Annotated in this window: 108 protein-coding genes, 1 pseudogene and 1 riboswitch (1 of these 110 cut by a window edge); of the genes and pseudogenes, 57 read left to right on the plus strand and 52 right to left on the minus strand. The window is 70.5% G+C overall.

The genetic code is table 11. From position 1 onward, the window contains the following. Positions 1–924 precede the first annotated feature (924 nt). The 3 genes and pseudogenes from ON759_RS12495 to ON759_RS14035 all read left to right on the plus strand — a co-directional run. Positions 925–1,371 carry a GNAT family N-acetyltransferase gene (locus tag ON759_RS12495; protein ID WP_271680724.1) on the plus strand — a complete coding sequence of 149 codons (447 nt, stop codon included), beginning with the start codon at positions 925–927 and terminating at the stop codon, positions 1,369–1,371. 520 nt (positions 1,372–1,891) lie between these two features. Continuing rightward, positions 1,892–2,302 (plus strand): ACT domain-containing protein, encoded by a 411-nt coding sequence (locus ON759_RS12500; protein WP_271680725.1) that lies wholly within the window; start codon positions 1,892–1,894, stop codon positions 2,300–2,302. 92 nt (positions 2,303–2,394) lie between these two features. Beyond that, a pseudogene (locus tag ON759_RS14035) lies at positions 2,395–2,709 on the plus strand (TlpA family protein disulfide reductase); the annotation flags it as partial. A 163-nt stretch (positions 2,710–2,872) separates the two neighbouring features. Here the strand turns inward: ON759_RS14035 and ON759_RS12505 are convergent. The 4 genes from ON759_RS12505 to ON759_RS12520 form a co-directional block, all read right to left on the minus strand. After that, the gene (locus tag ON759_RS12505; protein WP_271680726.1) at positions 2,873–3,520 is read right to left on the minus strand and encodes a DNA-3-methyladenine glycosylase family protein; all 648 of its coding nucleotides are present in this window, start codon (positions 3,518–3,520) and stop codon (positions 2,873–2,875) included. A gap of 87 nt (positions 3,521–3,607) precedes the next feature. Further along, positions 3,608–4,672, minus strand: a complete 1,065-nt coding sequence (locus tag ON759_RS12510) for a polyketide cyclase (RefSeq protein ID WP_271680727.1) — start codon at positions 4,670–4,672, stop codon at positions 3,608–3,610. A gap of 163 nt (positions 4,673–4,835) precedes the next feature. Beyond that, positions 4,836–5,477 (minus strand): response regulator, encoded by a 642-nt coding sequence (locus tag ON759_RS12515; RefSeq protein WP_271680728.1) that lies wholly within the window; start codon positions 5,475–5,477, stop codon positions 4,836–4,838. After that, positions 5,474–6,676, minus strand: a complete 1,203-nt coding sequence (locus ON759_RS12520; RefSeq protein ID WP_271680729.1) for a sensor histidine kinase — start codon at positions 6,674–6,676, stop codon at positions 5,474–5,476. The genes ON759_RS12515 and ON759_RS12520 overlap by 4 nt, the downstream gene beginning before the upstream one ends. Before the next feature lie 133 nt (positions 6,677–6,809). Here ON759_RS12520 and ON759_RS12525 point away from each other — a divergent pair, with 133 nt between their 5' ends. The 11 genes from ON759_RS12525 (at position 6,810) to ON759_RS12575 (ending at position 21,098) form a co-directional block, all read left to right on the plus strand. Next, positions 6,810–7,409: a GNAT family N-acetyltransferase gene (locus ON759_RS12525; protein WP_271680730.1), complete on the plus strand. Its 600-nt coding sequence runs from the start codon at positions 6,810–6,812 to the stop codon at positions 7,407–7,409. Positions 7,410–7,417: 8 nt separating this feature from the next. Then, positions 7,418–8,170: a septum site-determining protein MinC gene (gene minC / locus ON759_RS12530; RefSeq protein WP_271680882.1), complete on the plus strand. Its 753-nt coding sequence runs from the start codon at positions 7,418–7,420 to the stop codon at positions 8,168–8,170. A 31-nt stretch (positions 8,171–8,201) separates the two neighbouring features. Further along, positions 8,202–9,014: a septum site-determining protein MinD gene (gene minD / locus ON759_RS12535; protein ID WP_271680731.1), complete on the plus strand. Its 813-nt coding sequence runs from the start codon at positions 8,202–8,204 to the stop codon at positions 9,012–9,014. Between the two features lie 3 nt (positions 9,015–9,017). Next, positions 9,018–9,278: a cell division topological specificity factor MinE gene (gene minE, locus ON759_RS12540; RefSeq protein WP_271680732.1), complete on the plus strand. Its 261-nt coding sequence runs from the start codon at positions 9,018–9,020 to the stop codon at positions 9,276–9,278. Between the two features lie 18 nt (positions 9,279–9,296). Further along, positions 9,297–9,776, plus strand: coding sequence for a hypothetical protein (locus ON759_RS12545; RefSeq protein ID WP_271680883.1), 480 nt, complete (start codon positions 9,297–9,299; stop codon positions 9,774–9,776). A 79-nt stretch (positions 9,777–9,855) separates the two neighbouring features. Next, a complete protein-coding gene (locus ON759_RS12550; protein ID WP_271680733.1) occupies positions 9,856–11,808 on the plus strand; it encodes a M2 family metallopeptidase in 1,953 nt (650 codons plus the stop codon). A gap of 142 nt (positions 11,809–11,950) precedes the next feature. Next, positions 11,951–12,295 (plus strand): carboxypeptidase-like regulatory domain-containing protein, encoded by a 345-nt coding sequence (locus tag ON759_RS12555; RefSeq protein WP_271680734.1) that lies wholly within the window; start codon positions 11,951–11,953, stop codon positions 12,293–12,295. A gap of 37 nt (positions 12,296–12,332) precedes the next feature. After that, positions 12,333–13,412, plus strand: a complete 1,080-nt coding sequence (locus ON759_RS12560; RefSeq protein WP_271680735.1) for an aromatic ring-hydroxylating oxygenase subunit alpha — start codon at positions 12,333–12,335, stop codon at positions 13,410–13,412. 32 nt (positions 13,413–13,444) lie between these two features. After that, positions 13,445–14,770 (plus strand): amino acid permease, encoded by a 1,326-nt coding sequence (locus tag ON759_RS12565; protein WP_271680736.1) that lies wholly within the window; start codon positions 13,445–13,447, stop codon positions 14,768–14,770. 97 nt (positions 14,771–14,867) lie between these two features. Further along, positions 14,868–14,995: riboswitch (glycine riboswitch) on the plus strand. 49 nt (positions 14,996–15,044) lie between these two features. Further along, positions 15,045–17,981 (plus strand): aminomethyl-transferring glycine dehydrogenase, encoded by a 2,937-nt coding sequence (gcvP, locus tag ON759_RS12570; RefSeq protein WP_271680737.1) that lies wholly within the window; start codon positions 15,045–15,047, stop codon positions 17,979–17,981. A 222-nt stretch (positions 17,982–18,203) separates the two neighbouring features. Continuing rightward, complete coding sequence (locus tag ON759_RS12575; RefSeq protein ID WP_271680738.1) at positions 18,204–21,098, plus strand: TonB-dependent receptor domain-containing protein; 2,895 nt, start codon at positions 18,204–18,206, stop codon at positions 21,096–21,098. An 83-nt stretch (positions 21,099–21,181) separates the two neighbouring features. Here the strand turns inward: ON759_RS12575 and ON759_RS12580 are convergent, their stop codons facing one another. The 10 genes from ON759_RS12580 to putP form a co-directional block, all read right to left on the minus strand. Then, positions 21,182–23,836, minus strand: coding sequence for a M1 family metallopeptidase (locus ON759_RS12580; protein WP_271680739.1), 2,655 nt, complete (start codon positions 23,834–23,836; stop codon positions 21,182–21,184). 110 nt (positions 23,837–23,946) lie between these two features. Continuing rightward, complete coding sequence (gene trhA / locus ON759_RS12585; RefSeq protein ID WP_271680740.1) at positions 23,947–24,597, minus strand: PAQR family membrane homeostasis protein TrhA; 651 nt, start codon at positions 24,595–24,597, stop codon at positions 23,947–23,949. 37 nt (positions 24,598–24,634) lie between these two features. Further along, the gene (locus tag ON759_RS12590) at positions 24,635–25,927 is read right to left on the minus strand and encodes an adenylosuccinate synthase (protein ID WP_271680741.1); all 1,293 of its coding nucleotides are present in this window, start codon (positions 25,925–25,927) and stop codon (positions 24,635–24,637) included. Between the two features lie 115 nt (positions 25,928–26,042). Beyond that, positions 26,043–26,231: a DUF2065 domain-containing protein gene (locus ON759_RS12595; RefSeq protein WP_271680742.1), complete on the minus strand. Its 189-nt coding sequence runs from the start codon at positions 26,229–26,231 to the stop codon at positions 26,043–26,045. Between the two features lie 139 nt (positions 26,232–26,370). After that, positions 26,371–27,234, minus strand: coding sequence for a protease modulator HflC (gene hflC / locus ON759_RS12600; RefSeq protein ID WP_271680743.1), 864 nt, complete (start codon positions 27,232–27,234; stop codon positions 26,371–26,373). Then, the gene (hflK, locus tag ON759_RS12605; RefSeq protein WP_271680884.1) at positions 27,231–28,310 is read right to left on the minus strand and encodes an FtsH protease activity modulator HflK; all 1,080 of its coding nucleotides are present in this window, start codon (positions 28,308–28,310) and stop codon (positions 27,231–27,233) included. Before hflK ends, hflC begins: the two co-directional genes overlap by 4 nt. Before the next feature lie 41 nt (positions 28,311–28,351). Then, a complete protein-coding gene (gene hflX / locus ON759_RS12610) occupies positions 28,352–29,668 on the minus strand; it encodes a ribosome rescue GTPase HflX (RefSeq protein ID WP_271680885.1) in 1,317 nt (438 codons plus the stop codon). 50 nt (positions 29,669–29,718) lie between these two features. Continuing rightward, positions 29,719–29,973, minus strand: coding sequence for an RNA chaperone Hfq (gene hfq / locus ON759_RS12615; protein ID WP_271680744.1), 255 nt, complete (start codon positions 29,971–29,973; stop codon positions 29,719–29,721). Between the two features lie 123 nt (positions 29,974–30,096). Continuing rightward, positions 30,097–31,071: a tRNA (adenosine(37)-N6)-dimethylallyltransferase MiaA gene (gene miaA / locus ON759_RS12620; protein WP_271680745.1), complete on the minus strand. Its 975-nt coding sequence runs from the start codon at positions 31,069–31,071 to the stop codon at positions 30,097–30,099. Positions 31,072–31,093: 22 nt separating this feature from the next. Beyond that, positions 31,094–32,587: a sodium/proline symporter PutP gene (gene putP / locus ON759_RS12625; RefSeq protein WP_271680746.1), complete on the minus strand. Its 1,494-nt coding sequence runs from the start codon at positions 32,585–32,587 to the stop codon at positions 31,094–31,096. Positions 32,588–32,671: 84 nt separating this feature from the next. On the opposite strand from putP, the gene ON759_RS12630 reads away from it, so the two are divergent. Next, positions 32,672–33,754 carry an alkane 1-monooxygenase gene (locus tag ON759_RS12630; protein ID WP_271680747.1) on the plus strand — a complete coding sequence of 361 codons (1,083 nt, stop codon included), beginning with the start codon at positions 32,672–32,674 and terminating at the stop codon, positions 33,752–33,754. A 76-nt stretch (positions 33,755–33,830) separates the two neighbouring features. Then, positions 33,831–35,369 carry a phospholipase D family protein gene (locus ON759_RS12635; RefSeq protein WP_271680748.1) on the plus strand — a complete coding sequence of 513 codons (1,539 nt, stop codon included), beginning with the start codon at positions 33,831–33,833 and terminating at the stop codon, positions 35,367–35,369. Positions 35,370–35,393: 24 nt separating this feature from the next. Here ON759_RS12635 and folP read toward each other — a convergent pair whose 3' ends face one another. Beyond that, positions 35,394–36,290 (minus strand): dihydropteroate synthase, encoded by an 897-nt coding sequence (gene folP, locus ON759_RS12640; protein WP_271680749.1) that lies wholly within the window; start codon positions 36,288–36,290, stop codon positions 35,394–35,396. 224 nt (positions 36,291–36,514) lie between these two features. Here folP and ON759_RS12645 point away from each other — a divergent pair, with 224 nt between their 5' ends. Continuing rightward, entirely contained in the window at positions 36,515–37,276 is a 762-nt protein-coding gene (locus ON759_RS12645) for a peptidoglycan-binding domain-containing protein (RefSeq protein WP_271680750.1), read from the plus strand. Positions 37,277–37,333: 57 nt separating this feature from the next. On the opposite strand, the gene ftsH is transcribed toward ON759_RS12645, so the two are convergent. Then, positions 37,334–39,232, minus strand: coding sequence for an ATP-dependent zinc metalloprotease FtsH (gene ftsH / locus ON759_RS12650; RefSeq protein WP_271680751.1), 1,899 nt, complete (start codon positions 39,230–39,232; stop codon positions 37,334–37,336). 37 nt (positions 39,233–39,269) lie between these two features. After that, positions 39,270–39,932: a 23S rRNA (uridine(2552)-2'-O)-methyltransferase RlmE gene (rlmE, locus tag ON759_RS12655; protein WP_271680752.1), complete on the minus strand. Its 663-nt coding sequence runs from the start codon at positions 39,930–39,932 to the stop codon at positions 39,270–39,272. A gap of 115 nt (positions 39,933–40,047) precedes the next feature. On the opposite strand from rlmE, the gene yhbY reads away from it, so the two are divergent. Then, a complete protein-coding gene (yhbY, locus tag ON759_RS12660; RefSeq protein ID WP_271680753.1) occupies positions 40,048–40,353 on the plus strand; it encodes a ribosome assembly RNA-binding protein YhbY in 306 nt (101 codons plus the stop codon). Between the two features lie 14 nt (positions 40,354–40,367). Next, positions 40,368–40,742, plus strand: coding sequence for an Mth938-like domain-containing protein (locus ON759_RS12665; RefSeq protein WP_271680754.1), 375 nt, complete (start codon positions 40,368–40,370; stop codon positions 40,740–40,742). An 11-nt stretch (positions 40,743–40,753) separates the two neighbouring features. On the opposite strand, the gene ON759_RS12670 is transcribed toward ON759_RS12665, so the two are convergent. The 6 genes from ON759_RS12670 to surE form a co-directional block, all read right to left on the minus strand. Continuing rightward, positions 40,754–43,066, minus strand: a complete 2,313-nt coding sequence (locus ON759_RS12670; protein WP_271680755.1) for a TonB-dependent receptor — start codon at positions 43,064–43,066, stop codon at positions 40,754–40,756. Between the two features lie 109 nt (positions 43,067–43,175). Continuing rightward, positions 43,176–43,580, minus strand: a complete 405-nt coding sequence (locus ON759_RS12675) for a DUF2946 family protein (protein WP_271680756.1) — start codon at positions 43,578–43,580, stop codon at positions 43,176–43,178. Positions 43,581–43,813: 233 nt separating this feature from the next. Further along, on the minus strand, positions 43,814–44,566 hold the full coding sequence (locus ON759_RS12680) for a peptidoglycan DD-metalloendopeptidase family protein (protein ID WP_271680757.1): 753 nt from the start codon (positions 44,564–44,566) through the stop codon (positions 43,814–43,816). Positions 44,567–44,574: 8 nt separating this feature from the next. Then, positions 44,575–45,189 (minus strand): YqaA family protein, encoded by a 615-nt coding sequence (locus tag ON759_RS12685; RefSeq protein WP_271680758.1) that lies wholly within the window; start codon positions 45,187–45,189, stop codon positions 44,575–44,577. Further along, positions 45,186–45,890, minus strand: a complete 705-nt coding sequence (locus tag ON759_RS12690) for a protein-L-isoaspartate(D-aspartate) O-methyltransferase (RefSeq protein WP_271680759.1) — start codon at positions 45,888–45,890, stop codon at positions 45,186–45,188. Before ON759_RS12690 ends, ON759_RS12685 begins: the two co-directional genes overlap by 4 nt. Beyond that, on the minus strand, positions 45,887–46,675 hold the full coding sequence (surE, locus tag ON759_RS12695) for a 5'/3'-nucleotidase SurE (RefSeq protein WP_271680760.1): 789 nt from the start codon (positions 46,673–46,675) through the stop codon (positions 45,887–45,889). Before surE ends, ON759_RS12690 begins: the two co-directional genes overlap by 4 nt. A gap of 69 nt (positions 46,676–46,744) precedes the next feature. On the opposite strand from surE, the gene ON759_RS12700 reads away from it, so the two are divergent. Next, on the plus strand, positions 46,745–47,299 hold the full coding sequence (locus tag ON759_RS12700; RefSeq protein WP_271680761.1) for a Smr/MutS family protein: 555 nt from the start codon (positions 46,745–46,747) through the stop codon (positions 47,297–47,299). Here ON759_RS12700 and truD read toward each other — a convergent pair. From truD to pyrG, 7 genes are read right to left on the minus strand one after another with little or no spacing between them, the layout of a single operon-like run. Then, positions 47,296–48,327 (minus strand): tRNA pseudouridine(13) synthase TruD, encoded by a 1,032-nt coding sequence (gene truD, locus ON759_RS12705; protein WP_271680762.1) that lies wholly within the window; start codon positions 48,325–48,327, stop codon positions 47,296–47,298. The genes ON759_RS12700 and truD overlap by 4 nt on opposite strands. Beyond that, a complete protein-coding gene (gene ispF / locus ON759_RS12710) occupies positions 48,320–48,805 on the minus strand; it encodes a 2-C-methyl-D-erythritol 2,4-cyclodiphosphate synthase (RefSeq protein WP_271680763.1) in 486 nt (161 codons plus the stop codon). The genes truD and ispF overlap by 8 nt, the downstream gene beginning before the upstream one ends. After that, a complete protein-coding gene (gene ispD / locus ON759_RS12715; protein ID WP_271680764.1) occupies positions 48,802–49,494 on the minus strand; it encodes a 2-C-methyl-D-erythritol 4-phosphate cytidylyltransferase in 693 nt (230 codons plus the stop codon). The genes ispF and ispD overlap by 4 nt, the downstream gene beginning before the upstream one ends. Then, complete coding sequence (gene ftsB, locus ON759_RS12720) at positions 49,491–49,820, minus strand: cell division protein FtsB (protein WP_425608482.1); 330 nt, start codon at positions 49,818–49,820, stop codon at positions 49,491–49,493. The genes ispD and ftsB overlap by 4 nt, the downstream gene beginning before the upstream one ends. A gap of 15 nt (positions 49,821–49,835) precedes the next feature. Next, positions 49,836–51,137: a phosphopyruvate hydratase gene (gene eno, locus ON759_RS12725; protein WP_271680765.1), complete on the minus strand. Its 1,302-nt coding sequence runs from the start codon at positions 51,135–51,137 to the stop codon at positions 49,836–49,838. A gap of 18 nt (positions 51,138–51,155) precedes the next feature. Next, positions 51,156–51,989, minus strand: coding sequence for a 3-deoxy-8-phosphooctulonate synthase (gene kdsA / locus ON759_RS12730; RefSeq protein ID WP_271680766.1), 834 nt, complete (start codon positions 51,987–51,989; stop codon positions 51,156–51,158). Continuing rightward, positions 51,986–53,671: a CTP synthase gene (pyrG, locus tag ON759_RS12735; protein WP_271680767.1), complete on the minus strand. Its 1,686-nt coding sequence runs from the start codon at positions 53,669–53,671 to the stop codon at positions 51,986–51,988. The genes kdsA and pyrG overlap by 4 nt, the downstream gene beginning before the upstream one ends. A 218-nt stretch (positions 53,672–53,889) precedes the next feature. Here pyrG and ON759_RS12740 point away from each other — a divergent pair, with 218 nt between their 5' ends. The 3 genes from ON759_RS12740 to ON759_RS12750 all read left to right on the plus strand — a co-directional run bounded on the left by ON759_RS12740 (position 53,890) and on the right by ON759_RS12750 (position 58,570). Next, complete coding sequence (locus ON759_RS12740; RefSeq protein ID WP_271680768.1) at positions 53,890–54,624, plus strand: hypothetical protein; 735 nt, start codon at positions 53,890–53,892, stop codon at positions 54,622–54,624. A 10-nt stretch (positions 54,625–54,634) separates the two neighbouring features. Beyond that, complete coding sequence (gene parE / locus ON759_RS12745; protein WP_271680769.1) at positions 54,635–56,524, plus strand: DNA topoisomerase IV subunit B; 1,890 nt, start codon at positions 54,635–54,637, stop codon at positions 56,522–56,524. An 84-nt stretch (positions 56,525–56,608) separates the two neighbouring features. After that, on the plus strand, positions 56,609–58,570 hold the full coding sequence (locus ON759_RS12750) for an alpha/beta hydrolase family protein (RefSeq protein WP_271680770.1): 1,962 nt from the start codon (positions 56,609–56,611) through the stop codon (positions 58,568–58,570). A 48-nt stretch (positions 58,571–58,618) separates the two neighbouring features. Here the strand turns inward: ON759_RS12750 and hutG are convergent, their stop codons facing one another. The 4 genes from hutG to ON759_RS12770 all read right to left on the minus strand — a co-directional run bounded on the left by hutG (position 58,619) and on the right by ON759_RS12770 (position 63,033). Beyond that, positions 58,619–59,434, minus strand: coding sequence for an N-formylglutamate deformylase (hutG, locus tag ON759_RS12755; RefSeq protein WP_271680771.1), 816 nt, complete (start codon positions 59,432–59,434; stop codon positions 58,619–58,621). After that, on the minus strand, positions 59,431–60,732 hold the full coding sequence (locus ON759_RS12760) for an NAD(P)/FAD-dependent oxidoreductase (RefSeq protein ID WP_271680772.1): 1,302 nt from the start codon (positions 60,730–60,732) through the stop codon (positions 59,431–59,433). The genes hutG and ON759_RS12760 overlap by 4 nt, the downstream gene beginning before the upstream one ends. Before the next feature lie 90 nt (positions 60,733–60,822). Further along, positions 60,823–62,271 carry a DUF418 domain-containing protein gene (locus tag ON759_RS12765; RefSeq protein WP_271680773.1) on the minus strand — a complete coding sequence of 483 codons (1,449 nt, stop codon included), beginning with the start codon at positions 62,269–62,271 and terminating at the stop codon, positions 60,823–60,825. A gap of 279 nt (positions 62,272–62,550) precedes the next feature. After that, positions 62,551–63,033, minus strand: coding sequence for an FKBP-type peptidyl-prolyl cis-trans isomerase (locus ON759_RS12770; RefSeq protein ID WP_271680774.1), 483 nt, complete (start codon positions 63,031–63,033; stop codon positions 62,551–62,553). A gap of 57 nt (positions 63,034–63,090) precedes the next feature. Between ON759_RS12770 and ON759_RS12775 the strand changes: the two genes are divergently transcribed. Then, a complete protein-coding gene (locus ON759_RS12775) occupies positions 63,091–63,642 on the plus strand; it encodes a C40 family peptidase (RefSeq protein WP_345780552.1) in 552 nt (183 codons plus the stop codon). 181 nt (positions 63,643–63,823) lie between these two features. Continuing rightward, positions 63,824–64,462 carry a C40 family peptidase gene (locus ON759_RS12780; protein WP_271680775.1) on the plus strand — a complete coding sequence of 213 codons (639 nt, stop codon included), beginning with the start codon at positions 63,824–63,826 and terminating at the stop codon, positions 64,460–64,462. Positions 64,463–64,520: 58 nt separating this feature from the next. On the opposite strand, the gene ON759_RS12785 is transcribed toward ON759_RS12780, so the two are convergent. Further along, on the minus strand, positions 64,521–65,018 hold the full coding sequence (locus ON759_RS12785) for an acyl-CoA thioesterase (RefSeq protein WP_271680776.1): 498 nt from the start codon (positions 65,016–65,018) through the stop codon (positions 64,521–64,523). A 76-nt stretch (positions 65,019–65,094) separates the two neighbouring features. Between ON759_RS12785 and ON759_RS12790 the strand changes: the two genes are divergently transcribed. Continuing rightward, positions 65,095–65,517, plus strand: a complete 423-nt coding sequence (locus ON759_RS12790) for a hypothetical protein (protein ID WP_271680777.1) — start codon at positions 65,095–65,097, stop codon at positions 65,515–65,517. Beyond that, a complete protein-coding gene (locus ON759_RS12795) occupies positions 65,514–66,197 on the plus strand; it encodes a class I SAM-dependent methyltransferase (protein ID WP_271680778.1) in 684 nt (227 codons plus the stop codon). Before ON759_RS12790 ends, ON759_RS12795 begins: the two co-directional genes overlap by 4 nt. A 7-nt stretch (positions 66,198–66,204) precedes the next feature. Here ON759_RS12795 and ON759_RS12800 read toward each other — a convergent pair whose 3' ends face one another. Beyond that, the gene (locus ON759_RS12800; RefSeq protein ID WP_271680779.1) at positions 66,205–67,536 is read right to left on the minus strand and encodes a dicarboxylate/amino acid:cation symporter; all 1,332 of its coding nucleotides are present in this window, start codon (positions 67,534–67,536) and stop codon (positions 66,205–66,207) included. Between the two features lie 104 nt (positions 67,537–67,640). Between ON759_RS12800 and ON759_RS12805 the strand changes: the two genes are divergently transcribed. Further along, positions 67,641–69,356 (plus strand): alkaline phosphatase, encoded by a 1,716-nt coding sequence (locus ON759_RS12805; protein ID WP_271680780.1) that lies wholly within the window; start codon positions 67,641–67,643, stop codon positions 69,354–69,356. 18 nt (positions 69,357–69,374) lie between these two features. Here ON759_RS12805 and ON759_RS12810 read toward each other — a convergent pair whose 3' ends face one another. Continuing rightward, positions 69,375–69,794: a HemJ family protein gene (locus ON759_RS12810; protein WP_271680781.1), complete on the minus strand. Its 420-nt coding sequence runs from the start codon at positions 69,792–69,794 to the stop codon at positions 69,375–69,377. A 39-nt stretch (positions 69,795–69,833) separates the two neighbouring features. Between ON759_RS12810 and ON759_RS12815 the strand changes: the two genes are divergently transcribed. Together ON759_RS12815 and ON759_RS12820 are read left to right on the plus strand one after the other, a co-directional pair. After that, positions 69,834–70,427 (plus strand): class I SAM-dependent DNA methyltransferase, encoded by a 594-nt coding sequence (locus ON759_RS12815; RefSeq protein ID WP_271680782.1) that lies wholly within the window; start codon positions 69,834–69,836, stop codon positions 70,425–70,427. Between the two features lie 83 nt (positions 70,428–70,510). Next, positions 70,511–71,821: a polyhydroxyalkanoate depolymerase gene (locus tag ON759_RS12820; RefSeq protein WP_271680783.1), complete on the plus strand. Its 1,311-nt coding sequence runs from the start codon at positions 70,511–70,513 to the stop codon at positions 71,819–71,821. Between the two features lie 23 nt (positions 71,822–71,844). Here ON759_RS12820 and ON759_RS12825 read toward each other — a convergent pair whose 3' ends face one another. Next, positions 71,845–72,747: a sensor domain-containing protein gene (locus ON759_RS12825; protein WP_271680784.1), complete on the minus strand. Its 903-nt coding sequence runs from the start codon at positions 72,745–72,747 to the stop codon at positions 71,845–71,847. After that, a complete protein-coding gene (locus ON759_RS12830) occupies positions 72,744–73,103 on the minus strand; it encodes a PadR family transcriptional regulator (RefSeq protein ID WP_271680785.1) in 360 nt (119 codons plus the stop codon). The genes ON759_RS12825 and ON759_RS12830 overlap by 4 nt, the downstream gene beginning before the upstream one ends. A 130-nt stretch (positions 73,104–73,233) precedes the next feature. Between ON759_RS12830 and ON759_RS12835 the strand changes: the two genes are divergently transcribed. From ON759_RS12835 to ON759_RS12850, 4 genes are read left to right on the plus strand one after another with little or no spacing between them, the layout of a single operon-like run. Then, a complete protein-coding gene (locus ON759_RS12835) occupies positions 73,234–73,419 on the plus strand; it encodes a hypothetical protein (RefSeq protein ID WP_271680786.1) in 186 nt (61 codons plus the stop codon). Between the two features lie 60 nt (positions 73,420–73,479). Continuing rightward, positions 73,480–74,403, plus strand: a complete 924-nt coding sequence (locus ON759_RS12840; protein ID WP_271680787.1) for a peptidylprolyl isomerase — start codon at positions 73,480–73,482, stop codon at positions 74,401–74,403. Between the two features lie 53 nt (positions 74,404–74,456). Next, the gene (locus tag ON759_RS12845) at positions 74,457–75,197 is read left to right on the plus strand and encodes a metallophosphoesterase family protein (protein WP_271680788.1); all 741 of its coding nucleotides are present in this window, start codon (positions 74,457–74,459) and stop codon (positions 75,195–75,197) included. 7 nt (positions 75,198–75,204) lie between these two features. Then, positions 75,205–76,620: a serine/threonine protein kinase gene (locus ON759_RS12850; RefSeq protein WP_271680789.1), complete on the plus strand. Its 1,416-nt coding sequence runs from the start codon at positions 75,205–75,207 to the stop codon at positions 76,618–76,620. A 51-nt stretch (positions 76,621–76,671) separates the two neighbouring features. Here the strand turns inward: ON759_RS12850 and ON759_RS12855 are convergent, their stop codons facing one another. Both ON759_RS12855 and ON759_RS12860 read right to left on the minus strand, forming a co-directional pair. Continuing rightward, positions 76,672–79,143, minus strand: a complete 2,472-nt coding sequence (locus ON759_RS12855; protein WP_271680790.1) for a TonB-dependent receptor — start codon at positions 79,141–79,143, stop codon at positions 76,672–76,674. Between the two features lie 66 nt (positions 79,144–79,209). Continuing rightward, entirely contained in the window at positions 79,210–81,267 is a 2,058-nt protein-coding gene (locus ON759_RS12860; RefSeq protein WP_271680791.1) for a tetratricopeptide repeat-containing sulfotransferase family protein, read from the minus strand. Positions 81,268–81,417: 150 nt separating this feature from the next. Between ON759_RS12860 and ON759_RS12865 the strand changes: the two genes are divergently transcribed. Beyond that, complete coding sequence (locus ON759_RS12865; RefSeq protein WP_271680792.1) at positions 81,418–81,711, plus strand: hypothetical protein; 294 nt, start codon at positions 81,418–81,420, stop codon at positions 81,709–81,711. Between the two features lie 7 nt (positions 81,712–81,718). On the opposite strand, the gene ON759_RS12870 is transcribed toward ON759_RS12865, so the two are convergent. Beyond that, the gene (locus ON759_RS12870) at positions 81,719–82,633 is read right to left on the minus strand and encodes a DUF2785 domain-containing protein (protein ID WP_271680793.1); all 915 of its coding nucleotides are present in this window, start codon (positions 82,631–82,633) and stop codon (positions 81,719–81,721) included. Between the two features lie 131 nt (positions 82,634–82,764). Between ON759_RS12870 and ON759_RS12875 the strand changes: the two genes are divergently transcribed. The 3 genes from ON759_RS12875 to ON759_RS12885 are packed head-to-tail and all read left to right on the plus strand — an operon-like array spanning position 82,765 to position 86,505. After that, positions 82,765–84,936, plus strand: coding sequence for a M1 family metallopeptidase (locus ON759_RS12875; RefSeq protein ID WP_271680794.1), 2,172 nt, complete (start codon positions 82,765–82,767; stop codon positions 84,934–84,936). 11 nt (positions 84,937–84,947) lie between these two features. Continuing rightward, entirely contained in the window at positions 84,948–85,832 is an 885-nt protein-coding gene (locus ON759_RS12880; protein WP_271680795.1) for a hypothetical protein, read from the plus strand. A gap of 52 nt (positions 85,833–85,884) precedes the next feature. Continuing rightward, positions 85,885–86,505, plus strand: coding sequence for a response regulator (locus ON759_RS12885; protein WP_271680796.1), 621 nt, complete (start codon positions 85,885–85,887; stop codon positions 86,503–86,505). 3 nt (positions 86,506–86,508) lie between these two features. On the opposite strand, the gene ON759_RS12890 is transcribed toward ON759_RS12885, so the two are convergent. Then, entirely contained in the window at positions 86,509–88,146 is a 1,638-nt protein-coding gene (locus tag ON759_RS12890) for a serine hydrolase (RefSeq protein WP_271680797.1), read from the minus strand. 98 nt (positions 88,147–88,244) lie between these two features. Between ON759_RS12890 and ON759_RS12895 the strand changes: the two genes are divergently transcribed. Both ON759_RS12895 and ON759_RS12900 read left to right on the plus strand, forming a co-directional pair. Then, entirely contained in the window at positions 88,245–89,069 is an 825-nt protein-coding gene (locus ON759_RS12895) for a DUF72 domain-containing protein (protein WP_271680798.1), read from the plus strand. Between the two features lie 85 nt (positions 89,070–89,154). Then, entirely contained in the window at positions 89,155–90,438 is a 1,284-nt protein-coding gene (locus ON759_RS12900) for an NTP/NDP exchange transporter (RefSeq protein WP_271680799.1), read from the plus strand. 8 nt (positions 90,439–90,446) lie between these two features. Here ON759_RS12900 and ON759_RS12905 read toward each other — a convergent pair whose 3' ends face one another. Next, positions 90,447–90,827, minus strand: a complete 381-nt coding sequence (locus ON759_RS12905; protein WP_271680800.1) for a TfoX/Sxy family protein — start codon at positions 90,825–90,827, stop codon at positions 90,447–90,449. Positions 90,828–90,858: 31 nt separating this feature from the next. On the opposite strand from ON759_RS12905, the gene ON759_RS12910 reads away from it, so the two are divergent. Genes ON759_RS12910 through ON759_RS12920 form a run of 3 tightly spaced genes read left to right on the plus strand, consistent with a single transcriptional unit; the run spans position 90,859 to position 94,174 of the window. Continuing rightward, on the plus strand, positions 90,859–91,821 hold the full coding sequence (locus ON759_RS12910) for a DMT family transporter (RefSeq protein WP_271680801.1): 963 nt from the start codon (positions 90,859–90,861) through the stop codon (positions 91,819–91,821). Positions 91,822–91,862: 41 nt separating this feature from the next. Continuing rightward, positions 91,863–93,491 carry an ExeA family protein gene (locus ON759_RS12915; protein ID WP_271680802.1) on the plus strand — a complete coding sequence of 543 codons (1,629 nt, stop codon included), beginning with the start codon at positions 91,863–91,865 and terminating at the stop codon, positions 93,489–93,491. Between the two features lie 8 nt (positions 93,492–93,499). Beyond that, entirely contained in the window at positions 93,500–94,174 is a 675-nt protein-coding gene (locus ON759_RS12920) for a general secretion pathway protein GspB (protein WP_271680803.1), read from the plus strand. Positions 94,175–94,183: 9 nt separating this feature from the next. On the opposite strand, the gene ON759_RS12925 is transcribed toward ON759_RS12920, so the two are convergent. Further along, on the minus strand, positions 94,184–94,558 hold the full coding sequence (locus tag ON759_RS12925; protein ID WP_271680804.1) for a VOC family protein: 375 nt from the start codon (positions 94,556–94,558) through the stop codon (positions 94,184–94,186). Positions 94,559–94,624: 66 nt separating this feature from the next. Between ON759_RS12925 and ON759_RS12930 the strand changes: the two genes are divergently transcribed. The 4 genes from ON759_RS12930 (at position 94,625) to ON759_RS12945 (ending at position 96,357) form a co-directional block, all read left to right on the plus strand. After that, a complete protein-coding gene (locus tag ON759_RS12930; protein ID WP_271680805.1) occupies positions 94,625–94,846 on the plus strand; it encodes an RNA-binding S4 domain-containing protein in 222 nt (73 codons plus the stop codon). Between the two features lie 105 nt (positions 94,847–94,951). After that, complete coding sequence (locus tag ON759_RS12935) at positions 94,952–95,461, plus strand: sigma-70 family RNA polymerase sigma factor (RefSeq protein ID WP_271680806.1); 510 nt, start codon at positions 94,952–94,954, stop codon at positions 95,459–95,461. A gap of 14 nt (positions 95,462–95,475) precedes the next feature. Beyond that, the gene (locus ON759_RS12940) at positions 95,476–96,135 is read left to right on the plus strand and encodes a hypothetical protein (RefSeq protein ID WP_271680807.1); all 660 of its coding nucleotides are present in this window, start codon (positions 95,476–95,478) and stop codon (positions 96,133–96,135) included. Positions 96,136–96,228: 93 nt separating this feature from the next. Next, positions 96,229–96,357: a hypothetical protein gene (locus ON759_RS12945; RefSeq protein WP_271680808.1), complete on the plus strand. Its 129-nt coding sequence runs from the start codon at positions 96,229–96,231 to the stop codon at positions 96,355–96,357. A 1-nt stretch (position 96,358) separates the two neighbouring features. Here ON759_RS12945 and ON759_RS12950 read toward each other — a convergent pair whose 3' ends face one another. After that, positions 96,359–97,456: a hypothetical protein gene (locus ON759_RS12950; protein WP_271680809.1), complete on the minus strand. Its 1,098-nt coding sequence runs from the start codon at positions 97,454–97,456 to the stop codon at positions 96,359–96,361. Positions 97,457–97,589: 133 nt separating this feature from the next. Here ON759_RS12950 and ON759_RS12955 point away from each other — a divergent pair, with 133 nt between their 5' ends. From ON759_RS12955 to ON759_RS12965, 3 genes are all read left to right on the plus strand, one after another. Beyond that, entirely contained in the window at positions 97,590–98,729 is a 1,140-nt protein-coding gene (locus ON759_RS12955; RefSeq protein ID WP_271680810.1) for a sterol desaturase family protein, read from the plus strand. Between the two features lie 73 nt (positions 98,730–98,802). Then, positions 98,803–99,174, plus strand: coding sequence for a DUF1428 domain-containing protein (locus ON759_RS12960; protein WP_271680811.1), 372 nt, complete (start codon positions 98,803–98,805; stop codon positions 99,172–99,174). A 41-nt stretch (positions 99,175–99,215) separates the two neighbouring features. Further along, on the plus strand, positions 99,216–99,896 hold the full coding sequence (locus tag ON759_RS12965) for an MliC family protein (protein WP_271680812.1): 681 nt from the start codon (positions 99,216–99,218) through the stop codon (positions 99,894–99,896). Here ON759_RS12965 and ON759_RS12970 read toward each other — a convergent pair. After that, the gene (locus ON759_RS12970; RefSeq protein ID WP_271680813.1) at positions 99,893–100,999 is read right to left on the minus strand and encodes a DUF1615 domain-containing protein; all 1,107 of its coding nucleotides are present in this window, start codon (positions 100,997–100,999) and stop codon (positions 99,893–99,895) included. The genes ON759_RS12965 and ON759_RS12970 overlap by 4 nt on opposite strands. Before the next feature lie 100 nt (positions 101,000–101,099). Between ON759_RS12970 and dbpA the strand changes: the two genes are divergently transcribed. Beyond that, positions 101,100–102,476, plus strand: coding sequence for an ATP-dependent RNA helicase DbpA (gene dbpA, locus ON759_RS12975; RefSeq protein ID WP_271680888.1), 1,377 nt, complete (start codon positions 101,100–101,102; stop codon positions 102,474–102,476). Between the two features lie 12 nt (positions 102,477–102,488). Here the strand turns inward: dbpA and ON759_RS12980 are convergent, their stop codons facing one another. Together ON759_RS12980 and hutU are read right to left on the minus strand one after the other, a co-directional pair. After that, positions 102,489–103,145 carry a DsbA family oxidoreductase gene (locus ON759_RS12980; protein ID WP_345780553.1) on the minus strand — a complete coding sequence of 219 codons (657 nt, stop codon included), beginning with the start codon at positions 103,143–103,145 and terminating at the stop codon, positions 102,489–102,491. 11 nt (positions 103,146–103,156) lie between these two features. After that, entirely contained in the window at positions 103,157–104,821 is a 1,665-nt protein-coding gene (gene hutU, locus ON759_RS12985) for a urocanate hydratase (protein ID WP_271680815.1), read from the minus strand. 264 nt (positions 104,822–105,085) lie between these two features. Here hutU and ON759_RS12990 point away from each other — a divergent pair, with 264 nt between their 5' ends. Then, positions 105,086–106,309 (plus strand): alkaline phosphatase family protein, encoded by a 1,224-nt coding sequence (locus tag ON759_RS12990; RefSeq protein WP_271680816.1) that lies wholly within the window; start codon positions 105,086–105,088, stop codon positions 106,307–106,309. Continuing rightward, positions 106,306–106,803: a methylated-DNA--[protein]-cysteine S-methyltransferase gene (locus tag ON759_RS12995; protein WP_271680817.1), complete on the plus strand. Its 498-nt coding sequence runs from the start codon at positions 106,306–106,308 to the stop codon at positions 106,801–106,803. The genes ON759_RS12990 and ON759_RS12995 overlap by 4 nt, the downstream gene beginning before the upstream one ends. 19 nt (positions 106,804–106,822) lie before the next feature. On the opposite strand, the gene ON759_RS13000 is transcribed toward ON759_RS12995, so the two are convergent. After that, the gene (locus ON759_RS13000; protein WP_425608483.1) at positions 106,823–108,121 is read right to left on the minus strand and encodes a formimidoylglutamate deiminase; all 1,299 of its coding nucleotides are present in this window, start codon (positions 108,119–108,121) and stop codon (positions 106,823–106,825) included. Between ON759_RS13000 and ON759_RS13005 the strand changes: the two genes are divergently transcribed. Genes ON759_RS13005 through ON759_RS13015 form a run of 3 tightly spaced genes read left to right on the plus strand, consistent with a single transcriptional unit; the run spans position 108,120 to position 110,740 of the window. Continuing rightward, on the plus strand, positions 108,120–108,299 hold the full coding sequence (locus tag ON759_RS13005; RefSeq protein WP_271680819.1) for a hypothetical protein: 180 nt from the start codon (positions 108,120–108,122) through the stop codon (positions 108,297–108,299). The genes ON759_RS13000 and ON759_RS13005 overlap by 2 nt on opposite strands. After that, the gene (gene hutI / locus ON759_RS13010) at positions 108,292–109,512 is read left to right on the plus strand and encodes an imidazolonepropionase (RefSeq protein WP_271680820.1); all 1,221 of its coding nucleotides are present in this window, start codon (positions 108,292–108,294) and stop codon (positions 109,510–109,512) included. Before ON759_RS13005 ends, hutI begins: the two co-directional genes overlap by 8 nt. 25 nt (positions 109,513–109,537) lie before the next feature. After that, positions 109,538–110,740 carry a dipeptidase gene (locus tag ON759_RS13015; protein ID WP_271680821.1) on the plus strand — a complete coding sequence of 401 codons (1,203 nt, stop codon included), beginning with the start codon at positions 109,538–109,540 and terminating at the stop codon, positions 110,738–110,740. A gap of 57 nt (positions 110,741–110,797) precedes the next feature. On the opposite strand, the gene ON759_RS13020 is transcribed toward ON759_RS13015, so the two are convergent. Beyond that, on the minus strand, positions 110,798–110,983 hold the full coding sequence (locus tag ON759_RS13020) for a 30S ribosomal protein THX (RefSeq protein WP_271680822.1): 186 nt from the start codon (positions 110,981–110,983) through the stop codon (positions 110,798–110,800). A 167-nt stretch (positions 110,984–111,150) separates the two neighbouring features. Next, positions 111,151–111,558: a MerC domain-containing protein gene (locus ON759_RS13025; RefSeq protein WP_271680823.1), complete on the minus strand. Its 408-nt coding sequence runs from the start codon at positions 111,556–111,558 to the stop codon at positions 111,151–111,153. A gap of 93 nt (positions 111,559–111,651) precedes the next feature. Here ON759_RS13025 and ON759_RS13030 point away from each other — a divergent pair, with 93 nt between their 5' ends. After that, positions 111,652–111,904 carry the 5' end (the start) of a TonB-dependent receptor gene (locus ON759_RS13030; RefSeq protein ID WP_271680824.1) on the plus strand. 1,973 nt of this gene lie beyond the right edge of the window, so 253 of the gene's 2,226 nt are visible here — the first part of the coding sequence; the start codon lies at positions 111,652–111,654; its stop codon lies beyond the right edge, outside the window.

Consider the following 111,904-nt stretch of genomic DNA (forward strand, 5'->3'; position numbering starts at 1 on the left):
TTCGGTGAGCTGGTGGTACATGAGGGATCTTCTCTTGCCGGAGTGATCGCCTTCAGTCTGCCAGCTCACCGCCTCCTTCTCAGGCGTCGCAGGTGTTGCACTTACTTTGTTAACTTGCGCGGCCTAACAATTCGTTCAAGCCGAGCCCGCTTCGCGGCCTCGGCGCTGGCGCTAAGATTGTTCCAACGCCGCGCCCGGTCAGCGGGCCGGCTTAACTCAGGCGTTAGCTGGGACCAGAGTCGGGTTCAACACTTTGAGTTCAGTGACAAAGCCCAGGATCAAGGGCACTTCCTGCGTTGTGAATTCTTGCCAAGAGCAGTTGCCTCCTTCTCTCGCTAGAGCGGCTTGCCGGCCCGGACCAAGCGCCACCAGAATTGGCTCTGGTTGCAACCGGACAAAGAGCGATCAACGGCTGGTCTCCCAGCTAACAATTCGTTCAAGCCGAGCCCGCTTCGCGGTCTCGGCAAAGCGGTAACATGATGCTTTGCCGCCGCCCGCTCAGCGGGCCGGCTTAACTCAGGCGTTAGGTCTGCTCAATCGGTCGCACGCGCGCACGGCCAGCACCAACTCAACCCACGTTAGGAATCAAGCATGGCGCGTATCCAAGTAAAGCTCGAGTGCACCTGTGGCAGTACCCAGTTCATCATGCCCACCAATCCCAAGCCCACGGATCTCATTCAGTGTAGGCGCTGTGGTGAACAGGGCGTGCTTGGTGACGTCATGGCACAAGCCATCGCGAGTGTTTCATCCCACGTAGTGGCGGCGTCCAGCGCTAACCAGGTTCCGTCTGAAGAACCGCAGGGCTAACAATTCGTTCAAGCCGAGTCCGCTTTGCGGCCTCGGCGCTGGCGCTAAGATTGTCCCAACGCCGCGGCCACTGGTCGGCTAGCCTAGAATCTTGCGTTCGAAACGCGGAACATTTCCATGCAAATCCGCCTCGCATGTGAGGACGACCTTGAGGGGATCACGCATCTCTACGCCTGCTTGCGTCCGGAAGATCCGAAACTTGACATAATCCAGGCGACAGCCCTGTTCTTGAACGTGATTCGGAGTGAGGTAACCAGCCTATTCGTTGCGGAAGTCGACGGACAGCTTGCTTCGACTTGCATGCTGGCGCTCATCCCGAACGTCGCAAGCGGCGGATGCCACATCGGCGTGATCGAACATGTGATCACCCTTCCGGACCACCGTGGGAAAGGCATCGCAACGAAGACCATCGATGCTGCCTTGACCTTCGCCTGGGACAAGCGGTGCTGCAAGGTATTCTTGCTGTCTGGCGCGACTCGTACCGAAGCTCATCGGATTTACGAATCACTCGGATTCAATGGCGACGTGGAACGCGGATTCGTGATCAAGGCGCCAGCCCCCTGACAGTTCGCCAACGACCGGTCAACGTTGCGCAGCTCGGCGCGATGGCCAAGAACAGAGGATCGCGCCCGACGCCGGTCTGTACGGGTTGTCTAGCGCGTGGCCCGTAAGTGCAGCCAGCACGATTGCCTGCACCACTTCCAGTTGCGCGCATCGAGCTGACCGTTGCAGCACTTCCACCATGTCGATGACTCGGATCCGACAAGGCGTCGCCTTGGCAACCCATGCTTCCAGGATCGCTGAAGGGATCGGACGCCGCTGCAAAACTTTCGTTGCAGAGGATTGCTCCGCCGAAATTCGAACCGAGTCCCTCACGGTCGGTCGCGGCCGCCTGGCCTGCAAGGCGATCTGCCGGAGTGGCGAGCGAGCGGCTCAGGCTTCTCCTTGAAAGGCTGGCTTTGTCGGAGACCGGTTTGCGCCGTGGCATCGACATCGTGGATCGTCGGCGGCGAAACTGGCGCTCTACAATGCTTGCACTAAGCGACTTGGCTGGCCCTCGATCTTGTCCTTGGATCCACACGCGATGCCCCATCAACGCAGTGAAGTGCACCCCAGGCCACTCGAGTTCCTCGTCCTCGCCGAGGAACTGGCGATCACGCGACTCGACGCCGGCGCTCCAATCCCGGATCGGATCCTTGCAGCGGGCGGCTTTTGCTCGATCTCCAGAACGAATGATGAACTGTCGATCGTGTGCGAAGCCGGATTGGCAGCTGGCATGGGAACAACTGAGCGGGGCTGGCGCGCGATCAAACTCGTCGGGCCATTTGCGTTCAACCAGACCGGAATCCTCTCCTCATGCCTCGACCCCTTGGCCCGGTCAGGTATAGGCATCTTCGCGGTCAGCACGTACGACACGGACTACATCCTCGTGAAGTCGTGCTGCCTGGATGCTGCGGTGTCGTCGCTGCAGGCGGCTGGCCACCGGCGCGTCTGACCAAGACGCCATTCCAGGCCTAGAATCGCCGTCCGGGCAGCTCCTCGCGGGCCAATGCACACCTCTTGCTCCGCCAGCCCAAGAGAATCGCAATGCGCGATGCCGACAAGCACTATTTTCCGATTACCACGCTGCTCGTCGACCCCGGCGAGCCCCTGCCGGACTTCCGGGTAGGCGGGGGCTTGGCGCGCTTTCGCGGTGGACCATTGCTGGTGAACCTCTACAGCGCGCACTGCCCGCCCTGCGTACGCGAGATTCCGGTACTCAATGCCTTCCTGCGCGATGCCCAGGCCGTGCATGTCGTCGCGATCTCGGTCGATGACGTCGAGGAATCTGCCCACCTCGCGCCCCGGCTCGGCCTCGCATGGCCCATCGTGGCCCCCGGGGAGGATTACGCCTACCGCGAACTCGGGATCGAGGGGATCCCGGCATTCTTGTGCTCGATGCGCATGGCCGGCTGCTCGCGAGCACGTATGCGAACCAGGTGGCCGACGCAACGGGCGAGGTCACCCTTGCCGGCCTGCGGGCCTGGATCCGGCACTTCCTGCCGCCCTCGACCTTGCGGAAGGCTCAGCCCGGCGAAGGCATGTCGGCGATGCGCCAGAGGTAGAAACTCGCGTAGGTGCGATAGGGCCCCCATCGCTCGCCTCGCTCTGCGAGCGATTTCGGCGTCGGCATGGCATCGAGCCCGTCGACGCGCTGCGCGCCCTTGCGGATCCCGAGGTCGTCGATCGGCAGTACATCCGGTCGCCCCAATCGGAACATCAGCATCATTTCGACGGTCCACCGCCCGATCCCGCGGGTGGGAACCAGCGCGTCGATGATCGCGACGTCCTGCATGGTCGCCATCCGCCGCCGGTCCGGGATCTCACCGGCGGCTTCTCGCCGTACCAGGTCGCGCAAGGCAAGCGCCTTGTTCCCGGAGACGCCGCAGGCACGCAAGGCGACGTCATCGATCGTGCCCAGCGTGCCTGCATGCAACCGGTCCGAGCCGATCGCCGCCTCGACGCGGCCCACGATGGTCGCGGCAGCCTTGCCGCTCAGCTGTTGGTACAGGATCGCCCGCGCCAGCGCATCGACCGGATCGAAGGATTTGCGCCAGCGCGCGTCAGCTTCGATCGGCCCGATCCTGCGCATCCAGGCGCCGAGCGCACGGTCGCGCTTGCGCAGGTACGCGAAGGCTGCGTCGACATCGAATCCCCTGCGGTAGCGCGGCATGCCCCCACCCTCGAACGATGAACCTGCCCCGAAATGCGGACGCCGCGACAAGCGCGGCGTCCGGTCATGCATTACTGGCGCGATGGGTTACTTCTTCAGGGGCCAGTACACGTCGAACTCGCCGTTCTCGGTGAACGCGCTGGCGACGCCCGACTTGTAGCTCTCGTAGGCGCGGCCGGTGACGTCGTAGCCGTTGGTCGCCGACCAGGCCCGCAGCGCGTTGCGCGCCTTCTCCAGTTCAGCCATGTAGCCCGTGTACGACGCCATCGCCACCTTCGCCGGCTCGCTGCGCTCGTACTTCACGGGCCCCTGCAGGGCGACATTGCCGATGGCGCTGCCGTCCTTCTTGCGCACGACCTGGGCGACGTCGAAGTTGTAGGTCTCGCGGCCGAGATCGGTGGTCACGATGCGCACCGGACCCACCGCCTCGAGGCCGTTGGCGTCCATCACGCGCTTGATCCACTCGCTGTTGGCGCCGATCGAGGACTGGATCGCGGTGTTCGCGCGATCGATGTTGCCGGCGGTGACGAACAGCACGTCCTCGGCGGGACGGTCGATGACCTTGAAGCCGACCAGCTTGCTGCCGGACACGCCGTAGTCCTCGTTCGGGATCGACGCCAGCATGCCGACGATGCGCGACAGGCCGAGCTTCATGTCGTCGCCGACGTGGCGCGCCACGTACAGGCCCGAGTAGCGGCCGAGGAGGTCCCAGCCATACGAGACATCGTACGTCTGGGTGATTTCGACGTTGCGGTTGTTGCGGCCGGTGGGCTTGAACTCGAAGGCGGTGCGCTTGTCGCTGCCGCGCTCGATGTTCTCGATCTTGTAGGCCACCTTTTCGCGCGGGACGCTCTCGGTGATTTCCCACGACCCCTTCCCGAGCTGCTCCTTGGTCGAGGCATAGTCGAGCCGCGCGCCGACGCCGGACTGCGGGCCGGACAAGGTCAGTTGAACGGCCGGGTCGCGCAGGACCAACGGATTCCAGTCCTTGAAGCGGCGCAGGCTGTTCAACGAATCGAACACGATGGTCAGCTTGCGGTTGGTCTCGACCTTTTCGACCAGATGGCGCTCGGACGGCAGCACCAAGGCGACCACCAGGTACAGGCCCACGACGATCGCGAGGGAAATCAGGATCTCGAGCAAACGAGTCATTCAGGAATCTCCGGGAAATGCCGCTCGCGGTCGATGGCCGCGCAGACCTGCCATCGTATCAAACCGTCCGGGGCGAGGGGGAGTGGCCCCGTGCCTGCCCGCAATCCGTCACTCCCGAGCGCCTGCCGCGCTGCAGCGCGGCGGGCCGGGCATCCTGTCCCGGTCAGACCAGTTGCAGCTCGAAGGCCTTCAGCACCGCCCGGGTCCGGTCGCGGACACCCAACTTCGACAGGATGTTGGAGACGTGGTTCTTGATGGTGCCCTCCGCCACGCCCAGCGAATTGGCGATCTCCTTGTTGGAGAAGCCGGAGGCCATCAGCCGCAGGATCTCGGTCTCGCGGTCGGTGAGCGGGTCCGGGCGATCCAAGCTGACGAACTCGTTGCGCATGTGCTCCAGGCCCGACAGCAGCCGCTGGGTCACTGCGGGCTGCACCAGCGACCCGCCCTGCGCCACCGCCTGGATCGCGTCCACCAGTTGTTCCAGCGACACGTCCTTCAGCAGGTAGCCCTTGGCCCCGGCCTTGATCCCGGCCAGCACGAGCTGGTCGTCGTCGAAGGTGGTCAGGATGATGGTCGGCGGCAGCACGCCGGCGCGGCCGAGCGCCTGCAGGGCCTCCAGCCCGGACATCACCGGCATCCGCATGTCCATCAACACCACGTCGGGCCGGACCTGGGGGATCGCCTCGAGCGCCTGCCGGCCGTCGGCGGCTTCCGCCACCACCTCGATGCCGTCGGCCAGCGCGAGTAGCGAGCGGATGCCCTGGCGCACCAGGGTTTGGTCGTCGACCAGGAAGACACGGATCATGCAGCCACTCCTTCGGGGAGCCCCGCCTCGGCGACCACGCCGATCGGCAGGGACATGTTGAGTTGGAATCCTTCGTCGCGCCGCGACACCACTTCAAGCCAGCCGCCGTGCTGGCGCAGGCGCTCGCGCATGCCCTGCAGCCCGTTGCCCGGCACCAGCAGGTCGGTGCCGCGGCCATCGTCGCGGATGCGCAGGTCGGCGCGACCGCCCTCGATCCGCGCCTGCAGCCACAGGTTGCGGGCACCCGAATGACGCACCGCATTGGTGATCGCCTCCTGCGCGCAGCGCAGCAGCACATGCGCGCGCTCCGGGTCGTCGACCGTGAGCGGCGCCTGCAGGTCCATGTGGATGGCGAGGTTCGGCACGTTCTCGGCCAGCGGCCGCAGGGCGGCGGCGAGGTCGATCGACCCGCCCTCCCGGAGCTGGCTGACCGCCTCGCGCACGTCGGTCAGCAGCAGCCTCGCCAAGGTGTGGGCCTGCTGGACGTGCTCCTTGACCCGCCCCTCGGAGAGGTGCCCCGCGACTTCCAGGTTGAGGCTGAGCGCCGTCAGGTGGTGGCCCAGCAGGTCGTGCAGCTCCCGCGAGATGCGGGTGCGCTCGTTGACCCGCGCGCTTTCCGCGAGCAGGGCGCGGGTCGCCCGCAACTCCGCATTGAGCCGGCGCTGCTCCTCCCGGGCTTGCGACTGCTGCAGCGCAACAAGGCTGGTGATGAACACGAAGCCGGAAAAGCCGGCGTAGAGCATCGACTGCATCAGCGCGTCGAACAGCGGGAAATCCAGCCAGCGCATGAACACCGGTGCCACCGCCAGCTGGCTGGCCAGCAACCACACCACCCCCAGCGACAGGGGGAGCAACCACGGCAGCACGCAGGCGGCCACCATCAGCAGCACGCTGCCCAGGCCGGAGCCGTTGAAATAGCTGACCGCCAACGCGGCCAAGGTCAGCAGCACGAGCAGCACGTAGTCGGCCGGGCTGCGCCGGCGCACCCCCAGGCTGCGGGTTAGCCAGGCGTAGGCGATCCCGAAACCGAAATACGCCACCCAGCCCTGCCAGGGCATCGGCGGCAGGATCACTTCCTCCTCTGCGCCGCTGCCCAATTGCGGTCCGAGCCACGAGTAGAGCAACGGCAGCCCCACGATCGCCCACGTGAACAGGCCCGCGTAACGCAGCAGTCGGGTGTGGGACAGGCGGTTCAGCATGGCGTCTTATACCCTGCCCCGCACCCCGCCTGCGTGCACCGAAGGTCATGGCCGCGCCCCGGCACTGCGTGCGATAATCGCGCCGGTCCCGCCACCGGCGGGCGCCCTGCTCGCCCTGCCGGAGCCATAGGTAATGTCGATCGCCATCCGCGACGTGCGCGAGCACGAGCTGGATTCCGTCCTCGCCCTGAACAACGCCGCGGGACCCGCGATCCTCCCCCTCGACGCCGCACGCGTGCGCCGCCTGTTCGAGGCGGCCGAGTACTTCCGCGTGGCCGAGCGCGATGGCTCGCTGGCCGGTTTCCTGATCGGCTTCGGCTCCGATGCCGCGCACGACAGCAGCAACTTCGCCTGGTTCCGCCAGCGCTACCCGCATTTCTTCTACATCGACCGCGTGGTCGTGGCCAGCCGCCGCCGCGGCGGCGGCGTGGGCCGCGCGCTCTACGCCGACGTGCAGAGCTACGCGGAGTTGCGCTATCCGCAACTCGCCTGCGAGGTCTTCCTGCAGCAGGGCACCGACCACGCCCTGCTGTTCCATGGCAGCTTCGGCTTCCGCGAAGTGGGCCAGCACGTCATGCCCGAGCACGGGGTGCGCGCGGCGATGCTGATGAAGGCCCTGTGCAGCTACGCCTGGGTCCGCGAGACCTATGGCGACGGCCTGCCGGATGCGGCGTGGCTGCAACAGCCGCGCCACGTCGCCGGGCCGGTGCTGCAGACCGGGACCGGCGCGTGAGCCTCGCGATGGACTACGCGCAGGCGGGTGAGCTGAAGTTCGGCCAGGTCGGCATCGCCAACCTGCGGGTGCGCACCCTCGATGTCGCCCAGCTGGCGGCGGAGATGCGCGATCGCGTCCAGCGCGCGCCCAACCTGTTCGATCGCACCGCGGTGGTCCTCGACTTCGGCGGCCTCAGCGCGGCGCCCTCGCTCGCCGACGCACGCGCCCTGGTCGACGGGCTGCGCGCGGCCGGCGTGCTGCCGGTGGCGCTGGCCTACGGCACCCGCGAGATCGACGCGCTCTCCCGCGAACTCGGGCTGCCGCTGCTGGCCAAGTTCCGCGCGCAGTACGAGCGCGCCGATGCCGCGCCGGCCACGACTCCGCCGCAACCCGCGCCATCGCGCGCGCCCGAGCCCGCGCCACCGGCGAAGCCCGCGCAGGCAGCGGCCGGCCCGGGGCTGATGCAGTCGGCGCCGGTGCGTTCCGGCCAGCAGGTCTACGCGGAGAACCGCGACCTGACCGTGCTCTCCGCGGTCGGCGCGGGCGCCGAGGTCATCGCCGACGGCAGCATCCACATCTACGGCGCGTTGCGCGGCCGCGCCCTCGCCGGCGCGCAGGGCAACGAGGACGCCCGCATCTTCTGCCGCGAGTTCCACGCGGAGCTGGTCGCGGTGGCCGGCCACTACAAGGTCCTGGAAGACATCCCGAAGGAGCTGCGCGGCAAGCCCGTGCAGGTCTGGCTGGAAAAGGGACAACTCAAGCTCGCGGCGCTCGACTGAGCCGCCCCATCATCCAACGGAGGAAGCCAACTTGGCCGAAATCATCGTAGTCACCTCGGGCAAGGGCGGCGTGGGCAAGACCACGACCAGCGCCAGCATCGCCACCGGGCTCGCGCGCCGCGGCAAGAAGGTCGCGGTCATCGACTTCGACGTCGGCCTGCGCAACCTCGACCTGATCATGGGCTGCGAACGCCGCGTGGTGTACGACTTCGTCAACGTGATCCACGGCGAAGCGTCGCTGAAGCAGGCGCTGATCAAGGACAAGCGCTTCGACAACCTGTACGTGCTGGCCGCCTCGCAGACCCGCGACAAGGACGCGCTGACCAAGGAAGGCGTGGAGAAGGTCCTGAAGGACCTCGCCGACGACGGCTTCGACTTCATCGTCTGCGACAGCCCGGCCGGCATCGAGAAGGGCGCGTTCCTCGCGATGTACTTCGCCGACAAGGCGATCGTGGTGGTCAACCCCGAGGTGTCCTCGGTGCGCGACTCCGACCGCATCCTCGGCCTGCTGGCCAGCAAGACCCACCGCGCCGAGCAGGGCACCGGCGACGTCGCCGCCTACCTGCTGCTGACCCGCTACAGTCCGCAGCGCGTCGAGAACGGCGAGATGCTTTCGATCGCCGACGTCGAGGAAGTGCTGGGATTGAAGACGCTCGGCGTGGTGCCCGAGTCCGGCGACGTGCTGAACGCGTCCAACAAGGGCGAGCCGGTGATCATGGACGGCGAGTCCAATGCCGGCCAGGCCTACGACGACGCGGTGGCGCGCCTGCTCGGCGAGGACCGGCCGATGCGCTTCACCACGATCGAGAAGAAGGGCTTCTTCAGCAAGCTGTTCGGGGGCTGACGCATGTCCATCTTCGACTTCCTCAAGCCCAAGAAGAACACCGCGCAGACCGCGAAGAACCGCCTGCAGATCATCATCGCGCAGGAACGCAGCTCGCAGGGCGCGCCCGACTACCTGCCGCTCCTGCGCCGCGAGATCCTCGAGGTCATCCGCAAGTACGTCGCGGTCGACGTCGACGCGGTCAAGGTGGACGTGGTCAAGGATGGCGAGCACGACGTGCTGGACATCTCGGTCGCGCTGCCGGAAGGCCGCGCCGGCGGCTGAGCCGCAACGGTGGGTGACGTGCTGACCCTGGGCGGCATCGCCTTCGACGATGCCGCGGCGCTGCTGCGCAGCTACGGCCTGGCCCTGCAACGGGTGGCCGATGACGCCCCGATCCCCGGCAGCTACTGGGGCGACTGCGAGGCCGGGATCATCGGCACCACCGTGTACGCGCGCGACGACACGCCGGTGCACTCGTTGCTGCACGAGGCCTGCCACCTGATCGTGCTGCCGCCCGAACGGCGCGAATGGGTGCACACCGATGCCACCGATTCGGTCGCCGAAGAAGATGCCGTCTGCGTGCTGCAGGCACTGCTGGGCGACGCACTGCCCGGGGTCGGCCGCGACCGCGTGCTCGCCGACATGGACGCCTGGGGCTACACCTTCCGCCTCGGCAGCGCGCGCGACTACGTGGAACGCGACGCCGACGCGGCCTGGGCCTGGCTGCGCGCGCATGGCCTGGTCGACGGCCAGGGCCGCCTGGTGCCGCCACCGGCGTGACCGGCGCGACTTGCGACCCCCCGGGCCGCGGTCTAGCCTTGCGCTTCCCGCGCCGCCCGGCGCCGACGAGGATCGCACCATGACGTTCCGTCCCGCCCTGCTGGCTGCCGCCGTGGCCATGACGCTCGGGCTCGCCGCCTGCAAGCAGGCGCCCACGCCCGCCAACACGGGCGCGGCGCCGCCGCCCGCCGGCGAAACCGCGGACCAGTTCGTCGCCCGGGTGAACAAGGAATTCCGCAGCCTCAGCGCCGAGCTCAATTCCGCGCAGTGGCTGTCGAGCACCTACATCAACAGCGACAGCGAGACCATCGCCGCCAAGACCAACGAGCGCTGGCTGACCCAGCTCAACGGGTGGATCGAGCAGTCGCGGCGCTTCGACGGCCAGCAGCTGTCGCCGGACACCGCGCGGGCGATCAAGCTGCTGAAGCTGATGACCGCGATGCCGGCCCCGCGCGATCCCGTCAAGCTCGCCGAACTCACCCGGATCGCCACCCGCATGGAAGGCATGTACGGGGCCGGCAGCTACTGCACGGGCGAGGGCGAGGCGAAGGTCTGCCGCGACATCGGCCAGTTGAGCGACGTGCTGGCCAAGAGCCGCGACTACGACGCACAGCTGGACGCCTGGCAGGGCTGGCACAGCATCAGCGTGCCGATGCGCAAGGACTACACGCGCTTCGTCGAACTGGTGAATGAGGGCGCCAAGGGCATGGGCTTCGCCGATGCCGGCGAAATGTGGCGTTCCGGTTACGACATGAGCCCGGCCGAACTGGCCGCCGAGACCGACCGCCTCTGGGACCAGGTCAAGCCGCTCTACGAACAGCTGCACTGCTACGCGCGCGGCCGCCTCGACGCCGAGTACGGAAAGGACAAGGGCGAGGTCGCCGGCGGCATGCTGCCCGCGCACCTCATGGGTAATCTCTGGCAACAGGACTGGGGCAACCTCTGGGACATGCTGCAGCCCTACCCGGGCGCCGGCAGCCTGGACGTGAACGGCGCGCTGAACGCGATCGCCCAGGCCGACCTCGCCAGCGCGCGGGCGCGCGCGACCGGTGGCGACGGCAGCGCGGCGCAACGCGCGTTCATGGTCGAGCGCGCCGCGGCGCTCGACACCGCCAAGAAGATGACCGAGCGCGCGCAGGACTTCTACGTGTCGCTGGGCATGCCCAAGCTGCCGGCGAGTTACTGGGAGAAGTCGCAGTTCGTGAAGCCGCTGGACCGCGACGTGGTCTGCCACGCCAGCGCCTGGGACATGAACATGGAAGGCGACGTGCGCACCAAGATGTGCATCACGCCGACCGAGGAAGAGCTCACCACGATCTACCACGAGCTCGGCCACATCTATTACGACCTGGCCTACAACAAGCAGCCGCCGCTGTTCCAGAACGGCGCCCACGACGGCTTCCACGAGGCGATCGGCGACACCATCGTGCTGGCAATGACCCCGTCCTACCTGCATTCGGTGGGCCTGGTCGGCGCGCAGCAGCAGAGCGACGAGGCGCTGATCAACGCCCAGATGCGCATGGCGCTGGCGAAGGTCGCGTTCCTGCCGTTCGGCCTGATGATCGACCGCTGGCGCTGGGGCGTGTTCGACGGATCGATCAAGCCCGACCAGTACAACAAGGCCTGGTGGGACCTGAAGGCGAAGTACCAGGGCGTGGCGCCGGCTACCGCGCGCGGCGAGGACTTCTTCGACCCGGGCGCGAAGTACCACGTCCCGGGCAACACGCCGTACACGCGCTACTTCCTCTCCCACGTGCTGCAGTTCCAGTTCTACAAGGCGCTGTGCGACGCCGCGGGCCACAAGGGGCCGTTGTACGAATGCAGCTTCTACGGCAACAAGGAAGCCGGCGAGAAGTACTGGGCGATGCTGTCGAAGGGCGCCAGCCAGCCGTGGCAGCAGACGATGAAGGAACTGACCGGCGGCGAGAAGATGGATGCGTCGGCGGTGCTGGAGTACTTCGCGCCCTTGCAGGGCTGGCTGAAGCAGCAGAACGCCAACCAGTCCTGCGGCTGGACCGCGCCGTCGGCCTGACCGACGCCCTGCGTTTCACCCGCAAGCAAGGCGAGGCCGGCGCAAGCCGGCCTCGTCGCATCCGCCGACCATGGCGAAAGTCACTTGTCCCCGCGGATGCGCGACGGCAGCCTGTGCAGCCTTCCCTCGCCCCCCAAACGCCATGTCTTCACGCCTGTTCCGCCGCATCGCCGGCATCGCCCTGTTGGCCGCCCTGTCCTCGCCCGCCGCTGCGCAATCCAGCTCCGGCAACATCACCGGCGAAGCCAAGGTCGGCGACACCGTGACCATCACCGGCGTCGACACCGGCTTCCGCCGCGAACTCAAGATCGACAAGGACGGCAAGTACCAGGTCCGCCGCGTGCCCACCGGCGATTACCAGGTCGTGCGCGTCCACAAGGACGGCACCATCGATCCGGTGCAATCCATCGTGGTCCGCCCCGGCGGCACCGCCCGCGTGATGGAGAGCGGCAAGGACGAGGCCAAGGACCTGTTCAACGGTTCCTGACGCGCCCGGCTGGGTCCATTCGCGCCATACTGGGTGGATGGATTCCGCGCACGACCTCGCCCCGCAACCCGCCGCCACCGCCACCGCGCTGCCCGCGCGCTATTACGTCGATGCCGGGATGGCCGCGCTCGACCGCCGCGCGATCTTCGACCGCGGCTGGCAACTGGTCGCGCACGTCTCGCAACTGCAGGCCGCCGGCGACCACGTGGTCGCAGACTTCGCCGGCCTGCCGATCCTCGCGGTGCGCGGTGCCGACGATGCGATCCGCGTCTTCCACAACGTGTGCCGGCATCGCGCTGGCCCGCTCGCGCAGTGCGACGGCCTCGCCGCGAAGTCGCTGCGTTGCCGCTACCACGGCTGGACCTACACGCTGGAAGGCCAGCTGCGTTCCGCACCGGAAATGAAGGATGCCGAGGCCTTCGACGTCGCCGCCATCCGCCTGCCGCAACTGGCGGTGCGCGTCTGGCAGGGACTGGTCTTCGCCGCGGTCGACGAACCCAACGCGGCCGACTTCGACGACGTCGTCGCCGGCATCGACGCACGCCTCGGCCCCGACCGCGGGCTGGCAGGCTACGGCGGCCACCATCGCGTCGCCTACGACATCGGCTGCAACTGGAAGGTGTACGTCGACAACTACCTCGAGGGCTACCACGTCCCCTTCGTGCACCCCGGCCTGAACCGGCTGCTCGACTACCGCAGCTACCGCACCGAGCTGGCGCGCTGGCATTCGCTGCAGTGGAGCCCGCTGGAGAGCGATCCCGCGCTGTACGGCAGCGGCGACGCGCTGTACTACTGGCTGTGGCCGAACACCATGCTCAACATCCTGCCCGGCCGCCTGCAGACCAACACGGTGATCCCGCTGGGCGTGGACCGTTGCCGCGTGCTGTTCGACAGCTATTACGCCGATGCCGCCGACGACGGGCGGCGCGACGCCGACATCGCCTTCAGCGACGAGGTCCAGCACGAGGACCTCGGCATCTGCGAGGACGTGCAGCGCGGCTTCGCCTCCGGCAGCTACGTGCCGGGCAGGCTGAACCCCCTGCGCGAAACCGGCGTGCACCATTTCCACGAACTGTTGCGCGCCGCCTACCGCGACGCCACCGGTCCCGCCGCCTGACCCGCCCACCACGCGCCACCCGAGGAACGCCCATGACCAATCCCCTCGGCGTCAGCGACCGCGCAGCGCCTGGCGCAGCCGGCAAGCCACTGGGCCTGTGGATGGCGACTGCGCTGGTGGTGGGCAGCATGATCGGCAGCGGCGTCTTCATGCTGCCGGCCGCCCTCGCGCCTTACGGGGCCGCCAGCCTGACCGGCTGGGCCATCGCGCTGTGTGGCGCCCTGCTGCTGGCCGCGACCTTCGCCAAGCTCGCCGTGCATTGGCCGTGCACGGGCGGGCCCTACGCCTACGTGCGCCGCTCGTTCGGGGATGCGGCCGGTTTCGGCATCGCCTGGAGCTACTGGATCTCGATCTGGTCCGGCATGGCCGCGATCGCGGTGGCGTTCGCCGGCAGCATCGGCGCGATCTTCCCGGTCCTGACCGCGACACCGGTGCGTGCCGCGGCCTGCGCCCTGCTGGCGCTGTGGACCTGCTCCGTGGTCAACCTCATCGGGCTGCGCCAGGCCGGGCGGCTGCAGGTGCTGGTGACTGCGTTGAAGTTGCTGCCCTTGCTGCTGTTCGGCATCGTCGCGTTGTGGTTCGTCGATGCAGGGAACTACGTGCCGTTCAACCCCAGCGGCAAGACCCTGCCGCAGGTCGCGCAGGTCACGGTGATCCTGACCATGTGGGCGCTGTGCGGGCTGGAGGTCGCCACCGTGCCGGCGGGCGCGATCCGCGACCCGGAGCGCACCATCCCGCGCGCCACCCTGCTCGGCACCCTGCTGGCGGGCATCGCCACCATCCTCGCCTGCACGGTGGTGATCGGACTGGTGCCCACCGAGGTCCTGCAGGACTCGGGCGCGCCGATGGCGGACGCCGCCAGCCGGATCTGGGGCCCGGGCGCAGCGCTCGGGATCGCGGCACTGGCCGCGGTCTCCACCTTCGGCGCGATCAATGGCTGGATGATGGTCTGCGGCCAGGTCTCGCTGGCAGCGGCCGGCGACGGCCTGTTCCCGCGCCGGTTCGCGCGGCTCGACCGCAATGGCACGCCGGCCTTCGGCATCCTGGTCGGCAGCGTGCTCGCCACCCTGCTGGTGATCGCCAGCTACAGCCGCTCGCTGGTGGAGTTGTTCACCTTCATCCTGCTGATCTCCACCTCCGCCATCCTGCTGCCCTATGCCGCCAGCAGCGCGGCCTGGCTGCGCAGCGGCGGTCGCAACGGCGGCCGTGCCGTCGCGCTGCTGGCCCTGCTCTACAGCCTGTTTGCATTGTCCGGCGCGGGCGCCGAAGCGCTGGGCTGGGGCGCGGTCCTGCTGCTGGCAGGCGCGCCGGTCTACCTCTGGATGAAGCGGCGACCGGCACCGGCCTCCGGGGTATAATTCCGCCGCACGGAGGGAGAAGCGCGCGGGCCGCCAGGCCTTGGCGCGCTGCCGAAGGCGCAACCGCCCGGAATCGCTCAGGCCGAAGACCGCCGTGTGACCACACTCTGGAGAGACCGGCCCGCGATGGATGCGGCACCGGCGCCGAAGGGGCAAGAAGCCGCGCGGACCCCCTCCCCGCCCACGCGCTTCCAAACTCTCAGGCAAAAGGACAGAGCGGGCATCCCCTTTCACGCGCGACGTGCCCTGCACCGATGCGCTTCCGGATGCCGCCATGACCTCTCGCACGCCGCTCGCCTCGCTCGAGCACCACGACGCCTTCATCGCACGCCACATCGGCCCGAACGATGCCGAGGTCGCGCACATGCTGCAGGCCGTCGGCCACGATTCGCTGGAGGCGCTGACCGACGCCATCGTCCCCGCCAGCATCAAGTCGGCCGCGCCGCTGGCCCTGCCTGAGGCGGTGAGCGAGGTCGAGGCGCTGGCGAAGATCCGCGCGATCGCCGGCAAGAACCGGGTGTTCCGCAGCTTCATCGGCCAGGGCTACTACGGCACCCACACGCCCAACGTCATCCTCCGCAACATCCTCGAGAACCCGGCCTGGTACACCGCGTACACGCCGTACCAGGCGGAGATCTCGCAGGGCCGGATGGAGGCGCTGATCAACTTCCAGACCATGTGCGCCGAGCTGACGGGCATGGAGATCGCCAACGCCTCGCTGCTGGACGAGGCCACGGCGGCGGCCGAGGCGATGACCCTGGCCAAGCGCTCGGCCAAGTCCCGTTCCAATCGCTTCGTGGTCGCCGGCGACACCCACCCGCAGACCATCGAACTGCTGCAGACCCGCGCCGAGCCGCTGGGCATCCAGGTCGACGTGGTGCGCGGCACCGATGCCTTCCACGCCGCGATCGCCGCCGGCGATTACTTCGGCGTGCTGGTACAGTACCCGGCCTCGAGCGGCTGGATCGACGACTGGTCGAAGGATGCCGATGCCATCCATGCGCACCAGGCGCTGCTGGTGGTCGCCACCGACCTGCTCGCGCTGGCCCTGCTCAAGCCGCCGGGCGAGATGGGCGCCGACATCGTGGTCGGCAACACCCAGCGCTTCGGCGTGCCGTTCGGCTTCGGCGGCCCGCATGCCGCGTTCATGGCCTGCAAGGACGCGTTCAAGCGCTCGATGCCGGGCCGCCTGATCGGCGTCTCGGTCGATGCCGAGGGCCAGCCGGCCTATCGCCTCACCCTGCAGACCCGCGAGCAGCACATCCGCCGCGAGAAGGCCACCTCCAACATCTGCACGGCGCAGGTGCTGCTGGCGGTGATGGCCTCGATGTACGCGGTCTACCACGGCCCCGAGGGCCTCGCGCGGATCGCCGCGCGGGTCGCGCGCTACACCGCCGTGCTCGCCGCCGGCCTGCGCACGCTGGGCCACGCCAGCGTGCATGCCACCGCCTTCGACACCCTGTGCATCGACGCCGGCGAGCGCAACGCCGCGATCGCCGCGCGCGCGCGCGACCTCGGCGCCAACCTGCGCGTGCGCGGCAACGGCTCGCTGTGCGTGTCGCTGGACGAGACCACCACGCGCGCCGACCTCGCCCTGCTGTGGCGGATCTTCGGCGGCGACGACGCCGCCCTGCCCGACATCGACGCGCTCGACGCCAGTGCGCCGGACCTGGTGCCGGCCCACCTGCGCCGCACCAGCGCGTTCCTGACCCACCCGGTGTTCAACACCCACCACAGCGAGCACGAACTGCTGCGCTACATGCGCTCGCTGGCGGACAAGGACCTGGCGATGGATCGCACCATGATCCCGCTGGGCAGCTGCACGATGAAGCTCAACGCCACCGCGGAGATGATCCCGGTGACCTGGCCGGAATTCGCCAACATCCACCCGCTGGCGCCGGCCGACCAGGTGCAGGGTTACCAGGAACTGATCGCGGGGCTGGAGGCGATGCTGGTCGAATGCACCGGCTACGACGCGGTCAGCCTGCAGCCCAATTCCGGCGCGCAGGGCGAGTACGCCGGCCTGCTGGCGATCCGCGCCTACCACCGCGCCCGCGGCGAGGGCCACCGCGACATCTGCCTGATCCCGGAATCCGCGCACGGCACCAACCCGGCCAGCGCGCAGATGTGTGGCATGCAGGTGGTGGTGACCAAGTGCGACGGCAACGGCAACGTGGACGTCGAGGACATCCGCCGCAACGCGGAGAAGTACAGCGACCGCCTCGCCGCGATCATGATCACCTACCCCTCGACGCACGGCGTGTTCGAGGAGGACGTGGTCGCGATCTGCGACATCGTGCATGCGCACGGCGGGCAGGTGTACACCGACGGCGCCAACATGAACGCGCTGGTCGGCGTGGCCAAGCCCGGCAAGTGGGGCTCGGACGTCAGCCACCTCAACCTGCACAAGACCTTCTGCATCCCGCACGGCGGCGGCGGCCCGGGCGTCGGCCCCTGCGCGGTGAAGGCGCACCTGGCGCCCTACCTGCCCAAGGCCTTCGGCGGGGACGGCATCCGCACCGAAGGCACCGGCGGCGGCGCGATGGTCTCCGCGGCGAGCTTCGGCAGCGCCAGCATCCTGCCGATCAGCTGGATGTACATCGCGATGATGGGCGCCTCCGGCCTGCGCAAGGCCACCCAGGTCGCGCTGCTCAACGCCAACTACATCGCCACCCGCCTCGCGCCGCACTACGAGACCCTGTACACCGGCCGCAACGGCCTGGTCGCGCACGAGTGCATCCTCGACCTGCGCCCGCTGAAGGACGCCACCGGGATCAGCGCCGAGGACGTGGCCAAGCGCCTGATCGACTTCGGCTTCCATGCGCCGACGCTGAGCTTCCCGGTCGCCGGCACCCTGATGGTGGAGCCGACCGAGTCTGAATCGCTGCACGAGCTCGACCGCTTCATCGACGCGATGATCCAGATCCGCGAGGAGATCCGGATGGTCGAGCGCGGCGAGCTCGACCGCGAGGACAACCCGCTCAAGCACGCCCCGCACACCGCGACGCAGGCTGCGGCGACCGAGTGGACGCATGGCTACGGCCGCGAACTGGCGGTGTTCCCGCTGGCCACGCTCAGGCAGCAGAAGTACTGGCCGCCGGTGGCGCGCGTCGACAACGTCTACGGCGACAAGAACGTGTTCTGCGCCTGCGTGCCGATCGGCGACTTCAAGGGCGAGCCCGAGGCCTTCAGCGAGCCGAACGTCGGCTGACCGCCGGCGCCGCCTCGCCGACTCCGCGGCGCACCGCCCACCTGCCGCGCCCCGCGCGGCCGGCGCGGCGGCCGCTGCCTGGACCGGATCGCCAAACCCACCCCCGAGCGGCTACAGTGCGGGGGTGATGCCCGTCCGCGGCCGCTCCTGGGGAGGTGGTGGCCGCACCCGCGAAGGATTGCAGCCCGGCATCCCATCCTGACCACCCTTGGGGAGATGTCCATGCCTGTCCGCACCACGCCCGCCACCCATCGCCTGTGCGCCGCCCTGCTGGCCGCGCTCGCCGCCCCCGCGTTGCCCGCCATGGCCCAGGAGGCCGGGTCGAAGGACGCCAAGCCCACGGTCAAGACCCTCGACCAGGTCACCGTCACCGGTTCGCGCATCAAGCGCGTCGAGATCGAGCAGGCGCTGCCGATCACCTCGATCACCAAGCAGGAGATCGATGCCCAGGGCATCACCTCCGCCGAGCAGTTGCTGATGTACCTCAACATCGCCAGCAACGGATCCGACAACCTCGCCAGCAACGCCGGCATCGTGCAGGACACCCTGCGCGGCGACAACGGCGTGTCGGGTGCCAACCTCCGCGGCCAGGGCTCCGACGCCACGCTGGTGCTGCTCAACGGGCGCCGCGTCGCCACCCATGGCCTGAAGGGCCGCGCGGTCGACCTCAACTCCATCCCGTTCGCCGCGATCGAGCGCGTCGAGGTGCTGCGCGACGGCGCGTCGGCGATCTACGGCACCGACGCGATCGGCGGCGTGATCAACTTCATCACCAAGCGCGACTACCAGGGCGCACAGGTCACCGGCTTCGTCGACGTCACCGAGGCAGGCGGCGGCAACGTCTACCGCAGCAGCCTGCTGTTCGGCCACGGCGACCTCGACAAGGATGGCTGGAATGCGTTCGGCACGGTGAGCGTCAAGCGCAACACCATCCTGCGCGGCGACGACCGCGATTTCTCGAATTCTTTCCAGCCGGAACGCGGGCTGTCGCCGGATACCCGCGGTACGCCGTTCGCGACGGTGTTCAGCCTCGGCACCAGCGGCGTGGGTTCGACCAGCCTGCTGAAGGGCGGCGTGTTCGAGCCCGGCAATGCCACCCGCCTCACCGCGGTCAACATCTACAACCTGCCGGGCGCCGAGGGCTGCGAGGCCGCCGGACCGAACATGGGTCCCTACGCCTACCGCTCCTGGAACTCGCTGAGCTCCAAGTACGCCTGCGCCTGGGACTACCCGGCGGCCGCGGTGATCCAGCAGCCGGTGGACAGCGTGGACTTCATCGGCCGCGCCACCTTCCGCATCGGCGAGCAGCACGAGGCCTACGTCGAGCTGACCGGTTCCAAGGTCAAGGTCGCCAAGACCTTCGAGCCCAACCAGATTTCCTCCAGCACCAGCACCGCCGCGACGTCGCTCGGCCCGACCACCTGGTATCCGCTCAACGCGACCACCAAGGCCACCTACGACAAGGTCTACAACGCGTTAGCCGCCTACTTCGGCGCCGGCCAGCTCAACTACGGCGCGCCGATCGCCTACCGCTGGCGCTGCATGGCCTGCGGCCCGCGCCAGATCGAGACCACCACGGACTCCTACCGCTTCGTCGCCGGCATCGGCGGCATGCTCGGCGACTGGACCTACGACGTCGGCCTGTCGCGCGCGTCGAGCAAGTCGGAGTCGATCCTCGGCACCGGCTTCCATTACACCGATGCGCTCAAGGCGGCGCTCGGCAGCGGCCTGATCAACCCGTTCCTGGCCCCGGGACAGGCCCAGTCGGCCGAGGCGATGGCCGCGCTGGATGCCGCGTCCGCGGCGGGCGTGAAGCTCTACGGCGGCGAATCCATCGTTACCGAGCTGGATGCCTCGGTCTCGGGCGAACTCGGCTTCTTCACCCTGCCGGGCGGCAGCATCGCAATGGCGGCCGGCATCGACCTGCGCCGCGAGGAATACAAGTTCGACGGCGACCAGCGCACCGACAAGCGCGCGGTGTTCAATGCCCCGTTCGACGACGCCAACGCGCTCGGCGACGTCAGCCGCGACATCAAGGCCGCCTACGTCGAGTTCAACCTGCCGGTGTTCAAGAACTTCGACCTGAACCTGGCCGGCCGCTACGACGATTACAGCGGCTTCGGCTCGACCACCAACCCGAAGGTGTCGTTCCGCTACAAGCCGTTCGACTCGCTGCTGTTCCGCGGCGCCTACAGCACCGGCTTCAAGGTCCCGAACTTCAACCAGCTGTACAACGGGATCAGCGAAGTGCAGTACACCGGCCAGGACCTCGCCGACCCGGCCACCTGCCCCAGCGGCAAGGCCAACCCGAGCGTCGCCGGTTGCGAGATCATCCGCCCGGTCGAGCTGTTCGGCGGCAACCCGCAGCTGGCGCCGGAGGAGTCGACCCAGAAGAGCTTCGGCCTGGTCTACTCGCCGATGGACCGCTTCAACATCGCCCTGGACTGGTGGGAAATCGAGCGCACCAACACCATCCGCGCCGCCGCGCGCGACGTGCTGATCACCTACTACGACGAGTTCGAGGCGAACTGGATCCGCGATGCCAGCGGCGAGGTGGTGGCGATCGACCGCCGCTACATCAACTCGGGCGGCAGCCTCACCCGCGGCATCGAGCTCGACGCCAACTTCAATGGCGAGCTGGCGGGTGGCCGTTGGAACATCAACCTCAACGGCAGCTACTTGAACATGTTCAAGACCAAGGCGCTGGAGACCCTGCCCTACAGCAGCAACCTGATCGGCAAGTACGTGCGCTACTACAACCTGCCGATCCGCTGGAAGCACACGCTCAGCTTCAACTGGACCCGCGAGGCCTGGTCGCACACCTTCACCCAGATCCACCGCGACGGCTACTACGACGAGCCGGCCGCCAGCTTCCCGAGCTACATCCCGGACGGCTGGAACCCGCGCGTCGAGGGCTACACGACCTACAACTACAACGTGACCTGGACCGGGATCGAGCGGCTGAAGCTGGGCTTCGGCATCAAGAACCTGTTCAACCAGGATCCGCCGTTCACCGCGCACCAGAACGACTTCGCGGCCGGCGCCGGCTGGGAGCCGCGCATCGCCGACCCGCGCGGCCGTGCCTACACCTTCCTGGTCGAGTACGACCTCTGGTGACAGCGGGCTCCCGCGCAAGACCAACAGGCCCCGCATCGCGGGGCCTGTTCGTTATGGTGGGTCTCGTATCCAGGCGGCGCCGGTCAGCGGCCCTGCCGCTGCAACCAGGCGTCGACCTGCGGGAACCGCTTTGCACGCAGCTTGATCCGGGTTTCGATGCCGGCGGCCACGGTCTCGGTGTCGCGGCGCGAGGTCGGCGCGATGTGCGCCTCGGCGAAGCTGCGGATCTTGCCGACCATCGCCGGATCCACGCTGCCGGCGGCGAGCCCCGGGTAGTAACGGGCGCGCGAGGTGGAGTCGACCAGCTGGTCGACCTGGGCACGGTGCGCGACGGCGAACGCGAAGGCCATCTCCGGGTGTTCGTCGGCCACGCGCGCGATCATATCCGCGGCATTGGTCGCGCCGGGTTCGTCGGTCAGTGCCATCTCCAGCGCGCGCTGCGCCAGTGCCGGGTCCTTCGCCGATGCGAGCAGGCCGTAGTACTGGTCGCGCAGGAGCGAGGTGGTTTCCTTGCGCGCGAGCGCATGCAGGCGGTCCCAGGTGGCGGCGTCCGCGTTGCGCGCGACGATGCCGAGCACGGTGCGCCGCAGGTCGGCCGGCAGCGAGGCGGGATCGGCCTCGAACGCGGCGAAGCGCCGGCGCGCCTCGGCCACCACCTTGTCGTCGCCCAGCGTGCTGAGGATGCCGATCAGGCTGGTGCGCAGCTGCTTGGTGGTGGCGGAGTCGCCGGCACGGGACTCCCAGCCGAGTTGCTCGAACTTCGGCGACAGGCGAGTGCGCGCATAGGCGCGGAACGCGGGCTGGCGAGCATTGCCCTGGTAGAGGTCGTCGATGCCGCCCAACGTGCCGGCCACCAGCTGCCAGAGGTTGGGCGAGCCATCCAGCGGCACCTTGGTGGTCAGGTCGAGCATGTCGGATTCCGGCTGCAGGCCGACCGCCGCCAGCGCGCTCGCGTCCAGCATCAGGCCCAACTGGTCGACCACCGGCAGGCCGGCGAAGCCGTCGCCGAGTGCCTTGAACTGCGCCGGGGCGTACAGGGTGCGGAAGTAGCCCTTCTGCCCGTCGTTGACCAGCACCGGGGCGCAGCCCGGCAGTTCGACGCTGGCCTTGCCGTCGACCAGGACCTTGGCCACGGTGCCGTCGCCGCCGCGCACCGCGACCGGCACCCGCCAACGCAACGGCGTCTTGTCCGGACGATCCACGGTGAACTCGCCCTGTTCCAGCGCCACCGTCGTGCGGCCGTTGCTGCAGGTCGCGCTGGCCTTGATCAACGGCACGCCGGGCTGCAGGGTGAAATCGTGCGCCACCTGGGTGAACTGGCGGCCTGGCGCCGCGCGGTCGACCTCGGCCCACAGGTCGTCGGTCAGCGCATTGCCGTAGGCGCGCTTGGCGATGTAGCTGCGCACGCCGGCGCGCCATGCGTCGGCGCCGACGTAATCCTCCAGCATGTTGATCACCGCCGAGCCCTTGCCGTAGGTGATCCCGTCGAAGGCCTGGCTGGCCTGCTCCACGGTCTCCACATGCTGGACCACCGGGTGGGTGGTCGCATAGGCGTCGCGCACCATTGGCCCGCGGCTGGTGTAGGCGGCATCCACGTGGTCCTGGTCCCACTCCGGGTGCAGCTTGCGGGTCGTGCGCCCCTCCATCCAGGTCGCGAAGCCCTCGTTGAGCCACAGGTCGTCCCACCACGCCATGGTCACCAGGTTGCCGAACCACTGGTGGGCGATCTCGTGCGCCGCGGTGGTGAACACGCGCTGCTCGTCGGAGACGTTCGAGGTCGCGGGGTCGAGCAGCAGCGAATACTCGAAGGTGAAGATCGCGCCCCAGTTCTCCATCGCGCTGAAGAACTGGCTGCGGCCCGGGGCGGCGATGTTGTCCAGCTTGGGCAGCGGGTACGGCACGCCGAAGTAGTCGTTGTACTCGCGCAGCACGTCGCGGCTGGCGTCCAGCGCATACCGCGCCTGCCCGACCTTGCCGCGCTGGGCGATGACGCCGATCTCGGTGCCGTTGTCGCCGGCCAGGGTGGCGCGCTCGAAATCGCCGACCCCGAGGAACAGCAGGTAGGTCGACATCCGCGGAGAGGTCTTGAACACCGTGCGGCGCAGGCCGCCCGGGCCAGCGCCCGTGCTCGCCACCGGCATGTTGCTGACCACCATGTCGCCGGCCGGCGCGTTCACCGCCAGGTCGAAGGTCGCCTTGTAGTTGGGCTCGTCCCAGGACGGCACGAAGCGGCGCGCATCGGAGTTCTCGAACTGCGTGTACAGCGCGCGCTTCTTGCCCGCGGCCGTGGGGTAGTCGAGCGCGAACAGGCCGTTCGCCTGCGTGTTGATGGTGCCGGCGTAGTCGGTGGACAGCACGTAGCGCCCCGGCGCCAGCGGCGCGGCGAAGGCGAAGGTCGCGGTCTGCGCGGCTTCGTCCAGGCTGACCCTGGCCGGCATCGGCGTGCCGCCCGCCGCCGCCAGCGTGCTGTTGGCGAAGGTCATGCCCAGCGCCTGCAGGACGATGCGGTCGGTCGGTACCAGCACTTCGAGGTCGATCTTCACCTTGCCGTCGAAGGCCAGGCGGTCGGCGTGCGGGGTGACCTCGATCGCGTAATGACTCGGCACCACGGTGCGCGGCAGCTGGGTAGTGGCGCGCACCAGCGGCGGATGCGGCGTGGTGCCGGCGTCGGCGGGCGCGGCCTGGGCGATGCCGCCCAGGGCCAGGGAAATGGCGACAGCCACCAGGGAACGGTGCATGCGGAATCCTCGGGAGAATGGGGGAGACGCCACGGGGCACCGGGCGAAGCCGGCATCATCCGCGCCTGCGCGGACCTCCCCCAGACCCGGAAGTCATGGCTGGCCCCGGCTCAGAGCAGGTGGCGCATCACCGCGACGTAGTGGCAGAGGCTGCCGACGATCACGAACAGGTGCCAGATCGCATGCGACCAGCGCGCGTGCGGGCGCAAGTAGAACGCCGTGCCCGCGGTGTAGGCGATGCCGCCGGCCAGCAACCAGGCCAGGGTGGCCGCATCCAGCGCGTGGAACATCGGCTTGGCCGCGACCACCACCAGCCAGCCCATCGCAATGTAGATGAAGGTGGACAGCCGCCGGAACCGCCCGGTGTAGAAAAGCTTGAACACCACGCCGGCCAGCGCCAGCGTCCAGATCGCGCCGAACAGCCACCAGCCGGTCGGGCCGCGCAGGCCGACCAGGGTGAACGGGGTGTAGGTGCCCGCGATCAGCAGGTAGATCGCGCAGTGGTCGAACACTTTCAGCCGACCCTTGACCACCGGATGGGTGACCGCGTGGTACAGGGTCGACGCGGTGTACAGCAGCAGCATCGCCACCCCGAACACGATCGAGCCGGCCAGGATCCAGCCGTCGCCGCGCAGCGCGGCCAGGGTGACCAGCACCGCACCGGCGGCCAGCGCCGCCGCCGCGCCGACCCCGTGGGTCAGCGCATTGGCCAGTTCTTCGCGGGGATGCGGGACGAGTCCCGGGTGCGGGGCATGCTGCATCGCAGCAGCATACCAGCGCGTACGGAGCGCGTGGGGCTCAGGCGAACGGATCGCGCAGGACGATGTTGGCGTCGCGGTCGGGCCCGGTGCTGACGATCGCCAGCGGGCAACCCGCCAGTTCCTCCAGCGCGCGCAGGTAGGCGCGGGCGGCCGGCGGCAGCTTGTCCCATTCGGTGATGCCGGCGGTCGACTCCTGCCACCCCGGGAACTCCAGGTAGACCGGCGTGCACTCGTCCCAGCCCTTGGCGTCCAGCGGCGCGTACTCGGTGCGCTTGCCGTGGTACTCGTAGGCGATGCACATCTTCAGCGTGTCCATGCCGTCGAGGATGTCGAGCTTGGTGATGCACAGGCCGCTGATGCCGTTGATCGCCACCGCGCGCTTCAGCGCCACGATGTCCATCCAGCCGCAGCGACGCGGGCGACCGGTGGTCGCGCCGTATTCCTGGCCGCGGTCGCGGATGCCCTGCCCGACGGCGTCGTCGAGCTCGGTCGGGAACGGGCCGCCGCCGACGCGCGTGGCGTAGGCCTTGGCGATGCCGAGCACGTAGTCGATCGCGTCCGCGCCGACGCCGGTGCCCGCGAGCGCGCCGCCAACCGTGGTGTTCGACGAGGTGACGTAGGGATAGGTGCCGTGGTCGATGTCGAGCAGCGAGCCCTGCGCGCCCTCGAACAGCACCTTCTTCCCGGCCTTGCGCAGGTCGTGCAGGATGCCGGCCACGTCGGCCTTCATCGGCTCGATGTATTCGCCGAACGCCAGCGCCTCGTCCAGCGTCTGCTGGAAATCGACCGCGTCGACCTTGAGGTACTGGGTCAGCACGAAGTTGTGGTAATCCAGCGCCGCGCGCAGCTTGTCGGCCAGTTCGTTCGGGTAATGCAGGTCGGCCACGCGGATGCCGCGACGCGCCACCTTGTCCTCGTAGGCCGGGCCGATGCCGCGGCCGGTGGTGCCGATCGCCGACTTGCCGGCGGCCTTCTCGCGCGCCTGGTCCAGGGCGATGTGGTACGGCATGATCAGCGGCGTCGCCGGGCTGATCTTGAGGCGCGAACGCACTTCCACGCCGTTGCCTTCCAGCTCGGCGATCTCCTTGCGCAGCGCGCCCGGGTGCAGGACCACGCCGTTGCCGATCAGGCACAGCGCGTCGTCGCGCAGGATGCCGGACGGGATCAGGTGCAGCACGGTCTTCTTGCCGCCGATCACCAGCGTGTGGCCGGCGTTGTGGCCGCCCTGGAAGCGCACCACCGCGCCGATGTCCTGCGTCAGCAGGTCGACGATCTTGCCCTTGCCTTCATCGCCCCATTGCGCGCCGAGTACGACGACTGACTGACCCATTTCCGTGCTCCAGACGTGAGAAAAGCCGAGGCGTGCCCCGGCTTTCGGGCATTCTACCGGCTTCGGCGCCGGAAGGGGCATGCCCGCATGAAGCGGCGATGACCGCGGCGCGCGCTCAGCCTCCGCGGACCAACCAGAGCGACACCAGGCCGAGGATCAGGACGATCCCGCCGACCCGGCGCACGTGCTCGTCGGGCATGTTCTGCAACTGCTCGGCGGCGCGCTTCCAGCCGCCGGGGGCGGCGAACAGGAACAGGCCCTCGATCACCGCGACCAAGCACAGCGCCGCCCACAGGTCCGTCATCGCAACGACTCCTGCTGCGCCCGGCATGCGAACCGCAGGCGGTGCTCGGAATGCTCACGTACCACCCAGTACGCTCCGCTTCCTGCGCTCCCCTGCGATCCGCCTGCCTTCGCTCGCAACGGACTCGTTGCGATGCCGATCATCGATCGCTGCGCAGGTACTGCAGGAACGGGTCGTTGCGCTCCAGCACGATCACCGAATCGCCACCGGCGAAGGCCTGCCGGTACGCCTCGAGGCTGCGCTGGAAGGCGTAGAAGCCGGGGTCGCGCTGCGCGGCCTGCGCATAGATCCGCGCGGCCTCCGCATCGCCTTCGCCGCGCAGCTTCTGCGCGTCGCGCTCGGCCTCGGCCAGCAGCACCTGGCTCTGGCGGTCGGCCTCGGACTCGATCTTCTGCTTGGTTTCCTGGCCTTCGGCGCGTAGCTGGCTCGCCACCTGCTGGCGCTGCGCGCGCATCCGGCGGTAGACCTGCTCGATCACCTCGCCACCGGTCGGCAGGTCGATGCGCTTGATGCGGATGTCGGAGATCTGCACGCCCAGGGTGGCCGCACCCTTGTTGATCGCGGCCAGCTGGGTCGCCAGCACCTTGGAGCGGTCGCCGGAGACCACCTGCTGCAGGGTGTGCGCATTGATCTCGTTGCGCAGCGCGTCCTTGATGATCGGCGCGAGGCGATCGGCGGCGACCTTCTCGTCGCCGTTGGTGGCGCGGTAGAAATCGCGCACGTTGGAGATCCGGCCGATGGCGAAGAAGTCGACGCTGACGTCCTTCTTCTCCGAGGTCAGGTAGCGCTCGGGTTCCGCCGCCAGGATCTGCAGGCGACGGTCGAAGATGCGCGCGGATTCGACCAGCGGCAGCTTGAAGTGCAGGCCGGGCTTGAGGTCGGTGCGCACCACCTTGCCGAGGTTGAGCACGATCGCGGTCTGGCCTTCGCTGACCACGAACACCGAGCCGAGCAACAGCAGCAGCGCGGCGAGCGCGGCCGGCATCCAGGCGGAATACTTCATCGCTGCACCTCCTCGCGGCCCTGCGGGCGCGGCTGCCGGCCATTGCGCACGGAATCGGCGGGCGTCGCGCCGACCACCGGCGAGACCAGCTCCGGGACGATCGCCTGCTGCGCCGCCGCGGGAGCGGTCCCGGTCGCACCGGCCATCGGCACGTAGATCAACTGGCGCCCATCGCCACCGACCACCTTGCGGTTCTCCGCCAGCACTTCCTGCACCGTCTCCAGCCACAGGCGCTTGCGGGTGACCTCCGGGGCCGCCTTGTACTGCTCGACCAGCAGGCTGAAGCGTTCCGCGTCGCCGGTCGCGCGGGCGATCGAGGCCGCGCGGTAGCCTTCGGCCACGGTGCGCACGCGCGCCGCCTGGCCGCGGGCCTCGGGCACGATCTTGCTGGCGTAGGCCTCGGCCTCGTTCTTCAGCCGGTCCTTGTCCTGTTGCGCGCCGTTGACGTCGTCGAAGGCCGGCTTGACCTCCTCCGGCGGGCGCGCGTTCGGCAGGTTGAGCTCGGTCACCACCAGGCCGGTGCGGTAGTCCTGCAATGCACGCTGGAGGGTCTGCTTGGACGACACCGCCAGCGCGTTGCGCGCGCCAAGCACGGTATCCAGCTCGGAACGGCCGACCTGCTCGCGGACCGCGCTCAGGGTGGCTTCCTTCAACACATCGTCGGCGCTGCGCGTGCCGAACAGGTAGAGCTCGGGATCGCCGATGCGGTACTGCACGTTGATCTCCACGCTGACGATGTTCTCGTCGCGGGTCAGCACCGGCACCGTGTCGCTGAAGGTCTTGATCTCGGTCGCGTTGACCTTGATGACCCGCTCCAGCGGCCACGGCAGCTTGAGGTTGGGGCCGGGCTGCATGGTTCGCACGAACTGGCCGAAGCGCAGGACCACGCCACGCTGCTGCTCGGCGACCAGCACGAAGCAGTTGAAGGCCAGCCACAGCGCCAGCACCACCCACAGCCAGCGCAGGTTGCCGCCACCGCCGCCGAAGCTCGGCAAGCGGTCGAACAGGTTGCCCAGGCCGCTGCCATTGCCGCGCGAACGGCCTGGCTGGCCGCCGCCGGGGGTATTCCAGGCCATGGTGGCCGGATCGGGCCGCTGCGGGCCGCTCGGTTCGATGCTCATGCGCAGGATTCTACGGGAAGGTCGGGCTCGGTCGCCGGCAACAAGGGGCGCAACGGGCCGCCATCAGGCTGCGCGGCCAGCCGCGCCGCATCCGCCAGCGGCAGGTCCACGCGCAGGCGCCAGCCGTCCGCGTCATGGTCCTCGTCGCGGATCGCGCCCAGCGCGTGCAGGCGCGCCCGCAACCGGCCGGCATCGGTCGGCAGCAGCACCTCGCCCATCACCCGCCGCAGGCCCAGGCGGTCGCCGAGCGCCTCGCGCAGCAGGTCCAGGCCCAGCCCGTCGCGCGCCGACAGCCACACCGCGTGGCGATCCTCGCCGCGCTGGTCGATGCGCGGCTCGGCGCCCTCGATGCGGTCGATCTTGTTGAACACCAGCAGTTGCGGGATGTCGCCGGCCCCGATCTCGCGCAGCACGGCATCGACCTGCGCCATGCGCTCCTCGCGCAGCGGGTCGTCGGCGTCGATGACGTGCAACAGCAGGTCGGCCTCGCGCGCCTCGCTCAGGGTGGAGCGGAACGCGGCGACCAGTTCGTGCGGCAGGTCGCGCACGAAGCCGACGGTATCGGCCAGCACTACCCCGCCACCCGCAAGCTCGATCCGGCGCACCGTCGGGTCCAGGGTCGCGAACAACTGGTCGGCGGCGTAGGCATCGGCGCCGGTCAGCGCGTTGAACAGGGTCGATTTGCCCGCATTCGTGTAGCCGACCAGGGCCACCCGCGGCAACTCGCTGCGCACCCGCGCGCGACGCATCTGGGTGTGCTGGACCTCCACCTTCTCCAACCGCTTCTGCAACATGTCCACCCGCTTCTGCAGCAGGCGGCGGTCGGTTTCCAGCTGGGTTTCGCCGGGGCCGCGAAGGCCGATGGCGCCGCCGCGCTGGCGCTCGAGGTGGGTCCAGCCACGGACCAGGCGGGTGGCCATGTGGCGCAGTTGCGCCAGCTCCACCTGCAGCTTGCCCTCGTGGCTGCGCGCGCGCTGGGCGAAGATGTCGAGGATCAGCCCGGTGCGGTCGACCACGCGGCGGCCCAGGACCTTCTCGAGGTTGCGTTCCTGCACCGGCGTCAGCGCGTGGTTCACCAGCACCAGGTCTGCGCCGGTGGCCTCGCAGGCGGCCTTGACCTCGTCCAGCTTGCCGGACCCGACCAGGGTGGCCGGGCTGGGCTTGTCGATCTTCGCGGTCAGCACCGCGGCCACCGTCGCGCCGGCCGAGCGCGCGAGCTCGCCGAACTCCTCGAGCACGCCTTCGCCCGGCGGCCCGCCGGCATGGGGCTGGATCAGCAGCGCGGTCTCGCCCCCGCGGGAGCGTTCGAACAAATGGGTCGGCATCGGGCCGTAGATGCGGGCGGCCGCGGCGAATGCAAGGCCTATTCGGCGGCCGCCGGTTCGTCCTCGTCGGCCCCGGTCATCCCGATCCGCACGTTGCGCGCCGGGACCACGGTCGAGATGGCGTGCTTGTACACCATCTGGCTGACCGTGCTGCGCAGCAGGACCACGAACTGGTCGAACGATTCGATGGTGCCCTGCAACTTGATCCCGTTGACCAGGTAGATCGACACCGGCACGCGCTCGCGGCGCAAGGCGTTCAGGAAAGGATCCTGCAAGGATTGTCCCTTGGACATGTGTTCCCCACTGCTGCCGCTTCTTCGAAGCGTGTTGTTGTTTGTCGTCGTGGGCCCGACGTCGCCGACGTGTCCCCAGGCCCCGCGGCCGCCCGCGTTCGGGGGCCACGGGCCGATGTTAGCTCAGGACGGGGCGTTTGCGCCGCCGCGCGGCAGGAACGCCGCCACCGCCGCCTCGAGTTCCGTGCGCTGGGTCAAGGGGTCGAACCACCGCGCGTCGAGTTCGCCGCGCAACCAGGTCCACTGGCGCTTGGCCAGCTGGCGGGTGGCGGCGATCGCGCGCTCGCGGAATTCCGTCGGCGTCGATGCCCCGTCGAGGAACGCCCACGCCTGCCGGTAGCCCACCGCGCGCAAGGCCGGCAGGTCCAGCGGGTGCGGATGCGCGGCGAGTTCCGGCAATGCGCGCAAGGCCCGCACCTCGTCGAGGAAGCCAGCCTCCAGCATCGCGTCGAAGCGAACAGCGATGCGTGCGTGCAGGACCGCGCGATCCGCCGGTGCCAGCACGAGCTTGAGCACGTTGACCGGCAGCCGCGCACCGCCGGCCTCGCGCTGCCATGCGCTGATGGGCCGGCCGCTGAGGCGATGCACCTCCAGCGCGCGCTGGATGCGTTGCGCATCGGTGGCGTGGATGCGCGCGGCCGCTTCGGGATCCACCGCCGCCAGCTCGGCATGCAACGACGCCCAGCCGCGTTCGCCGGCGTCCGCGGCGATCGCGGCGCGCATCGCTTCGTCGGCCTCGGGCATCTCGGCCAGGCCCTCGATCAAGGCGCGGAAGTACAGGCCGGTGCCGCCGGCGAGGATCGGCAGCCGGCCGCGCGCCAGCACGTCGGCGATCGCGCGCCGCGCATCGGACGCGAACTCGGCGGCCGAATAGGGTTGCCAGGGATTGCGCACGTCGAGCAGGTGGTGCCGGACCTGCGCCTGCTCCGCGCGCGTGGGCTTGGCTGCACCGATGTCGAGGCCGCGGTACACCAGCGCCGAATCCACGCTCACCACCTCGCCGCCCAGCCGCTCGGCCAGCGCCAGCGCCAGCGCGCTCTTGCCCGAGGCGGTCGGGCCCATCAGCGCGAGGGCGCGAGGGCGCGGGTCCAGCGTCATCGCGATGGCGCCGCGCGCCGGCTCAATAGCCCTGCTCGCGCAGGCTGGCCTGCACCTGCCGGTGGCGCGCGCGCACCGCATCGCCAGGCGCCCGCGACAACAGGCTGGCGACCACGATCGCGATGCTCGCCGCGATCACGCCGGGCACCATTTCGTACAGGGCGCTTCCGGTCTGCTTCCACAGCACCACCGTGGCCGCGCCCACCAGCATCCCGGCGAGTGCGCCGCCGCGGGTCATGCGCTCCCAGAACAGCGAGAACACCACCACCGGGCCGAACGCCGCGCCGAAGCCGGCCCAGGCGTAGCTCACCAGCCCCAGCACGCGGCTGTCGGGGTCGCGGGCCAGGAAGATCGCCAGCAGCGCGACCGCCAGCACCATCCCGCGCCCGACCCACACCAGCTCGCGCTCGCCGGCGGCGGGGCGCAGGAAGCCGCGGTAGAAGTCCTCGGTCAACGCACTCGAGCAGACCAGCAGCTGGCAGCTCAGCGTGCTCATGATCGCGGCGAGGATCGCCGACAGCAGCACGCCCGCGATCCACGGGTTGAACAGCACGTTGGCCAGCGCGATGAATACCCGCTCGTGGTTCTCCGCGACGGGACCCGCCTGCCCGGGGTGCTGCGCGAAATAGGCAATGCCGAAGAAGCCGGTGGCCATCGCGCCGGCCAGGCACAGGATCATCCAGGTCATGCCGATCCGCCGCGCCTGCGGGATCACCGCCAGCGAATCGGCGGCCATGAAGCGCGCCAGGATGTGCGGCTGCCCGCAATAGCCCAGGCCCCAGGCCAGCAGCGACACGATGCCGACCAGGCCAAGCTCACCGCCCTTGAACCAGTCGAGCCGGGCGGGGTCGAGCGCGGCGATCGCCTGCAGGCTATCGCCCGGTCCGCCGGTGCTGAGGATCACGATCAGCGGGGTGAGGATCAGCGCGAAGATCATCAGCGTCGCCTGCACGGTGTCGGTCCAGCTCACCGCCAGGAAACCGCCGATCAGGGTGTAGGCGATGGTCGCCGCCGCGCCCCACCACAGCGCCTGCGCGTAGGGCAGGCCGAACACGCTCTCGAACAGGCGCGCGCCTGCCACGATCCCGCTGGCCGCGTAGATCGCGAAGAACACCAGGATGACCAGCGCGGACACGATGCGCAGCCACTTGCCGTCCGCGGCGAAGCGCGTGGTGAAGTAGTCCGGCAGGGTCAGCGCGTTGTCGGTGAGCTCGGTGTAGACCCGCAGCGGCCCGGCGACGAAGCGCCAGTTGGCCCATGCGCCGGCGACCAGGCCCAGCGCGATCCACGCCTCCGACACGCCGCCGAGGTAGAGCGCGCCGGGCAGGCCCATCAGCAGCCAGCCGCTCATGTCCGACGCGCCGGCCGACAGCGCGGTGACGTAGCCGCCCAGCGAGCGCCCGCCGAGGATGTAGTCGTCGAAATCGCGGGTGCGCCGCCATGCCACGAAGCCGATGCCGACCATGGCCAGCAGGTAGATGCCGAAGGTGATCAGCAAGGGCGTGCTGGCGGTCATGCGCGGTTCCCCATCGAGACCGCGGGAGCTTACCGCAGGCGTGCCTGCGCGCTAGCATGCGAGCGGGCGCCACGGGGAGACGCCATGCCGTTCTGGAAGCGCATCGGGTTCGCCATCGTGTTCGTCGTGCCGGCGCTGATGCCGCTGGCCGCATGGCTGGGCGCGCGCAGCGGGCATCCCGGCCTGTTCGCCTGGTTCCCGCTGTTCTTCCTGTTCGTGCTGCTGCCGCTGGCCGACCAGGCGGTAGGCCACGACCCCGGCAATCCCGCGCCCGCCGACGAGGCCACGCTGGCGGCCGACCGCTGGTTCCGCCTGCTCACCCTGCTCGCCGTGCCGGTGCAGTACGCCGTGCTGGCCTGGTCGTTGCGGCACTGGGCGCAGGCCGGATTCGGGCTGGCGGGCGGCATCGGCTGGCTGCTCTCGCTGGGCGTGGTCGGCGGCGTGCTGGCGATCAACGTGGCGCACGAACTGATCCACAAGGACACCCGGCTGGAGCGCGTCGCCGGCGGCCTGCTGCTGGCCAGCGTGGGCTACCACGGCTTCAAGGTCGAACACCTGCGCGGCCACCACGTACAGGTCGCCACCCCCGAGGATGCATCCAGCGCCCGGTTCGGCCAGTCGCTGTGGCGGTTCCTGCCGCGTGCGCTGCTGCACAACACGCGCAACGCCTGGCGGCTGGAAGCCGAACGCCTGCGCCGGCGCGGGCTGCGCGGCTGGCATTGGCGCAACGAGTTGCTGGGCTGGTCCGCGCTGTGGGTCGCCTTGGCGGGCATCGCCTTCGCCGTGCTGGGCATGCCCGGGCTGCTGGCCTTCGTCGTGCAGGGGCTGGTGGCCGCATGCGCGCTGGAGATCATCAACTACGTCGAGCACTACGGCCTGTCGCGCCGCCGCCTCGCCGATGGTCGCTACGAACGGACCACCCACCTGCACAGCTGGAACGCCGACTTCGCGCTGACCAACCTGCTGCTGTTCCACCTGCAACGGCACTCCGACCACCATGCGCATGCGTCCCGGCGCTACCAGGTGCTGCGCCATCATCCCGACAGCCCGCAGCTGCCGGGCGGCTACGCGGCGATGTTCGTGCTGGCCCTGTTCCCGCCGCTGTGGTTCCGGGTGATCCACCCGCGCCTGCAGCGATGGCAGGCCGGCGAAGGGGCCGCATCGTGAGCCGCGCACCCGCTTGCATGGCGCCTCCGGCATCCGCAGGATGGCGACCCCACCCGCGCCGGCCGACGCCCTTCCGATGACCCTGTTGCGCCGCTGCTGGTGGATCGCCGCGCTGCTGCTGGCCGGCTGTGCGCAGTTGCCGAGCAGGCCGGACGTGCCGGAACAGCGCGCGATCGCCGTCGCCGACGGCACCCGTCTCGATGCCGAAGTCGCGCCGGCTGCCGCACGCCACCCCGGCGAATCCGGGTTCCGGCTGGTGGCCGACGGGCTGGAAGCCTTCGCGCTGCGTGGCTACACCAGCCGCGCCGCCGGCCGCAGCCTCGACATCCAGAGTTACATCTGGCACGACGACCTCACCGGCCGCCTGCTCGCCGCCGAGGTGCTGGACGCCGCCGACCGCGGCGTACGCGTGCGCGTGCTGCTCGACGACCTCGACGCCCGCGCCAAGAGCCAGGTGCTGCTGGCGCTGGACCACCACCCCAACATCAGCATCCGCGTGTACAACCCGTTCGCGACCCGCGACGGCATGCTCGGCACCGCGCTGGAATTCGCGGGCTCGTTCAAGCGGGTCAACCGACGCGCGCACAACAAGTCGTGGATCGTCGATGGCCGGGTGGCGATCACCGGCGGTCGCAACGTCGGCAACGAATACTTCATGGCCAGCCCCGAGGCGAACTTCCAGGACCTCGACCTGCTGGTCGCCGGCCCTGCGGTGGATGCGCTGGAGGCCGCGTTCGACGGCTACTGGAACTCGACCATGGCCTGGCCGATCCGCGCGGTCGATCCGGACATGCCCGCCACCCTGACGCTGGATACCGTCCGCGCCAACCTGCGCAAGCCGGCCCGCGACGCCGGCGAGTCCGAGTGGATCGCCGCGCTCGGCGACGCCGACGCGCTCGCCCGCATCCGCACGGGCTACCTCGGCATGCGCTGGACGCGGGACTGGCGGCTGCTGCACGACGCCCCCGACAAGCTGGCGACGCCGATCCCCGAGGCGCGTCCATCGCCGGTGCTCGCCGGCCTGCGCGACGCGATGGAAGCCGGCGCCGGCGACATCGCCATCATCTCGCCCTACTTCGTGCCCGGCGACGGCGGCACCGAGGCGCTGCTTGCCGGCGCGCGCAATGGCCGCCCGATCCGCATCCTCACCAACTCGCTGGCCTCCAACGACGTGGCCGCGGTGCACGGCGGCTACGTGCGCGCCCGCGAGGCGCTGGTCCGCGGCGGCGTCCGGCTCTGGGAACTCAAGCCGCGCCAGGACCAGGCCGCCGGCAGCCTGTTCGGCTCCTCCGGCGCGCGCCTGCACGGCAAGGCCGCGGTGATCGACCGTCGTACCGTGTTCGTCGGCTCGCTCAACCTCGACCCGCGCTCGATCCAGCTCAACTCCGAACAGGGGCTGCTGGTCACCGATGCGGCACTCGCCGGCCAGCTGCTCGGCCTGTTCGAGACCATGACCAGCCCGGCGCATGCTTGGGCGATCGAATGGGACGCCGCGCGCAAGCGCTTGCTGTGGCGCGACGCCGGCGGCACCCGCGACCGCGAGCCCGACGCCAGCTTCGGCCGCCGCGCGGTAGCCCGCCTCGCCTACTGGCTACCGGTCGACCCGCTGCTCTGAGCCTGGCCGAGCGGATCGCCGGCCTCAGTCCTCCGGCCAGCGGATCTCCGGCTTCGGCGCAGGCGCCCGTGGCGCGGGCACCGCAGCGACCGCCTGCCACACCTTCAGCGCATCGACGGTCGCGGCGACGTCGTGCACGCGCAACAGCATCGCCCCGCGTTGCGCGGCGACCAGGTGCGCGGCCACCGACCCATGGACGCGCGCGCGCGGATCGTCGCGGCCGGTCAGTTCGCCGATCGTCCGCTTGCGCGACAGCCCGGCCAGCACCGGCACGCCGAGTTCGGTGAAGCGTTGCAGCTGCGCCAGCAACTGCAGGTTGTGCTCGCGCGTCTTGCCGAACCCGAAGCCCGGGTCGACCACGATGCGCGTGCGCGGGATGCCGGCCATCTCGGCGGCGAAAACGCGCTCGGCGAGGAAGCGATGCACCTCGCCGACCACGTCGTCGTACTCCGGGTTCGCCTGCATGCCGCGCGGCTCCCCCTGCATGTGCATCAGCACCACCGGCACGCCCAGCGCCGCCGCCGCGTCCAGCGCGCCCTCCCGGCGCAGCGCGAACACGTCGTTGATCATCCCGGCGCCGGCCGCCACCGCCGCGCGCATCACCTCGGGCTTGGAGGTGTCGATGCCGACCGGGATCGCGAGCTGGCGCGACAGCGCCTCGACCACCGGGATCGTGCGCCGCAGCTCCTCCTCGACGGACACCGCCTGCGCGCCCGGTCGGGTCGATTCGCCGCCGACGTCGAGGATGTCCGCGCCCTCGGCGGCCAGGGCCAAGCCATGCGCGATCGCCGCGCCGGCGTCGAAGTGCGCGCCGCCGTCGGAGAACGAATCCGGCGTCACGTTGACGATGCCCATCACCCGCGGGCGGTCGAGCCGCAGGCTGCGCCCGACGCAGTCGAGGGTTGCCACCGTGTCGAACATGCCGCCTCCCGATGCGCGGCCGCCGACCGGCGGATCAAGCGCGATTGCGCATATGTTCGGCGAAACGGGCGATCTGCGCATCGGCTGCCGGACGCGTCGGCCGGGGTCACGCCCTGCCTCCGGCTATGGCCTACGTCCTATCCCGTTCGACCGTGCCACCGACCTTCCTGCGGATGGCATCGCGGCGCCGCCGAGACGCACCATGCCGGCCCATTGGAGGCGCCATGGCCATCTTGAGCATCGGCAGCCGCGGCCCCGAGGTCGTGACGCTGCAGCAGGAACTCAACAGACAACTCTACCCATCGCCCCGGCTGTCGCCGGACGGGATCTTCGGGTCGCTGACGCGGCAGGCGGTGCGCACGTTCCAGCGGGACGCCGGGCTCAAGGTCGACGGCCTGGTCGGGCCGATGACGCGCGCCGCGCTCGGCATGCCGGACACCGGCAGGCCCTTCACCCATCGGGTGCGGCTGCATTTCCGCAGCATCAGCCTGACCGACGTGCCGTTCAACAGCATCCTCGCGCACACCCAGGCCGTGTACGCGCCGTACGGCATCAAGATCGAGTTCGGCAGCGGCAGCAGCCTGATGCTCAGCCGCGAGGAACAGGACCGCCTTACCCAGGTCGATGGCTCGTGCGAGTGGGAGGTGACCGGCGGCGAATACGCCGAACTGCAGCAACTGGGTGGGCCGACGCCGGGCTCGGGGATCCTGGTGTATTACATCGACCGGTTCGGCGAGGCGCTCAACGGCTGTGGCGGGCACATGAAAGGCCGCCCTGCCTGCGTCGTGGCGCGCGCCGGGACCCACTACTGCACCGCGCACGAGGTCTGCCACATCCTGCTCGGGTCGACCTTTTCCCCGGTCCACATCGGCGACGCCAGCAACAACCTCATGCACCCGGTCGACTTCGTGCGTGCTGCACGCCCGGTGCTCACCGACCTGCAGGTCCAGCGGATCAAGGCCTCGCCGCTCTGCGAGGCGATCTGAAACGCAAGAGGCCGGGACGAACCCGGCCTCGTTGCGGTGGCGCCGCGCATCGCGGCATCAGGTCTGCGGCGTGGGATCCGCCATCGCCGGCGCGGTCGGGGTGGACGAATCGTCCTTGTCCTTGCCCGGCTTCTGCACCCAGCCCGCGGGCGGGTTGGGCGCGCGCCCTTCCATGATCGCCTTGACCTGCTCGGAATCGATCGTCTCCCACTCGAGCAGCGCCGCGGTCATCGCCTCGACCACCTCGCGCTTCTCCTCGAGGATCTTCCGCGCGACGGCATATTGTTCGTCGAGGATGCGGCGGATCTCGGCATCGACCTTCTGCTGGGTGGCCTCGGAAATGGTCTTGTTCTGCATGCCGAAGCCGGACGCATCTTCATCGGCGTAGACCATGGTGCCGAGCAGGTCGGACATGCCGTACTTGGTCACCATGCCGCGCGCCAGCTTGGTCGCGCGCTCGAAGTCGTTGGAGGCGCCGGTCGATACCTCGCCGACGAACAGTTCCTCGGCGATGCGGCCGCCGAACAGGATCGAGATCTCCTCCAGCATCTTGTCCTTGTACTTGCTGAGGGCGTCGTGCTCCGGCAGCTGCCAGGTCACGCCCAACGCCCAGCCGCGCGGCATGATCGTGACCTTGTGCACCGGGTCGGCCTTTGGCAGCGACATCGCCACCACCGCATGGCCGGACTCGTGGTACGCCGTCGCCTGCCGCTCTTCCTCGCGCATCACCATGCTGCGGCGCTCGGGGCCCATGTAGATCTTGTCCTTGGCGTCCTCGAAGTCGCGCATGTCGACCGCCTTCTTGTTGCGGCGGGCGGCGAACAGCGCGGCTTCGTTGACCAGGTTGGCGAGGTCGGCGCCGGAGAACCCCGGGGTGCCGCGCGCCAGCACGTCCGGGCGGACGTCGTCGGCCAGCGGCACCTTGCGCATGTGCACCTTCAGGATCTGCTCGCGGCCCTTGATGTCGGGCAGGCCGACCATGACCTGGCGGTCGAAGCGGCCCGGGCGCAGCAGCGCCTTGTCGAGCACGTCGGGACGGTTGGTCGCGGCGATCACGATCACGCCCTCGCCGCCCTCGAAGCCGTCCATCTCGACCAGCATCTGGTTGAGGGTCTGCTCGCGCTCGTCGTGGCCGCCGCCCATGCCGGAGCCGCGATGGCGGCCGACCGCGTCGATCTCGTCGATGAAGATGATGCACGGCGCGTGCTTCTTGGCCTGCTCGAACATGTCGCGCACGCGGCTGGCGCCGACGCCGACGAACATCTCCACGAAGTCCGAGCCGGAGATGCTGAAGAACGGCACCTTGGCCTCGCCGGCGATGGCCTTGGCCAGCAGGGTCTTGCCGGTGCCCGGCGGGCCGACCATCAGCACGCCGCGCGGGATCTTGCCGCCCAGCTTCTGGAAGCGCGAGGGGTCGCGCAGGAACTCGACCAGCTCGGCGACTTCCTCCTTGGCCTCGTCGCAACCGGCGACGTCGCCGAAGGTGACCTTGGTCTGGTCCTCGGTCAGCATCTTGGCGCGCGAGCGCCCGAACGACATCGCGCCCTTGCCGCCGGCGCCGCCGCCCTGCATCTGCCGCATCATGAACAGCCAGAAGCCGATGATCAGCAGGACCGGCAGGAAGTTCAGCACGATGGACCAGAACGAGATGCCGGTGTCGGGCGGGGCCTGCTTGATCTCGACCTTGTGCTCGATCAGGTCGTTGATCAGGTCCTTGTCGCGCACCGGCGCGGTGGTGCTGCCGGTGCTGCCGTCGCTGCGCTCGAACTTGACCGTGCGCTCGTCGCTGGCGATGTCGACCTTGCGGATGCGGTCGGCTTCCACGTCGGCGATGAATTGCGAGTAGATGATCTCCTGCGGCGCGCCGGCCAGCTTCGGCGAGAAGCTCTGGAACACGACCATGAGCACCACGGCCACGACCACCCAGAGCAGCAGATTCTTCGCGAGATCGTTCATTCGGTCCTGCCTGTTGTCCTCGGGCGGCTTCGCCACCCTACCTGATCGCCGCCAGCTTGCCTTGCGCCAGCGCGTACACCTCGGGCGACCGCTTGCGCGATGCCGCCGGCTTGCGGATCGCCACCTTGGCATAGCGCCGCCGCAGCTCCCGCACGTAATCGTCGAACCCCACGCCCTGGAACAACTTGATCAGGAACGTGCCGCCCGCCCGCAACTGGCCGTCGGCGAATTCCATCGCCAGTTCGGACAGGTGCATCGCGCGCGGTTGGTCCACCGCGTCCATGCCACTCTTATTGGGGGCCATGTCGGACAAGACAAGGTCCACCTTGTCGCCGCCCAGCATCGCCAGCAGGCTGGATAGGACGGCATCGTCCCTGAAGTCGCCATGAAGGAATTCGACCCCGGCCAGGGTCGGCATCTCCAGGATGTCGCTGGCGATCACCCGCCCGCGGCGGGCCTCGCCGGGCAACCCCTGCTCCAGGCGGTCCAGCTCCTGGCGGACCCACTGCGACCAGCCGCCGGGCGCGGCGCCCAGGTCCACCACCACCATCCCGGGCTTGAGCAGGCGGTCGCGCTCGACCAGTTCCTCGAGCTTGTACGCCGCGCGCGAACGCATCCCCTCCGCCTGCGCCTTCTTCACGTAGGGGTCGGAGAAGTGTTCCTTGAGCCAGCGCTGGCTGGACTTGCTGCGGGTCGCCATCGGTCGTCCCCCGCCCGGCGAGGGACGGGCTTGGGTGGGGAAGGCGGCCTGCCCCGGGGCAGGTCGCCGAGGGCTGCATGATACCCTGCGCTCCCGTCCCCCTTCGCCGTGCTGCATGTCCGTCGCCCTCACCAACGCCCAGGTCCGCTTCCTCCGTGGCCAGGCCCACGACCTCAAGGCGATGCTGCAGGTGGGCGGCAAGGGCGTGACCGATGCGCTGGTGGCCGAGGTGGACCTGGCGCTGGAGCACCACGAGCTGATCAAGGTGAAGGTCGCGGCCGACGACCGCGAGGTGCGCGACGGGATGATCGCGGAGTTGGCCGGGCGCTGCGGCGCCGCGCTGGTCCAGCGCATCGGCCACACCGCGGTGCTCTACCGGCCTTCGAAGGACAAGCGCCAGATCGTCCTGCCGCGCGCCTGAGCCGCGCTCCCGGGATGCAGCTCAACCTCGAACCGCCGGACTACCGTTACTTCCTGCGCGGAGCCGACGGCGCCTCCGCGCTGGTCAACGAGCAACGCCTGCTGCGCAGCTTCATCGTCGCCCCGGACGCGCTGGTCGAAGACTGGCCGGTAACCGCCGCCCGCAGCATGGTCCCGGCCGACCTCGACGCCCTGCTCGCGCTGGCGCCCGAACTGGTGCTGCTGGGCACCGGCGCCACCCAGGTGTTCCCGCCCGCCGCGGTCCTCGCCACCTGCCTCCAGCGCGGGATCGGGCTGGAGGTGATGACCAATGCCGCGGCCGCCCGGACCTATTCGGTGCTGGCGGGCGAAGGCCGGCGGGTCGCCGCCGGCTTCGTACTCCCCGGCTGACGGCGCCGGGCTCAGAACGCCAGGGTCACGGCCGCGTACAGCGAACGCCCAGGCCCCGGCACCTGCGTCCCCCACCGCGGATAGTTCGGCACCGGCGGATTGATCGACATCGTGGTGCCTTGGCCGAGGTAGGCGCCACCCGTCGGCAGGGCGTAGTGGCGGTCGCACAGGTTCTCCACCCCGAAGTCGACCTGCAGCGCCGACCACGCCCGCGAGAACCGCAGGTGCAGCAAGCCGTAGCCCGCGGTCTCCAGCTCGTTGCGGACCTGCGACACGTCGTCCTTGCGGGCCACGGCCACCAGCTCCAGCGCATTGTCCCAGCCGCCGAGCCGCTGGGTCAGCGACAGTCGCGCATTCGCCGGCATCCGGTTGTAGAGGCCATCGCCGGTGGTCCGGTTCTCGCCCTGCATCCACGACAGCGTGCCCTGCAGCGCGAAGACCCCGAGCCCGGTTTCCCTCAGGCGCGCCTTGCCGGAGAGGTCCAGGCCGTGCAGCCGCGCGTCCTGGTTCACGTACTTCAGCACCGTGAAGGCGTTGCGCACCGGCACGCTGCGCGCGGCATTGGTGTCGGGATTCCACTGGATCGCATCGATGTAGTCGGCGATCGAGGTCACGTAGGGCGTGGCCTGCAATTCCCAGCGACGGTCGGCGGCGTGCAGGTCGAAGGTCACCGACGCAGTGAGCGCGCGCTCCGGCGCCAGCGCGAGGTTGCCGACGTAGCCATTGCCGTCGCCCACGAAGTTGTTCATGACCGCGGCCATGGTCCATGTCGACCACGGGAAGACTTCGTACAGGCCGGGTGAACGCACCTTGCGGGCCAGGCCGTAGGCGATGTCCATGCGGTCCGAGACCGACTGCCGCAGGAGCGCGGTGGCATCCCAGTTGCCATCGGAGCGTGCCCGGTCCGCCGCGTTGAACAGCGCCGCATCGCGCATCTGCCAGGAGCCCATCATGTTGCTCGCGGGGTTGTAGCCCTGCACCGGGCCGGCATCCATCCGCACGCGCTCGTAGCGCACGCCGAGCTCCGCGGTCCAGCGCGGGCCGAGGTGGTGTTCCCACTCGGCGTAGGCCGCGGTGCGGTCGCGCTCGCCGTCGCGGATGTTCCAGAACTCGCCCGGCGACATCATGCCGCCCGACGGGGGCCACCAGTCGTCGAGCCGATAGGCGCGCTGCTCCAGTCCCAGTCGCAGGCGATCCTCGCCCTGCAACGTGATGTCCGCATCCAGCATGAAGGCGGTGGTGTCGCTCGAAGTCAGCATCGGCATGCCGGCCGCGCAGGTCGGCCCGATCGGCGCGCACGGGGTCGCCTGTCCGCCGGGCGGGTTGTTGCCGCCCGATGCCGCGCCGTACCAGAACCGCTTGTCCGGGCCGAAATCCATCGCGTGGTCCAGGGTCTCGCGATACGCCCGTGCCTCCAGCCGTCCCCAGCCGAACTGCCCGAGGTAGCGCAGGTTGGTGCTGCGCTGGCGGTTGTCGGTCAGGTCCATGCGCTGGTTCGGGTAGTCCTGGCGCGGGATCTGCTGCCAGCCGAGGCGCGCCTCCAGCAGGTGGTCGCCGTTGGTATAGGCCAGCTGCAGGGACTGGTTGTGTGAGACGTAGCCGGTCGAGCCCACCTCGTCCCTGTCCAGCGTGTGGCCCTCGCGGCCGGTGAAGTCGTAGTCCTTGAACTCGCCCCCCGCGCGATAGTTGCCCGCACGCGCGGTGGCGCCGGTGTAGCGCACGCTGAGGTGCTCGCTGGCGATGGTTAGCGAGGCATTCGCGCCGTGGGCGTCGCCATTGCTGCGGTAATACGTGCCCAGTTCGCCGGACAGCACGATGCCCTCCCCCGCAGCCGCGAAGCTGGGCTGGCTGCGCTCGACGACGATGCTGCCGCCGATCGAGTCGCCGCCCTGCGAGACCGGGGTGATGCCCGGGTACACCACGATGCGGGCGACATCCGACGGCGCCACGTAGGACAGCACCGGGTTCATGTGGTTCGGGCACGAGGCGGTGATGTCGGCGCCGTCGAGGCGGATGCGCAGGCGGTCGTCGGCGAGGCCGCGGATCGAGGGCAGGCCGGAGACGCCGCCGGCGGCATTGATCCAGACGCCGGGCTGGCCTTCCAGCAGCGAGGCGGCATCGCTGGTCGCCGCGGCGCGGGCTTCGAGGGAGGCGCCGTCGACCGCACGGGCCGGTGCGATGTTGGCGCGGGTGCCTTCCACGACGACCTTCGGCAGGACGGTGTCGCCGTCGGCGGTGGGCGGGTCGGACGCGCGGGCGATGGTGGGCAATGCAGCGAGAATCGCGGCCGCGAGCGGCGCGACCAGCAGGAAATGAGGACGCATGGGAACTCCGTGATCGGATGCGGCCGGCGCACGGCGGCGCGGCCAAGGGCACCCGGCGCATCGCGGCTGGCGAGCGCCCGGGCAGGTGTCGATGGATCGGCAGGCGGACTCAGCCCGCGTTCGACACCGGCGGCCCGCGCGGGGCCCATCCGATCAGGTGGCGTTGCGGCAGCCGCGGTTGAACGCGCAACGCGGTGCGGGCCTGCGGCAGCGGTTGCGCCGGCGGCACCGGCAGGCCCGCCACCGGAAGCGCGGGCGCCACCAGCAACGGGCAATAGTCGCAATCGTCGGCGGGCGCCCGTGGCGCGGGGTCGCCGGCATCACCCGCCAGCCAGCGCGACAGCTCGGCACGCGCCACCAGGCCATCGCTGGTACAGAACTGGCCGAGCTGGCTCGCCAGTGGATCCTGCGCGAAGGCCTGGTGCAGGCGGCCGAGGCTCGGCACCAGGGCCAGCAGCAGGCTGCCCGCGAAGGCAAGCGAGAGCAGCAGGCGGTGGCGATGGCGCAGCGACATGGCGGCGAGATTATCGCCGACCACCCGCGCACTTCCTGCGTCGGATCAAATCCGGAGGCATCCGTGCCTGCTGGAGCACCCGCCCAGCGCTTCGGCAAATAGGCCTGCGGGTCGACCGGCTTGCCGTTGCAGCGTGTGGACCGGCGTCGCCTGCAGTCCGCAGGACTGCGCGCCGGTGAACGCCCGGCGCGTGGCGCCGGGCCGGGATCCGCGGTTCCGTGAGGCGATTCCGACTACCGCTTCGGCAGGTACGCCTGCGGATCGACCGGCTTGCCGTTGTAGCGGATCTCGAAATGCAGCATGTCGCGCGCCGCGCCGCTGCGGCCCATCTCGGCGATCTGCTGGCCGGCCTTCACCAGCTGGCCTTCGTTGACCAGCCGCGCGCGGTTGTGGCCGTAGGCCGAGAGCCATTGGTCGTTATGCTTGACGATCACCAGCTCGCCGTAGCCGACCAGCCCCGAGCCGGAATAGACCACCACGCCCTCCGCGGCCGCGCGCACGGGCTGCCCGGCCTTGCCGGCGATGTCGATGCCCTGCCGGGTCGGGTCGCCGGCGGCGAAGCTGCCGAAGACATTGCCGTCGGTGGGCCAACGCCAGCCCAGCGAGCTCGCGGCCGGCGGCGGTGCGACGGGCGCGGCGGGTTTCGGCGCGGGCTTGGTGGACGCCGACGACGTCGCCGGCCGCGATGGCTTCACCGCACCACCGGGGTACAGGCGCAGGCGTTGCCCGGGATAGATCGTGTACGGCGGCGGGATGTCGTTCCACAGCGCCAGGTCGAGCGCGGTGATGCCGTTCTCGGTGGCGATCCGGTACACGGTCTGGCCACGCTGGACCACCGCGGTCGCGCCGTACTTGGGCTGCGACACCTGCACCGGGCGCTCGCCGCGTACTCCGCTGCCACCCGGTTCGCGCACCACGTGGCTGCGCCCGCAGGCGGCAAGGAGGACGAGCAGGCTGCAAGCGGCGGCGAGGCGAGGCGTGCGCATGCCCCGCATCATGCCCCATGGCCCCGCAACAGCAACCAACCGATGCCGGCGGCCAGCAGCACCAGCACGCCCCAGCCGATGTGTTCGATCCAGCGATGCAGCGCGCGCTCGGCGCGTTCGCCGCCCAGGCGGATCGCCGCGGCGACCAGGTAGACGCGCTTGCCGCGCCCGACCAGCATGCTGGCGAGGAAGGGCAGCATCGGGATCCCGACGATGCCGCTGGCCCAGGTGAAGATCTTCAGCGGGATCGGGGTGAAGCCGGCCAGCACCAGCAGCCAGAACGCCTTCCAGGGCGATTCCGCGGTGATCTCGCGCAGGTGGGTGACCTGCGCATCGATCTTGTCCAGCCAGCCCAGGCTCTCCAGCAGCGGCTTCACCAGCTCATAGGCGTAGTGGCCGAGCAGGTAGCCCACCACCGCGCCGAGCAGCGAGAACGCCAGGCTGATGGTGGCGAACCAGAAGCCGCGGCGCGGCTGGGCCAGGCACATCGGCGCCAGCATCACTTCCGGCATCACCGGGAACACGATCGCCTCGGCGAAGCTGAGGCCGCCAAGCAGCGATGGCGCCTTCGGATGCCGCGACCAGCGCAACGCGCGTTCGTACAACGGGCGGAACAGGTTCATCGATCGGTCATCCCGGACAGCAGCGGCACGAAGATCACCGGACCCAGGTCGGCCTGCTCGATGCTGCCGTCCTCGCGCTTGCGCAACCGCAGCAGCGACTGGCCACCCGACCCGCCGACCGGCGCGACCAGGGTGCCGCCCGGCGCGAGTTGCGCGACCAGCGCATCCACCAGCGCCGGCCCGGCCGCGGTCACGATGATCGCGTCGAACGGCGCTTCCTCCGGCCAGCCGATGCGGCCGTCGTCGTGCTTGCTGCGCACGTGCAGGCCGAGCGCGCGGAATCGCTTGCGCGCGGTGCGCAACAGGTCGCCGATGCGTTCGACAGTGAACACCTCCAGCCCCAGCGCGGCCAGCACCGCCGCCTGGTAGCCGGAGCCGGTGCCGACTTCCAGCACCTTCTTCGGCGCGGTCTCCAGCAGGGCCTCGGTCATCCGGGCCACCACCCATGGCTGCGAAATCGTCTGCCCATGCCCGATCGGCAGCGCGTCGTCCTCGTAGGCCCGCGCGGCCAGCGCCTCGTCGACGAACTGGTGGCGCGGCACGGTGCGGATCGCATTGAGCACGCGTTCGTCGCCGATCGGCGGCAGCGGCCGCTGCAGGGTGCCGCCGTTGCGCAGGCGCTCGACCAGGCGGTCGCGGGCGCGCTGCCCGGTCATGCCGATGCCGACGTCGGCCGGCTGCAGGCGCAGGCGCGAGATCATGCGTCGCGCCCCAGTGCCTGGCCCAGGCCGCCGACCCAGCTCGCCACCTGCTCCAGCGCCTGGTAGCGCGTCAGGTCGACGTGGATCGGGGAGATCGCGATGTAGCCGCTGCGTACCGCGTGGAAATCGGTGCCGGGGCCGGCGTCCTGTTCCTCGCCGGCCGCGCCGATCCACCACCATTCGCGCCCGCGCGGGTCCTGCTGCGGGGTGCAGGGTTCGGCACGGTGGCGGTTGCCCAGGCGGCTGGTCTCGAAGCCGCGGACTTGCGTCCACGGCAGGTCCGGCACGTTGACGTTGAGGATGGTGTTGGCCGGCAGCGGGTCGGTGCGCAGGCGGGCGATGATTTCCACCGCCGCGCGCGCCGCGGTCTCGTAGTGCAGGCCCTTGTGGTCGGCGGTGACCAGCGACACCGCCACCGCGGGGAGGCCGAGGAAGCGGCCTTCCATCGCCGCGGCCACCGTGCCGGAATAGATCACGTCGTCGCCGAGGTTGGCGGTGTTGTTGATGCCCGACACCACGATGTCCGGCGCCAGCCCCATCGCGTCGAGCATCCCGGTGATCGCCACGTGCACGCAATCGGTGGGGGTACCGTAGACCTTCCACGTCCACGCATCGAGGCGCAGCACGCGGATCGGCGCGTCCAGGGTCAGCGAGTTGCTGGCCCCGCTGCGGTCGCGGTCCGGCGCGACCACCAGGACCTCGTGGCCGGCCTCGCGCAGGCCCTTGGCCAGGGCCTGGATGCCGGGGGCGTCGACGCCGTCGTCGTTGCTGACCAGGACGCGCATCCGCTTACGACATCGCTTCGTTCTGCATGCCGGCATGATACCGGATGGGCGCTGCGATACCCTGCGCCGATGCGAAAACGCCCGCCCGCCGACGACGCGCTGGACGACGCCGCGCTGTTCCGCGACGCGATCGGCGCCGATCGCGGCAAGGTGCGCGCCCTGCCCGACGCCACGCCCCCGCCCGCCGCGCCCAAGCCGCGCCCCGCGGCGAAGATGGCACGCCGCGACGAGGCCGCCGCCCGCGAAGAATTCCGCCACGCGGTGGTGGCCGCGCTGGAGGCCGGCGACGTGCTGTCGCATCGGCGCGAATCGGTGCCGCCGCAGGTGCTGAAGAAGCTCGCGCGCGGCGAGTACGCGGCGCAGGAGGAACTCGACCTGCACGGCCTGCCCGCGCGCACCGCCGAGGCGCTGCTGCGCGAATTCCTGCGCGACTGCCGCACGCATGGCGTCGGCTGCGTGCGGATCGTGCACGGCAAGGGCCGCAATTCGGAGGAGCGCCTGCCGGTGCTCAAGAACCTGGTCGACCGTGTGCTGCGCCAGCGCGCCGACGTGCTCGCCTTCCACTCGCCGCCGGCCGCGCAGGGCGGGACCGGCGCGGTGCTGGTGCTGCTGGAGAAGCGCTAGGCTGTGGCGGCGTCGACCACGTCGCCCAGTTCGCGCAGGACCGTGGTCGCGTAACAGCCGGGCGGCAGGCTGAAGCGCAGTTCCAGCGCGTCCTCGCCGCGCCAGTCCCAGGCCAGCCCCTCCGGCCGCAGCCGCAACGCGCGCCGTTCCTGCGCCAGCCCGGCGCGCTCCAGCCCGTTGCGCAGGCGGGTGGCGGTGTCGCCCTGCAGCGCCTCGAGTTCGACCTCGCGCGCGACCCCGACGCTGCGCAACTCGCCGGCGCCCCACAACGGCCCGGTCGGATGGATGTCGAAGGCCTCGAGCCGAGCCTGCAAGGCATCGGTATGCGGTTCCGGGCCGAACACGCTGCGGCTGCCGTCGAGCATCCACACCTCGCCTTCGAGCGCGGCGTCCCAGCTGCCCGCCGCCACCCGCGCGTCGAGCACCCGGTTGAACAGCTCCGACCGCGCCGCGGACAGCAGCATCGCGCGCTCCTCGCGCTTCACCCGGCGGCCGGCGAACATCGCCACCGCCTGCTGCACGTTGCCGCCACCGCGACCGAAGCGCTGCTCGCCGAAATGGTTAGGCACGCCACGCGCGGCGATCGCGGCCAGGCGGGCGGCGATCGCGTCGCGCGCGCCGTCGACCTGGCGCAGCACCAGCACGAAGCGGTTGCCGGCCAGCGCGCCGCGCGGCAGCTTGCGCGCGTGCCAGGCATGGTCGAGCACGCGCAGGTCGTCGGATTGCAAGCCCTCGATGTCCGGCGCGACCTTCTTCGGCAGCCACACGGTGAAGCGCTGGCGGGTGACCGCGTGCCGGTCCTTGAGCCCGGCAACGCCGATCGCCGATTCCGCCACCCCCGCCCACTCGGCCAGGCGACGCGCTGCGAAGGCGGTGTTCATGCCGCGCTTCTCGATGGTCAGCAGCAGGTGCTCGCCGGCCCCGCTCGCCGCGAACGCGGGCAACTCCTCGACGAAGAAGTCTTCCGGCGTCGCGCGGATGCGCGCGGCGAGGACCGGCGCGCCGTGCGCGCGGATCGCGTCACGCATCGCGCACGAGCAGGCAGGCGGCCTGCGCCGCGATGCCTTCGCCGCGGCCGGTGAAGCCGAGCGCCTCGGTCGTGGTGGCCTTCACGCTCACCGCGTCGACCACGATCCCGAGGTCGGCGGCGATGGCCTCGCGCATCGCCTGCGCATGCGGCCCGACCTTCGGCCGTTCGCAGACCACGGTGACGTCGCAATTGCCGACCCGCCAGCCGCGCGCACGCGCCAGCGCGTCGCAATGGCGCAGGAAGTCGCGGCTGTCCGCACCCTTCCAGCGCGGGTCGGAGGGCGGGAAATGCCGGCCGATGTCGCCCAGCGCCAGCGCGCCGAGGATCGCATCGCACAGCGCATGCAGGACGACGTCGCCATCGCTGTGGGCGAGCACGCCGTGGTCGTGGGCGATGCGCACGCCGCCGAGCACGACATGGTCGCCAGCGCCGAAGGCATGCACGTCGAAGCCGGTGCCGATGCGGATATCGCTCATGGACTGCGCCTCGAAAGCAGGAAGTCGGCCAGCGCGAGATCGGCCGGGGTGGTCACCTTGAGGTTGTCCTCGCGGCCTTCGACCAGGCGCGGGCGGCACCCGAGGCGCTCCACCGCCATCGCCTCGTCGGTGGCGACGAGGCCGGCGTCGCGCGCCGCCTGCAGCGCGCGCAGCAACAGGTCGCGGCGGAATGCCTGCGGGGTCAGGGCGCGCCACAGCGCCTGGCGCGGCTCGGTCGCCAGGATGCGGCCACCGGCATCCGCGCGCTTGAGCGTGTCGCGCACCGGCGCCGCCAGGATCGCGCCATCGGGATGCGCGGCGGCGGCCTCCAGCAAGGCCCCGATGTCGGCGGCCTGCAGGTTCGGGCGTGCGGCATCGTGGACCAGCACCAGCGCGTCGTCGGCGACCCCGGCGGGGAGCGCGGCGAGCGCGGCGAGGACCGAATCGGCGCGTTCGGCGCCGCCGCGGCAGGCCAGCACCGGCTTGCCATGCAAGGTGGTCCAGCCGGGCCAGCGCGCGTCGCCGTCGGCCAGGGCGACCACTGCGCCGTCGATGCCGGGATGCGCCAGCAAGGCCTCCAGCGCATGCCGCAGCAATGGCTTGCCGGCCGCCTGCAGGTATTGCTTGGGGACCTCGCCACCGAAGCGGCGGCCGCTGCCGGCCGCGGGCACCAGGGCCCATGCGCTCATCGCGGCGGATCCGCCGGCGGCGCGGCGGGCGGGGCCGCGTTGCCGGCGTCCTCGATCACCCGGTAGAAAGTCTCGCCCGGCTTGACCATGCCCAGTTCGCTGCGCGCGCGCTCTTCCACCGCGGCCTCGCCCGACTTGAGGTCCTCGACCTCCGCGGCGAGCGCGGCATTGCGCTCCTGAAGGCGCTGGTTCTCCGCCTGCTGGCGCTGGACCTGCCCGCGCAGGGCCTCGACCTCGTGCTGGCCGCCGCTGCCGAGCCAGAACCGGTACTGCAGCAACGCCAGCAGCCCGGCCAGCAACAGCAGCAGCACGCGCATCGGCTTCACCGGCGGGCGGTCGCGTCAGCGCAGGGAGACGAAGGCATCGCGGCCGGCATAGCGGGCGTCCGCGCCCAGTTGCTGCTCGATGCGCAACAGCTGGTTGTACTTGGCCACGCGGTCGCTGCGGCACAGCGAGCCGGTCTTGATCTGGGTCGCGGTGGTCGCGACCGCGATGTCGGCGATGGTGGTGTCCTCGGTCTCGCCCGAGCGGTGCGAGACGATCGCCGCGTAGCCGGCGGCATCGGCCATCGCGATCGCCTCGAGGGTCTCGCTGAGGGTGCCGATCTGGTTGACCTTGATCAGGATCGCATTGGCCACGCCCTGCGCGATGCCGTCGCGGAAGATCCGCGGGTTGGTCACGAACAGGTCGTCGCCGACCAGCTGCACGCGCTTGCCGAGGCGGTCGGTGAGCTGCTTCCAGCCCGCCCAGTCGTGCTCGGCCATGCCGTCCTCGATGGTCACGATCGGGTACTGGTCGCACCAGCCGGCGAGGAACTCGACGAACTGCTCCGGCGCCAGCCGCTTGCCCTCGCCGGTGAGGTTGTACTTGCCGTTCTCGAAGAACTCGCTGGAGGCGACGTCGAGGCCCAGCACGATGTCCTCACCGGCCTTGTAGCCGGCCTTGCCGATCGCCTCGAGGATGGTCTCCAGCGCTTCCTCGTTGCTGCGCAGGTCGGGGGCGAAGCCGCCTTCGTCGCCGACCGCGGTGGACAGGCCACGGCCCTTGAGCACCGACTTCAGCGCGTGGAAGACCTCGGCGCCGGCGCGCAGCGCCTCGGCGAAGCTGCCCACGCCGACCGGCAGCACCATGAACTCCTGCAGGTCGACGTTGTTGTCGGCATGCGCACCGCCGTTGATGATGTTCATCATCGGCACCGGCAGGCTGGGCCGCCAGCCGGCCGGGTGCTGGCTGATCGAGGCGAGGTACTGCCACAGCGGCTGCCGGCGCGAGGCCGCCATCGCGTGCGCGTTCGCCATCGACACCGCCAGCAGCGCGTTCGCGCCCAGGCGCCCCTTGTTCTCGGTGCCGTCGAGGTCGACCAAACGCTGGTCGAGGCCGCGCTGGTCGGCGGCATCCTGGCCGCGCAGCATGTCGGCGATCGGGCCGTTCACGTTCGCCACCGCCTGCTGTACGCCCTTGCCGAGGTAGCGGGTCTTGTCGCCGTCGCGCAGCTCCACCGCTTCCTTGGTGCCGGTCGATGCGCCCGAGGGCACCATCGCGCGGCCGAACGCGCCGTCCGCCAGCACGACATCGGCTTCGAGGGTGGGATTGCCGCGGCTGTCGAGGATCTCGCGGGCGTGGATGGAGGCGATCGTGGTCATCGTGTGGGACGTCTGCAGTCAGAAGGAGGTTTCGAGGAAGCCGTTGCGCTTGGTCACCGCGTCGAGCTCGAGCAGGGTCTCGAGCAGGGCGCGCATGCGCCCCAGCGGGACCGCGTTGGGGCCGTCGGAGAGCGCGTTGGCGGGATCGGGGTGGGTTTCCATGAACAGGCCGGACACGCCGACCGCGACCGCGGCACGCGCCAGCACCGGCACGAACTCGCGCTGGCCGCCGCTGCTGCTGCCCTGCCCGCCCGGCAGCTGCACCGAATGGGTGGCGTCGAACACCACCGGGCAGCCGGTCTCGCGCATCACCGCGAGGCTGCGCATGTCGCTGACCAGGTTGTTGTAGCCGAACGAGGCGCCGCGCTCGCAGACCATGATCTGGCTGTTGCCGGTGGACTTCGCCTTGTCGACCACGGGCTTCATGTCCCACGGCGACAGGAACTGGCCCTTCTTGATGTTCACCGGCTTGCCGGCGCTGCACACGTTGCGGATGAAGTCCGTCTGCCGCACCAGGAACGCGGGCGTCTGCAGCACGTCCACCACCGAGGCCACTTCCTGCATCGGCGTGTATTCGTGGACATCGGTCAGCACCGGCACCCCGAGCTGCCGCTTGACCTCGGCCAGCACGCGCAGGCCCTCTTCCATGCCGGGGCCGCGGAAGCTGGTGCCGGAGGTGCGGTTGGCCTTGTCGAAGCTCGACTTGAAGATGAAGTTGATGCCCAGCGCCGCGGTGATCTCCTTGAGCTGGCCGGCGACATCCAGCTGCAGCTGTTCGGACTCGATCACGCAGGGCCCGGCGATCAGGAACAGGGGCTGGTCGAGGCCGACCTCGAAGCCGCACAGCTTCATGCGCTGGCCTCCTTCAGCAGCTTGCCGCCGGCCTTGCGCTCGCGCGCGGCGCGGATGAAGCCGACGAACAGCGGATGCCCGTGGCGCGGGGTGGACAGGAACTCGGGATGCGCCTGGCAGGCCAGGAACCACGGATGCGCGGGCTGCGGCAGCTCGACCATCTCCACCAGCAGGTCGTCCATCGACTTCGCCGAGATCACCAGGCCGGCGTCCTCGAGCTGGGTGCGGTAGCGGTTGTTGAATTCGTAGCGGTGGCGGTGGCGTTCGCCGACGACGTCGCGGCCGTACAGCCGGTGCGACAGCGTGCCGGGCTTGAGCCGCTGCTCCTGCAGGCCCAGGCGCATGGTGCCGCCGAGGTCGGAGTCCTCGCTGCGGCGTTCGACTTCGCCGCTCTGCGTGCGCCATTCGGTGATCAGCCCGATCACCGGGTGCGCGCTGGCGCGGTCGTTCTCGGTGCTGTTGGCGCCGGCCAGCCCGGCGACGTTGCGTGCGACGTCGACCACCGCCGCCTGCATGCCGTAGCAGATGCCGAAGTACGGCATCCCGGTCTCGCGGGCGTAGCGCGCGGTCATCACCTTGCCTTCGAAGCCGCGGTCGCCGAAGCCGCCGGGCACCAGGATCCCGTCCACCGCGCTCAGCAGCGCCTCGGCACCCTCGCGCTCCACGTCTTCCGCTTCGAGCCAGGCCAGGTTGACCCGGGTGCGCTGGCGGATGCCGCCGTGCTTGAGCGCCTCGCCGACCGACTTGTAGGCGTCCTTGTGGTCGACGTACTTGCCGACCACCGCGATGGTGACCTCGTCGATCGGGTGTTCGGCGGCATCGACCACCGCATCCCATTCGGACAGGTCGGCGTCGCCGGCCTTGCCATGCAGGCGCAACTGGTCGACCACCAGCTGGTCCAGGCCCTGGCCGTGCAGCCAGCGCGGGATCTTGTGGATGTTGTCGAGGTCGATCGCCGAGATCACCGCCTTCTCGGGGACATTGGTGAACAGCGCGATCTTGCGGCGCTCGCCGTCCGGCAGCGGCTTCTCGCTGCGGCACATCAGCACGTCGGGCTGGATGCCGATGCCGCGCAGTTCCTTCACCGAGTGCTGGGTCGGCTTGGTCTTCAGCTCGCCGGCCGCGGCGATGTAGGGCACCAGGGTCAGGTGCATGAACATCGCCTTGTCCGGCCCGCGCTCGATGCGGACCTGGCGGATCGCCTCCAGGAACGGCAGCGACTCGATGTCGCCGACGGTGCCGCCGATCTCGACCAGGGCGACGTCGTAGCCGGCGGTGGCCGCGTCGATGCAACGCTTGATCTCGTCGGTGACGTGCGGGATGACCTGCACGGTGCCCCCGAGATAGTCGCCGCGGCGTTCCTTGCGGATCACCGCCTCGTAGATCTTGCCGGTGGTGATCGAGTTCAGGCCCGACAGGCGGGTGTTGACGAAGCGCTCGTAGTGGCCGAGGTCGAGGTCGGTCTCCGCGCCGTCGTCGGTGACGTAGACCTCGCCGTGCTGGAACGGGCTCATCGTGCCCGGGTCCACGTTCAGGTACGGATCCAGCTTCATCATCGTGACCTTCAGGCCACGCGCTTCGAGGATCGCGGCGAGGGACGCGGCGGCGATGCCCTTGCCAAGCGAGGACACCACGCCTCCGGTGACGAAGACGAGCGGGGTCTGGGGTGCAGGGGAGGTCATGGCGGCAGCACGCTGCTGGAAATGCGCATTCTAAGGGCAAGCGCGGGCGGCTGCACGCGAGTGCGCCGGAAGCCGTTGATATCCAAGGACAAACCCGTACCGGCGAAGCAGTCTGCAGGGATCCGGGGAGACCGGCAGACCGGCACCGTCCGCCTTGACCCGCCATCCTGCAAAGGCCACTCTCCCGGCTTTGCCAAGACGAGCCGATCGAATCCCGCATGCGTGCCCAAACCCTGTTCCGGATCCTGTTCGCGGCCAGCCTGCTGGCGGTGCGGCCGAGCCACGCGACGCCCCCGGCCGATCCGCCGTCCTACCAGATGCGGACACCCGCCGAGACGAACCTCGGCGACATCCTCCAGGACCTGCAGAAGTTCCGCGCGTCGGACACCCATTTCTACCTGCTCATCTGGATGCCGTCGGCATTCTGGGCCAAGGCGATGCAGTCGAATGGCGACGACCCGGGTTCGACGCAGAACCGCAAGGTGCTGGCGCTCTTCGACAACTACACCGTCGTGGTGTCCACGAAGACGCGGCAGTCATTCGGCGAGGAGGACGAGTACGCAGGCCAGGATGAGTTGCGGAAATCCCTGCGATTGCTGGGCGATGACGGGAAAGCGTATTCCCCGCTGGACGACAAGCGGCTCGGCAGCGAAATGAAGATGATCGCGGCCATGCTCAAGACCGTCCTCAACCAGATCGACGAGAAGAACGCGGACCAGATGCACATCCTCGTGTTCCCCGGCAAGGATGGCGCCGGCAAGCGCTTCGCCGATGCGACGACGGACGGATCGTTGCGCTTCGAGATCGACGGACAGCGGTTCGCGTACCGCCTCCCGCTGGGCAGCCTGCTGCGGCCGCGGATCGACCCGGTCAGCGGCGAATCCTTCCCCGGCAACTACGGGTTCAATCCGTACACCGGCAACAAGCTCGACGCGGGCCCGGCCTCCAAGTGACCACGACGCCATGAGCAGTCGCTACAACGCCGCCGACATCGAAGTCCTCTCGGGCCTGGATCCTGTCAAGCGCCGGCCCGGCATGTACACCGACACCGCCCGCCCGAACCACCTGGCCCAGGAGGTCATCGACAATGCCGTCGACGAGGCCCTCGCCGGCCATGCGCGCAGCATAGCGGTCACGCTGCATGCCGACGGCAGCTGCGAGGTGGCCGACGACGGCCGCGGCATGCCGGTGGACATCCATCCGGAGGAGAAGATCCCCGGCGTCGAATTGATCCTCACCCGGCTGCACGCGGGCGGCAAGTTCAGCAACAAGAACTACACCTTCAGCGGCGGCCTGCACGGCGTCGGCGTGAGCGTGGTGAACGCGCTGAGCCGGCGCGTCGACGTCTACATCAAGCGCGACGGCAACGAATACCACATGGCCTTCGCCGACGGCGACCGTGCGTCGAAGCTGGAGGTGGTCGGCAGCGTGGGCAGGAAGAACACCGGCACCCGGCTGCGCTTCTGGCCGGACCCGAAGTACTTCGACACCCCGAAGTTCGCCTTGCGCGCGCTCAAGCACCTGCTGCGGGCCAAGGCGGTGCTCTGCCCCGGGCTCACCGTCAGCCTGTTCGACGAGGCCAGCGGCGAACGCGCCGAATGGCATTACGAGGATGGCCTCCGCGACTACCTCAAGGGCGAACTCGCCGACCGCGAACTGCTGCCGCCCGAGCTGTTCGTCGGCAACTTCCGCAAGGACACCGAGGTGGTCGACTGGGCCGTGGCCTGGGTGCCGGACGGCGAGCTGGTGCAGGAAAGCTACGTCAACCTGATCCCGACCGCGCAGCACGGCACCCACGTCAACGGCCTGCGCACCGGCTTCACCGACGCGCTGCGCGAGTTCTGCGACTTCCGCAACCTGCTGCCGCGCGGCGTGAAGCTGGCGCCGGAGGACGTGTGGGACCGCGTCGCCTTCGTGTTGTCGCTGAAGATGACCGACCCGCAGTTCAGCGGGCAGACCAAGGAGCGCCTGAGCTCGCGGCAGGCCGCCGGCTTCGTCGAAGGCGCCGCGCACGACGCGTTCTCGCTGTGGCTCAACCAGCACACCGAGTTCGGCGAGAAGATCGCCCAGCTGGCGATCGAGCGCGCATCGGCGCGCCTGAAGACCGAGAAGCAGGTCGTCCGCAAGAAGGTGACCCAGGGCCCGGCCTTGCCGGGCAAGCTGGCCGACTGCATCAGCCAGGACCTGTCGCGCACCGAGCTGTTCCTGGTCGAGGGCGATTCCGCCGGCGGCAGCGCGCGACAGGCCCGCGACAAGGACTTCCAGGCCATCCTGCCCTTGCGCGGAAAGATCCTGAACACCTGGGAGGTGGCCTCGGGCCAAGTGCTCGGATCGCAGGAAGTGCATGACCTCGCCGTCGCCATCGGCTGCGACCCGGGCAAGGACGACATCGAGGGCCTGCGCTACGGCAAGGTCGTCATCCTCGCCGATGCCGACAGCGACGGGTTGCACATCGCCACCCTGCTCAGCGCGCTGTTCCTGCGCCATTTCCCCGCCCTGGTGCGCGCCGGCCACGTATTCGTGGCGATGCCGCCGCTGTTCCGCGTGGACGTGGGCAAGCAGGTGTTCTACGCGCTGGACGAAGAGGAAAAGCGCCTGCTGCTGGAGAAGATCCAGCGCGAGAAGCTCAAGGGCCAGGTCAACGTCACCCGCTTCAAGGGGCTCGGCGAAATGAACCCGCAGCAGCTGCGGGAATCGACGATGCACGTCGACACCCGCCGGCTCGTGCAGCTGACCGTCGACGACGACGATGCCACCCGCGCGCTGATGGACATGCTGCTGGCGAAGAAGCGTGCCGGCGATCGCAAATCCTGGCTGGAGCAGAAGGGCGACCTCGCCACGCTCGAGGTGTGAATTATTGACGGGGGCGCGATCCGCTCCCGGGACCGTTATCCTTCCGCCCGAACGCCACAGGACGTGGCGATGAGGGAAACCCAGATGAAGTTCGCTCCGCTCGCGGTCCTCGCCACCGCGCTCTTGCCGCTTGCCGCGCAGGCGCAGGTCATCCCGGCCGAGGATTTCGCGCGCTACGCCGAAATCGACGACGTCGCGCTCTCTCCGACCGGCGATTACCTGGCCATGGCGATTCCCTCGGTGGATGGCAAGGAAACCAATCTGCAGATCGTGAAGCTGGCCGATGGCAGCACGATCAAGACGCTGCGCTTCGGCCAGGAATCCCACGTGACGGGCGTGACCTGGACTGATGACGAAACGGTGACCGTCGCGCGCGCCAAGCGATTCCCGATGGAGGAGTTCACTCGCTCCATGGGGCAGCTGATGTCGACCGACCTCACGGGGGCCCGGCAACGCACGCTGTTCGCCTATGTGCCGGACGAGGGCACCAAGCGTGGCCGCAACAAGGACCTGGGCTGGGCATTCCTGGAGAAGGTGCTCGACAAGGAGCCTGGGATGGCTCTGGTGAAGTTCTATTGCTATCCGAGCGAGTGCGGCGAGGACGGCGACACGGTCGTCTTCAAGGTCGATACCCGCACTGGCAACCGCCAGGAAGTGGAGCGCATCAAGGACGGCGACGTCGAGAGCTCGCTGCTGTTCGACCACCAGGGCATCGCCCGGTTGGCGTACTCGGAACAGGCGGACGGCACGCCCAAGATGAGCTACCGCCCGACGCCTTCGTCGCCATGGACGCCCCTTCCGGCGTCGATCGCCGGGTACGAGGTGAACGGCGGTGTGTTCGCGCAGGACAACAACACGCTCTACGGCCTTGTTTCCGACAAGGGCGAGCCCGTGCAGCTCTACAAGATCGACCTCGCCGCCGGAACCCGCACCCGACTGGCCGGCCGCGACGACGTCGAAGTCGGCGCCCTCATGACCGCCGGCCGCGAGCGGGTTCCGTTCGCGGTGGCGTACACGGCCGCCGCACCCAGCGTGCAGTACCTGGATCCGGCCTCCGAGTGGGCGCAGCTGCATGCCGCGCTGATGAAGCGCTTCGCCGGGCAGATGGTGTATTTCCTGCAGTTCACCCGCGACGACGGCAAGGTCCTGTTCACCACGCGCAGCGACCGCGTGCCGGCCAACTACTACGTCATCGATCGCAAGAACGGGAACAAGATCGCGCAGGTCGGATCCCGCCGGCCGTGGTTCGAGGGCAAGGCGCTGGCATCGATGCGCCCGATCGAGTTCAAGACCCGCGATGGCCAGGTCCTGTACGGCTTCTTCACCGCGCCGGTTGGCGCGAAGGGCCCGGTGCCGACCGTGGTGATGCCGCATGGCGGCCCGTTCGGACCGGCCGACACCTGGGGCTTCGAGGACGACGTGCAGTTCCTCGCCAACCGCGGCTACGGCGTCCTGCAGGTCAACTACCGCGGTTCCGGCGGCCGCGGCGACCGCTTCATCAACGCGTCCTACAAGCAATGGGGCGGGATGATCCAGAACGACATCACCGATGCGCTGAAGTATGCGATCGACGCCAAGCTGGCAGACCCGGACCGGGTGTGCATGTACGGCGCCAGCTTCGGCGGCTATTCGGCGCTGATGCAGCCGATCCTCAATCCCGGCATGTACAAGTGCGCGATCGGATACGTCGGCGTCTACGACCTTCCGCTGCTGAGCAAGAGCAAGGAAGCCGAGGCCGAGGACACCGAGCGTTTCTTCTCCCGCTCGCTAGGCGAGGACATGGAGGTGCTCGCGAAGGCATCCCCGGCCAAGCGCGCCGGCGAGGTCAAGATCCCGGTGATGCTGGTGCACGGCAAGTCGGATTCGAACGTCGGCATGAACCAGTTCCGCGCGATGGACGCGGCGCTCCGCGACGCCGGCAACCCCGCGGACACCTTCCTGGGCGCGGGCGAGGGCCACGGATTCTCCAATCCGAAGAACATCACCGAGCTCTACAACCGCATCGAGGCCTTCCTCGGCAAGTACATCGGACCCGGCGCCAAGTAACGGCAGGTTGCGCGACACCCCGGAAAAGGCGGCCATCGGCCGCCTTTTTCATGCCGCCAGCGCGGCCTCCAGCATGGTCCCGAGCAACGGCTGCAAACGGGTTGCCGCGACTTCGTCGTACGCGAGCGAGGCCTCGTCCATGTAGGTGCGCTGGCTGAGTTCCAGCTGCACCGCGTCGATGCCGTTGGCGGGATCGCCGTAGTGGCGGGTGATGTGGCCGCCCTTGAAGCGTCCGTTCGCCACCCAGTCGTACCCGGCTTGCCGGCCCATCACGGCCTCGACCCCCGCCTGCACGTGCGGCGCGCAGCTGGCGCCACTGGCCGTCCCGAGATTGAGGTCGGGCAAGCGGCCGTCGAACAGGAACGGCAGGCCGGTGCCGCGGATGGAATGCCCTTCCCACAGCAGCACGCGCCCATGCGCCGCGCGCAGCCGGTCCAGCTCACCGCGCAGGGCCTGGTGGTAGGGCCGCCAGTAGCGCGCGATGCGGGCGGCCACCTCGCCAGCGTCGGGTTCCATGCCGGGCAGGTACACGGGCTCGCCATCGAAGCGCACCAGCGGCACCAGGCCGGTGGTGTTCTGGCCCGGGTACAGGCTGGTGTCGTCCTCGCCGCGGTTGAGGTCGATGACGTAGCGCGACCAGCGCGGCACCAGCATCGACGCGCCCATGTCGCGCGCGAACGCGTACAGCCGCGATACGTGCCAGTCGGTGTCCGGCGCGTTACGCGCGGTCGGTGTCATCCGCACACGCAAGTCCGCGGGGATGTCGCTGCCATCGTGCGGCAGGCTGACCAGCAGCGGGATGCGCCCGCGATGCAGGATGCAGACGTCATCGAAGGCGACCTCGCCCGCGCCGGCGTCGTTCATGCGAAACGCGCTGGATCGAATGCCGCGGGATCCACCGCGGGCGCGCGACCGGCGACCAGGTCGGCGAGCAACTGCCCGGTGCCCGCGCTCATGCCCACGCCCATCATGCCGTGCCCGGTGGCCAGCCACAGGTGCCGGTGCCCGGGCGCGCGGCCGATCAGCGGGATGTCGTCGCGGCTCATCGGGCGCCAGCCGAACCATCGCTCGCGCAGCTCTGGGCCGACCGGCGCGTGCAGGTACTTGCGCGCGCCGCGCTCGAGCGCGCCGAGGCGGCGTTCGTTGAGGCTGTCGTCGTAGCCGGAGAACTCCATCGTGCTGCCGAGGCGGAAGCCGCTGGGCCACGCGGTCACGCACACCGAGACCTCGCGCAGGGTCAACGGACGCCTGGGCACCAGGCCCGGCGCGCTGTAGGTGATCGAGTAGCCCTTACCGGGCTGGATCGCCTTGCGCAACCAGCGCAGCCCGATGGTCGAGGCCAGCAGCGGCGACCATGCGCCGGCGGCGACCACGGCGTCGCGCGCGCGCAATTCGCCCGCGGCGGTGGTGGCGCGCACGCCTTCGGCATCGGCCTCCAGCGCGTGCAAGGCGCAATGCTCGAGGATCGTGCCGCCACGTTCGCGCACCGCGCGTGCAAGCTCCGCGACGTACTTGTCGGGACGCAACGCGGCATCCCCGGAGAAACGGATCGCGCCGGCCACGCCAGGCTTCAGCGCGGGTTCCTGCGCCTCGAAGGCGGGCCCGTCGATCACCTCGGAGGCGATCCCGAACTCGCGCAGCATCGGCAGCTCTCGCAGCTCCTTGTCCATCGCCGACTGCGTGTGGAAGACGTAGTCCTCGCCGCTTTCGGTGAATTCGCAGTCGAGGCCGTGGGTGGCGATCCAGTCGGCAAGCCGGGCACGGGAATCGTTGAGCAGGGCCGATTTGGCGCGCGCGCTCTGCAGCCAGTCGTGGTGGTTGCAGCGCCGCGCGAAACCCCCGAGCCAGCGCCACAGCGCCGGGTCGAAGCGCGCCGGGATATAGAGCGGCGCGTCCGGCGTGAACATCCATTTCAGCGCGCGCGTGATCGTGCCCGGCGCCGCCAGCGGCGGCGCATGGCTGGGGGTGATGGTCCCGCAGTTGCCGTGCGAGGCGCCGCCACCGATCCGGCCCGCGTCGATCACAGTCACCCCCCGGCCGTCCTGCAGGAGGGCAAGCGCGCAAGCAAGGCCGGAGACGCCGGCACCGATGACGAGGACGTCGGTGTCGCGCGGCAGCGCGTGTCCACCCGCATCGCCTGCGTGGAGGGCTTCGGATTGCATGGATCTGGACTCCGCAGTGGCCGGGGATCCGGCGCCACGGCCGGATCGACGGGCACAGGATATCGTCGCCGGAACCTCCGGTCTCGCGGATCAGGCGCTGATTCGCATCGCTGGCGGTCGCCCGTAGGTCGCCCACCGCCAGAGCCACTCGAGCGGGCCGTAGCGGAACCGCGACAGCCACCAGCGGCTGGCCAACACTTGCAGCGCGAACACCAGCACCACGTAGAGCAACTGCTGCGCGCGCGGCATGCCCCAGTGCCCCAGCCCGTAGCCATAGAACACCCAGGTGCCGATCACCGACTGCGCGATGTAGTTGGTCAGCGCCATCCGCCCCGCCGGTGCCAGCAGCGCCAGCCACCGTCGCAAGCGACCGTGCAGGCCCAGCACGATCGCGCCGATGTAGCCGAGGCTGGCCGCCAGGCTGCCGAGCAGCCCCAGGCCCATTGCTACCTGGAACGCGGCATCGTTCTGCCCGCGCAGGTGGCTGGGCGCGAGCAGCACCCCGGCCACGCTGAGCCCGATCCCCAACGGGATGCCCAACCAGGCCAGCCAGCGGAACAGGCCCAGGTGCGCGGCGGGATCGGTCATCACCCCGGCACGGATGAACCAGGCGCCCAACAGGAACAGGCCCAGCACGATGATCGCGAACCCGACCGACTGGCCCTGCATCTTCAGGAAATGGCCCGCGCGCCAGGCGGTGGCGTCGGCGTAGCTCTCGCCGCGCATCAGCCGGGTCTCGTCGGCGATGTCCTGCAGGTGGGTCGCGCGTTGCGCGGCGCGCTGCGCGATGCCGGCCTCGATCGCCTTGCGTTCGACCGGCGTCCTCGCCTCGGCCAGGCGGACCCGATCCTGCTCCGCTTCGGGCGGACGTCCGAGCATCGCGGCGCTGCCGAGCGTCATCGCAAGCGCCGGCAACAGGTACAGCGCCAGGCCCGCGGCCCGCCAGCCCGAGACCGGCCAGCGTCGCAATGCGTACGCGACCGCCCCGAGCAGGAGCACGGGGATTCCGAAGCCGAGCATGGGCTGCCACGGCAGCGGATGCCCGACGGCGCCCGCCGCGCCGAAGGCCGCCGCCAGCAGGAGCAGCACCACGCCCAGCCACAGCAGCACCTGCGGCTTGGCGGCGAACACGATCACCAGCAGCAGGGCGCCGGTGGCGTAGCTGAAGAGGATGTCGCCGGTCCACACCGCGATGAAGTGCAGCGCGCCGAACGCCGCCAGCGCCAGCGTGCGCCGCAGGTAGGGCAAGAGGAAGCCGCGGCCGGCCACCGTCGCGCGCGCCAGCATCACCGCGAAGCCCATCCCGAACAGCAGCGAGAACATCGTCCAGAACTTGCCGCGGACGAAGACCTGCACCAGCCAGCCGGCCCAATAGTCGAGCCCGGTGGCACCCAGCGGCAACCCGGCATCCAGGTCGCCGATCGGTCGGTTGAAGAACTCGACGTTCATCAGCGCGATGCCCAACAGGGCGACCCCGCGGACGACGTCCAGCGCCTGGATGCGGTCACTGGAGGCGACCGGCCGGAATTCTGCATGCATGTGGCATCCCCCGATGCGTGGCGTCCGGACATTAGCGCATTCCGCGGCGGCCGCCACAACGCGCCGGAGGTCACTGCGCCTTCCGGCATGGCCAATGGAAACGGCCCGCTTGCGCGGGCCGTGCCGGATGCATGAAGCGGATCGGAGCCGTCGCGAGCGAAGGCGCTTCGCGTGCGCGCGGAGCGCAGCAACCTCAGTCGACTCAGGCGTCAATGAGGATTGCGAGCACCGTACGCGCGCGCAGCGGCGAGCGCAGCAGGCGCCGGACGGTCCATCGGATCAATGGTGGTGGCCACCCTCGCCGTGCACATGGCCATGCGCCAGTTCTTCGGCGCTGGCCTCGCGCACTTCGACGATCTCGATGTCGAAGTCGAGGTCCTTGCCGGCCATCGGGTGGTTCAGGTCGACGTCGACCACGCTCATCCCCACCTTCTCGATGGTGACCGCGCGCGGCCCGAAGTTGGTCTGCAGCACGACCTGCATGCCGGGCTCCAGCTTCTGCGCGCCGAAGTGCTTCTTCGGGATGCGCTGGCTCAGGCCCTCGCGGCGCTCGCCGTAGGCTTCCGCGGCCGGCACCGTGGCCTGGAAGCTGTCGCCGGCCTCGCGCCCGTCCATCGCCTTCTCCAGGCCAGGGATGATGTTGCCGTGGCCGAACAGGATGGCGATCGGCTCGCCGCCGTCCTTGGAGTTCTCGACCGCCGCCTGGCCGGTCTCGGCGACGGCATAGTGGAAGCGGACGACGCGGTCTTTCTCGATCTTCATGCGGATCCTCGGGTGGTGGCGCTTGCCGCGTCGGGGCGATGCGGGAACACTGCGCGGATGATGGAACCAGCCGACTGCCAGCAGCGACCGGGCGCGCATTATCGGCGCATCGCCGCGCTGGCGCTATCGATGGCCTGGCTGGCCGGCTGCGGCGGCGGCGAAGCCAGCCACCGCGCCCGCGTCGCATCCCCACCCCCGCGCGCCTGGCCGGTGGTCGCCCCGGCCGACCCGGCACGCGCGAATGCCGTGCTGATGCGCGCCATCAGCCTGGTCGGCACGCCGTACCGCTGGGGCGGGAATACCCCCGAGGGCGGCTTCGACTGCAGCGGACTGGTGAACTACGTGTTCCGCGACATGCTGGACGTGCGCCTGCCGCGCACCTCGCGCGAGCTGTTCGGCCTGCAGGGACCGCGGATCGCGCCCGGCCAGCTGGCCGGCGGCGACCTCGTGTTCTTCAGCAGCGGCGGGGCTGTCAGCCATGTCGGGATCTACGTGGGCGAGGGCCGTTTCGTCCATGCCCCCAACAGTGGCGGCACCGTGCGCCTGGACCGCCTCGACGGCAGCTGGTGGCGTGAGCACTACACCGGCGCACGTCGCCTCCTCCACTGATTCCAGTCGAATCAGGCACTTGCGCGGCGCGCATTCAGCCGGTCCGGACAAACATGAACAGGCGTCGCGGCCGAAATTGTGACGGGATCCCGCATTCAGTCGCGTCCGGCTAACGTTCTTTTTACCCTTCACCCGGCCATCACGGGCATAGTCGCCCTCGGTTCGAACTCGTGATGACCGCGTGACGACAGCTTCCCTGCCCCACGGCCATACCGCCCGCCGCGTCCTGCGGCTCTCCCTGGCCCTCCTGCTCGCGGCGCTGTCGGCGCCCCTGCTGGCCGCCAACCCGCCGCCGGCGGTTTCGAACATCCCCGCGACGCCTGCACCGTCCGATCCGCTGGCCGCCATGGCCCCGGTCGAGTTGGCCACCCCGGATTCCGCCCCGATCGCCGAGCAGCTGCAGGCCCTGCAGGCCGCGAGCGCCGCGCCGAGCACCTCGACCCGGGTCAAGACCGTCCTGCAGCGCGCGTTCGCCCTGCTCGGTACCCCGTACCGCTGGGGCGGCAGCAGCCCGGATGGCGGCTTCGACTGCAGCGGCCTGGTGGGCTACGTGTTCCGCAGCATCGGCATCGACTTGCCGCGCGTGTCCCGCGCGATGGCCAACGAAGGCGTCGCGATCACCGACCGCACCGCGCTGGCCGAAGGCGACCTCGTGTTCTTCGGTCGTCGCGGCCGGGTCGACCACGTCGGCATCTACGTTGGCGACGGCAAGTTCCTGCACGCCCCGCGCACCGGCCGGGACGTCACCGTGTCCAGCCTCACCAGCGGCTACTGGGCGCAGAAGTACATGGAAGCGCGCCGGGTCGCGGTCGGCGGCTGAGCCCGCCCTTCGCACGCCCGCACGACGCCGCCTCCGGGCGGCGTTTTCGTTTGCAGCCTCAGTCGGGGCGCCCGGCCTCGCGGTAGCGCGCGACGGTCTCCTCGATGCCCTTGCTCAGGGCCATCACCTGCAGGGCGTACTCGGCCAGCCGGCGGTCCTCGTCGGTGGTCGGCGTCCAGCCGGGGACCGGAACCGGGCTGCCCTCCACCCCGTCCAGGGCGACGAACACGATCACGCAATGCGTGCACAGGCGGTCGCCGTGCTCGTCCATCGGATCGCGCGCATGCACGTCGACCGCGAAGTGCATCGAGGTGGTCCCGGTATGCACCAGGGTGGTCTTGACCGTGACCAGGTCGCTGATCCGGATCGGCGCGACGAAGCGGATCCCGCCCACCGCCACGGTCACGCTGTAGCGACCGCTCCAGCCCACCGCCGCGGCATAGCCGGCCTGGTCGATCCACTTCATCACCTGGCCGCCGTGCACCTTGCCACCGTAGTTCACGTCGGTGGGCTCGGCCAGGAACCGCATCGTCAACGTGCGCTGGTGTCCGCTCATGCCGCCATCCTACGCCGTGCTTGCGGGCGAGAGGGCCGCGCGCGAGAGTGCACCGGCAACCACGGGAGGGGACTCCATGGGCCGTACCTTGCTTGCCGCGCTCGCCGGACTGGCGACTGCCTTCGCGACCATCATGCTGGTCGAATTCGCCGGCCACGCGCTGTATCCGCCGCCTCCGGGCATCGACCCCGCCAACAACGCCGACATGGCACGCCTGGTCGGCACCCTGCCGATGGGTGCGCTGCTGATGGTCGTGGTGGCCTGGGTCATCGTGGCCTTCGATGGCGGCTTCGTCGCTGCCCTGCTCGCCGGCAGCGCGCGACCGCGCATGGCGGCGTTGGTGCCGGGCCTGATGGTCACCGCCGGGGTGGTCGGGATGATCGTGGCGATACCGGCGCATCCCGCCTGGATGGCGGTGGCCGGCCTGGTGCTGCCGGTCCCGGCCGCACTCGCAGGCGGCGCGCTGGCGACCGCGGTGCGCGCCCGGATGCGGCGATGACCGCACCCGCGGATTACCACGACCGCCTCAACACCGACCTGCTGGCACGCCTGCCGGCAGGCGCGCGCTACGTCCTCGAGATCGGTTGCGGCAGCGGCGTCCTGGCCCGCGCCTACCGCGCCGGCCACCCTGCGGCCGATTACACAGGCGTCGAATGCGATGCCGCCGCGGCCCGGCGCGCCCAGGCCGCCTGCACGCGTGTGGTGCTGGGCGACATCGAGGCCGCAGCCTGCTGGCAGGCGCTCGACCAGCTGCGCCCCGGACCGGGCTGGGACCTGGTGGTGCTGGGCGACGTGCTCGAACACCTGCGCGATCCGCTGGCCACGCTGGCGGGGCTCGCCGCACGCGCCTCGGTGGAGGCCCGCTGCGTGGCCTGCATCCCCAACGTGGGCCACGTGTCGCTGGTCTACCAATTGCTGCAGGCACGCTGGGATTACGCCGACGACGGCCTGCTGGACCGCACCCACCTGCGCTTCTTCACCCAGCCGACGATGGTGGCCCTGTTCGCGCAGGCGGGCTGGGAGGTGCAGGCCTGCACGGCGCGCGTGTTCGAGCCCGAGGCCACCGAGCGCGCGCTGCTGCCCTTGCTGGAGCTCGCCCCGCGCCTGGGCATGGACACCGAGGCAATGCGCCTGCATCTGTCGGCCTACCAGTGGCTGGTGGAGGCGCGCCGCCGGTAACGCCGCGTCAGGCGCGGCCGTCGCCCTCCAGGCCGAGGTTGGTCGGCGCGGCTTCGTAGGTCTCGCGTTCGAGCAGGCCGGTCTCGCGCGCGACCAGCACCGGCACCAGCATCTGCCCGGTGACGTTGGTCATCGTGCGCATCATGTCCAGCACGCGGTCGATCGCGTACAGGTAGCCGATCGCCTCCAGCGGCAGCCCGGCCGCGCTGAGCACGACCGTGGCCATGATCACCGCGGTGCCCGGCACGCCCGCGGTGCCGAAACTGCCGAGCACCGAGGCCAGCGCGATGATGAAGTACTGCGAGGCGCTGAGTTCGATGCCGGTGTACTGGGCGATGAACACCGCCGCCAGCGCCGGGTAGATCGCGCCGCAGCCGTCCATCTTGATGCTGGCGCCGAGCGGCACCGCGAACGCCGCGTAGTCCTTGTCGACGCCGTGGTTGTGGATCGCGCTGCGCAACGACAGCGGCAGCGCGGCGAAGCTGGACGAGGCCACGAACGCCACCTGCATCGCCGGGGAGGCCCCGCGGAAGAACTTCAGCGGGTTGAGCCCGTGCGCCAGCAGCAGGCCGCTGTAGACGATCGCGATGTGCAGGGCGCAGGCGACGTACAAGGCCACCACGAACTGGCCCAGCGGCAGCAGTTTCTCGAAGCCGTAGCCGCCCACCAGCGCGGCGATCAGGCCGAAGGTGCCCAGCGGGGTGAACTCCAGCACGAAGCGGGTGACCTGGATCATCAGCGCGTTCGCCTCGGCGACCAGCGCGCGCAGCTGCGTGCCCTTGTCGCCGATCCGCACCAGCGCGAAGCCGACCAGGCCGGCGAAGAAGATCACCTGCAGGATCGTGTAGTTGCTGGGGACCATCACCGACAGGCCGTCCGCGGTGGTGCCGGTCCCCATCGCCGCGAACGCGCGGAACGGGTTCTGCGGGACGATGTTGAACAGCACGTCCAGCGGGCCGGGCACGTCCTTGGGCTTGTAGTCCGAGGCCACCTGCAGCGCGCTGACGTCGACGCCGGCGCCGGGCTTCATCGCCAGCCCCACCGCCAGGCCCACCGCGACCGCCAGCACCGCCGTGATCGCGAACCACAGGAAGGTGCGCACGCCCAGCGCCGCCACCGACTGCTTGCCATGCAGCGACGAGACCGCGCTGATCACCGCGAACAGCACCAGCGGGATCGCGATCATCTTGATCAGGTTGACGTAGACGTCGCCCAGCGGCCCGAACCAGCGTTCGGCATCGGGGCCGAACAGCCAGCCGGCGAGCGCGCCGAGCACGAAGCCCAGCACCACCCGCTTCCAGAACCGGATCCGGAACCACCAGTCGAACATGCGCAGCATCCCGCGGGGCAAACCGCGACCTTACCCGACGCCCCGCCCACCCGTCAGTGCCATCGATGGAACGATGCAGCATGACGGTCATCCGTTCCCGTCATAATCGGCGGATGCCTCGACTCACCCGCCTGCCGCTTCCCCTCTTCCTCGCCAGCTTCGTCCTCACCGCCTGCACCGGGATCGCGCCGCGCGATGCGTCGACGCCCACCACCGGGACGGGCGCCATCCACGTCGCCGTGCCCGCGATCCAGCGCCCGCAGGGCGAGACCGCGGCGTGGTGGTTCCGCGACGGCGCCGCCCAGGCCGCCGCACGCGGCGCGATGTCCGGCCGGGCGAAGAACTTGATCCTGTTCGTCGGCGATGGCATGAGCCTGACCACGGTCGCCGCCGCCCGCATCCTGGAAGGCCAGCGCCGCGGCGCCAGTGGCGAGGAGCAGCGCCTGTCGTGGGAGGACTTCCCAGCCACCGCGCTCAGCCGCACCTACAACACCAATTCGCAGACCCCGGATTCGGCCGGCACCATGAGCGCCATGGCCACCGGCGTGAAGACCCGGCTGGGCGTGCTCAGCATCGGCCAGAGCGCCGCCCGCGGCGATTGCGCCGGTGCCCGCGCCGCGCCCTTGCTCACCCTGTGGGAACTGGCCGCGGCCAGCGGGATGGCGACCGGCGTGGTCACCACCACCCGGGTCACCCACGCCACCCCGGGTGCGACCTTCAGCCACAGCGCGGACCGCAACTGGGAGAGCGATGGCGAGATGCCGGAGGCCGCCCGCGCCGCCGGCTGCATCGACATCGCCCGACAACTGGTCGAGACCCCGTTCGGCACCGGCCCCGACGTGCTGATGGGCGGCGGCCGCATGCACCTGATGCCGGCCAGCCAGCGCGATCCGGAATACGCGGACAAGGCCGGCGCACGACGCGACGGTCGCGACCTGGTGGCCGAATGGCTGCGTCGCCACCCGGGCGGCCACTACGCCTGGAACGATGCACAGTTCCGCGCGGCCCCGGACGACAAGCCCCTGCTGGGGCTGTTCGAGCCGGACCACATGCGCTACGGCCACGACCGCCCGGGCGACGGCGCCGGCGAGCCGACCCTGGCCGAGATGACCCGCGCCGCGATCGCCCGGTTGGCCCGCGATGCCGACGGCTACGTGCTGCTGGTGGAAGGCGGGCGGATCGACCATGCCAACCACTCCGGCAACGCCTATCGGGCGCTCGACGAAACCATCGGCCTGTCCGATGCCGTGCGTGCCGCGATCGAGATGACCTCGGCCGAGGACACCCTGGTGCTCGTCACCGCCGACCACTCGCACACCTTGAATTTCGTCGGCTACCCGGTGCGCGGCAACCCGATCCTCGGCAAGGTCCAGGGCGCGGGCGGCGAGGACGGCACGCCCGGCAAGTTCGCGCTGGACGCGCTCGGCCTGCCCTTCACCACCCTGAGCTATGCCAATGGCCCGGGCTACGCCGGCGCCAGCGACCGCCAGCCGGAGGGCCCGAAGCGCTACGAGCACTGGGTGGAAGGCGTCAAGCCGGCGCGCAATGGCCGGCCCGACCTCACCCATGTCGACACCCAGGATCCGGACTACCTGCAGGAGTCGCTGTATCCGCTGAAGTCGGAGACGCATGGCGGCGACGACGTCGGCATCTGGGCGCGTGGCCCCGGCAGCGAGGCGGTGCGCGGCAACGTCGAAGAGAACACGGTGTTCCACTTCCTGCTGCAGGCCAACCCGCGGCTGCGCGCGGCGCTGTGCGCGAAGGGCCTGTGCGACGCCAATGGCGTGCCGGTGGCGCTGCCTGCGCCCGGCGATTTCAAGCCGCGCTGACGCCAACGCGATCCGGCGTCAGAACGGCTTGGCCAGCACCAGCCAGACCACCACCAGCAGCAACAGCACCGGGATCTCGTTGAACCAGCGCAGCATCCGCGCCGACGGAAGTGGCTTGCCGGCATCGGCGCCCTTCAGCCAGCGCCCGGCGACGATGAAATGGGCGAGGATCAGCGCGACCAGCAGCAGCTTCGCGTGCAGCCAGCCGCCGGCGATCCCGAAATGCAGCCACAGCGCGAGCCCGAACACGAAGGCGACGCCGAACACCACGTGTCCGAAGCGGTACAGCCGCCGCCCCATCAGCACCAGCCGGGCGCGGACGTCGGCGGCATCGCCGGCCTCGGCGATGTTGACCAGGATGCGCGGCAGGTAGAACACCGTGGACATCCAGGCGATGACGAACACCAGGTGCAGGGTCTTGGTCAGCAGGTAGGCCATCGGTTCGCTCGCGCCGGTCGATCTTCGTAGGATGCCACGATGACCAAGCACTACGACCGCGCCTACTTCGACCGCTGGTACCGCGATGGGGGCATCGGGGGGGCCGCGCGCCTCGCGCGCAAGGTCGCGCTGGCGGTGGCCACCGCGGAATACCACCTGGAACGCCCGATCCGCAGCGTGCTGGACATCGGCTGCGGCGAAGGGGCCTGGCGTGCGCCGCTGCGCAAGCTGCGCCCGCGCGTGCAGTACCTCGGCTTCGATGCCAGCGAGTACGCCATCGCCCGCCACGGCCGCATCCGCAACCTGCGGCTGGCGCGCTTCGGTGACTTCGCCACGCTGCGCCCCTGCGCACCGGCCGACCTGCTGGTCTGCAGCGACGTGCTGCACTACCTGCCCACCCGCGAACTCGACCGCGGCCTGCCCGCGCTGGCCGACCTGTGCGGGGGCGTCGCCTTCATCGAGGTGTTCGCCCGTGAGGACGAGACCGAGGGCGACGACCACGACTTCCAGCCGCGGCCGGCCGCGTTCTATCGGCGCCGGCTGCGCGCCGTGGGACTGCAGCCGCTGGGCTCGCACTGCTGGCTGTCGCCGGCGCGGGTACCGCTGGCGACCGCACTGGAGCTGCCCGGTTGACGCCAGCCGGGTGACCGCCCCCACGGCGCGTCCACGGCGATGCGGTATGCTGCAATGCCGCAAAACGGGTCCGGATCCACGCCATGCTGCTGTACCAACTGCACGAACTCTGGCGCGCCAGCCTGGCGCCCTATGCCTACTGGGCCGACGCCGGCGCCAAGATGTACGCCTCGTCCGACAGCTGGCTGTCGACCCTGCCCGGCGCACAGCGGACCTCGGCCGCGTTCGAGCTGATGTACCGGCTGGGCAAGGAATACGAGAAGCCGGAATTCGGCATCCACCAGATCGACGTCGAAGGCGTGGCGATCCCGGTGGTCGAACGCGTGGCGCTGGAAAAGCCGTTCTGCCGCCTGCTGCGCTTCAAGCGCTTCCACGACCAAGCCGACGGCCTGGCGCGGATGAAGGACGACCCCACCGTGCTGGTGGTGGCGCCGCTGTCCGGCCACCACGCCACCCTGCTGCGCGACACCGTGCGCACCCTGCTGGCCGACCACAAGGTCTACATCACCGACTGGACCGACGCGCGCATGGTCCCCGCGGCCGCCGGCCCGTTCCACCTGGACGACTACGTCGGCTACGTGCAGGACTTCGTCCGCCACATCGGCACCGACAACCTGCACGTGATCAGCGTGTGCCAGCCGACCGTGCCGGTGCTGGCGGCGATCTCGCTGATGGCCGCGCGCGGCGAGCCGCTGCCGCGCTCGATGACGATGATGGGCGGCCCGATCGACACCCGCGAATCGCCCACCGCGGTCAACAACCTGGCCACCCGCCAACCGCTGTGGTGGTTCGAGAACAACGTCATCCACAACGTGCCGGCCAACTACCCGGGCGCCGGGCGCCGGGTGTATCCCGGCTTCCTGCAGCACCTCGGGTTCGTGGCGATGAACCCCGAGCGCCATTCGACCTCGCACTGGGACTTCTACCAGGACCTGGTCAAGGGCGACCTCAGTTCCGCCGAGTCGCACCGCAAGTTCTACGACGAGTACAACGCGGTGCTGGACATGCCGGCCGAGTACTACCTCGACACCATCCGCGTGGTGTTCCAGGACCACCTGCTGCCGCGCGGCCTGTGGGACGTGGCCGGCGAGCGCGTGGACCCGTCGAAGATCACCGACTGCGCGCTGCTCACCATCGAGGGCGAGCTCGACGACATTTCCGGGCAGGGCCAGACCCGCGCGGCGCACAAGCTGTGCACGGGGATCCCCGCGGCCGAGCGCCAGCACCTCACCGCGGCCGGCGCCGGCCATTACGGCATCTTCAGCGGGCGGCGCTGGCGCACCCAGGTCTATCCGAAGGTGAAGGCCTTCATCGCCGCGCATGCGGGCCCGCGCGCGTCCGCCGCCGCCACCCGCCCGCCGAAGGCAGCGGCGCGCAAGCCTGCCCGTCGCTGACGGGCAGGCCCGGTCCGCGACGTTCAGTACGCCCGGCCGCTCACCAGCAACACCTTCGCCAGCTTGCCGTGCAGGCGGCCGACCAGCCGCGCGGCGTGCAGGGTGGCGAACAGCAAGAGCGCGCCCAGCACCGGCAGCAGGACCACCGCCCAGCGCTCGTCGACCAGCGAGGCGTCGTGCCAGACCACCACGTGGTCGGCGTAGCCCAACGCCACCAGCACCGGGGTGGCGATGAACGCCAGCGACATCGCCAGCCCGACCACGGCCAGGGTGAAGTAGGCGATGCCCAGCGGCAGCATCAGCAGGAAGTACAGCATCGTGCCCCAGGTGCGCGGATCGGTGAACATCGCCCCGATCCGCTGCAGCACCGGCAGGCTGGTGTCCACGTACAGCGGCCGCCGCGGCATGCGTTCGCCCAGCATGACTTCGACGATGCGGCCCTCGACCAGCGCCAGCACGCGGGTCGCGCCGATGAACAGGATCACGAACGGGATGCCGATGATCAGGATCGCCAGGCCCAGCGAGAGGCTGGCGCCGGTGGTCACCCAGGTGAAGTAGAAGGTGCCGGTCGCCACCGCGAGCAGCATGTAGAACAACGCGCCGTAGGCATGCGGATCGACCAGCACGCCGAAGAAGCGCCCGGCCAGCGACTTGCGCACCGGCGGCGCGGGCGGGCGCAGCGCGGTCTGCACCCTGGCCTCGGTGTCGCGGTAGATGTCGGCGACCTCGTCCGGTGCGCCGTAGCTGCCGGCGACCGCGGCGATCACCTCGGCCTCGGACTTGCCGGGGTGGGCGGCCAGTTCCGAGCGCAGGTAGTCCTCGGCGTCGTACAGCGCGTCCTGGGCCAGCGCCGGGTCGCATCCGGCCAACGCGTGCCGCAGGCGTTCCAGGTAGGCGGGGATGGTGGTGGGCAGGTCGGCGTTCATGCGGCGGCATCCTTGAGGACGGCATCGAGGGAATCACGGGTGGCGCGCCAGGCGGCGCTCCAGTCGACGAGGGCATCGCGCCCGGCGGGGGTGGCCCGGTAGTAGCGACGCGGCGGGCCGCTGACCGACGGCTCGACGAAACTGTCCAGCAGGCCGGCGCCCTCCAGGTTGCGCAGCACTGGGTACAGCGCGCTCTGCTTGCCGGCCAGCACGCCGTCGCCGGTCTGCTCCAGCCGCTTGGCGATCTGGTAGCCGTAGAGCGGCTCGGCCGAAGCCGCGACCACCGCCAGCAGGGCCAGCGACACGGTGCCGGCGCTCAGCTCCTTGTGGAATTTGCGGAGCAGGGGCTCGTCCATGCGAGGACTCCGATCTAGGTTGGAGCGAACACTACTGTCAATTTCGATATAGTGAATATGCCAGTAGTCACCCTCACCCGATGCCAACCGCTTTCGGGCCAGACCCGAACCTCCCGTCCGGAGCATGGCCATGCCACGCGGCGATAAATCCGCCTACACCGACAAGCGGAAGCGCCAGGCCGAGCACATCGAGGAGAGCGAGCTGGATCGCGGGCATACCCGCGAACAGGCCGAGCGCATCGCCTGGGCCACGGTCAACAAGCAGGACGGCGGCGGCAAGACATCCGGCAGCGGGCGCAAGCGCGCCCGCCACTGACCGAGGCTGGGCGGGCCCGCGTCCCCGGCTATGCTTCGGCTTTCGCCCCGGAGCCCCGCCATGCGCCATCGCCTGCTCGCCGCCGCCCTCGCCCTCGCCGTCGCCACGCCTGCCCTGGCGCAGGACGCCGCCACGCCGCCGAAGCGCAAGTCGGCCAAGGAGATCATCGATGCCGCGCCGGCCAGCGCCTGGCGCGACCTCGATCCCGCCAACACGCTGTACATGGAGCTGCCGGCCGGGCGGGTGGTGATCGAACTGGCACCGGGTTTCGCGCCCGAGCACGTGGCGAACATCAAGGCCCTCGCCAAGGGTGGGTTCTGGGACGGGCTGGCGATCTACCGCTCGCAGGACAACTTCGTCGTGCAATGGGGCGATGCCGACGGCGACGACAAGGCCAAGGCCAAGCCCTTCCCCGCCGGCGCCCGCGACCACCTGCCGGCGGAATTCACCCGCAGCGACAAGGGCGTGCGCTTCGACCGCCTGCCCGACGCCGACGGCTGGGCGCCCGAGGTCGGCTTCATCGACGGCTTCCCCGCCGCGCGCGATCCGAAGGCGGGCAAGGCGTGGATCGCGCATTGCTACGGCGTGGTCGGCGCCGGCCGCAACAACGCGCCCGACAGCAGCCTCGGCGCCGAGCTCTACGCGATCATCGGCCAGGCCCCGCGCGCGCTGGACCACCAGCTGAGCGTGGTCGGGCGGGTGGTCAAGGGCATGGAGCTGCTCAGCGTGGTGCCGCGCGGCCCGGACCCGATGGGCTTCTACGAGAAGCCCGAACAGCGCGCGCCGATCGTCTCGGTCAAGCTGGCCAGCGACGTCCCGGTGGCCGAACGCACGCCGCTGCAGTTGCTGCGCACCGACAGCCAGGCCTTCCGCGACGCCACCGAGGCGCGGCGCAACCGGGTCGACGATTTCTACACCGTCCCCGCCGGCCACATCGACCTGTGCAACGTCGCCCTGCCGGTGCGCACGCCGCCGAAGGGCTGACCTACGACCAAGGCAGCATGGCCCCGCGCGCGCGCCGGGCCTAGGCTGGGGCGATGCGCATCGCCCTGCTCGCCGACCTGCACGCCAACCGCGACGCGGTGGAAGCCTGCCTGCGCAAGCTCGAGAAGGCCGGCCACGACCAGCTGGTGCTGCTCGGCGACCTCGTCGGCTACGGTCCCGACCCGGCCTGGGTGGTCGACTTCGCGCACGAGGCGCAGGCCCGCGGCGCGGTCGTGGTCCGCGGCAACCACGACGAAGCCGTGGCCACCGCGGCAGGCGAGCGCATGCATGCCTCGGCGCGCTTCGGGGTCGACTGGACCCGGTCGCAACTCACCGAGGCGCAACGCGCGTGGCTGCGAGACCTGCCGCTGTCGGTGCGCGAGGAAGATCGCCTGTACGTGCATGCGAACGCGCATGCGCCGGCGGCCTGGGGTTACGTGAACTCGCGGCTGGCGGCGACCCACAGCCTGGCCGCGACCGATGCCTGGCTCACCTTCTGCGGCCACGAGCACGCGCCCGCGCTGTACCACGGCCAGGCCGGGCAGGCCGCCTGCTTCACCCCACAACCCGGGTTCGCGATGCCGCTGGCGCCGGCGCGCCGCTGGCTGGCGATCCCCGGTGCCTGCGGGCAGCCGCGCGACGGCAATCCCGCCGCGGCCTGCGCCCTGCTCGACACCCGCGCGCGCAGCCTGACCTTCCTGCGCGTGCCATACGACCACGACGCGGTGGCCGCGCGCATCCTCGCCGCGGGACTGCCGGCGGAACTCGCACGACGCCTGGCGGGAGGCCAATGAGATGCCGGTGAAACTCGCGCAAGGCATGCAGCTGGACGGCTTCGAACTGCTCGCGCCACTGCACCAGGGCGGCATGGCCACGCTGTGGCGGGTCGCGCATCCCGACCATCCCGGGCCGCTGCTGATGAAGCTGCCGCGGATCGGCTACGGAGAAGCCGCGACCCAGATCGTCGGCTTCGAGGTCGAACGCATGCTGATGCCGGTGCTCGCGGGCCCGCACGTGCCGCGCTTCGTCGCCAGCGGCGATTTCGAGGACCAGCCCTGGCTGGTGATGGAACAGGTCCCCGGCGACACCCTGCGCCCGCTGCTCGAGCAGGCTCCGCTGCCGGCCGAACGCGTGGCCGCGCTCGGCGCCCTCGCCGCGACCGCGCTGCAGGACCTGCACCGGCAGGGCGCGGTGCACCTCGACGTCAAGCCGAGCAACCTGCTGCTGCGCCCCGCCGAGGCGGGTGGCGAGGCGCGCATCGTGCTGATCGACTTCGGCCTGTCGCACCACCAGCACCTGCCCGACCTGCTGGCCGAGCAGTTCCACGTGCCGATCGGCACCGGGCCCTACATCGCCCCGGAACAGGTGCTGGGCGTGCGCAACGACCCGCGCAGCGACCTGTTCGCGCTCGGGGTCACGCTCTACCACCTCGCCACCGGCGAACGCCCGTTCGGCAACCCCACCGGCGAAGGCGGCCTCAAGCGCCGGCTGTACCGCGACCCGCCACCACCGCGCGCGCTCAAGCCGGACCTGTCGCGCTGGCTGCAGGAAATCGTGCTGCGCTGCCTCGAGGTCGATCCGGACGCGCGCTATCCGACCGCCGCGCAACTGGCCTTCGACCTGCGCCATCCGGAGCAGGTGCCGCTGACCGAACGCGCCGGGCGCACCCGCCGCGACGGCCGCCTCGCGGTGGCGCGACGCTGGTTCGGGCGCTACACCCGCGAACGCGCGCTGGCGGCACCGGCCACCCAGCACCTCGCGCAGGCGCCGCTGCTGATGGTGGCGATCGACCTCAAGCACGAGGACCCGGCGCTCTGCCGCGCCCTGCACGAGAGCGTGCAGCGGGCCCTGCAGACCACGCCCGGTGCGCGCCTCGCCTGCGTGACGGTGATGCGCACCGCGCGCATCGGCATGGACAGCAACCTCGATGCCGCCGGGCGCAACCGCCACGTCAAGCGGCTGGTCGCGCTGCGCGACTGGGTGCGCCCGCTGCAACTCGACGAACACCGGGTGACCTTCCACGTGCTGGAAGCACACGACCCGGCCGAGGCGCTGGTTGAGTACGCCCGCACCGCCGACGTCGACCACATCCTGCTCGGCGCGCGCGGGCTCACCGGCGTGCGCCGGATGCTGGGCAGCGTGTCGGCGCGGGTGGTGGCGGAGGCGCCCTGCACCGCGACGGTGGTGCGCGTGCGCGGCGAACCGCAGGCCCCATGACGGGACGGCCGCCTTGCGGCGGCCGTCCATGCCTTGCAGTGGCGAGCCGGGTCAGAAGTTCCAGCCGAAGCGGATCCCCATCAGGCGCGGCAGGCCGATGGTTTCGTACACCTGCCCGTTCGGGTACTCGGCGACCACGCCGCTGGCCCCGCAGATCGATTCCGGGCACTGGGTGAAGCGACCCTGGACCACGCGCTCGTCGGTCACGTTCTTGATGTAGAAGTCGACCGTGTAGTTCTCCCAGCGGAAGCCAGCGGAGACATCCATCGTCGTCCATGCCGGCAGGTCGCCCTTCACCGCGTAGGCGGTGACCTCGCCCGGGAACTGCGGGGCCACGCGCAGGTCGGTGCTGCGCTTGCCCTCGTGCGCGACCACGCCCTGCACGTACCACTCGGCGGCTCCGACGTCCCAGGTGTAGCGGCCGGTCAGGAAGCCCTTGCCCTTGGAGGTGACCGGCAGGCGGGTCCCGGCTGGTGCCTGCGGGCCGAGGACCGCGTCGCCATCGGGGTTGAGGGTGCCGTTCGGGCAGCTGGTGACCGGCTTGCCGTTGGCATCGGTCCAACCGCAGTAGTCCTTGGTCAGCTCGGCGTCGTACAGCGACAGCCCGGCGCCGAGGCGGAAGTTGTAGTTGACCGCCCAGTTGACGTCGAGCTCGAGGCCGCGGATGCGCGCCTGGTTGGCGTTGCGGATCTCGGTCAGGCCGTTCGGGCCGATAATCGAGAACTGGAAGTCCTTCCAGCGCTCCTCGAACACCGCGCCGTTGAACGACAGGCGGTTGTCGAGCCAGGTGGTCTTCCAGCCGAACTCGAAGTTGTCGAGGTAGTCGGACAGGTACGGCGGCAGGGTGCCGCGGCGGTTGATGCCGCCCGGGCGGTAGCCCTGCGACCAGATCGCGTAGACCATCTTGTTGTCGTCGATCTGGTAGTTCAGGTTGATCTTGCCCAGGAAGTCGTTTTCCTTGACCCGCTTGTCGAACGACAGGCAGGGCGCGCCCTCGTAGTCGTCCTGCGAGATGCAGCCGGCCTCGCCGGTGGACGAGCTCCAGCCCCAGTCGCCGTAGCCGAAGAAGCCCTTCAGGCTGTTGTCGACCCAGAAGTAGCGGCCGCCCGCGGTCAGGGTGAGCTTGTCGGTGATGTCGTACGACACCTCGCCGAACACCGCCGAATCGCGGTCGCGGCGATCCTGCTGGGTCAGCCAGATGGTGTCGGGCCAGCCGGTCACCCACTGCTGCGGGTCTAGGTCGTTGATCATGTAGCGCTGTTCGATGTCGTGCTTCTGGTCCTGCCAGAACACGCCGGCGACGAAGCGGAACTGCTGGTCCTGCGGCGAGGCGAGGCGCAGCTCGTGGCTGGTCTTGCTGTAACCGTCGACGCCATGGATGAACTGCGACGGGTTGGTGGAACCGCCCGGCGCGCACATGAACGCATCCGGGTCGAACTGGCTGCAGAAGTACGCGCCGTAGCCGGCGACGGCGTCGTACCAGAACCCGTAGTCGTTGTAGTCCTGGTCGATGAAGTCGTCGCGCTTGAGGTGCGAGAACGCGTAAGTCAGGTCGAAGTTGCCGACCTTGCCGGTCACGGTCAGCGCGCCCTGCCACCACTTGTCCTCGGAGTACTCCTTGTAGAAGTGGGTGAGCGCGTAGTCGCCGACCTGCGGGTCGGTGGCGAAGGCGCCGTTGACGATCTGCTTCTGCGCCATGAACTGCGGCGTGATCGTCCAGCTGTCGTCCAGGTCGAAGCGCAGCGCGGCGCGCGCGCCGGTGGTCTCGACCCAGTTGTAGTCGTCCTCGGCGACCTCGCGGTTGTCGTCGGTGCCGTGGCCGGTGTCGGCATCCCAGTACGGGTAGGTGCGCGAACCGAACACGTTGTCGATGTAGCCCGCGTCCTTCTTGTTCCAGCCGACCACGCGCAATGCCGAGCGCTCGCTCAACGGCACGTTGACGAAGGCCTCGGTCACGTAGCCCAGCCCGCCGTGCGAAACGGAGTTGAGCTCGATGCCGCCGCCGGTGGCGAAGCCGGACGGATCGGGCTTGTTGGTGATCAGGCGGATGGTGCCCGACTGCGAGCTGGCGCCATACAGCGTGCCCTGCGGGCCGGACAGGGTCTCGACCCGGGCGAGGTCGAACACGTGAAGGTCCAGCGCGCCCTGGATGGTGGTGATCGGCTGTTCGTCGAGGTAGATGCCGACGCTGGGCAGCGAGCCGGAGTGGTTGCCGTCGCCGCCGCTGGCCACGCCGCGCATGTACACCTGGCCGAAGCCAGGGCCGGCGGTCTCCAGCGAGACGCTGGGCATCAGCCGCAGGTAGTCCTCGGCGTCGCGCACCTGCAGTTCCTGCAGCTGCTGGGTGCCCAGCACCTGCATGCTGATCGGCACCTTCTGCAGGTTCTCCTCGCGCTTCTGCGCGGTCACGGTCACCGCGTCGAGGGTGACGGCGCGGTCCTTCTGCTCCTGCTGGGCGGGCGCCTCCTGGGCCATCGCCAGCGGGCTGCACAACGCGGCGATGATCGCGGCGGCCAACGGCATCCTGCCGATCCGGTGTTGCGGGGTCTTGCATGTGGTGCGGTGGCGCATGGCATGGTCCCCAAAAGGTTACGAACGGTGGTTGTCGACAGCTGGGTGGCGCGAAGCGACGGCGGGCGGGGCCGCCGGGTAGTGGTCGAGCACGGGATCCAGCGCATCGGCCAGCGGGCCGAGCCAGGGCTCGAACTGCCGCCAGTGGTCAACGCCCTCGCGGTAGATCGGCTGGCGGACCTGTTCGGAGCTGGCGGTGCGCACCGCGCGCCCGTTCTCGAAGAAGCGCAGGCAGCGTGCGTCGAACGGCAGCCCGCAGTAATCCAGCAAGGCGCGCACCTGGGCCTCGGTATCGGCCACCAGGTCCTCGTAGACCACGCGGTGCACGCGCCCCGGCAGGACCTCGTCGAAGTGCGCCATCAACGCGACGTAGTCGGCGTAGTAGGCGCCGATGTCGGCGAGGTCGTAGCTGAAGGCCTGGCCGCGCGCGAAGTGCTGCTTGAAATTGGAGAAGCCGCAGGCCATCGGGTGGCGGCGGGCATCGATGATGCGCGCGTTCGGCAGCATCAGGTGGATCAGGCCGACGTGCGCGTGGTTGTTCGGCATCTTGTCGATGAACAGCGGGGCGGCGGTGCGGCGCTGCACTCGGGTGCGCGCGAGGTAGCGCTCGCCGAGCGCGGCGAAGGCCTCCGCCGGCATCGCCTCGACCACGTCGTGGTAGGAGGTGGTGGACGGCGACGTCGCACCCAGGCGCAGGTCGCGCGTGATCGCGATGACCTCCGGCAACTCCATCGTGGCTTCCACCTCGGGGTGGCTGCCGAGGATCTGCTCGAGCAGGGTCGAGCCGGCGCGCGGCATGCCGAGGATGAAGATCGGGTCGCGCGCGGGGTGACCGGCGCCAGCACGGCGGGCGAAGAACTCGCGGGTGTACAGGCGCTCGGCGCGCTGCCGGCGCTCGCGGTTAAGGCCGGCGTCGTAGGGCAGTTGCCGGCGCCGCCGCGCGTTGCCGTCGCGGTAGTGCGCGAAGGCACCGGCGGGATCGCCGGCATCCTCCAGCGCCTTGCCCAGCGCGAACTGCATGTTGAGCTGCTGCTCGTCGTCGAGCCCGCCCGCCGCCAGCGCCGCGCGCATGCGCGCCACGTCGCCGGCATCCAGGCGCACGGTCTTCATGTTGGCCAGGCTCCACCACGCGGTGCCGAAGCCGGGTTGCAGCTCGGTCGCGCGCCGGTAGGCCGCGATCGCGCGGTCGCGATGGCCTTCGGTCTTCAGCGCATGGCCCAGGCTCAGCCAGATCCGCGGATCCAGCGGACGCTCGCGGAGCAGGCCCTCGTACAGCCCGATCGCGTCGCCGTACTGCCCCAGCTTGCCCAGCACGACGGCCTTCTGGTTGCGCAGGCCGGCGTCGTCGGGCTCGTCGTGCAGCAGGGTGTCGAGTTCCAGCAGGGCTTCGGCGTGGCGGTTGCCGCGATCCAGCGCCAACGCCAGGTTGCGCCGCGCCGCGCCGAAGCCGGGGGCCAGCGCCAGGCAACGTTCCAGCAGCACCTGCGCCTGTTCGTTGCGGCCCACGCGCAGGCCGAGTTCGGCGAGCATGCGCATCGCCGCGATGTCGTTGCCCTGCCGCTTCAATCGCTTCCGCAGGCGTTGTTCGGCCTCCGGCAGGCGATCGTGGGCCAGCGCCTGCGCCGCCGCCATCAGCTCGGGATCCGCCGGCGCCTGCGCCACGTGGCGCAGGTAATCGGCCTCCGCCGCAGCGGCATCGCCGGCCTCGCGCCGGCGTTCGGCCAGTGCCAGCCACACGCCGGGCATCGCCGGGGCCAGCCGCGCGGCCTCGGCCAGGGCCTCGATCGCATCGTCGCGTCGACCGGTCCGTGCCAATGCGCGCGCCAGCATCCAGTGCACCTGCGCCGAGCCGGCCTGCTCGCCGGCCAGCGCCTGCAAAGCGGTCGTGGCGGCTTCGGCCTGTCCCTGCGCCAGCCATGCGCAGGCCTGCAGGAAGCGCGCGCCGGGATGCCCGGGATGGGCGGCCAGCACGTTGCGGGCCAGCGCCTCCGCTGCGGCGGGGTCGACGTCGAGGCGGCCGTGCGCCTCGGCGAGCGACGCCTCCACCGACACCACGCGACCAGCCGCTGCGCCCAAACAGCACCCCGTGGCCCGCAGGGCGGGCCCGTTCAGTTTTGCGAATCCCCGCGTCGAATCTACGTGGCGGGCGCGGGCGCGTCCAGCCCTCACCCCGCCTTTGCACCACGGGGCCTAGCGTGGCCCGTCCCCCCACGATGGAGCCACCCCATGCCCCTGCTGCGCCTGCGCCTCACCGGCCGCGACGACGATGTCCGCGCGATCGCCAACCTGCTGCAGAGCCTGGACGGCATTGAGCACGTCGAGGAGGTCGACGACCTGATGCCGCACATGGACGATGCCGATTCCAGCTCCGCCGGGCTCAGCGACGTGCAGGGCCCGGACACGCACGAGCTCGAGGTCGACGCGCCCAACGAGGCCACCGCGCGCAAGGTCCGCGAGGCGGTGGAGGCGCTGGCCTTCGACCTCGACATCGTGGTCGAGTTCGAGCAGGACGAAGGCTGAGGTCGGCTCAGTCGCCGGCCAAGGTCGCCGCGATCGCCGGCTTCAGCGCGCGCAGGGCTTCGTTCTGGCCCTGGTCGGCCTCGAGGTAGAGGGCGGCGAGCAGCGCATCGAGGTCGTGCTTGCGGGCCAGCCAGGCGACGTCCCCGCCGGCCGGCATCGGCCCGAGCCGGGTGCGCAAGCCGGAGAACCAGCGCGTCCACGCTTCCGGCGCGAGCACGCCGCGCCGGGCCACCCAGGCGACCGGGCGCGCGAGCCGGCCCGCCTCGCCGAACACGTAGGCATGGCCGGCGGCGGGGACGGCCTGCGTCGCCACCGCATCGAGGATGCGTTGCAACTGCGCGGCATCCAGCGCCGGATTGAGCGCCAGTTGCATCAGCCAGTCCGCGCCATGCGCCACCCCGTGGCGCCAGCCGATCCCGGCCTCGAAGCCACGGTAGTCGCGCACCCCGGACAAGTAGCCCGCCGCATCGGCGAGCATCGCGTCGCGTTCACCGGCCGACATCCATGGCGCGACCCGATCGGTGCGCGCGACTTCGGACAGCACCAGCGCCGCGAACGGATGCCGCACGCCATCCGGGTCGGGAGCCGCCAACTGCCGGCGCAGTGCCGCCTGCAGCGCGCGCAGGGTCTCGGCGTCGAAGTCGCCGGCACGCATCCAGTGGGCCAGGGCCTCGTAGGCGATGCCGTCGCGGAGCGCGGGATCGCGGTCGCCGAGGCAGTCCACCAGTCCCATCGCCAGGGTCCGCCTCGCGGCGGGATCGGGCTGGCTGAACCCTTGCGCCTTCAGCGTCGCCAGCGACGCGGCATCCTGCCCGGGTGGCGGGCATCCGGCGGCGGCGGGCAGCACGGCACCCGCCAGGGCTACGAAGATCCACAGCTGGCGCAGGCGCATCGCATCGCTCTTCGGGTTTGATGGGTCCATGGCGCCATCGGTGGACGCCGGCCGCAAGCGCCGGAAGTCCTGCCTGCGCCGACCATGACCCATGGCGGGTTGCGGCGGGGGGCGTCATCGCCGACCCTAGCGTCTTCACCTGCCCTTCACCTGGTCCCGCCATGCGCCGAACCCGTGCCGCCCTGCTGCTCGTCCTGGCCTCGCTGTGGGGCGCGCCCGCGCTCGCCGCCGCGCCCACCGGGGCCTGCCCCGCGATCCCGCTGGCGGGCGCCGATGCCGCCGCCGTGCGCACGCCGAGCGCGCCGGATGCCTGGGGCGGCCCGCGCACCGGCAAGGAGCCGACGCTCTCCAACCGCACCGTCGCCTACTCCATCGACGCCGAGCTCGACCCGGTCAAGCACACCCTGAAGGGCAAGCAGGCGCTGACCTGGCGCAACCGCAGCGCGCAGCCGGTGTGCAGCGTCTACCTGCACCTCTACCTCAACGGCTTCGAAGGCCCGGGCAGCACCTTCATGACCGAGCAGCGGGCCAGCGAAAGCGGCTTCCGCAGCAACGTCAAGACCCAGGACGGCGAATACGGCTACATCCGCCTGGACAAGGTCGCGCAGGGCGGCGCCCCGGCGACGTGGACCTTCGTGCAGCCGGATGGCGGCCCGAAGACCGACCGCAGCGTGGTCCGCATCGACCTGCCGCAGCCGGTCGCCCCCGGCGCCAGCACCACCCTCGACATCGACTTCTTCGACCAGTTGCCGCGGGTGGTCGCGCGCACCGGCTACTACGGCAGCTTCCACCTGGTGGCGCAGTGGTTCCCGAAGATCGCGGTGCTGGAACTGCCCGGCGAGCGCGGCGCCACCGCCCCGCGCTGGAACGCCCACGAATTCCACCTGCACAGCGAGTTCTTCGCCGACTTCGGCAGCTACGACGTGCGCATCACGGTGCCGAAGGACTACATCGTCGGGGCCACCGGCATGCTCGCCGGCAAGCCGGTCGAGAAGGGCGGCAAGGCCACCCACCGCTACCTGCAGGACGACGTCCACGACTTCGCCTGGACCGCCGACAAGCGCTACGCCAAGCCGATGGTCAAGACTTGGAACGGCCCGCTGGGCCCGGTCGAGGTCAAGGTGCTGTACACGCCGGAGTACACCTCGAACGCCGAGCCGGTGATGCAGGCGACGATCGATTCGCTCGCCTACTTCTCGCGCACGCTGGGCGCCTATCCCTACAAGACCGTGACTGCGGTGGTGCCGCCCTACGGCGCCGGCGAGGCGGGCGGGATGGAGTACCCGACCTTCTTCACCGCCGACAGCACCACCGAAGTGGCGCCCGGCAGCATCGGCCGCTGGATGCTCGACTTCGTCACCATCCACGAGTTCGGGCATGGCTACTTCTACGGCATCCTCGCCAGCAACGAATTCGAGGAGCCCATGCTCGACGAGGGCATGAACGAGTACTGGGACCAGCGGATGATGACCGAGCGCAAGCAGGACATCGCGCTGGAACGCCCGGGCAGCCGCTGGTTCGGCGCCGGCGCGCGGATCACCCCGTTCATGATGGAGCGGCTGGGCGCGAACCTGGGCGACCCCGCCGACCCGCTCGGCGGCAATTCCTGGGACCGACTGTCCAGCGGCAGCTACGGCACGGTGTACTCGCGCACCGCGACCGCGATGCACCACCTGGAGGCCCAGGTCGGCACGCCGGCGCTGGAGCGCGCGATGAAGCTGTACTACGCGCGCTGGAAGTTCCGCCATCCGTCGATCGCCGACCTGCGCGATGCGCTGGCCGAAGGCACCGGCCAGCCGGCCATCGTGGACGGCGTGTTCGATGCCTTCATCTACGGCACCGGCCGCATCGACGACACCATCTCGCGCCTCGACAGCCGCGAAGTGCTGCCGCTGCCCGGCTACCGCATGTTCAACGGCAAGCAGGTGCTGGTCGGCAGCGCCCAGCTGGACAAGGCGATCAAGGCGCGCCGCGATGCCTGGAAGGCCAAGCATCCGGACGCCAAGCCCGGCCAGGGGCCGTTCCCGTACGAGACCGTGGTGGTCGTGCGCCGCAACGGGGTGATCGCGCCGCAGACCCTGCGCGTGACCTTCGCCGACGGCAGCAAGCGCGACGTGGCGGTGACCAGCAGCCGCAGCTGGCAGCGCTTCACCTTCGACACGTCGTCCAAGGCGGTGTCGGCCGAGCTCGACCCCGAGGGTCGCGTGCACATGGATCGCTCCGAACTGGACGACAGCCGCACGATCGAGGCGAACCCCGGCGCCAAGCGCCGCTGGTTCGGCGATTTCGCGGCGATCCTGCAGTCCCTGTTCGCATTCTTCTCCTTCGTCTGAGGCGCCCGACCATGTCCACGACTTCGCTCTCGACCGTCGCCGCCATCGGCCGTGGCCTGCGCGGCGCCATGCAATGGCGCCTGTGGGTGCTGTGGGCGCTCATCACCCTCGCCTGCGCGTTGCTCGCCGCGCTGCCGGCGTGGGGCTGGCTGGGCGCCGCCTTCGACCATTCGGTGCATGCCGATGCCATCGCCAACGGCGAGGCGCCCGCGCTGTTCGCCGACGCGGTGATGTCCCGCGAGGCGCCGGTGGCGTTGCTGGGCGGCAGCGTGCTGGCCGCGGGGCTGCTGATGCTGCTGGCTTCCCCGTTGCTGGCCGGCGCCACCATCGCGGCCATCCGCGCACCGGCACGCCTGGGCTTCGGCGACCTGCTGCGCGGGGCGATCGGCGAATACGGCCCGATGCTGCGCATGCTGCTGTGGTCGGCGCTGCCGCTGGGCGCCGCGATCGCGGTCGGCGCGGCCATCGCCGGCGCCAATGCCGATGCGCACGAACACGCGGTGCTCGCGTCCGAACTCGACACCGGCCGGCGCATCGCGCTGGTCGTCGGCGGCCTGCTGTTCGTGCTGGCGCACGCCAGCCTCGAGGCCGGCCGCGGCTGGATCGCCGCCGACGGGCGCCTTCGCTCTGTGCTCAAGGCCTGGTGGCGCGGGGTCAAGTTGCTGCTGCGCCGCCCGGTCGCGGTGCTCGCGGCGTGGCTGGTGACCAGCCTGGTCGGGTTCGCGCTGTTCGCCCTGGCGATGTCGCTGCGCCACCACGTCGACGGTCCCGGCATGGGCGCCCTGCTGCTGGGCCTGGGCGTATCCAGCCTCGCCGCCATGGCGCTGGCGTGGGGCCGCATCGCCCGCCTGTACGCGATGGCGGCGCTGGCGACCGACATGCACGCGCGTCGCTGAGCCCGAAAACCCGTTCAGGTAAGATCGCGGGGACGCCAAGCCGGAGGGCACGATGGCCTTCTTCGATTTCCTGAGACGCAAGCCGGCGCCGGCCTCGCCGCAGGTGCCGGCGCCCGTGGCCGTACCGGCACCGGTCGACGACGCCGGGATCGACGATTCCGCCGACGCCGGGGCGGCCGACCACGGTGGCCCGGAGCGCAGGCAGAAGACGCGGCGCAATGCCCGCATCGGCACCCGCGTGCTGGTGGTCGACGACTCCGCCACCATCGTCGCCCTGCTCAAGCGCATGCTGCAGCAGAACCAGTTCGAGGTGCTCGAGGCCTACGACGCCGAGACCGGGATCGAGATCGCGCGGCGAGAAGTCCCCGACCTGATCTTCCTCGACATCGTCCTGCCCGGCATGGACGGCTTCAACGCCCTGCGCGCACTGCGCCGCGACCCGGCGACGAAGGACGTCCCGATCATCATGATCAGCGGCAACGCGCAGGCGACCGAGCAATTCTACGTGCAGCGCATCGGCGCCGACGACTTCATGAAGAAGCCGTTTTCGCGCGCCGAGGTGTTCAACCGGATCGAAGCCCTGCTCGACGCGGACGACATCCCGCGCCACCACGCCAGGCCGCGTACCCGCGCCGAGGCCGCCGAGGCGGCGCTGGACGCGGGGCCAGGCTGAGACTCAGCGCGCCGGCACCGGCGCCAGCCGCAGGTCCTGGAAGTCGAAGCTGAAGTCGGTCAGCGGCGACACCGGCTCCATCCGCAGCTCGCGGATCGCGCCGTCGGCATCCAGCGAGAAATTCAGGAAAGCGTCGGCGTTCAGGCCGCGGTCGCGCCAGCGCACGATGAAGCTGTCGTGCTGCCAGTGCTCGATGTCGCCCAGCAGCTCCGCGGTCTTGGCGAACTGCATCTCCAGCCCCTTCGCGCCCTGGCGGATCACGACGTCGCCGTACCACGGGTCGCGGTAGGTGCCGGCGTACTTCGCCAGCGGCAATGAAGGCTTCGACGCGCCGTCGCGCGCGGCCACGTGCTTCTGCCAGTCCTCGTCGGCATTGCCCTGCGCCTTGGCGAACGCGGCGGCATAACCCTTGAGCCAGTCGTGCCCGCCGGTGCCGAGCATCATGTCCAGCGCCTCGTAGGTGATCGCGTTGAAGGCCACCCCGGCTTCCGCGCTGGTCAGCACCACCACGCCGATGCGCGCGTCCGGCAACAGGGTCAGGCGCGAGACCTGGCCCGGCCAGCCGCCGGTGTGCCACACCAGCCGGTGCCCGGCGTAATCGGACAGCTGCCAGCCCTGCGCGTAGCCGAGGAAATTGGGCGCCGCCGCGGCGAGCTCCGGCACCGAAGGCTTGCCCACCGGGATCGGCGTGAGCATGGTCCACATCTCGCGCTGGCGCTGTGCCGAGAACAGCCGCTTGCCGCCGCTGCCGGGGATCTCGCCGCCGGCCAGCTGCGCGTTCATCCACTTGGACAGGTCGTGCACGCTGGCATAGATGCCGCCGGCGCCGGACACGTTGCGCCAGCTGGTCACCCCGACCGGGCGCAGGTCCTTGAAGTCGAACTTGGCGTGGCCGGTGGCGACGTTGTCGCCGGGCTTGAGGTCGTCGCTGTTGTAGCGGGTCTCGCGCATGCCCAGCGGATCCCAGATGCGGGTCTGCAGGAACTGCTGGAACGACATCCCCGAGGCCGACTCGACCACCAGCCCCGCCACCCCGAACAGGATGTTGTCGTAGGCGTACTGCTCGCGGAAGCCGCCGGTCAGCGGCACGTCCTTCAGGCGCTCGGCGACTTCGCGGGTAGTGTAGGTGGTGGTCGGCCAGTACAGCAGGTCGCCGGCGCCCAGGCTCAGGCCGCTGCGGTGCGCCAGCAGGTCGCGGATGCGCATCTCGCGGGTGACGTAGGCATCGCTCATGCGGAACCACGGCAGGTGGTCGATGACGCGGTCGGTGGTCTTCAGCTTGCCGTCGTCCTGCAGCATGTTCAGCGCCGCCGCGGTGAACGCCTTGGTGTTGGAGGCGATGGCGAACATCGTGTGCGCGTCGACCTTGGCCGGCTCGCCGAGCTTGCGCACGCCGTAGCCGCGCTCCAGCACCACCTGGCCGTCCTTGACGATGGCCACCGCGACGCCGGGCACGTCGAACTGCGCCTGCACCGAGGCGACGAAGGCGTCGAAGCGCGCCAGCCGCGCGGCGTCGGGGCCGGGCGCGACGAGCGACGCGGCGGTGTCGTCGACGCGGATCGGCGGCGCCTGTTGCGCCTGCAACGGGGCCGCGGCGGCCAGGGTCATCGCCAGCGACAGCGCCAAGGTCCGGATCCGCATCGCGCACACTCCACCCAATCCCGAAGAAGCCGCGAGTATGCCGCCCGCCCGCGCGCGGCGCGATGCGCCATCGGTCATGCGCGGCTATCCTCGTCGCGATGGACCTGTTCGACGACACCCGCCGCACCACCGACGGCATCCGCGTGGGGATCGGCGGCTGGACCTATGCGCCGTGGCGCGACAACTTCTACCCGAAGGGCCTGGTCCAGCGCCGCGAGCTCGAATACGCCAGCCGCCATGTCGGCGCGATCGAGATCAACGGCACCTACTACGGCGCGCAGAAGCCGGCGACCTACGCGAAATGGCGCGACGAGGCGCCGGGCGGCTTCGTGTTCTCGGCAAAGGCGCCGATGCGGATCATGCAGTCGCGCCAGCTGGCGAGGACCGGGCCGCAGGTGGAGGATTTCGTCGGCGGCATCGCCACACTCGGCGCCAAGCTGGGGCCGATCGTGTGGCAGTTCGATGCCGGCCTCCGCCTCGACCGCGACGCCTTCGCCGCGTTCTGCGCGCTGCTGCCGGCGCAGGCTGGCGGCCACCGGCTGCGCCACGTGCTGGACGTGCGCGACCCCGCCTTCGTCGATGCCGACTACCTCGCACTGGCGCGGCGGCACGGCTTCGCCACGGTGTACACCGATTCGCCGGACCATCCCTCGTTCGCCGATGTCACCGCCGACTTCGTGTACGCGCGGCTGATGCGCACGCGGGCCGACATCGCCACCGGCTATCCCGATGACGAACTGGCGGCGTGGGCGGCACGCGCACGCCTGTGGGCGGCCGGCGGCGAACCGGCCGACCTGCCGAAACTCGAGGCGGTGCCCGCGCCGGCCATGCCACGCGAGGTGTTCGTCTACTTCATCAGCGCGGCCAAGGCCCGCAATCCCGCCGCCGCGATGGCGCTGATGGCACGGCTCGCGCAGGGCTGACCCTGACCCGCGGCACGTGCCATCCGGCACTGCACCGCGGCCACGGCGTCGGCGACGCTGGCGCCTCCCCGCCCGGACCGCCTGCATGACGCGACGCCTGCTCACCCGCGCCCTCGGCCTGCAGGCCCACGAAGCCCGCCCGGTGCTCGGCGGCTTCGCACTGTTCTTCCTGCTGTTCTGCGGCTATTTCATGCTGCGGCCGGTGCGCGAGACCATGGGCATCACCGGCGGCGTGGACAACCTGCACTGGCTGTTCACCGGCACCTTCGTCGCGACCGTGGCGGCGATGCCGCTGTTCGGCTGGATCGCCTCGCGGGTCGCGCGCCGGCGCATCCTGTACTGGGTGTACGGCTTCTTCGCCGCGAACCTGGTGCTGTTCGCGCTGGGCCTGCTGCGTGCGCCGGACGACGTCTGGCTGGCGCGCGGCTTCTACGTCTGGCTGTCGGTGTTCAACATGATCGCGATCTCGCTCGCCTGGAGCGTGCTGGTCGACCTGTTCTCCACCGGCGAGGCCAAGCGCCTGTTCCCCGCGGTCGCGGCCGGGGCCAGCGCCGGCGGGTTGGCCGGCCCCTTGCTCGGGGTGGCGCTGGTCGGCGCGATCGACCATGCCGGCTTGCTGCTGCTGTCGGCGGCGCTGCTCGGCGGGGCCGGGATCGCCGCCTGGCGGGTACAACGCTGGCGCGATGCCCACCCGCTGGCGACGGACGCCGCGCATGGCCGGGCACGCCCGCTTGGCGGCAATCCATTCGCGGGCCTGGTCGACGTGCTGCGCTCGCCGTACATGCTGGGCATCGCGCTGTTCGTGGTCCTGCTGGCCAGCGCCAACACCTTCCTCTACATCGAGCAGGCGCGGCTGGTCGAGGCGGCGTTCCCGGACAAGGCGGCGCAGACGCGGGTGTTCGGCCTGATCGACGCCACCGTGCAGGCGCTGGCGATCGTCTCGCAGTTGTTCATCACCGGGCGGATCGCGCAACGGCTCGGGATCGGCGTGCTGCTGGTCGGCGTGCCGCTGCTGGTGGGCGCCGGCTTCGCCTGGCTGGCGCTCGCGCCCAGCTTCGGCGTGTTCGTCGCGGTGATGATCGTGCGCCGCGCCGGCGAATACGGCTTCATGCGCCCCGGCCGCGAGATGCTGTGGACCGCGGTCACCGACAGCGCCAAGTACAAGGCCAAGAACTTCACCGACAGCGTGGTCTACCGTGCAGGCGACATGGCCAGCGCCTGGGTCAAGACCGGGGTGGATGCACTGTCCGGGACCCCGGCGCTGGCGATGCTGGTCGGGGCCGCGGTGTGCATGGCCTGGGCCGCCAACGGACACCTGCTGGCGAAGGCGCAGGCGCGGCGGGAGGCGGACGACACACCCGCCGCCTGAGGCGTCGCTCAGCGCGCGCGAGGCCGCTTCCGCGGCGGCGCCGCGGCCTGTTTCTTCGGCTTGGGGAGCGGCGCGCGCAGCGCGGCTTCCCAGGCGCGGCGTGCCCACGGACGGAAGTCCTCCGGCGAATCGAGCGCGGCGTCCGGTGCGCGCCAGTAGCGCATCGCCACCACCCGCCCGCGCGCCTCGTAGGCGAACGGCGCGCTGCCGGCCGCCTCGAAGTCGCCGCGGGTGGCCTCGTCGACCTTCAGGTAAGGGACCCCGTCGACCACGATCCCGAGGATGCGCCCGTCGCGGTAGATCCCGTGCCCGCCGAACATCGCCTTGAACGCGACCGGCGCGAACGCCGAGAACAGGTCGCGCAGGTGTTCGAGGTCGTCGTTGCGCATGTGGCCCCTCCGGTGCCGCGATAATGCGCCGATGGCGACCTCCGACACCACCCGCGCGCTCTGGCAGATCCACCTGTGCGTGCTGCTGTGGGGCTTCACCGCGATCCTCGGCAAGCTGATCAGCCTGCCGGCGCTGCCGCTGGTGTGGTGGCGGATGCTGATCGTGGTCGCCGCGCTCGCGCTGTTGCCGCGGGTCTGGCGCGGGCTGCGCGCGTTGCCGGCGCGCACGCGCTGGGCGTACGCGGGGATCGGCGCGCTGGTCGCCTTGCACTGGCTCACCTTCTACGGCGCGATCAAGTTGTCGAACGCGTCGGTCGCCGCCACCTGCATCGCCTTCGCCACCCCGATCACCGCGCTGGTGGAGCCGCTGCTGACCCGCCAGCGCTTCCAGCCGCGCGACCTCGCGCTGGGCGTGTTGTCGCTGCCCGGGATCTGGCTGGTGGTCGGCGGCGTGCCGGCCGGGATGCACGCGGGGATCGTCGCCGGGGTGGCGTCGGCCTGCCTGGTGGCGCTGTTCGGCAGCCTCAACAAGCGCATGGTCGATGCCGGCGACCCGCTGACCGTGACCGCGCTGGAACTCGGCGCCGGCACCCTGGTGCTGACCCTGCTGGCGCCGCTGATGCCGCTGCTGGTGCCCGCATTCGCCGGGCCGCTGCTGGTCCTGCCCGCGGGCATGGACGCGCTGTGGCTGGTGGTGCTGGCGCTGGCCTGCACGCTGTTCCCGTTCGCCCTGTGCTTGGTCGCCCTGCGCCACCTTTCGGCCTTCACCGCGCAGCTCTCGGTGAACCTGGAGCCGGTGTACGCGATCGTGCTGGCCGCCCTCCTGTTCGGCGAGCAGCAGGAACTGAGTGGGCGGTTCTACCTGGGCGTGGCGATCATCCTCGGCGTGGTGTTCGCGCAGGGCCTCCTGGCCGGTCGCCGCGGCAACGACCGCGCCGAACATGCGGAGCTGCTGGGCGTGAGCGAGGCCAAGCAGGTCGCCGAACATGACTGAGCCCGCGTGCACCGCGCCAAGCGCCGTGGCAGGCTAGCCGGATGTACCTGGGCTATTACGGGCTGCGCGAAGCGCCCTTCTCGATCACCCCGGACCCGCGCTTCGTGCACCTCAGCGAGCGCCACCGGGACGCGCTGGCGCACCTCCTGTTCGGCATCGACAAGGGCGGCGGCGGCGGCTTCGTGCAGCTCACCGGCGAGGTCGGGACCGGCAAGACCACCCTGAGCCGGCTGTTGCTGGAGCAATTGCCGGCGCATGCGCGGATCGCGCTCGTGCTCAATCCGCGGCAGGATGGCACCGAGCTGCTGGAGACCATCTGCGAGGAACTGCACCTGCCCATCGAGGGCAAGCGCGGCAGCGCCAAGGCCCTGGTCGACACGCTCAACGCCTACCTGCTGGAGGCCTACGCCGAAGGCCTGCGCGTGGTGCTGCTGATCGACGAGGCGCAGAACCTCCCGGCCGATGCGCTGGAGCAGGTGCGCCTGCTGACCAACCTCGAGACCGATACCCAGAAGCTGCTGCAAATCCTGCTGCTGGGCCAGCCCGAACTGCGCAGCCTGCTGGCGCGGCCCGAGCTGCGCCAGCTCGCGCAACGGATCACCGCGCGCTACCACCTGACCCCGCTGGATGCGCAGGAGACCGCCGAATACCTGCGCCACCGCTGGCGCGTCGCGGGCGGGCAGAAATTCCCGTTCGAGGCCAAGGCGATCCGCCGCCTGCATGCCCGCTCCGGCGGCGTGCCGCGCCTGCTCAACGTGATCGCCGAACGTGCGCTGCTGGCCGGCTATGCGCGCGACGCCGCCAACATCGACGCGCGCCTGGTCGATGCCGCCGCGGACGAGGTCCTGCCGCCGCGGGCACGCCGGCGCTGGCCGTGGCTGGCCGCCGCGGCCGTGGTCGCGGTGGTCGCCGCGGGTGCCCTGCTGTGGCCGCGCCTGTCGCCGACGCCGGCCCCGGTGCCGCCTGCGAAGGCCGCGACCATGCCCAATGCCGCCAGCACGCCTGCCGTGGCCACGCCGACCCCGAAGCCTGCACCGCCCCCGGTGCCGACGCTGCAAGCCGACGCGCTGGCCTCGCTGATCGGGGCCACCGGCGATACCCCGGTGCCCGCGTGGCAACACCTGCTGTCGCTGTGGTCGCTGCCCGGCGACGCGATCACCGTGGATCCGGCGGGCCCCTGCGCGACCGCCGCCAGCGCCGATGTGCACTGCGTGTCGGGACGCAACAACCGGCTCGAGGCGCTGGTCGCGCTGGACCGCCCGCTGCTGCTGCGCTTGGCCGATGGCGACGCCAGCGCCTGGGCCGTGCTGCTCGGCGCCGATGCACGGCGCGCGCGTGTACGCATCGGCAGCCGCACCGTGGACCTTGACCGGGCCCTGTTGCAGGCGCGCTGGGATGGCCGCTACGCCGGGCTCTGGCGCGGACCTGCAACGCTCGCCAGCGCACCTCGCGTCGGCGACGCGGGGCCTGCGGTGGACTGGATCCGTGCACGGCTGCCAACCGCCTCCGCCGCCGCTGCCGGCACCCCTTACGATGCGGGGCTGCGCGATGCCGTGCGCACCGTGCAGGCCGCGCGCGGCCTGCCGACGGACGGCATCGCCGGCCCGCTCACCCTGATGGCCCTGGCCAGCGACGACGCCGGCCCGCGCCTTGCGCGCGTGCTCGAATAGGCCCGCCCATGTCCCTGATCCTCGAAGCCCTGCGCAAGTCGGAAGCCGAACGCCGTCGCGGCCTGGCCCCCGACGTGGCGATGGAACTGCCGCCGGTGCCGGCGACGCGCACCCGCGCCATCCCGGCCTGGACCTGGCCCGCGCTCGCCGTGGCCGTGTTCGCGGTCGCTGCCGCGGGCTGGTGGATGCTGCGCGACGACCGCGCGTCGGAACCGTCCGCCGACGTGGTGCCTGCGGCCGACACCAGCGAGGCGGACGCCGTGCCCGCACCGCCGGTGGTGGTGCGTCGGCAGGCACCCACCCCCGCCCCCGCGACATCGGCGCCCAGCGCTTCGGGCCCGGCGGCGGCGACGCCGACCGCGATGCCCGCGTCCGGCCTCGGCATCGTGCCTCCCGCGGCGCCCACCGCACCCGCTGCCCCACCGCCGCGCCCGGCACCGGCATCGGCACCAGCGCCGGCATCGATGGCCGTGGCTGTCCCCGACCTCGATGCCACCGGCCTCCCGCCGGTCAAGCTGACCATGCACATGTGGGATGAAACCCCGGCGCGGCGCTTCGTCATCCTCGACGGGCAGCGCATGGCCGAGGGCGACCGCAGCGGTGGGCTCAGCGTGGTCGAGATCCGCCGCGACGGGGTGGTGGTGGAACGCGACGGGCAGCGCGCACGCGTGCCGCTGCCCTGAGCCGCAGGCTCAATCGCCCATGTAGCAGCAGTTGAGCTTGTTGCCGTCGAGGTCCCGGAAGTACGCCGCGTAGAAACCGGGATAGCGTTGCCCGGGCGCGCCCTCGTCGCTGCCGCCGAGTTCGAGCGCCTTGGCATGGACTGCATCCACCTGTTCGCGGCTGGCCGCGCCCAGCGCGACCATGCAGCCGTTGCCCACCGTGGCCGCCCGCTTGTCGAAGGGATAGGTGATGCCGAGGCCGGCGCCGTGTTCGGAATTGCCCCAGGCGATGAAGTAGTCGGGTTCTTCCATGAAGCGCTTGGCGCCCAGCGGGGCGAGCACGGCATCGTAGAAGGCGGCGGCACGCGCGAGGTCGCGGGTGCCGAGGGTGGCGTAGGCCAGCATGGGTCGCTCCAACGGGAATGGGAGGCGCAGCCTACACCCGCGGCGCGGCACCGGTATCCTGCCCGGATGGACAGCATCGACTTCGAGCTCGACCGCGATTTCGTGGAACTCAACCAGTTGCTGAAGCTGGCCGGCCTGTGCGACTCCGGCGGCGCCGGCAAGCAACTGGTGGCCAGCGGCGCGGTGCGCGTGGATGGCGTGGCGGAACTGCGCAAGACCGCGAAGATCCGCGCCGGCCAGGTGGTGCGGGTGGGCGACGTCGAGATCCGGGTGCTCGCCGCCCCCTGACGATGTGCTTCGCCACCGTGTGAGATTCCGCACGCTGGCGCGAATCATGGATTCGAGAGGCGCACGCAACGCGCCGGGGATTCCATGGATACGATGGCCGCCAGCATGTCCGCCACGACCGCGACCAACGGCCACGAGGCCTTCAGCGAGCGCCTGCAGCGGCATCGCGGGATCGTGTTCAAGGTCGCGAACAGCTACGCCCGCAGGCCGGAGGACCGCGACGACCTGGTGCAGGACATCTGCACGCAGCTCTGGCACGCGTGGCCGAAGTACGACCCGACGCGCAGCTTCAGCACCTGGATGTACCGCGTGGCGCTGAACGTGGCGATCAGCCACGTGCGCGAGCAAGTCATGCGGGCGCGCCATGATGCGGTGCCGCTGGACGAAGGGCTGCACGACGTCGCCGACGCCGGTGGCGCCGACCACGAACGCGACCAGCATGTGCGCGTGCTCCAGCGCTTCATCCAGCGGCAGCCGCCGCTCGACCGCGCCCTGCTGCTGCTCTACCTCGACGACCGCCCGCAACGCGAGATCGCCGAGATCCTCGGCATCACCGAAAGCAACGTCTCCACCAAGATCGGGCGCCTCAAGCAGCGCGTCCGCGACGAACTTTGACCGACCTGGACCGCATGGACACGACGATGGAACTCGACGACCTGAAATCCGCCTGGCAGGCGCTGGACGCCCGCCTGGCCCGCCAAGACGCGCTGCAACTGGAACTGCTGCGCGGGCAGAAGCAGGCGCAGGCGCGCCGCCACCTGCGCCCGCTGCTGTTCGGCATGGCGCTGCAGGCATTGCTCGGCATCGGACTGGTGCTGCTCGGCGTTGGCTGCTGGCGCAACAACCTCGACGTCCCCGGCCTGCTCGCCGCCGGCATCGCGCTGCACGCGTTCGGCGTCCTGCACATCGCCTTCGCCGGCATCGTCGCCGGACTGGCCATGAGCCTCGACCTTGCGGCCCCGGTGCTGTCCATCCAAAAGCGCTTGCGCCAGCTGCTGCGGCTCCAGGTGCTGAACTCCAACGTCTGCGGCGCGCCGTGGTGGGTGCTGTGGGTGCTGGTGGTGATCGGTTTCGCCGGCCTGTCGCCGGCGCGCCTGCCGGGGCCGACGCCGACCTGGATCTGGATCAGCCTGGCCATCGGCATCGCCGGGACCCTGGCCACCTGGTGGTGGTCGGCACGCCGCACGCGCGGGCCGCACGACCTGCTTGCGCGCATGGACGATGGCGCGGATGGGATCCGCCGCAACCTGCGCCTGTTCGAGGACCTGCAGGCGTTCGAACGCGACTGATCCCTGCCGAAGGTTGGCTGACTTCGCGCACGTCCCGTGCATCGTGGCCTGCGCTAGCGTGGATGCACATCCCCAGACCGCATGCAGCACCCCATGAAGAAGATCCTGCTCGGCATGGCACTCGTCGCGATCCTGTGCATGGTCGGCGCCGCCGGCTACCGCTTCGGCCAGCACCTGGCGCAACGCGAGGGCGCGCAGGCCACGGCGCAGGCCGACGCCTGACTCAGCGCGGCGCCTGCGATGCGTCCACCGCCGGCACGGCGTCGGCCGCGGCGCCCGGGACCGCGTCCACCGGCTCGACCGCGAGGTCGGGGATCTCCAGCACCACGCCATCGAGCTCGGCCATCGGGCTGGCCTCGGGGCAACGCGGGTCGGGGAAGCCGAAGCGTTCGCGCAGGCCCAGCCCGCAGGCGTTGATCGCGTCGACATCGGGCTCGCTGCCGTCGGCTGGCTGCAGGCACTGGACCTCGTAGGCGCGCCGGAACAGGTCGCGACGGCGCAGGAAATCGGTGCCGCACTGGCGCGCCAGCCGGATGCGGTCGAGGTCATCCTCCACCGCGTTCTCGCCGGACAATCCCAGCCGCGCGAGCTCGGCGTCGTCGAGCAGGTGCAGGGTGCGGTTCGGCACCGTGGTCATCAGGTCGTAGACCTCGACCGACGCGCCATTGCGCTCCAGGTAATTGCGCAGGTCCTCGCTCACCTGGCGCAACTCGGCGCCGAGTTCCTTGCGCGAGGTCGCGGCGGAGCGCACGCGGATCATGCGGTGGATGCCGACCGGCCCGGCGACCACGCGCATGTCGCCGGCGGCCAGCAGCAGCACGCAGGCGCTGTAGCAATGCGAGTCGCCGCGCACCCAGATGGTCCAGTCGTTCTCGCCGATCGCGTCGCCGGCGCGGATCGCGGCTTCGACATGCCCGCCGACCGAATCCAGGTCGAGGATGCGCTTGCCGATGCCGAGGTCGCCGGCGACGTCGCCGGTGCGCTCGGCCAGGGCCGCGAAGCTGGCGGTGACCTTGCCGACATAGCGCACCCGCACCAGGCCGGTGGCGCGGCAGTCCTGCATCAGCTTGCGCAGGTCGGTGTAGGCCAGCGACAGCACCGGCCGGCCCTCGCCCGCGTGGTAGTCCGCGCTGCACGCGATCCAGGCATCGCCCGCCTCCAGCCGCACCGGCGACCAGTCGATGACCGGCTGCGGGGCGCGCTGCACTTCCGGGGCCGCGGTCACCGGCTGTTCCGCGCCGGCATTGGTCTGCGTCGGTGCCTCGCGGGCGCAGGCCGCCAGCGACAGGCAGAGCAAGGCGATCAAGGAACGAACGGGCATCGTGCGGCGCATGGCGGGAATGCCACGAGTCTAGGCCGCGGGCGCCGTGTTGCGTGCAATGCAGGATGAACCAAGCGCCGGCATCCGCTTACGATGCGCCTGCGCCCACCACCCGGTGGCCCGGGACCCCGGCATGCACGACAACACGCATCCGATCGCACCGCGCCGTTCCTGGCTGGCGCACCTGTCCGCCGGCCTCGGCCTGGCCGCCCTGCTCGGCGTGCTCTGCTTCCATTTCCCCGAGCAGCTCACCAGCCGCGATTTCCGCGCGGCGTACAGCGAGGCCTTCGCCCGCCACCTGCTGCTGTTCGGGCTGGTCGCCGCGTTCGCCACCGGCACCCTGGCGATCCTGCGCGGCCGCGACCGCCGGGTCGCGATGCTCGGGGTGGGCAGCGCCGCGATCGCGGTGCTGCTGGGCGGCGCGACGGTCCACTTCGATCCGATCGACGCCACTCCGTTCTCGCTGGGGCTGGACTGGTTCGTGATCTCGCTGTTCTTCTCGGCGCTGGTGTTCATCCCGATCGAACGGCTGGCGCCGGTGCGGCCGATGGCGCCGTTGCGCCCCGGCTGGCGCACCGACCTCGCCTACTTCTTCATGGGTCACGTTCTGGTCCAGTTCATCCTGATCGCGGTCACTGCCTCCACCACCACGGTCGCCGCGCTGGTCGCCTTCCCGGCGGTGCGCGCCTGGGTGCAGGCGATGCCGCCGTGGGTGCAGTTCCTGCTCGCGGTGTTCGTCGCCGACCTGGCCCAGGCCCTGCTGCACCGGGCCTACCACCGCGTGCCCTGGCTGTGGCGCTTCCACGCCGTGCATCACTCCAGCCGACGCATGGACTGGCTGGCGGGGTCGCGCATGCGCCTGCTGGAGATCCTGCTGACCCGCAGCGTGGTGTTGATGCCGCTGGTGGTACTGGGCTTCAGCCCCTCGGCGATCAATGCCTACGTCGTCCTGGTCGGGCTGCAGGCGGTGCTCGCGCATGCCAACCTGCGGCTGGATTTCGGCCCGCTGGAACAGCTGCTGGTGACCCCGCGCTACCACCACTGGCACCACGCCCGCGATGGCGCCTACGTCGACGCCAACTACGCGATCCACCTGCCGCTGGTCGACCGCCTGCTGGGTACGCACCGGCTGCCGCCGCGCGGGCAATGGCCCGCCGAATACGGGGTGATGAAGCTGGAGACCGTGCCGCGCGGGTTCTGGGCGCAGGCGCGGATGCCGTTCCTGCGCCGCCGTCGCTGGGACGACTTCGTCGGCCGCGACGACACCGAGTGAGGGTGTCGAAACCGCCCACCCCCGTTCGTCGCGACAGGAGAGGCGCATCCCGCGCCGCGCACAGGAGCCCCGCATGGCCTACATCGATGGATTCGTGATCGCCGCCCCCGCCGCCCGCCGGCAGGAGGTGGTCGACTACGCCGCGCGCTTCGACCCGCTGTTCCTCGAAGTCGGCGCCACCCGCGTGGTGGAAGCCTGGGGCGACGACGTGCCGCACGGCAAGCTCACCGACTTCCATCGCGCGGTCGCCGCGACCGAAGACGAAGTGGTGATGTTTTCCTGGGTCGAGTGGCCGGACAAGGCCACCCGCGACGCCGGCATGGCGCGGCTGATGCAGGACCCGCGGATGGACCCGGCCAATCCGGACAACCCGCCAGTGCCGTTCGATGGTAAGCGCATGATCTTCGGCGGCTTCGAGATGGTGCTGGAGCTGCCGAAGGCCTGAGCGCAGCGGCGTATGCTGGCGGCCTCGACCGGAGACCGCCCATGCGCCGCGCCGCCCTGCCCTGCCTGATCGCGTCCCTCCTGCTCGCCGGCTGCCAGCCGTCCCCGGCGCCGGCGCCCGCCGCTGCACCCACCACGACGCCGCCCGCCGCGACTGCCAGCGATGCGCCCGCCGCGCCGCCCGCGACATCTGCGGCACCCACGCAGGGCGAGGGCCCGAGCTTCGATTGCAGCAAGGCCCGCGGCGCGCAGGAGCAACTGGTCTGCGGCGATCCCGAACTGGCCGCGCTTGACCGCCAGCTGGCCGCGACCTACCGGCAGGCGCAGGCCAAGGCCAGCGACCCGGCCCTGCTGCGCGCCACCCAGCGCGGCTGGATCAAGGGCCGCGACGATTGCTGGAAGGCCGCGGACATCCGCAGCTGCGTGTTCGAAGCGTACGTCCGCGGCATCGTCGACTTGCGCATCCAGCACGGACTCGTCCAGGTCCCGGCGACGGTCGAATACCGCTGCGATGACGACACGGCGCGCGTCGCCGCGGTGTTCTACAACGACCCGCCGCAGGCGATGGTGCTCACCGTCGGCGACGACCAGGCAATCCTGCCGATCGCCCGCAGCGGCAGCGGTGCGCGCTACGCCGCGAGCGGCGTCGAATTCTGGGAACACCAGGGCGAAGCCAGCATCGACTTCTTCGGCAAGACGCTGCGCTGCACCCCGGCGCGCTAACGCGCCAGGCAGGCCTTCCAGCGCGCGTCGACCCGTCCGGCGAACCACGCGGTGGTCAGCGGCCGGGTGATCTTCGGGCTGGACAACGCGATGTCGGGCACCCGCGCGCGCGGCACCGGCTTGCCGCTGCCGGCGGCATCGGCGATCGCGTACACGCTGCGGTACAGCGCGGTGCTGGCGAAGTCCGCGCCATGCCCCTTGGCGAGGTCGGCGCGGATCGCCGCGGCATCCATGGCCAGGCGCACGTCGATGCCGCGCAGCGCGGCCTCGGTCGTGCCCGGCCGGTTCATCGGCGCACCCGGGGCGAGCAGGTCGCCGTCGCGGACCAGGCGGGTCCCGGTGGCGATCGCCACCGCCTGCTGGAACGCGGCATTGCGGCTGGCATAGCGGCCCGCGTTGAAGTCGGCGAAGCGGTACAGCGGGCGGTCGTAGTCCGCGGGATAGTCGAGCAGGTGCCGGATCCCGAAATACAGCCCGCCGCGGCGGGTGAACACCTCGTGCCGGATCGAGCCCTGCACGGTGTAGGGATAGCCGCGCGCATGGCGCTCGGCGAAGGCCACCGACACCTGCATCGGCCCGCCGGTGCGCACCGGGTTCAGGCCGGCCAGCAGGCGCCCGCTGCCCAGCGGCAGCCGCGCGATCATCTCCTCGAACAATGCGCTCAGCTCGCGCTCGGTGCGCAAGGCCTGCAGCCGCTGTGCCCAGCTGCGGCCATCCGGCGCGCGCAGGACCAGCGCGGCATCCACCGCGAATGCAGGCACGTGGCGCGCCGCCGCGCGGCGCTTGATCTCGGCCAGGGCGATGCGGCCGAGGCCGGGCACCGGCGGATCGGCGCGGTACGTGGATTCCTGCTCGACCACCGCCAATGCCGCGCACAGGTTGGCATCGCTGGGCTCGATCTCGAGCGCGGCGAAGGCCGCCTGCACGTCGCGCGCCCAGCCTTCGCGGTCGTGCAGGGTCGCCGGCAACTTGCGCAGCAGCGCGGCGTGGACCTCGTCCGGGGTGCGCGGACGTGCGCCGTCGCAGGCCGCCAGCGCCGCGAGCAGGCAGCCAAGTCCGAACAGGGTGGGCAAGCGTCGGCGGAAGCGTGGGGCGTGCGTCATGGGCGCGGCCTGCAGGGTGACGCGCAGGCTAGCAGGGCCGGCTGAACCGGCCTCGACCGCGCCGCGACCCCGCCCGGCCTGCGATCATGCACGCATGACCATGCCCACCACCTTCGCCGACCTCGCCCTCGCGCCCACCCTGCAGGCCGGGCTGGAGGCCCTCGGCTACGCCACGCTGACGCCGATCCAGGCGCAGGCCCTGCCGGCGATCCTGGCCGGCCGCGACGTCATCGCGCAGGCGCCCACCGGCAGCGGCAAGACCGCGGCATTCGGGCTCGGGCTGCTGCAGGGGATCGATGCGGGCGCCACCCGGACCCAGGCGCTGGTGCTCTGCCCCACCCGCGAACTAGCGGATCAGGTCGGCAAGCAGTTGCGCAAGCTCGCCACCGGGATCGCCAACCTCAAGTTGTCGGTGCTGTGCGGCGGCATCCCGCTGGCGCCGCAGCTGGCCTCGCTGGCGCATGCGCCGCACGTGGTGGTCGGCACGCCCGGCCGGGTGCTGGAACTGGTGCAGCTGGACGCCCTCGACCTGCGCGGCGTGCGCGTGCTGGTGCTCGACGAAGCCGACCGCATGCTGGACATGGGCTTCGACGAACCGATCCGCGCGCTGGTCAAGCGCACGCCCAAGGACCGGCAGGCGCTGCTGTTCTCGGCCACCTTCCCCGACGCGATCCGCCTGCTCGCCACCGCGATGCTGCGCGACCCGCTGGAGGCCAGCGTCGACGGCGACGCGCACGCGCCGCGCATCGAGGCCCATTTCTTCGAGGCAGACCCCGCGCGCCGCGCGCCCCAGCTCGCCGCGCTGCTGCTGCAGTTCCGCCCCGACTCCGCGGTGGTGTTCTGCAATACCCGCCGCGATGCCGACGACGTCGCCGGTTCGCTGGCGCACTACGGCTTCAGCGCGCTCGCCCTGCACGGCGACCTCGAGCAACGCGACCGCGAGGAAGTGCTGGTGCGCTTCGCCAACCGCAGCTGCAACGTGCTGGTCGCCAGCGACGTCGCCGCGCGCGGGCTGGATATCGAGGACATCGGCGCGGTGGTGAACTTCGAGCTGCCCACCGATGCCGACACCTACCTGCACCGCATCGGCCGCACCGGCCGCGCCGGCCGCGACGGCCTGGCCCTGAGCCTGGTCGCGCCCGGCGAGCGCAATCGCGCGATGCTCATCGAGCAGCGCCAGGGCACGCCGATCCGCTACGACCGCATCGATCCGCTGGACGGCAAGCCGCGCGGCGTGCCGCAGGCCGCGATGGCCACCCTGCGCATCGATGCCGGCCGCACCGACAAGCTGCGCCCGGGCGACATCGTCGGCGCGCTGACCGGCGACGCCGGCCTGGCGAAGGAGGCGATCGGCAAGATCGATGTGTTCGCTACCCGGAGCTACGTCGCCATCGCGCGCCCCGAGGCCGGGCATGCACTGGAGCGACTGCGCGCCGGCAAGATCAAGGGCCGGCGGTTCCGCATCCACGGGCTGTGAGGACAGCGCGCTTCAGTTGTCGGCGCGGGCCGCCTGTCGCAAGGCCTGCACGAACACCTCGGGCGGCTGGCCGCCGCTGACCAGCAGGCGACGCTCGATGATCACCGCCGGCACGCTGCGGATGCCGGCCTCCTGGAAGAATCGCTCGGCGGCGCGTACCTCGTCCGCGAACAGGCCGGACGCCAGCACCTCGCGGGCGCGCGCGTCATCCAGCCCCACGCCAGTGGCAAGCTCGGCCAGCACCGCGTGGTCGCTGACATCCCGACCTTCGCTGAAGTTCGCCACCAGCAGTGCGCGCTTCAGCGGCAGCTGGTGCATCGGCGACTCCACCCCGGCCCAATGCAGCAGGCGGTGCGCGTCGAAGGTGTTCCAGGTCCGGCTGCGCGCCGTGAAATCGAAGGTGAAGCCAAGCTCGGCGCCGCGATCGCGGATGCGCGCCTGGTTCTCGGCCAGTTGCGCATCGCTCATGCCGTACTTGCGCTTGAGGGTCTCGGCGACGTCGGCGCCGCCCGCCGGCATCGTCGGATCGAGTTCGAACGGCTGGACATGCAGGTCCGCGGCGACCTCGCCCTGCAACTGGCACAGGGCCTGCTCCAGCGAGGCCAGCCCGATCGCGCACCAAGGGCACACGACGTCGGAGACGAAGTCGATGCGCAGGGATTTGGGCATCTGCGCGCTCATCACAGCATCGGCAACTTGAGCCGCTGTTCCTTCGCGCAGGCTTGCGCGATCTCGTAGCCCGCATCCGCATGCCGCATGACGCCGGTGCCGGGGTCGTTCCACAGCACGCGGGCGATGCGCTTGTCGGCGGCCTCGCTGCCGTCGCAGACGATGACCACGCCGCTGTGCTGCGAGTAGCCCATGCCGACGCCGCCGCCGTGGTGCAGCGACACCCAGGTGGCGCCGCCAGCGACGTTGAGCATGGCGTTGAGCAGCGGCCAGTCGCTGACCGCATCGCTGCCGTCGCGCATGGCTTCGGTTTCGCGGTTGGGCGAGGCCACGCTGCCGCTGTCGAGGTGGTCGCGACCGATCACCACCGGCGCCTTCAGCTCGCCGTTGCGGACCATCTCGTTGAAGGCCAGGCCCAGTTTGTGGCGCAGGCCCAGGCCGACCCAGCAGATACGCGCCGGCAGGCCCTGGAAGCTGATGCGCTCGCGCGCCATGTCCAGCCAGCGATGCAGGTGCGCGTCGTCGGGGATCAGTGCCTTGACCTTGGCATCGGTCTTGTAGATGTCCTCCGGGTCGCCGCTGAGCGCGACCCAGCGGAACGGGCCGATGCCGCGGCAGAACAGCGGCCGCACGTAGGCCGGCACGAAGCCCGGGAAGTCGAACGCGTTCTCGCAGCCTTCGTCCTTGGCCATCTGCCGGATGTTGTTGCCGTAGTCGACGGTGGGGATGCCGGCGGCGTGGAAGGCCAGCATCGCTTCGACATGCACGCGCATCGACCGCTTCGCCGCGTCGCGCACCGCCTCGGGATTCGCCTGCTGTTCGGCCTCCCATTGCGCCACGCTCCAGCCGATCGGCAGGTAGCCGTGGACCGGGTCGTGCGCGCTGGTCTGGTCGGTCACGCAATCGGGCCGCACGCCCCGACGCACCAGCTCGGGCAGGATCTCGGCGGCATTGCCGAGCAGCGCGATGGACTTGGCTTCGCCGGCCGCGGTGTACCTCGCGATGCGGGCCAGCGCATCGTCGATGCCGGTGGCCTGCTCGTCGACGTAGCGGGTGCGCAGGCGGAAGTCGATGCTGCTCTGGCGGCATTCGATGTTGAGGCTGCATGCGCCAGCCAGCGACGCCGCCAGCGGCTGCGCGCCGCCCATGCCGCCCAGGCCGGCGGTCAGGATCCACTTGCCCTTGAGCGAGCCACCGTAGTGCTGGCGGCCCATCTCCACGAAGGTCTCGTAGGTGCCCTGCACGATGCCCTGCGAGCCGATGTAGATCCACGAACCGGCGGTCATCTGGCCGTACATCATCAGGCCCTTCCGATCCAGCTCGTTGAAGTGCTCCCAGGTCGCCCAGTGCGGCACCAGGTTGGAGTTGGCGATCAGCACCCGCGGTGCGTCGGCGTGGGTCGGGAACACGCCGACCGGCTTGCCGGACTGCACCAGCAGGGTTTCGTCATCGCCGAGGGTCTTCAGGGTCTCGAGGATGCTGTCGTAGCACGCCCAGTCGCGCGCGGCACGGCCGATGCCGCCGTAGACCACCAGGTCTTCCGGGCGTTCCGCGACCTCGGCATCGAGGTTGTTCTGCAACATCCGGAACGGCGCCTCGGTCAGCCACGAGCGGCAGGTGAGCGTGTTGCCGCGCGGCGCGCGGATCTGGCGGGACGGATCGTGGCGGCTGGACATCGGGCGCGGCTCCTGGAACGAAGCGGCGATTATCGCATCGCGGCCCGGAGCGGCCGTGCGGGCCAAGGTCGCAACCGGTTGCCAGGCACGGGCCGGATCCGTCGGCGAAATCAAGGAGGAGGCAGCGGCCCAAGGCCGATGCCGGGGGACATTCGCAGACGGATTCGGCCGATGCCGGACACCTACACCCGCGGATGCGTCAATCCGGCGATGGTCGAAGGCTGGCGCTGCCGGCCGGCCTCGGCGCGCCGGTATCATCGGCGCATGTCCCCCGCCTTCCGCATCGCGCTGCTGGTGCTGCTCGCGCTGTTCGCCGGTTGCACCACCCCACCGCCCGCCGCACCTGCCGCACCCACGGTCGTCCTGGTCTCGATCGACGGCCTGCCCGCCGCCGTGGTCGGCAGCGGCCGCATGCCGACGCTGGATGCGATCGCCGCCACGGGCACCCGCGCCGACTGGCTGGCACCCAGCTACCCCACGCTGACCTTCCCCAACCACTACACCCTCGCCACCGGCCTGCGCCCGGACCGCCACGGCATCGTCCACAACAACATGCGCGACCCGGTGCTGGGCATGTTCGTCTCGAAGGAGGCCAGCGCGCGCGATGGCCGCTGGTGGGGCGGCGAGCCGATCTGGAACACCCTGCAGCGGCAGGGCGGGATCGCCGCGACCATGTTCTGGCCCGGCTCCGAGGTCGAGATCGGCGGGCAACGCCCACGCTACTGGCTGCCGTTCGACGGCAAGAAGCCGGTGGAGGCACGCGTCGACCAGGTGCTCGCCTGGCTGGACCTGCCGCGCGAACGCAGGCCGCGGCTGCTGACCCTGTACCTGGAGCAATACGACGTGGCCTCGCACGCCGCGGGCATGCATTCCGCGCAGGCCATGCAGGCGCTCGCGACGATCGATGCCGGGCTGGCCCGCCTGCGTGCCGGCCTGCAGGCGCGCGGGCTGGACCGGACGACCGACCTCATCGTGCTGTCCGACCACGGCATGGCCGACGTGCGCGGCGAGGACATCCGCTACCTCGACGACCTGGTGCCGGACGCCGCACTCCAGGCCGAGTACGGCGGCCAGGTGATGGGCCTGCGCGCAGCCCCGGGCCGCGAAGCCGAGGTCGAAGCCGCGGTGCTCGGCCGGCACGACCACTACGCCTGCTGGCGCAAGGGCGAAACCCCGCCGGGCTGGCACTTCGGGCGCAACCCGCGGATCCCGCCGATCGTCTGCCAGGCCGACGATGGCTGGCGGGTCTGGCTGCATCGCTGGCCTAAACAACCGGCGCTCAAGGGCGAGCACGGCTTCGCGCCAGAAGACCCGGGCATGCGCGCGGTGTTCCTCGCCACCGGGCCCTCGTTCCGCCCGCGCACGCGCCTGCCGGCCTTCGACAACGTCGACGTCTATCCGCTGCTGGCGCACCTGCTGCGCATCCAGCCGGCGGCGAACGACGGCAGCCTGTCCCCGCTGCTGCCAGCCCTGCGGGAGACGCGGTGATCCTGTGCCGGCGCATCGACAGCCCGGTCGGCCCGCTGATGCTGGCCGCAGGCGATGACGGCCTGCGCCATATCGAGTTCCGCGAGAACCGCCACCCGGCCGACCGCAGCGACTGGCACGGCGGCGACAGCCCGGTGCTGCAGGCCGCGGAAGCGCAGCTGCGCGAATACTTCGCCGGCGAACGCCGCGCCTTCGACCTGCCGCTGGCCCCGCGCGGCACGCCGTTCCAGTTGCAGGTCTGGCAGGCGCTGGCCGGCATTCCCTACGGGAGTACCGTCAGTTACGCGCAATTGGCGCAGGCGGTGGGCAACCCCGAGGCGATGCGCGCGGTGGGCGCCGCCAATGGCCGCAACCCGCTGCCCATCGTGCTGCCCTGCCATCGGGTGATCGGCGCGGATGGCGCGCTGGTCGGCTTCGGCGGCGGCTTGCCGGTCAAGCAGCAGTTGCTGCGCCTGGAAGGCGCGCTGCCGGGCGAACAGGGTGGCTTGTTCTAGCGACGCCGCCCCGGCGTCGTCACGCCAGCAGCACCCTCATCGCCTCGCGGTAGCGGCTGGCGATGGCGTCGCGGTCGCGGTGGCGCCCGCCCTCCACCACGCGCATGCCGGCGACCTCGACGTCGCGGACCAGCGGGCGGTTGCCGGCGAACACCCAGCGATCCGCGACATCCGCGGTGGTGGCACCGGCGAGCAGCGGATGGTCGGCATCCAGCACGATCGTGTCGGCCTCGTCGAAACCGGTGCTGTCGGCGGCGCTGGCATGCACGCCGCCGAGCAGGGTGGCGCCGACGCTGGGCATCGCCACCGACGCCGCCACGTTGCGCCGCTGCTGGAACAAGCGCTGGCCGTACTCGAGCCAGCGCAGTTCCTCGACCGGCGATACCGACACGTGCGAGTCCGAGCCGATGCCCCAGCGGCCCCCTGCGGCGAGGTAGCGGTCCATCGGGAACAGGCCATCGCCGAGGTTGGCCTCGGTGGTGGGACACAGCGCCACGGTGGCGCCGCTGCGCGCGATGCCGCGGACCTCGGCATCGTCCAGGTGGGTCGCATGCACCAGGGTCCAGCGCGGATCGACGTCCGCGTTGTCCAGCAACCACTGCACCGGGCGGGCACCGCGGGCCGCGATGCAGTCCTCGACCTCGGCGGTCTGTTCAGCGATGTGCAGGTGGATGCGCGCATCGTCCGGCAATGCCGCGAGCACGGTGCGCATCGCGTCCGGCGGCACCGCGCGCAGGCTGTGCAGGGCGCAACCGACCCGCAACATCGCGCCCTCGCGGGCACGCAGGGCGTCCAGCAACCGCAGGAAGGGTTCGACCGCATGGCCGAAGCGGCGCTGGCGCTCCGACAGGGGCCGGCCATCGAATCCACCGGCCATGTACAGCACCGGCAGCAGGGTCAGGCGGATGCCGGCGGTGGCGGCGGCGGCGATCAGCGCCTCCGACATCGCGGTGGCCGGCGCGTACGGACCGCCGCCTGGCGCGTGGTGCAGGTAGTGGAACTCGCAGACCGTAGTGTAGCCCGCCTCCAGCATCTCGACATACAGCTGGGCCGCGACCGCCTGCAGCAACTCCGGCGTGAAGCGGCCCGCGATCGCGTACATCGTCTCGCGCCAGGTCCAGAACGAATCCGCCGGGTCCGTCTGCCGTTCGGCCAGGCCCGCCATCGCCCGCTGGAAGGCATGCGAGTGCAGGTTGGCGACGCCAGGCAGGCGCCAGCCGCGGGTATCGTGGCGTGCGGGGGTGGAGGTCTGCATCCGCGCATTGTCGCGCAATCGCCGCGGGGGCTGCGGTAGGCTGCGGGCAGCGGGAGGACGCATGGATTCGATGCTGGTGGTGGGCATGGCGTTCGCGGTACTGGCCTTGCTGGTGCTGATGATCCGCCGCTATCCGCTGGGCGGACGCGGCGGCGGCGACGTCGGCGGCTGGAACGGCGGCGGCAGCTGCGACAGCAATGGCGGTGGGGATGGTGGCTGCGACGGTGGCGGCGGTGACTGAGCCGCGCTACGACGGCCTGCTGCTGGCACCGACGCTGGCGACGCTGGATGGCGCCTCCGGCTATGGTCTGGTCGAGGACGGCGCGCTGGCCTGGAAGGACGGCATGCTGGCCTACGTCGGCCCGCGCGGCGGCCTGCCCGGCGATCCGGCGAGCATGGCCGACGAGGTGGTCGAGGCCGACGGCCTGGTCACCCCCGGCCTGGTCGATTGCCATACCCATGCGGTGTTCGCCGGCGATCGCGCCGTCGAATTCGAACTGCGCCTGCAGGGCGCGAGCTACGAGGCCATCGCCCGCGCTGGCGGCGGCATCCTGTCCACCGTGCGCGCGGTGCGGGCCTGCGACGAGGACGCCCTGCTGCGCGCCTCCGAGCCGCGCGCCCTCGCCCTGCTGCGCGATGGCGTGACCACGCTGGAGGTCAAGTCCGGCTACGGCCTGGACTTCGAGAACGAACGCAAGATGCTGCGGGTCGCGCGCGCCTTGGGCGCCCGGCTCGGCATCGACGTCCGCACCACCTACCTCGCCGCGCATGCGCTGCCGCCAGAATTCGCCGGCGACGCCGATGCCTACCTCGACGCCGCGATCGACTGGCTGCCGCGCCTGCACGCCGAAGGCCTGGTCGACGCGGTGGACGCATTCTGCGAGGGCATCGGTTTCTCGCCCAGGCAGACGCGGCGCATGTTCGAGGCGGCACGCGCGCTCGGACTGCCGGTGAAGCTGCACGCCGACCAGCTCAGCGACCTCGGCGGCGCGGCGCTGGCCGCGGAATTCGGCGGCCTGTCCGCGGACCACATCGAATACACCAGCGAAGGCGGCGTGCGCGCGATGGCCGCCGCGCGCACCGTCGCGGTGCTGCTGCCCGGTGCCTTCCACGTGCTGCGCGAGACCCAGCTGCCGCCGCTGGACCTGCTACGCGCGCATGGCGTGCCGATGGCGGTGGCCACCGACTGCAACCCCGGGACCTCGCCGCTGCTGTCGCTGCGTCACGCGATGCAACTGGCGTGCACGCACTTCCGCCTCACCCCCGAGGAAGCCCTGCGCGGCGCGACCCTGCATGCCGCCCGCGCGCTGGGGCTGCACGACCGCGGCGTGTTGCGGGTGGGGCTGCGCGCCGACCTCGCCGTGTGGCGCATGCGCGAACCCGCCGCCCTGTGTTACTGGTTGGGCGGGCAGTGGCTCGATGCCGCCTACGCCGGCGGCCGCCGGCTCGCCTGACCTCCCGCCTTCCCGGACATTTCCAATGCGCCCTGCCCTGCTCGCCGCCTCGCTGCTCGCCCCACTCGCCCTTGCCGCACCTGCCGCCTACGCGCAGGACGCGGCGACACGCCTCGCACGCGATGCGCTGATCGTCGATACCCACATCGACGCGCCGGGCATCCTGATGGACACCTGGGCCGACCTTGGCGTGGAGGCGAAGGACCGCGAATTCGACTACCCGAAGGCACGCGCCGGCGGCCTCGATATTGCGTTCATGTCGATCTACACCTCGCCGAAGCAGGACGCGGACGGCAGCGCCTGGCAGGTCGCCAACGCCATGATCGATGGCGTGGAGGCGCTCGCGCAGCGGCATCCCGGCAAGTTCGCGGTGCTGACCTCGCCGCGCGACGTCGAGCGCCTGCGCGCGGGCGGCCGCGTGCTGCTGCCGCTTGGCATGGAGAACGGCGCGCCGCTGGGCGACAAGCTGGACAACGTGCGCTTCTTCTTCGAGCGCGGCGTGCGCTACATCACCCTGGCGCACAGCGCGAACAACCGGATCGCCGATTCCTCGTATGCGCTGGAGAAGACCTGGAACGGCTTGAGCCCGTTCGGCCGCGAGGTGGTCCGCGAGATGAACCGGCTGGGCATCATGGTCGACGTCTCGCACCTCGGCGATGCCTCGGCGAAGGAGGCCATCGCGCTGAGCACGGTGCCGGTGATCGCCAGCCATTCCGCGTTCCGTCATTTCACCCCGGGCTTCGAGCGCAACATCAGCGACGAGATCGCGCGGCTGGTCGCGGCCAAGGGCGGCGTGATCCAGGTGCCGTTCGGCACCGCTTTCATCAACCCGGCCAGTGCCGCGAACACCCAGGCGCATTTCCGTGCGATCAACGACTTCAACAAGCGCAACGCGGAGCTGAAAGCGCAGGGCCAGCCGGAGCTGGACCGCAAGGCCTTCGACAAGACTTGGGATGAGGCGCATCCGCCGTTGCAGAGCACGCTGGCGCAGGTGCTGGACCAGCTCGACTACGGGGTGAAGCTGGTCGGCATCGACCACGTCGGCATCGGCTCGGACTTCGACGGTGTCGACGGCGAGCTGCCGCCGGAGCTGAAGACCGTGGCCGACTTCCCGCACCTGGTCGCGGGATTGCAGGCGCGCGGCCACCGCGAGGCCGACATCCGCAAGCTCCTCGGCGGCAACCTGCTGCGCGCATGGACCGCGATCGAGGCCGGCGCCGGCAAGTAAGCCCGCAACGAAAAAGCCCCGCGCGGGCGGGGCTTGATCTGCTCCCGGCGGGGAGGCTTATTCCTTGGCGGCCTTCTTGGCCACGACCTTCTTGGCCGGGGCCTTGGCCACGGTCTTGGTCGCCTTCTTCGCGACCGGGGCGGTCGCCATTCCCGCGGCCTTGGCCACGGTCCGCGAGCGGGCGTTGCCGTAGCTGGAGTTGTAGCGCTTGCCCTTGGCGGTCCTGCGGTCGCCCTTGCCCATGGTGTTGCTCCTGGATCGAATCGAGTGAATGGGTCGCGCCACGCGCGAGGGCGCGGATTCTAGCACGTCGCCGGCATGTCCCGGCCGGCGCCCCCCACCAGGGCAGAGGATCGCAAGCGCACGCCGGGAAGGCAGCACACCTTGGGTTGATCCGGGCGCAGCCGGGATCAATGCGCGCAGCTGGGTCCGTGCACGTGGCCGGCGTTCATCCGCAGGTTGGCCAGGTGCGCCAGCCCGACCAGGGTGCCGCCGACGGTCATCATCCCCGCATGCACCCACTGGGCTTGGTGCAGGGGCGGATACAGGATGCCGACCCACAGGATCAGCAGGCCCGGCAGCATCAGCGCCAGGGCCTGCCACAGGCGGTGGCGGCGGTAACCGGAGACCAAGCTGTACAGGCCCACCGCGCTGGCGAACAGCACGAACGCGACCTCGATCCGCTCGCCCAGGAGGCCGGCCAGCCCGATCGAGGGCAGCAGCGCGATCACCACCGGCAGCAACGCGCAATGCAACGCGCACAGCAGCGATCCGGTCGCGCCGAGGCGGTCGAGCAAGGCGTGGTGGCGGGGACTCATGGTCTGGATAGGACTTCAGGTAGGGTGCAATCGCCTGCGATTGATATGTTATAACATTTTTGACGCACCCAGCTTACCGGAAGTAGCCCACCCATGCGTGAATCCCATTCCCCCCTCAAGCGCGCGGCCCTCTCGGCCGCGCTGTCGCTCGCCCTGGCCCCCTTCGCCGCCGCGCAGGCGCAGCAGGCGCCACAGGCCGAAGACCACACCCGCCAGCACGGGCACCCGTCCGAGCCGAAGAACCTCCAGGCAGTGGAAGTCCGCGCCACGCCGCTGGCCGACACCGCCGAGAACCTGACCATTCCGGTGGAGGTCCTGGCGGGCAGCAAGCTCGACGAAGCCAAGG

Source organism: Thermomonas mangrovi (assembly GCF_028201335.1).
Taxonomy (GTDB): domain Bacteria; phylum Pseudomonadota; class Gammaproteobacteria; order Xanthomonadales; family Xanthomonadaceae; genus Thermomonas; species Thermomonas mangrovi.

Coding starts and splice junctions, on each gene's coding strand:
- ON759_RS12495 (WP_271680724.1), top strand. CDS start 925: ATGCAAATCCGCCTCGCATGTGAGGACGACCTTGAGGGGATCACGCAT.
- ON759_RS12500 (WP_271680725.1), top strand. CDS start 1,892: ATGCCCCATCAACGCAGTGAAGTGCACCCCAGGCCACTCGAGTTCCTC.
- ON759_RS12505 (WP_271680726.1), bottom strand. CDS start 3,520: ATGCCGCGCTACCGCAGGGGATTCGATGTCGACGCAGCCTTCGCGTAC.
- ON759_RS12510 (WP_271680727.1), bottom strand. CDS start 4,672: ATGACTCGTTTGCTCGAGATCCTGATTTCCCTCGCGATCGTCGTGGGC.
- ON759_RS12515 (WP_271680728.1), bottom strand. CDS start 5,477: ATGATCCGTGTCTTCCTGGTCGACGACCAAACCCTGGTGCGCCAGGGC.
- ON759_RS12520 (WP_271680729.1), bottom strand. CDS start 6,676: ATGCTGAACCGCCTGTCCCACACCCGACTGCTGCGTTACGCGGGCCTG.
- ON759_RS12525 (WP_271680730.1), top strand. CDS start 6,810: ATGTCGATCGCCATCCGCGACGTGCGCGAGCACGAGCTGGATTCCGTC.
- minC (WP_271680882.1), top strand. CDS start 7,418: ATGGACTACGCGCAGGCGGGTGAGCTGAAGTTCGGCCAGGTCGGCATC.
- minE (WP_271680732.1), top strand. CDS start 9,018: ATGTCCATCTTCGACTTCCTCAAGCCCAAGAAGAACACCGCGCAGACC.
- ON759_RS12550 (WP_271680733.1), top strand. CDS start 9,856: ATGACGTTCCGTCCCGCCCTGCTGGCTGCCGCCGTGGCCATGACGCTC.
- ON759_RS12555 (WP_271680734.1), top strand. CDS start 11,951: ATGTCTTCACGCCTGTTCCGCCGCATCGCCGGCATCGCCCTGTTGGCC.
- ON759_RS12560 (WP_271680735.1), top strand. CDS start 12,333: ATGGATTCCGCGCACGACCTCGCCCCGCAACCCGCCGCCACCGCCACC.
- ON759_RS12565 (WP_271680736.1), top strand. CDS start 13,445: ATGACCAATCCCCTCGGCGTCAGCGACCGCGCAGCGCCTGGCGCAGCC.
- gcvP (WP_271680737.1), top strand. CDS start 15,045: ATGACCTCTCGCACGCCGCTCGCCTCGCTCGAGCACCACGACGCCTTC.
- ON759_RS12575 (WP_271680738.1), top strand. CDS start 18,204: ATGCCTGTCCGCACCACGCCCGCCACCCATCGCCTGTGCGCCGCCCTG.
- ON759_RS12580 (WP_271680739.1), bottom strand. CDS start 23,836: ATGCACCGTTCCCTGGTGGCTGTCGCCATTTCCCTGGCCCTGGGCGGC.
- trhA (WP_271680740.1), bottom strand. CDS start 24,597: ATGCAGCATGCCCCGCACCCGGGACTCGTCCCGCATCCCCGCGAAGAA.
- ON759_RS12590 (WP_271680741.1), bottom strand. CDS start 25,927: ATGGGTCAGTCAGTCGTCGTACTCGGCGCGCAATGGGGCGATGAAGGC.
- ON759_RS12595 (WP_271680742.1), bottom strand. CDS start 26,231: ATGACGGACCTGTGGGCGGCGCTGTGCTTGGTCGCGGTGATCGAGGGC.
- hflC (WP_271680743.1), bottom strand. CDS start 27,234: ATGAAGTATTCCGCCTGGATGCCGGCCGCGCTCGCCGCGCTGCTGCTG.
- hflK (WP_271680884.1), bottom strand. CDS start 28,310: ATGGCCTGGAATACCCCCGGCGGCGGCCAGCCAGGCCGTTCGCGCGGC.
- hfq (WP_271680744.1), bottom strand. CDS start 29,973: ATGTCCAAGGGACAATCCTTGCAGGATCCTTTCCTGAACGCCTTGCGC.
- miaA (WP_271680745.1), bottom strand. CDS start 31,071: ATGACGCTGGACCCGCGCCCTCGCGCCCTCGCGCTGATGGGCCCGACC.
- putP (WP_271680746.1), bottom strand. CDS start 32,587: ATGACCGCCAGCACGCCCTTGCTGATCACCTTCGGCATCTACCTGCTG.
- ON759_RS12630 (WP_271680747.1), top strand. CDS start 32,672: ATGCCGTTCTGGAAGCGCATCGGGTTCGCCATCGTGTTCGTCGTGCCG.
- ON759_RS12635 (WP_271680748.1), top strand. CDS start 33,831: ATGACCCTGTTGCGCCGCTGCTGGTGGATCGCCGCGCTGCTGCTGGCC.
- folP (WP_271680749.1), bottom strand. CDS start 36,290: ATGTTCGACACGGTGGCAACCCTCGACTGCGTCGGGCGCAGCCTGCGG.
- ON759_RS12645 (WP_271680750.1), top strand. CDS start 36,515: ATGGCCATCTTGAGCATCGGCAGCCGCGGCCCCGAGGTCGTGACGCTG.
- ftsH (WP_271680751.1), bottom strand. CDS start 39,232: ATGAACGATCTCGCGAAGAATCTGCTGCTCTGGGTGGTCGTGGCCGTG.
- rlmE (WP_271680752.1), bottom strand. CDS start 39,932: ATGGCGACCCGCAGCAAGTCCAGCCAGCGCTGGCTCAAGGAACACTTC.
- yhbY (WP_271680753.1), top strand. CDS start 40,048: ATGTCCGTCGCCCTCACCAACGCCCAGGTCCGCTTCCTCCGTGGCCAG.
- ON759_RS12665 (WP_271680754.1), top strand. CDS start 40,368: ATGCAGCTCAACCTCGAACCGCCGGACTACCGTTACTTCCTGCGCGGA.
- ON759_RS12670 (WP_271680755.1), bottom strand. CDS start 43,066: ATGCGTCCTCATTTCCTGCTGGTCGCGCCGCTCGCGGCCGCGATTCTC.
- ON759_RS12675 (WP_271680756.1), bottom strand. CDS start 43,580: ATGTCGCTGCGCCATCGCCACCGCCTGCTGCTCTCGCTTGCCTTCGCG.
- ON759_RS12680 (WP_271680757.1), bottom strand. CDS start 44,566: ATGCGCACGCCTCGCCTCGCCGCCGCTTGCAGCCTGCTCGTCCTCCTT.
- ON759_RS12685 (WP_271680758.1), bottom strand. CDS start 45,189: ATGAACCTGTTCCGCCCGTTGTACGAACGCGCGTTGCGCTGGTCGCGG.
- ON759_RS12690 (WP_271680759.1), bottom strand. CDS start 45,890: ATGATCTCGCGCCTGCGCCTGCAGCCGGCCGACGTCGGCATCGGCATG.
- surE (WP_271680760.1), bottom strand. CDS start 46,675: ATGCGCGTCCTGGTCAGCAACGACGACGGCGTCGACGCCCCCGGCATC.
- ON759_RS12700 (WP_271680761.1), top strand. CDS start 46,745: ATGCGAAAACGCCCGCCCGCCGACGACGCGCTGGACGACGCCGCGCTG.
- truD (WP_271680762.1), bottom strand. CDS start 48,327: ATGCGTGACGCGATCCGCGCGCACGGCGCGCCGGTCCTCGCCGCGCGC.
- ispF (WP_271680763.1), bottom strand. CDS start 48,805: ATGAGCGATATCCGCATCGGCACCGGCTTCGACGTGCATGCCTTCGGC.
- ispD (WP_271680764.1), bottom strand. CDS start 49,494: ATGAGCGCATGGGCCCTGGTGCCCGCGGCCGGCAGCGGCCGCCGCTTC.
- eno (WP_271680765.1), bottom strand. CDS start 51,137: ATGACCACGATCGCCTCCATCCACGCCCGCGAGATCCTCGACAGCCGC.
- kdsA (WP_271680766.1), bottom strand. CDS start 51,989: ATGAAGCTGTGCGGCTTCGAGGTCGGCCTCGACCAGCCCCTGTTCCTG.
- pyrG (WP_271680767.1), bottom strand. CDS start 53,671: ATGACCTCCCCTGCACCCCAGACCCCGCTCGTCTTCGTCACCGGAGGC.
- ON759_RS12740 (WP_271680768.1), top strand. CDS start 53,890: ATGCGTGCCCAAACCCTGTTCCGGATCCTGTTCGCGGCCAGCCTGCTG.
- parE (WP_271680769.1), top strand. CDS start 54,635: ATGAGCAGTCGCTACAACGCCGCCGACATCGAAGTCCTCTCGGGCCTG.
- ON759_RS12750 (WP_271680770.1), top strand. CDS start 56,609: ATGAAGTTCGCTCCGCTCGCGGTCCTCGCCACCGCGCTCTTGCCGCTT.
- hutG (WP_271680771.1), bottom strand. CDS start 59,434: ATGAACGACGCCGGCGCGGGCGAGGTCGCCTTCGATGACGTCTGCATC.
- ON759_RS12760 (WP_271680772.1), bottom strand. CDS start 60,732: ATGCAATCCGAAGCCCTCCACGCAGGCGATGCGGGTGGACACGCGCTG.
- ON759_RS12765 (WP_271680773.1), bottom strand. CDS start 62,271: ATGCATGCAGAATTCCGGCCGGTCGCCTCCAGTGACCGCATCCAGGCG.
- ON759_RS12770 (WP_271680774.1), bottom strand. CDS start 63,033: ATGAAGATCGAGAAAGACCGCGTCGTCCGCTTCCACTATGCCGTCGCC.
- ON759_RS12775 (WP_345780552.1), top strand. CDS start 63,091: ATGATGGAACCAGCCGACTGCCAGCAGCGACCGGGCGCGCATTATCGG.
- ON759_RS12785 (WP_271680776.1), bottom strand. CDS start 65,018: ATGAGCGGACACCAGCGCACGTTGACGATGCGGTTCCTGGCCGAGCCC.
- ON759_RS12790 (WP_271680777.1), top strand. CDS start 65,095: ATGGGCCGTACCTTGCTTGCCGCGCTCGCCGGACTGGCGACTGCCTTC.
- ON759_RS12795 (WP_271680778.1), top strand. CDS start 65,514: ATGACCGCACCCGCGGATTACCACGACCGCCTCAACACCGACCTGCTG.
- ON759_RS12800 (WP_271680779.1), bottom strand. CDS start 67,536: ATGCTGCGCATGTTCGACTGGTGGTTCCGGATCCGGTTCTGGAAGCGG.
- ON759_RS12805 (WP_271680780.1), top strand. CDS start 67,641: ATGCCTCGACTCACCCGCCTGCCGCTTCCCCTCTTCCTCGCCAGCTTC.
- ON759_RS12810 (WP_271680781.1), bottom strand. CDS start 69,794: ATGGCCTACCTGCTGACCAAGACCCTGCACCTGGTGTTCGTCATCGCC.
- ON759_RS12815 (WP_271680782.1), top strand. CDS start 69,834: ATGACCAAGCACTACGACCGCGCCTACTTCGACCGCTGGTACCGCGAT.
- ON759_RS12820 (WP_271680783.1), top strand. CDS start 70,511: ATGCTGCTGTACCAACTGCACGAACTCTGGCGCGCCAGCCTGGCGCCC.
- ON759_RS12825 (WP_271680784.1), bottom strand. CDS start 72,747: ATGAACGCCGACCTGCCCACCACCATCCCCGCCTACCTGGAACGCCTG.
- ON759_RS12830 (WP_271680785.1), bottom strand. CDS start 73,103: ATGGACGAGCCCCTGCTCCGCAAATTCCACAAGGAGCTGAGCGCCGGC.
- ON759_RS12835 (WP_271680786.1), top strand. CDS start 73,234: ATGCCACGCGGCGATAAATCCGCCTACACCGACAAGCGGAAGCGCCAG.
- ON759_RS12840 (WP_271680787.1), top strand. CDS start 73,480: ATGCGCCATCGCCTGCTCGCCGCCGCCCTCGCCCTCGCCGTCGCCACG.
- ON759_RS12845 (WP_271680788.1), top strand. CDS start 74,457: ATGCGCATCGCCCTGCTCGCCGACCTGCACGCCAACCGCGACGCGGTG.
- ON759_RS12855 (WP_271680790.1), bottom strand. CDS start 79,143: ATGCCGTTGGCCGCCGCGATCATCGCCGCGTTGTGCAGCCCGCTGGCG.
- ON759_RS12865 (WP_271680792.1), top strand. CDS start 81,418: ATGCCCCTGCTGCGCCTGCGCCTCACCGGCCGCGACGACGATGTCCGC.
- ON759_RS12870 (WP_271680793.1), bottom strand. CDS start 82,633: ATGGACCCATCAAACCCGAAGAGCGATGCGATGCGCCTGCGCCAGCTG.
- ON759_RS12875 (WP_271680794.1), top strand. CDS start 82,765: ATGCGCCGAACCCGTGCCGCCCTGCTGCTCGTCCTGGCCTCGCTGTGG.
- ON759_RS12880 (WP_271680795.1), top strand. CDS start 84,948: ATGTCCACGACTTCGCTCTCGACCGTCGCCGCCATCGGCCGTGGCCTG.
- ON759_RS12885 (WP_271680796.1), top strand. CDS start 85,885: ATGGCCTTCTTCGATTTCCTGAGACGCAAGCCGGCGCCGGCCTCGCCG.
- ON759_RS12890 (WP_271680797.1), bottom strand. CDS start 88,146: ATGCGGATCCGGACCTTGGCGCTGTCGCTGGCGATGACCCTGGCCGCC.
- ON759_RS12895 (WP_271680798.1), top strand. CDS start 88,245: ATGGACCTGTTCGACGACACCCGCCGCACCACCGACGGCATCCGCGTG.
- ON759_RS12900 (WP_271680799.1), top strand. CDS start 89,155: ATGACGCGACGCCTGCTCACCCGCGCCCTCGGCCTGCAGGCCCACGAA.
- ON759_RS12905 (WP_271680800.1), bottom strand. CDS start 90,827: ATGCGCAACGACGACCTCGAACACCTGCGCGACCTGTTCTCGGCGTTC.
- ON759_RS12910 (WP_271680801.1), top strand. CDS start 90,859: ATGGCGACCTCCGACACCACCCGCGCGCTCTGGCAGATCCACCTGTGC.
- ON759_RS12915 (WP_271680802.1), top strand. CDS start 91,863: ATGTACCTGGGCTATTACGGGCTGCGCGAAGCGCCCTTCTCGATCACC.
- ON759_RS12920 (WP_271680803.1), top strand. CDS start 93,500: ATGTCCCTGATCCTCGAAGCCCTGCGCAAGTCGGAAGCCGAACGCCGT.
- ON759_RS12925 (WP_271680804.1), bottom strand. CDS start 94,558: ATGCTGGCCTACGCCACCCTCGGCACCCGCGACCTCGCGCGTGCCGCC.
- ON759_RS12930 (WP_271680805.1), top strand. CDS start 94,625: ATGGACAGCATCGACTTCGAGCTCGACCGCGATTTCGTGGAACTCAAC.
- ON759_RS12935 (WP_271680806.1), top strand. CDS start 94,952: ATGTCCGCCACGACCGCGACCAACGGCCACGAGGCCTTCAGCGAGCGC.
- ON759_RS12940 (WP_271680807.1), top strand. CDS start 95,476: ATGGACACGACGATGGAACTCGACGACCTGAAATCCGCCTGGCAGGCG.
- ON759_RS12945 (WP_271680808.1), top strand. CDS start 96,229: ATGAAGAAGATCCTGCTCGGCATGGCACTCGTCGCGATCCTGTGCATG.
- ON759_RS12950 (WP_271680809.1), bottom strand. CDS start 97,456: ATGCCCGTTCGTTCCTTGATCGCCTTGCTCTGCCTGTCGCTGGCGGCC.
- ON759_RS12955 (WP_271680810.1), top strand. CDS start 97,590: ATGCACGACAACACGCATCCGATCGCACCGCGCCGTTCCTGGCTGGCG.
- ON759_RS12960 (WP_271680811.1), top strand. CDS start 98,803: ATGGCCTACATCGATGGATTCGTGATCGCCGCCCCCGCCGCCCGCCGG.
- ON759_RS12965 (WP_271680812.1), top strand. CDS start 99,216: ATGCGCCGCGCCGCCCTGCCCTGCCTGATCGCGTCCCTCCTGCTCGCC.
- ON759_RS12970 (WP_271680813.1), bottom strand. CDS start 100,999: ATGACGCACGCCCCACGCTTCCGCCGACGCTTGCCCACCCTGTTCGGA.
- dbpA (WP_271680888.1), top strand. CDS start 101,100: ATGCCCACCACCTTCGCCGACCTCGCCCTCGCGCCCACCCTGCAGGCC.
- ON759_RS12980 (WP_345780553.1), bottom strand. CDS start 103,145: ATGCCCAAATCCCTGCGCATCGACTTCGTCTCCGACGTCGTGTGCCCT.
- hutU (WP_271680815.1), bottom strand. CDS start 104,821: ATGTCCAGCCGCCACGATCCGTCCCGCCAGATCCGCGCGCCGCGCGGC.
- ON759_RS12990 (WP_271680816.1), top strand. CDS start 105,086: ATGTCCCCCGCCTTCCGCATCGCGCTGCTGGTGCTGCTCGCGCTGTTC.
- ON759_RS13005 (WP_271680819.1), top strand. CDS start 108,120: ATGGATTCGATGCTGGTGGTGGGCATGGCGTTCGCGGTACTGGCCTTG.
- ON759_RS13000 (WP_425608483.1), bottom strand. CDS start 108,121: ATGCGTCCTCCCGCTGCCCGCAGCCTACCGCAGCCCCCGCGGCGATTG.
- ON759_RS13015 (WP_271680821.1), top strand. CDS start 109,538: ATGCGCCCTGCCCTGCTCGCCGCCTCGCTGCTCGCCCCACTCGCCCTT.
- ON759_RS13020 (WP_271680822.1), bottom strand. CDS start 110,983: ATGGGCAAGGGCGACCGCAGGACCGCCAAGGGCAAGCGCTACAACTCC.
- ON759_RS13025 (WP_271680823.1), bottom strand. CDS start 111,558: ATGAGTCCCCGCCACCACGCCTTGCTCGACCGCCTCGGCGCGACCGGA.